This window comes from Lysobacter sp. Hz25 (assembly GCF_046097045.1).
Taxonomy (GTDB): Bacteria; Pseudomonadota; Gammaproteobacteria; order Xanthomonadales; family Xanthomonadaceae; genus Lysobacter; species Lysobacter antibioticus_B.
In genome coordinates, this window is sequence record NZ_CP175666.1 from 60,571 (window position 1) to 175,442 (window position 114,872).

At 68.1% G+C, this 114,872-nt stretch carries 91 protein-coding genes (1 of these 91 running past the window's edge); 46 read left to right on the top strand and 45 right to left on the bottom strand.

Features of this window, described 5'->3' with window-relative positions; translation table 11 throughout:
- Positions 1 to 227: 227 nt before the first annotated feature.
- Positions 228 to 491 (bottom strand): hypothetical protein, encoded by a 264-nt coding sequence (locus tag ACKN61_RS00285; RefSeq protein WP_408950250.1) that lies wholly within the window; start codon positions 489 to 491, stop codon positions 228 to 230.
- A gap of 451 nt (positions 492 to 942) precedes the next feature.
- Complete coding sequence (phhA, locus tag ACKN61_RS00290; RefSeq protein WP_408951785.1) at positions 943 to 1,836, bottom strand: phenylalanine 4-monooxygenase; 894 nt, start codon at positions 1,834 to 1,836, stop codon at positions 943 to 945.
- A 142-nt stretch (positions 1,837 to 1,978) separates the two neighbouring features.
- Between phhA and ACKN61_RS00295 the strand changes: the two genes are divergently transcribed.
- Positions 1,979 to 2,455, top strand: a complete 477-nt coding sequence (locus ACKN61_RS00295) for an Lrp/AsnC family transcriptional regulator (protein WP_408951786.1) — start codon at positions 1,979 to 1,981, stop codon at positions 2,453 to 2,455.
- Here the strand turns inward: ACKN61_RS00295 and ACKN61_RS00300 are convergent.
- The 4 genes from ACKN61_RS00300 to ACKN61_RS00315 form a co-directional block, all read right to left on the bottom strand.
- Positions 2,418 to 2,990 (bottom strand): cytochrome c oxidase assembly factor Coa1 family protein, encoded by a 573-nt coding sequence (locus ACKN61_RS00300; protein WP_408951787.1) that lies wholly within the window; start codon positions 2,988 to 2,990, stop codon positions 2,418 to 2,420. The two genes, ACKN61_RS00295 and ACKN61_RS00300, sit on opposite strands and share 38 nt — an antisense overlap.
- Before the next feature lie 91 nt (positions 2,991 to 3,081).
- A complete protein-coding gene (locus ACKN61_RS00305; RefSeq protein WP_408951788.1) occupies positions 3,082 to 3,795 on the bottom strand; it encodes an aspartate/glutamate racemase family protein in 714 nt (237 codons plus the stop codon).
- Between the two features lie 50 nt (positions 3,796 to 3,845).
- Positions 3,846 to 5,549, bottom strand: coding sequence for a M20/M25/M40 family metallo-hydrolase (locus tag ACKN61_RS00310; protein ID WP_408951789.1), 1,704 nt, complete (start codon positions 5,547 to 5,549; stop codon positions 3,846 to 3,848).
- Positions 5,550 to 5,989: 440 nt separating this feature from the next.
- Entirely contained in the window at positions 5,990 to 7,702 is a 1,713-nt protein-coding gene (locus tag ACKN61_RS00315) for a hypothetical protein (RefSeq protein WP_408951790.1), read from the bottom strand.
- 285 nt (positions 7,703 to 7,987) lie between these two features.
- On the opposite strand from ACKN61_RS00315, the gene ACKN61_RS00320 reads away from it, so the two are divergent.
- Positions 7,988 to 8,902 carry a hypothetical protein gene (locus ACKN61_RS00320; RefSeq protein ID WP_408951791.1) on the top strand — a complete coding sequence of 305 codons (915 nt, stop codon included), beginning with the start codon at positions 7,988 to 7,990 and terminating at the stop codon, positions 8,900 to 8,902.
- On the opposite strand, the gene ACKN61_RS00325 is transcribed toward ACKN61_RS00320, so the two are convergent.
- The 4 genes from ACKN61_RS00325 to ACKN61_RS00340 form a co-directional block, all read right to left on the bottom strand.
- Positions 8,864 to 9,643 (bottom strand): transporter, encoded by a 780-nt coding sequence (locus tag ACKN61_RS00325; RefSeq protein ID WP_408951792.1) that lies wholly within the window; start codon positions 9,641 to 9,643, stop codon positions 8,864 to 8,866. The two genes, ACKN61_RS00320 and ACKN61_RS00325, sit on opposite strands and share 39 nt — an antisense overlap.
- Positions 9,644 to 9,666: 23 nt before the next feature.
- Positions 9,667 to 10,035: a hypothetical protein gene (locus ACKN61_RS00330; RefSeq protein ID WP_408951793.1), complete on the bottom strand. Its 369-nt coding sequence runs from the start codon at positions 10,033 to 10,035 to the stop codon at positions 9,667 to 9,669.
- Between the two features lie 137 nt (positions 10,036 to 10,172).
- Positions 10,173 to 10,619: a hypothetical protein gene (locus ACKN61_RS00335; protein ID WP_408951794.1), complete on the bottom strand. Its 447-nt coding sequence runs from the start codon at positions 10,617 to 10,619 to the stop codon at positions 10,173 to 10,175.
- 81 nt (positions 10,620 to 10,700) lie between these two features.
- Positions 10,701 to 11,474 (bottom strand): rhomboid family intramembrane serine protease, encoded by a 774-nt coding sequence (locus ACKN61_RS00340; RefSeq protein ID WP_408951795.1) that lies wholly within the window; start codon positions 11,472 to 11,474, stop codon positions 10,701 to 10,703.
- 136 nt (positions 11,475 to 11,610) lie between these two features.
- Between ACKN61_RS00340 and ACKN61_RS00345 the strand changes: the two genes are divergently transcribed.
- On the top strand, positions 11,611 to 12,780 hold the full coding sequence (locus tag ACKN61_RS00345) for a class I SAM-dependent rRNA methyltransferase (protein ID WP_031373977.1): 1,170 nt from the start codon (positions 11,611 to 11,613) through the stop codon (positions 12,778 to 12,780).
- Positions 12,781 to 13,854: 1,074 nt separating this feature from the next.
- On the opposite strand, the gene ACKN61_RS00350 is transcribed toward ACKN61_RS00345, so the two are convergent.
- On the bottom strand, positions 13,855 to 14,178 hold the full coding sequence (locus ACKN61_RS00350) for a hypothetical protein (protein ID WP_408951796.1): 324 nt from the start codon (positions 14,176 to 14,178) through the stop codon (positions 13,855 to 13,857).
- A 402-nt stretch (positions 14,179 to 14,580) separates the two neighbouring features.
- Here ACKN61_RS00350 and rmuC point away from each other — a divergent pair, with 402 nt between their 5' ends.
- The gene (gene rmuC, locus ACKN61_RS00355) at positions 14,581 to 16,155 is read left to right on the top strand and encodes a DNA recombination protein RmuC (RefSeq protein ID WP_408951797.1); all 1,575 of its coding nucleotides are present in this window, start codon (positions 14,581 to 14,583) and stop codon (positions 16,153 to 16,155) included.
- Positions 16,156 to 16,240: 85 nt separating this feature from the next.
- On the opposite strand, the gene ACKN61_RS00360 is transcribed toward rmuC, so the two are convergent.
- From ACKN61_RS00360 to ACKN61_RS00385, 6 genes are all read right to left on the bottom strand, one after another.
- Entirely contained in the window at positions 16,241 to 17,416 is a 1,176-nt protein-coding gene (locus ACKN61_RS00360; RefSeq protein ID WP_408951798.1) for an MlaA family lipoprotein, read from the bottom strand.
- 129 nt (positions 17,417 to 17,545) lie between these two features.
- Positions 17,546 to 17,845, bottom strand: coding sequence for an STAS domain-containing protein (locus tag ACKN61_RS00365; protein WP_408951799.1), 300 nt, complete (start codon positions 17,843 to 17,845; stop codon positions 17,546 to 17,548).
- A gap of 2 nt (positions 17,846 to 17,847) precedes the next feature.
- Positions 17,848 to 18,507: a phospholipid-binding protein MlaC gene (locus ACKN61_RS00370; RefSeq protein ID WP_031373844.1), complete on the bottom strand. Its 660-nt coding sequence runs from the start codon at positions 18,505 to 18,507 to the stop codon at positions 17,848 to 17,850.
- Positions 18,504 to 19,073, bottom strand: a complete 570-nt coding sequence (mlaD, locus tag ACKN61_RS00375; protein WP_408951800.1) for an outer membrane lipid asymmetry maintenance protein MlaD — start codon at positions 19,071 to 19,073, stop codon at positions 18,504 to 18,506. The genes ACKN61_RS00370 and mlaD overlap by 4 nt, the downstream gene beginning before the upstream one ends.
- Before the next feature lie 277 nt (positions 19,074 to 19,350).
- Entirely contained in the window at positions 19,351 to 20,100 is a 750-nt protein-coding gene (locus ACKN61_RS00380) for an MlaE family lipid ABC transporter permease subunit (protein WP_031373842.1), read from the bottom strand.
- A complete protein-coding gene (locus ACKN61_RS00385) occupies positions 20,100 to 20,891 on the bottom strand; it encodes an ABC transporter ATP-binding protein (RefSeq protein WP_408951801.1) in 792 nt (263 codons plus the stop codon). The genes ACKN61_RS00380 and ACKN61_RS00385 overlap by 1 nt, the downstream gene beginning before the upstream one ends.
- Positions 20,892 to 21,477: 586 nt before the next feature.
- On the opposite strand from ACKN61_RS00385, the gene recC reads away from it, so the two are divergent.
- From recC to recD, 3 genes are read left to right on the top strand one after another with little or no spacing between them, the layout of a single operon-like run.
- Positions 21,478 to 24,858: an exodeoxyribonuclease V subunit gamma gene (gene recC, locus ACKN61_RS00390; RefSeq protein ID WP_408951802.1), complete on the top strand. Its 3,381-nt coding sequence runs from the start codon at positions 21,478 to 21,480 to the stop codon at positions 24,856 to 24,858.
- Positions 24,855 to 28,424 carry a UvrD-helicase domain-containing protein gene (locus ACKN61_RS00395; RefSeq protein ID WP_408951803.1) on the top strand — a complete coding sequence of 1,190 codons (3,570 nt, stop codon included), beginning with the start codon at positions 24,855 to 24,857 and terminating at the stop codon, positions 28,422 to 28,424. The genes recC and ACKN61_RS00395 overlap by 4 nt, the downstream gene beginning before the upstream one ends.
- Entirely contained in the window at positions 28,421 to 30,283 is a 1,863-nt protein-coding gene (gene recD / locus ACKN61_RS00400) for an exodeoxyribonuclease V subunit alpha (RefSeq protein WP_408951804.1), read from the top strand. The genes ACKN61_RS00395 and recD overlap by 4 nt, the downstream gene beginning before the upstream one ends.
- 832 nt (positions 30,284 to 31,115) lie before the next feature.
- Here recD and ACKN61_RS00405 read toward each other — a convergent pair.
- Positions 31,116 to 32,270 (bottom strand): LysR substrate-binding domain-containing protein, encoded by a 1,155-nt coding sequence (locus tag ACKN61_RS00405; protein ID WP_408951805.1) that lies wholly within the window; start codon positions 32,268 to 32,270, stop codon positions 31,116 to 31,118.
- Between the two features lie 448 nt (positions 32,271 to 32,718).
- On the opposite strand from ACKN61_RS00405, the gene ACKN61_RS00410 reads away from it, so the two are divergent.
- The 8 genes from ACKN61_RS00410 to folE all read left to right on the top strand — a co-directional run bounded on the left by ACKN61_RS00410 (position 32,719) and on the right by folE (position 43,389).
- A complete protein-coding gene (locus tag ACKN61_RS00410) occupies positions 32,719 to 32,958 on the top strand; it encodes a DUF2798 domain-containing protein (protein WP_161786098.1) in 240 nt (79 codons plus the stop codon).
- Complete coding sequence (locus ACKN61_RS00415; RefSeq protein WP_408951806.1) at positions 32,955 to 33,896, top strand: SDR family NAD(P)-dependent oxidoreductase; 942 nt, start codon at positions 32,955 to 32,957, stop codon at positions 33,894 to 33,896. Before ACKN61_RS00410 ends, ACKN61_RS00415 begins: the two co-directional genes overlap by 4 nt.
- Positions 33,893 to 35,107, top strand: coding sequence for an efflux RND transporter periplasmic adaptor subunit (locus ACKN61_RS00420; protein ID WP_408951807.1), 1,215 nt, complete (start codon positions 33,893 to 33,895; stop codon positions 35,105 to 35,107). The genes ACKN61_RS00415 and ACKN61_RS00420 overlap by 4 nt, the downstream gene beginning before the upstream one ends.
- A 231-nt stretch (positions 35,108 to 35,338) precedes the next feature.
- Positions 35,339 to 38,506, top strand: a complete 3,168-nt coding sequence (locus ACKN61_RS00425; RefSeq protein WP_408951808.1) for an efflux RND transporter permease subunit — start codon at positions 35,339 to 35,341, stop codon at positions 38,504 to 38,506.
- Complete coding sequence (locus ACKN61_RS00430) at positions 38,499 to 39,950, top strand: efflux transporter outer membrane subunit (RefSeq protein WP_408951809.1); 1,452 nt, start codon at positions 38,499 to 38,501, stop codon at positions 39,948 to 39,950. Before ACKN61_RS00425 ends, ACKN61_RS00430 begins: the two co-directional genes overlap by 8 nt.
- Positions 39,951 to 40,379: 429 nt before the next feature.
- The gene (locus ACKN61_RS00435; protein ID WP_408951810.1) at positions 40,380 to 42,062 is read left to right on the top strand and encodes a GGDEF domain-containing protein; all 1,683 of its coding nucleotides are present in this window, start codon (positions 40,380 to 40,382) and stop codon (positions 42,060 to 42,062) included.
- Positions 42,063 to 42,217: 155 nt separating this feature from the next.
- Entirely contained in the window at positions 42,218 to 42,559 is a 342-nt protein-coding gene (locus ACKN61_RS00440; RefSeq protein WP_408951811.1) for a hypothetical protein, read from the top strand.
- A gap of 236 nt (positions 42,560 to 42,795) precedes the next feature.
- Positions 42,796 to 43,389, top strand: a complete 594-nt coding sequence (folE, locus tag ACKN61_RS00445) for a GTP cyclohydrolase I FolE (RefSeq protein WP_031371805.1) — start codon at positions 42,796 to 42,798, stop codon at positions 43,387 to 43,389.
- Positions 43,390 to 43,633: 244 nt separating this feature from the next.
- On the opposite strand, the gene ACKN61_RS00450 is transcribed toward folE, so the two are convergent.
- Together ACKN61_RS00450 and gltB are read right to left on the bottom strand one after the other, a co-directional pair.
- Complete coding sequence (locus ACKN61_RS00450) at positions 43,634 to 45,163, bottom strand: FAD-dependent oxidoreductase (RefSeq protein WP_408951812.1); 1,530 nt, start codon at positions 45,161 to 45,163, stop codon at positions 43,634 to 43,636.
- Between the two features lie 253 nt (positions 45,164 to 45,416).
- Positions 45,417 to 49,886, bottom strand: coding sequence for a glutamate synthase large subunit (gene gltB / locus ACKN61_RS00455; RefSeq protein WP_408951813.1), 4,470 nt, complete (start codon positions 49,884 to 49,886; stop codon positions 45,417 to 45,419).
- Between the two features lie 513 nt (positions 49,887 to 50,399).
- Here gltB and ACKN61_RS00460 point away from each other — a divergent pair.
- The 3 genes from ACKN61_RS00460 to ACKN61_RS00470 all read left to right on the top strand — a co-directional run bounded on the left by ACKN61_RS00460 (position 50,400) and on the right by ACKN61_RS00470 (position 53,101).
- Positions 50,400 to 51,665: a TCR/Tet family MFS transporter gene (locus ACKN61_RS00460; RefSeq protein WP_408951814.1), complete on the top strand. Its 1,266-nt coding sequence runs from the start codon at positions 50,400 to 50,402 to the stop codon at positions 51,663 to 51,665.
- A 69-nt stretch (positions 51,666 to 51,734) separates the two neighbouring features.
- Positions 51,735 to 51,971: a hypothetical protein gene (locus tag ACKN61_RS00465; RefSeq protein WP_408951815.1), complete on the top strand. Its 237-nt coding sequence runs from the start codon at positions 51,735 to 51,737 to the stop codon at positions 51,969 to 51,971.
- Positions 51,972 to 52,036: 65 nt separating this feature from the next.
- Positions 52,037 to 53,101: a DNA topoisomerase IB gene (locus ACKN61_RS00470; protein ID WP_408951816.1), complete on the top strand. Its 1,065-nt coding sequence runs from the start codon at positions 52,037 to 52,039 to the stop codon at positions 53,099 to 53,101.
- A gap of 306 nt (positions 53,102 to 53,407) precedes the next feature.
- Here ACKN61_RS00470 and ACKN61_RS00475 read toward each other — a convergent pair whose 3' ends face one another.
- Together ACKN61_RS00475 and ACKN61_RS00480 are read right to left on the bottom strand one after the other, a co-directional pair.
- A complete protein-coding gene (locus ACKN61_RS00475) occupies positions 53,408 to 53,848 on the bottom strand; it encodes a barstar family protein (protein ID WP_408951817.1) in 441 nt (146 codons plus the stop codon).
- A complete protein-coding gene (locus ACKN61_RS00480; protein ID WP_408951818.1) occupies positions 53,845 to 54,324 on the bottom strand; it encodes a ribonuclease domain-containing protein in 480 nt (159 codons plus the stop codon). The genes ACKN61_RS00475 and ACKN61_RS00480 overlap by 4 nt, the downstream gene beginning before the upstream one ends.
- Before the next feature lie 245 nt (positions 54,325 to 54,569).
- On the opposite strand from ACKN61_RS00480, the gene ACKN61_RS00485 reads away from it, so the two are divergent.
- A complete protein-coding gene (locus ACKN61_RS00485) occupies positions 54,570 to 54,770 on the top strand; it encodes a KTSC domain-containing protein (RefSeq protein WP_223619192.1) in 201 nt (66 codons plus the stop codon).
- A gap of 94 nt (positions 54,771 to 54,864) precedes the next feature.
- Here ACKN61_RS00485 and ACKN61_RS00490 read toward each other — a convergent pair whose 3' ends face one another.
- From ACKN61_RS00490 to ACKN61_RS00505, 4 genes are all read right to left on the bottom strand, one after another.
- The gene (locus tag ACKN61_RS00490) at positions 54,865 to 55,272 is read right to left on the bottom strand and encodes an I78 family peptidase inhibitor (protein ID WP_408951819.1); all 408 of its coding nucleotides are present in this window, start codon (positions 55,270 to 55,272) and stop codon (positions 54,865 to 54,867) included.
- Positions 55,273 to 55,390: 118 nt separating this feature from the next.
- The gene (locus ACKN61_RS00495) at positions 55,391 to 55,711 is read right to left on the bottom strand and encodes an I78 family peptidase inhibitor (RefSeq protein ID WP_223619194.1); all 321 of its coding nucleotides are present in this window, start codon (positions 55,709 to 55,711) and stop codon (positions 55,391 to 55,393) included.
- A gap of 279 nt (positions 55,712 to 55,990) precedes the next feature.
- On the bottom strand, positions 55,991 to 57,193 hold the full coding sequence (locus tag ACKN61_RS00500) for a ribonuclease H-like domain-containing protein (RefSeq protein WP_408951820.1): 1,203 nt from the start codon (positions 57,191 to 57,193) through the stop codon (positions 55,991 to 55,993).
- Positions 57,190 to 59,601, bottom strand: a complete 2,412-nt coding sequence (locus ACKN61_RS00505; protein WP_408953733.1) for a DEAD/DEAH box helicase — start codon at positions 59,599 to 59,601, stop codon at positions 57,190 to 57,192. The genes ACKN61_RS00500 and ACKN61_RS00505 overlap by 4 nt, the downstream gene beginning before the upstream one ends.
- A 450-nt stretch (positions 59,602 to 60,051) precedes the next feature.
- Between ACKN61_RS00505 and ACKN61_RS00510 the strand changes: the two genes are divergently transcribed.
- The 5 genes from ACKN61_RS00510 (at position 60,052) to ACKN61_RS00530 (ending at position 66,658) form a co-directional block, all read left to right on the top strand.
- Positions 60,052 to 61,668, top strand: a complete 1,617-nt coding sequence (locus ACKN61_RS00510; RefSeq protein WP_408951821.1) for an N-acetylmuramoyl-L-alanine amidase — start codon at positions 60,052 to 60,054, stop codon at positions 61,666 to 61,668.
- A gap of 331 nt (positions 61,669 to 61,999) precedes the next feature.
- Positions 62,000 to 63,460, top strand: a complete 1,461-nt coding sequence (locus ACKN61_RS00515; protein ID WP_408951822.1) for an Hsp70 family protein — start codon at positions 62,000 to 62,002, stop codon at positions 63,458 to 63,460.
- A 106-nt stretch (positions 63,461 to 63,566) separates the two neighbouring features.
- Positions 63,567 to 64,664 carry a hypothetical protein gene (locus tag ACKN61_RS00520; protein ID WP_408951823.1) on the top strand — a complete coding sequence of 366 codons (1,098 nt, stop codon included), beginning with the start codon at positions 63,567 to 63,569 and terminating at the stop codon, positions 64,662 to 64,664.
- Complete coding sequence (locus ACKN61_RS00525) at positions 64,661 to 65,278, top strand: DUF938 domain-containing protein (RefSeq protein WP_408951824.1); 618 nt, start codon at positions 64,661 to 64,663, stop codon at positions 65,276 to 65,278. Before ACKN61_RS00520 ends, ACKN61_RS00525 begins: the two co-directional genes overlap by 4 nt.
- A 24-nt stretch (positions 65,279 to 65,302) precedes the next feature.
- The gene (locus tag ACKN61_RS00530; protein WP_408951825.1) at positions 65,303 to 66,658 is read left to right on the top strand and encodes a hypothetical protein; all 1,356 of its coding nucleotides are present in this window, start codon (positions 65,303 to 65,305) and stop codon (positions 66,656 to 66,658) included.
- Here ACKN61_RS00530 and ACKN61_RS00535 read toward each other — a convergent pair.
- Positions 66,568 to 67,185, bottom strand: coding sequence for a YiiX family permuted papain-like enzyme (locus ACKN61_RS00535; protein ID WP_408951826.1), 618 nt, complete (start codon positions 67,183 to 67,185; stop codon positions 66,568 to 66,570). The two genes, ACKN61_RS00530 and ACKN61_RS00535, sit on opposite strands and share 91 nt — an antisense overlap.
- A gap of 10 nt (positions 67,186 to 67,195) precedes the next feature.
- Positions 67,196 to 67,738 (bottom strand): GNAT family N-acetyltransferase, encoded by a 543-nt coding sequence (locus tag ACKN61_RS00540; protein ID WP_408951827.1) that lies wholly within the window; start codon positions 67,736 to 67,738, stop codon positions 67,196 to 67,198.
- A 147-nt stretch (positions 67,739 to 67,885) separates the two neighbouring features.
- Between ACKN61_RS00540 and ACKN61_RS00545 the strand changes: the two genes are divergently transcribed.
- On the top strand, positions 67,886 to 68,713 hold the full coding sequence (locus ACKN61_RS00545; RefSeq protein WP_408951828.1) for a DNA polymerase beta superfamily protein: 828 nt from the start codon (positions 67,886 to 67,888) through the stop codon (positions 68,711 to 68,713).
- Positions 68,714 to 68,868: 155 nt separating this feature from the next.
- Here ACKN61_RS00545 and ACKN61_RS00550 read toward each other — a convergent pair whose 3' ends face one another.
- From ACKN61_RS00550 to ACKN61_RS00560, 3 genes are all read right to left on the bottom strand, one after another.
- On the bottom strand, positions 68,869 to 69,495 hold the full coding sequence (locus ACKN61_RS00550) for a thymidine kinase (protein WP_408951829.1): 627 nt from the start codon (positions 69,493 to 69,495) through the stop codon (positions 68,869 to 68,871).
- A gap of 145 nt (positions 69,496 to 69,640) precedes the next feature.
- Positions 69,641 to 70,387, bottom strand: coding sequence for a hypothetical protein (locus tag ACKN61_RS00555; protein WP_408951830.1), 747 nt, complete (start codon positions 70,385 to 70,387; stop codon positions 69,641 to 69,643).
- 90 nt (positions 70,388 to 70,477) lie between these two features.
- A complete protein-coding gene (locus ACKN61_RS00560; protein ID WP_408951831.1) occupies positions 70,478 to 71,275 on the bottom strand; it encodes a hypothetical protein in 798 nt (265 codons plus the stop codon).
- A 132-nt stretch (positions 71,276 to 71,407) separates the two neighbouring features.
- Here ACKN61_RS00560 and ACKN61_RS00565 point away from each other — a divergent pair, with 132 nt between their 5' ends.
- From ACKN61_RS00565 to ACKN61_RS00585, 5 genes are all read left to right on the top strand, one after another.
- Complete coding sequence (locus ACKN61_RS00565; RefSeq protein ID WP_408951832.1) at positions 71,408 to 73,390, top strand: UvrD-helicase domain-containing protein; 1,983 nt, start codon at positions 71,408 to 71,410, stop codon at positions 73,388 to 73,390.
- 357 nt (positions 73,391 to 73,747) lie between these two features.
- The gene (locus ACKN61_RS00570; RefSeq protein WP_408951833.1) at positions 73,748 to 74,773 is read left to right on the top strand and encodes a DUF4272 domain-containing protein; all 1,026 of its coding nucleotides are present in this window, start codon (positions 73,748 to 73,750) and stop codon (positions 74,771 to 74,773) included.
- Between the two features lie 123 nt (positions 74,774 to 74,896).
- Positions 74,897 to 75,397 (top strand): GNAT family N-acetyltransferase, encoded by a 501-nt coding sequence (locus ACKN61_RS00575; protein ID WP_408951834.1) that lies wholly within the window; start codon positions 74,897 to 74,899, stop codon positions 75,395 to 75,397.
- A gap of 75 nt (positions 75,398 to 75,472) precedes the next feature.
- A complete protein-coding gene (locus ACKN61_RS00580; protein WP_408951835.1) occupies positions 75,473 to 75,943 on the top strand; it encodes a RidA family protein in 471 nt (156 codons plus the stop codon).
- Between the two features lie 135 nt (positions 75,944 to 76,078).
- Positions 76,079 to 76,990, top strand: coding sequence for a 5'-nucleotidase, lipoprotein e(P4) family (locus tag ACKN61_RS00585; RefSeq protein ID WP_408951836.1), 912 nt, complete (start codon positions 76,079 to 76,081; stop codon positions 76,988 to 76,990).
- A gap of 259 nt (positions 76,991 to 77,249) precedes the next feature.
- Here the strand turns inward: ACKN61_RS00585 and ACKN61_RS00590 are convergent, their stop codons facing one another.
- The 4 genes from ACKN61_RS00590 to ACKN61_RS00605 all read right to left on the bottom strand — a co-directional run bounded on the left by ACKN61_RS00590 (position 77,250) and on the right by ACKN61_RS00605 (position 81,859).
- Positions 77,250 to 78,263 (bottom strand): spore coat U domain-containing protein, encoded by a 1,014-nt coding sequence (locus ACKN61_RS00590; protein ID WP_408951837.1) that lies wholly within the window; start codon positions 78,261 to 78,263, stop codon positions 77,250 to 77,252.
- Positions 78,260 to 80,587, bottom strand: a complete 2,328-nt coding sequence (locus ACKN61_RS00595) for a fimbria/pilus outer membrane usher protein (RefSeq protein WP_408951838.1) — start codon at positions 80,585 to 80,587, stop codon at positions 78,260 to 78,262. Before ACKN61_RS00595 ends, ACKN61_RS00590 begins: the two co-directional genes overlap by 4 nt.
- A gap of 4 nt (positions 80,588 to 80,591) precedes the next feature.
- Positions 80,592 to 81,272, bottom strand: coding sequence for a molecular chaperone (locus ACKN61_RS00600; RefSeq protein ID WP_408953734.1), 681 nt, complete (start codon positions 81,270 to 81,272; stop codon positions 80,592 to 80,594).
- 86 nt (positions 81,273 to 81,358) lie between these two features.
- A complete protein-coding gene (locus ACKN61_RS00605) occupies positions 81,359 to 81,859 on the bottom strand; it encodes a spore coat U domain-containing protein (RefSeq protein ID WP_408951839.1) in 501 nt (166 codons plus the stop codon).
- 325 nt (positions 81,860 to 82,184) lie between these two features.
- On the opposite strand from ACKN61_RS00605, the gene ACKN61_RS00610 reads away from it, so the two are divergent.
- The 3 genes from ACKN61_RS00610 (at position 82,185) to ACKN61_RS00620 (ending at position 88,561) form a co-directional block, all read left to right on the top strand.
- The gene (locus ACKN61_RS00610) at positions 82,185 to 83,231 is read left to right on the top strand and encodes a hypothetical protein (protein ID WP_408951840.1); all 1,047 of its coding nucleotides are present in this window, start codon (positions 82,185 to 82,187) and stop codon (positions 83,229 to 83,231) included.
- Between the two features lie 368 nt (positions 83,232 to 83,599).
- Positions 83,600 to 86,266, top strand: a complete 2,667-nt coding sequence (gene plsB, locus ACKN61_RS00615) for a glycerol-3-phosphate 1-O-acyltransferase PlsB (protein WP_408953735.1) — start codon at positions 83,600 to 83,602, stop codon at positions 86,264 to 86,266.
- A gap of 993 nt (positions 86,267 to 87,259) precedes the next feature.
- A complete protein-coding gene (locus ACKN61_RS00620; RefSeq protein WP_408951841.1) occupies positions 87,260 to 88,561 on the top strand; it encodes a hypothetical protein in 1,302 nt (433 codons plus the stop codon).
- A gap of 62 nt (positions 88,562 to 88,623) precedes the next feature.
- On the opposite strand, the gene ACKN61_RS00625 is transcribed toward ACKN61_RS00620, so the two are convergent.
- The 5 genes from ACKN61_RS00625 to ACKN61_RS00645 form a co-directional block, all read right to left on the bottom strand.
- Complete coding sequence (locus ACKN61_RS00625; protein WP_408951842.1) at positions 88,624 to 89,010, bottom strand: hypothetical protein; 387 nt, start codon at positions 89,008 to 89,010, stop codon at positions 88,624 to 88,626.
- Positions 89,011 to 89,280: 270 nt separating this feature from the next.
- Positions 89,281 to 89,916 carry a hypothetical protein gene (locus ACKN61_RS00630; RefSeq protein ID WP_408951843.1) on the bottom strand — a complete coding sequence of 212 codons (636 nt, stop codon included), beginning with the start codon at positions 89,914 to 89,916 and terminating at the stop codon, positions 89,281 to 89,283.
- Positions 89,913 to 90,545 carry a hypothetical protein gene (locus tag ACKN61_RS00635; protein WP_408951844.1) on the bottom strand — a complete coding sequence of 211 codons (633 nt, stop codon included), beginning with the start codon at positions 90,543 to 90,545 and terminating at the stop codon, positions 89,913 to 89,915. Before ACKN61_RS00635 ends, ACKN61_RS00630 begins: the two co-directional genes overlap by 4 nt.
- Complete coding sequence (locus ACKN61_RS00640) at positions 90,542 to 91,156, bottom strand: hypothetical protein (protein WP_408951845.1); 615 nt, start codon at positions 91,154 to 91,156, stop codon at positions 90,542 to 90,544. The genes ACKN61_RS00635 and ACKN61_RS00640 overlap by 4 nt, the downstream gene beginning before the upstream one ends.
- 114 nt (positions 91,157 to 91,270) lie before the next feature.
- Positions 91,271 to 91,480, bottom strand: coding sequence for a YdcH family protein (locus ACKN61_RS00645; protein ID WP_031370590.1), 210 nt, complete (start codon positions 91,478 to 91,480; stop codon positions 91,271 to 91,273).
- A gap of 99 nt (positions 91,481 to 91,579) precedes the next feature.
- Between ACKN61_RS00645 and ttcA the strand changes: the two genes are divergently transcribed.
- The 3 genes from ttcA to ACKN61_RS00660 all read left to right on the top strand — a co-directional run bounded on the left by ttcA (position 91,580) and on the right by ACKN61_RS00660 (position 94,529).
- Positions 91,580 to 92,485: a tRNA 2-thiocytidine(32) synthetase TtcA gene (ttcA, locus tag ACKN61_RS00650; RefSeq protein ID WP_408951846.1), complete on the top strand. Its 906-nt coding sequence runs from the start codon at positions 91,580 to 91,582 to the stop codon at positions 92,483 to 92,485.
- 128 nt (positions 92,486 to 92,613) lie between these two features.
- Positions 92,614 to 93,525 carry a recombination-associated protein RdgC gene (locus ACKN61_RS00655; RefSeq protein ID WP_031370592.1) on the top strand — a complete coding sequence of 304 codons (912 nt, stop codon included), beginning with the start codon at positions 92,614 to 92,616 and terminating at the stop codon, positions 93,523 to 93,525.
- Positions 93,526 to 93,734: 209 nt separating this feature from the next.
- Positions 93,735 to 94,529, top strand: coding sequence for a M48 family metallopeptidase (locus ACKN61_RS00660; RefSeq protein ID WP_408951847.1), 795 nt, complete (start codon positions 93,735 to 93,737; stop codon positions 94,527 to 94,529).
- A gap of 33 nt (positions 94,530 to 94,562) precedes the next feature.
- Here the strand turns inward: ACKN61_RS00660 and ACKN61_RS00665 are convergent, their stop codons facing one another.
- Positions 94,563 to 95,429: an alpha/beta fold hydrolase gene (locus tag ACKN61_RS00665; RefSeq protein ID WP_408951848.1), complete on the bottom strand. Its 867-nt coding sequence runs from the start codon at positions 95,427 to 95,429 to the stop codon at positions 94,563 to 94,565.
- Positions 95,426 to 96,421: a ferrochelatase gene (gene hemH, locus ACKN61_RS00670; RefSeq protein ID WP_408953736.1), complete on the bottom strand. Its 996-nt coding sequence runs from the start codon at positions 96,419 to 96,421 to the stop codon at positions 95,426 to 95,428. The genes ACKN61_RS00665 and hemH overlap by 4 nt, the downstream gene beginning before the upstream one ends.
- Before the next feature lie 241 nt (positions 96,422 to 96,662).
- Between hemH and ACKN61_RS00675 the strand changes: the two genes are divergently transcribed.
- The 6 genes from ACKN61_RS00675 (at position 96,663) to ACKN61_RS00700 (ending at position 101,428) form a co-directional block, all read left to right on the top strand.
- Complete coding sequence (locus ACKN61_RS00675) at positions 96,663 to 97,661, top strand: hypothetical protein (protein WP_408951849.1); 999 nt, start codon at positions 96,663 to 96,665, stop codon at positions 97,659 to 97,661.
- Positions 97,662 to 97,948: 287 nt separating this feature from the next.
- Positions 97,949 to 98,854, top strand: a complete 906-nt coding sequence (locus ACKN61_RS00680; RefSeq protein ID WP_408953737.1) for a lipid-binding SYLF domain-containing protein — start codon at positions 97,949 to 97,951, stop codon at positions 98,852 to 98,854.
- A 269-nt stretch (positions 98,855 to 99,123) separates the two neighbouring features.
- A complete protein-coding gene (gene tatA / locus ACKN61_RS00685) occupies positions 99,124 to 99,357 on the top strand; it encodes a Sec-independent protein translocase subunit TatA (RefSeq protein ID WP_031370598.1) in 234 nt (77 codons plus the stop codon).
- Between the two features lie 49 nt (positions 99,358 to 99,406).
- Positions 99,407 to 99,925, top strand: coding sequence for a Sec-independent protein translocase protein TatB (gene tatB, locus ACKN61_RS00690; RefSeq protein ID WP_408951850.1), 519 nt, complete (start codon positions 99,407 to 99,409; stop codon positions 99,923 to 99,925).
- Positions 99,912 to 100,730 carry a twin-arginine translocase subunit TatC gene (tatC, locus tag ACKN61_RS00695; protein WP_408951851.1) on the top strand — a complete coding sequence of 273 codons (819 nt, stop codon included), beginning with the start codon at positions 99,912 to 99,914 and terminating at the stop codon, positions 100,728 to 100,730. The genes tatB and tatC overlap by 14 nt, the downstream gene beginning before the upstream one ends.
- On the top strand, positions 100,727 to 101,428 hold the full coding sequence (locus ACKN61_RS00700; RefSeq protein ID WP_408951852.1) for an RDD family protein: 702 nt from the start codon (positions 100,727 to 100,729) through the stop codon (positions 101,426 to 101,428). Before tatC ends, ACKN61_RS00700 begins: the two co-directional genes overlap by 4 nt.
- A 20-nt stretch (positions 101,429 to 101,448) precedes the next feature.
- On the opposite strand, the gene ACKN61_RS00705 is transcribed toward ACKN61_RS00700, so the two are convergent.
- Together ACKN61_RS00705 and ACKN61_RS00710 are read right to left on the bottom strand one after the other, a co-directional pair.
- The gene (locus ACKN61_RS00705) at positions 101,449 to 102,381 is read right to left on the bottom strand and encodes a hypothetical protein (RefSeq protein ID WP_408951853.1); all 933 of its coding nucleotides are present in this window, start codon (positions 102,379 to 102,381) and stop codon (positions 101,449 to 101,451) included.
- Positions 102,382 to 102,484: 103 nt separating this feature from the next.
- Entirely contained in the window at positions 102,485 to 103,162 is a 678-nt protein-coding gene (locus tag ACKN61_RS00710; protein WP_408953738.1) for a glutamine amidotransferase, read from the bottom strand.
- Between the two features lie 148 nt (positions 103,163 to 103,310).
- Here ACKN61_RS00710 and glyQ point away from each other — a divergent pair, with 148 nt between their 5' ends.
- Both glyQ and glyS read left to right on the top strand, forming a co-directional pair.
- Complete coding sequence (gene glyQ, locus ACKN61_RS00715) at positions 103,311 to 104,246, top strand: glycine--tRNA ligase subunit alpha (RefSeq protein ID WP_408951854.1); 936 nt, start codon at positions 103,311 to 103,313, stop codon at positions 104,244 to 104,246.
- Between the two features lie 173 nt (positions 104,247 to 104,419).
- Positions 104,420 to 106,603 carry a glycine--tRNA ligase subunit beta gene (gene glyS, locus ACKN61_RS00720; protein WP_408951855.1) on the top strand — a complete coding sequence of 728 codons (2,184 nt, stop codon included), beginning with the start codon at positions 104,420 to 104,422 and terminating at the stop codon, positions 106,601 to 106,603.
- Positions 106,604 to 106,803: 200 nt separating this feature from the next.
- On the opposite strand, the gene ACKN61_RS00725 is transcribed toward glyS, so the two are convergent.
- Positions 106,804 to 109,725: a TonB-dependent receptor domain-containing protein gene (locus ACKN61_RS00725; RefSeq protein WP_408951856.1), complete on the bottom strand. Its 2,922-nt coding sequence runs from the start codon at positions 109,723 to 109,725 to the stop codon at positions 106,804 to 106,806.
- A gap of 355 nt (positions 109,726 to 110,080) precedes the next feature.
- On the opposite strand from ACKN61_RS00725, the gene ACKN61_RS00730 reads away from it, so the two are divergent.
- Together ACKN61_RS00730 and ACKN61_RS00735 are read left to right on the top strand one after the other, a co-directional pair.
- Positions 110,081 to 111,949: an autotransporter assembly complex protein TamA gene (locus ACKN61_RS00730; RefSeq protein WP_408951857.1), complete on the top strand. Its 1,869-nt coding sequence runs from the start codon at positions 110,081 to 110,083 to the stop codon at positions 111,947 to 111,949.
- A 30-nt stretch (positions 111,950 to 111,979) separates the two neighbouring features.
- Positions 111,980 to 114,872, top strand: the 5' portion of a protein-coding gene (locus ACKN61_RS00735; protein ID WP_408951858.1) for a translocation/assembly module TamB domain-containing protein. It continues 992 nt past the right edge of the window; only the first 2,893 of its 3,885 coding nucleotides appear in the window; it begins with the start codon at positions 111,980 to 111,982; its stop codon lies beyond the right edge, outside the window.

The following is a 114,872-nucleotide window of genomic DNA, read 5'->3' on the forward strand; positions in this document are numbered from 1 at the left end:
GCAGAGCTTCCGTCCGCTACGCGGCCGGGTTACTTTCTTTTGCTAAGCCCAAAAGAAAGCTAACCAAAGAAAAGGGCTTTCCTTGACGAAGCTCCCCTGGGAGCACGCAGCCTGCGCCGGGATTTTCCGATAAGACATCCTTGTCTTATCGGAAAACGCCGCACGTCCTGTGCGGCGCCCTCCGGGTCTCCAGGTGTTCTCGCAAGGTCGGTGCTGCGCCAAGCTCATCACGGCAACGGCAACGGCAACGGCAACGGCAACGGCAACAGCAACAGCAACAGCAACAGCAAAGTAGGTGTTGTCGCAGCCGTAAAGATCTTGCTGTTGCCGTTGCCGTTGCTGTGCGTAGCCTCGTACTCGCGAAGGCCATCGAAGACCCGAAGGGCGGCCTGCATGGATGCAGGCCGTTTTTCGTCGGGACAGGGATGTCCCGTATGAAAAATCCCTGCGTCGGCATCGAGCGCGCGGGCCCTTGATTCAAAGAAAAGCATTTTTCTTTGGTTACCTTTGACCGAAGGGAATCCAGACGGACTTTTGTTGCTTTAGACAAAAGAAAGTAACCCGCCGCTTTAGTGGCGGAAGCTTTAGGCGTTTGATCTTGATGTTGCTTGAGCGATACACCGCGAGACCTACACGACGCGGTCGCGGCTCGCGCCGCTCCTACCCCGGCGAAACCACGCCGCCTCGACCGATGACACCGGCCTTGCAGCCTCTGTGCGTTCCGTGGTCGCGACTCACGTCGCTCCTACAGGAAGCTCCCGCTGACGCAGTGAGACCGACACGGCGCGGTCGTGGCTCGCGCCGCTCCTACCCGGGCGAAACCAGGCTACTTCGACCGACGACACCGGCCTTGCAGGCTCTGCGCGCCGCGGGGTCGCGACTCACGTCGCTCCTACAGGGGTTGCGTCCGTATTCGTCCGCTGCGAAACCGCGCCGCTCGACTCACACGTCGCCGTCGACCAGCCAACCCTCGCCGGTGCCGCGCTGGAACACGGTGTCGGTGGCGAGCACGTCGCCGGCCGGGATCGAGTCCTGGGCGGCGAGGCGGTCGTAGATCGGGGTGAAGTCCGGTTCGGTCGCCCGCATCAACTGCTCGAAGCTGTCGATGACGAAGTAGGTCTTCTGGTAGGTGTCGATGCGGTAACGCGTGCGCATGATCCGCTCCAGGTCGAAGCCGATCCGGTTGGGTGCGGCCGACTCCAGGCAATGGATCGATTCGCTCTTCGACGAGACGATGCCGCTGCCGTAGATGCGCAGGCCGTCGGCCTGCTTGATCAGGCCGAATTCCACCGTGTACCAGTACAGCCGGGTCAGATGGACCAGCGCCTCGGGGTTGATGCCGTGCGCTTTGACGCCGCCGCGGCCGTAGGCCTCCATGTAGTCGGCGAACACCGGGTTCATCAGCAGCGGCACATGGCCGAACAGGTCGTGGAACAGGTCCGGCTCGGCCAGGTAATCGATCTGCTCGGGCTTGCGGATCCACCAGGTCACCGGGAAACGGCGGTTGGCGAGGTGGTCGAAGAAGGTCAGCTCCGGCAACAGGCCCTCGACGCCGATCAGCTCCCAGCCGGTGTGCGCACGCAGCACGCGGTTGAGGTCCTCGAACTTCGGGATCTGCTGCGGGCTCATGTGCATGGCCCGCTGCGCGGTCAGGAACTCGTCGCTGGCCCGGCCGACCAGTACCTGCTGCTGGCGCTCGAACAACTGCGCCCACACCGCATGGTCCTGGCTCGAATACGACGCCCACGGCTGCTCGATCACGGCGGTCGTATAGACCGGCACGTAGCCCTTGTCGGTGAGCTGATGTTCGACGCGCTGCGGGGTGGCGGGGGTCATGGCCGTGGGGCTCCTGGAGCGTCCCGGACAGTCGGGGACCAGATGACTTTAACCGCGCTGCGGCGCAATAAGCTTGCGTTGTTGCGCGCAAAAGCCGGATTGGCGCAAGATTATTGCGTAATTACCGACGAGGGCGCTGAATGTGGCCACTGTAGAACTCGACCGTACCGACATCGTCCTGCTCGCCGAACTGCAGCGCGACAGCCGCCTTACCAACGCCGAGCTGGCCGAGCGCGTACACCTCTCGGCTTCGGCCTGCCTGCGCCGGGTCCAGCGCCTGGAACGCGAAGGGGTGATCTCCGGCTACCGCGCCGAGGTCGATCCCGAGCGCCTCGGCCTGGGCCTGCAGGCCTTCGTGCGGGTGCGTCTGGGCCGTCACGACAGCGAGGCGGTCGCGGCCTTCGCCGAGTTCGTCGAAACCTGGGACGAGGTCGTGGCCTGTTATGCGCTGACCGGCGACATGGACTATCTGCTGCAGATCGTCGTGCGCGACCTCGAGCATCTGTCGCGCTTCCTGCTCGATCGTCTGCTCAACCAGGCCGGCGGCGCCGACATCAACTCCAGCCTGGTGCTGCGTACGGTCAAATCCTTCCGCGGCCTGCCGCTGCCGTCGCGCTGACCAGGCCGCCGTTGTCGGCGGGCGCGGCCTCCGGGTCGGCGTCGGGATCGTCCTGGGGTTCCGCTTCGGGTTGCGCAGCCGGCGGCGCGGGCTCGGCCGGCGCAGCCTCGTCTTTCAGCAGATCGATGCGTTGCCCGCTGCCCTCGATCGCCACTTCCAGCAGCGAATAGGTCCAGCGATCGGCCTCGCGTTCGCCCTTGATGTAGAGCCTCGCCTCGCCCTTGGGGCCGGTCAGCGGCACCGACAGGTCGGCATGGCCGCTCGCGTTCTCGGTGCTCAGCGTGCCCTGGATCATGCTGCCGGTCCGCAGCGGGGTGCCGAGTGCGGCCACGACCTCGGCATTGCCCTCGGCCAATGCGATGGCGTGCCGGTACGGTTCGCTGGCTTTCATCACGCCCGACAAGCCCTTGATGCCCAGGCCGATGACGCCGACCAGCAACAGGCCGGCGAGCAGGATCAGGGTCAGGCAACCGCTCGGCACCGCCCACTTCCAATTGCGGCCCCACCAGCCGGGGTTCGGACGATCGTCGTTCATGGCGTGCTCCGCGGAATCGGTGGGCGGTCAGTGTCGCCGCGAATGGTATTGCTGGCCAGCGAAGCCGCCGGACGAGCGCCGCGTCGTTGCTTCAAGCGCCTTCAATCGCCGCCAGTGCCGCCGCACGCGCATGCAGGGCAGTGGTGTCGAACAAGGGGATCTCGACATCGCCGGCGCCGATCAGCAGGCCGATCTCGGTGCAGCCGAGGATCACGCCCTGCGCGCCGCGCGCGACCAGGCCGGCGATGACCTCGCGATAAGCTTGGCGCGACTCGTCGCGTATACGTCCCAGGCACAGCTCCTCGTAGATCACCCGATGCACGAGTTCGCGGCCGGCCGGGTCGGGCACGATCACGTCCAGGCCGTGGCGTTCGACCAGGCGCTGGCGATAGAAATCCTGCTCCATGGTGAAGCGCGTGCCGAGCAGGCCGATCCGGCTCAACCCTGCCGCGCGGATCGCCGCGCCGGTCGAGTCGGCGATGTGCAGCAGCGGCAGGCCGGAGGCGGCTTCGACCGCATCGGCGACCTTGTGCATGGTGTTGGTGCAGATCACCAGCAACTGCGCGCCGCCGTCGCGCAGCGAGCGTGCGGCCTGGCCGAGCAGCACGCCGGCCGCGTCCCAGTCGCCGGCATGTTGCAGGCGTTCGACCTCGGCGAAATCGACGCTGTACAGCAGCAGCTTGGCCGAATGCAGACCGCCGAGGCGCTCGCGCACGGTTTCGTTGATCAGCCGGTAATACGGCAGGGTCGATTCCCAGCTCATACCGCCGAGCAGGCCCAGCGTCTTCATCGCGACTTGGTTCATCGCCGCAGTATAGCCATGCGTTCGCGCGGCCTCGGCGCGCGCGGCGGCGCTCAGCGCGTTGCCGCGGCGCCCGTCGACGATGCGCGCGCATCGAGGCCGCCGAAGCGCTCGCCGAAGAAATCGCCGGCGTTCCAGCTCGGCCGCTGCGGCGCGTCGGCGATCGACTGGCCGATGCGCGCGTTGAGCCGGGCCAGGCGCGCGGCGTCGCCGTACTGGATCGGCTGGCTCGTATCGTCGCCGGGTTGGTGATAGCGCTTGCTCAGGAAATCGCGTTGGTGTTTGCCGGCATCGACGCCGGACTGCTGCGCCTTCACCCCGCCAGTCAGGTACACCGCCGGCACGCCGGCTCGGATGAAAGCGAACTGGTCGCTGCGGATGAACACGCTTTCCTGCGGCGAGGGATCCGGCGACAGGCTCACCCCGACTTCGTCCGCGGCCCGGTCCAGCACCGCCTGCAGGCTGGAATGCTCGACCCCGATCGGCACCACGTCGCGGGTCGGCACTAGCAGCACCGGCATGTCCATGTTGACGTTGGCGACCAGCGAGTCGCGCGGCACGGTCGGATGCCGCGCATACCATTCCGCGCCGAGCAGGCCTTTCTCCTCGGCGGTGACCGCGACGAACAGCAGCGAACGCTTCGGCGGGGTCTTCGAGCGTGCGAGCTGTTGCGCGGCTTCTAGCATGATCGCCACGCCCAGGGCGTTGTCGAGCGCGCCGTTGTAGATCGCATCGCCGTGCACCGGCGCGCCGATGCCGATGTGGTCGAGGTGGGCGCTGAACAGCACGTGCTCGCGCTTGAGTGCGGCATCGGTGCCGGGCAACACCGCCACCACGTTGCGCGATTCGGCCGGTTCGATGCGGGTCTGCGCCGACAGTTCGATCGTGCCCGGCAGCGCGAAGCCGCGCAGCTTGCCCTCGCGCGCATCGTGGAACAGCGCCGCGGCGGTATGGCCGCCGCCATCGAGCAGGGCGCCGGCGCTGGCCGCGCTGACCTGGGCGATCACCTGCAGTTGCGGGAAGGTATCGAGCGCGCGCCCGTCGGCACCGCGCAGACGCATGCCGGGGCGGGCCCAGTTCTCGGCGCCGCGCGCCCAGGGCTGGCGTTTCTTTTCGTCGTCGGTGGACACGATCACCGCGCCGATCGCGCCGCGCTCGACCAGGGCGGCGAATTTTTCCCGGAACGAGCTGTAGAACGCGCGCCGGTCGGTATCGAAGCGCGGCGGTGCGCCGTGGAACAACACCGCGATCTTGCCGCGCAGGTCGAGGCCGGCGAAATCGTCCTGCTTGAGCTCCGGCGCGCGCACCGCCTGGCCGACGAACACCGCCGCCGCGGTCACCCGCGCGTCGCCGCGGTCGAAATTGAGCTGCGGCAGGAACTGCTCGCGGAACTTCAGGGCGGTGGCGGCACCGTCGCGGCGGATCACCAGCTCGCCGCCGCCGTCGACGCGTTTCGCGCGCAGCAGCGGCACGCGTTGGAAGTAGCGGCCGTCGTCGCCGGCCGGGCGCAGCCCGATAGCGCGCAGGCGTTCGGCGACGTACAGCGCCGCCAGGTCGTAACCGCGCGTGCCGGCCTCGCGGCCCTCGAGCAGATCGTCGGCGAGAAAGCGCAGGTCCGATTCGATCCGGCGCGCGTCGGCGCCGGCGCTTTCGTCGAAACCGTCCGGTGCCGGCGGCGGTGGTGCGGCGCGCTGGCAGGCGGCAAGGGTGGCGATCAGGCAGACGCCGACGACGGACCAGAAGGGCGAGTAGCGCATCGATTCCCCAAGCGATGAGGTCGCGGAACCCCGCGACGGACGACTGCGGACTGCGCTGGCGACGCTACCACCGCGGGGTGGTGGCGCCAAGATGAGGGGGCGTGTTGTCTTGGGGATAGAGCAAGAGCAAATCCCCCCTACCCCCCTTTTTCAAAGGGGGGGAATAGTGCGTGGGGGCGTTGGGGCGTGGCTTATTAGGGAGGGGAACGTTCTGCGAGGGCTATTGTCCCCAACCATGAATCATTGGCCGTTCCCCGTTCCCCGTTCCCCGCATAGGCATTGCTGTTCCCCCCTTTAAAAAAGGGGGGGCGGGGGGATTTAGCTTTTGGCGCGCAGAAGCGTCGAGTAGGAAAGAACGGCCGAAAGCCGTTCGCGGTCGACGGTATCGGTGTGCTCGTTTCCGCAACCTCGAGGGACCGAGAGATTCGACTCTCTCATCCTTAACTCCGCCAAGGACTATTGTTGAGGTCCTTCGCCCGCGAATCGAACACGTCGCGCGCATCGAGGAACAGCTCGCCATCGCGCTGGGAGTTGGCGAACAGGTGATAGATCGTGCCCATGCGCTGGCTGTAGCTCTCCCAATGATTGGTGTCGGCGTTGTTGATGTCGGTCTCGTCCTCGTTGTTCGGGTTGCCGTCGAGGCCGTTCAGGCGTGTGCGCACTTCGTCGCCGAGCTTGATGGTGCGGCCGTCGGCGGTGACGAACTCGCGGCCGGAGTCGAAGTTGACCCGGTTGTCGGAATTCTTCATGTCCAGGTTGAGGTTGATCTCGCGGCCGCCCTTGCCGTCGCGGTCGGGCACGTGCAGATCGATCCAGTGTTCGCCGAAGCCGCCCGGATTGACGATGCCGAAGCCGCGCATGCCGTTGCTGATGTCCTTGTTGATGATGTCCTGCTCCTGCAGGCCGATCAGGCTGTTGGCGTACAGCATCAACTCGCCGCGATGGTCCTTGGAATCGGCGAGCTGGGCCGGGTCGGTGATCGCGGCCTCGCCGTCCTTGAGCTTCATCGAGTCGTAATAGGCCTTGAAGGCGTTCTTCATGTCGAGCTGGGTGTCGCGGCCGTCGGTATACGTCAGCTCGCGGCCGGCGTATTTGTTCTCGAAGCTCGACCAGAACTGCTCGAAGCTCATCTCGCGGTTCTTGCCGCCGCCGAAGATGTCGACGAAGTGCTTGAACGAGGGCGAGATGTCCGAGCTCAGCATGGTGTTGCCGACCGACAGCCAGTACTTCGGGTTGCCGCCCATTTCGCCGAGCGCAATGCCGAGGGTGCCGTCGAGGTTGCGGCCGATCTCGTCGGAGGCCCACTGCGCGAACGTCGCCCAGTTGGCGTTGTCCTTGCCGAGGATCTCGCTCATGCCGGTGGAGAGCTCGTGGTATTGCTCGGTCACGCGCTCGTTGCGTTCCATCCGGTCGGGGTAGGCCAGCAGCAATTCGCCACTGGTGTGCAGGCCGTCGTCGGCGAGGAAGGCGCTGCGCATCGCCATGAGCTGTTCTTTGCTGAATTCGACCTCGCCTTCGAAGACCTTGGAATAGCCCTTGGACGCGACCGTATAGTCCTCGACCAGGCTCTCGTACCAATCCTGGTGGCCCTGCACGGCCTTTTCGAAGCGCTGCATCAGCGCCTGGTTGGCGTCGTTGGTGATGAAGGTCTGCATCTCGCAGGAGCTCAGGCCGCTGAAGGCGACCATGGCGCGCCTGAAACCGCCGTTGTCGTTCAAGTTCTGCGCGTCCATGTACTGGCCGATCAAGCCCGGGTTTTGGCTGCCGCGGACGAAACCGGCGTCGATCTTGCCGGCGTCGATCTGGCCGCGGTCGATGCCTTCGGCGAAGGCCGCATAGACCTCGCTCTTCTCGTGCTGCGAAATGTCGCCGTCGCTGGTCATCCAGTTGAGGCGGTCGGAGTGCATCCACGACTTGAACGCGCCGCCGTCGCGGTCGAGGATGGTGTTGATCAACTCGGCCTGGAACTCGCGCGACTGGCCGCTGATCTCCTTGGCGAACACGTCCATGCGCTTTTCGTAGTTGTCCTTCATGAAATCGCGGTCGCCGGCATCGAGGACGCGATCGGCGGCGCTGTCGACCTGCTTGGGGTCCGGCGCCTGCGCCTGGACGGTGGTGACCGAAGGTGAGGAAACCGGATCGTAGGGAATCATGCGCACGCGCTCGCGAGGAGGAAGGCGGGCACTGTGAGCGGCAAGCTGAATGCGGCCAACTAGGGCCATTCCCAGACTTTTCGATACTGCGATGACGGTCGCGAAAGTCGAGCGTCCACGCGATGTGTGGCGGTGGCGATCGTCATGTCGCTGAGCTGGCTGCTGCGCCCGCGTGCGGAAGAGTGCGAAGCCGGTCGCAAAGACGCGATTTGCCGCGGAAAACCTGTCCGAGCGCAGCGCATGCACGCGTTGGTCCAGAGGCTCACCCACAACGAGGAGTCGATCATGTCCAACGCACGCACGTCCATCGTCGCCGCCTACTGCGAAGGTCTGTTCTCCAAGACCGATGGCAAGGGCTATGTCCAGGGGCTCAAGACTTCCGGTTTCAATACGGCGATCCTGGCCCTGGCGCATGTGCACTACCAGGACAAGTCGCCGCCGGCGCCGGACAAGTACAAGGGCGACCTGTACTACAACGACCTGGAGATCTTCTCCAACGGCCAGTACGTCGGTCCGCCGGAATGGGTGCCCCTGGTCAACTCGCTGACCCTGGGCGCGACCGGCATCGAACGCGTCTGGCTGTCGATCGGCGGCGGCGGGGTCGGCGATTACGGCAACATCCAAAAGCTGATCGCCGAGTTCGGCAACGGCGAGAAGAATCCGCTGTTCCAGAACCTGGTCGCGCTGAAGAAAACCTTCCCGTCGATCGAGGCCGTCGACCTGGACGACGAGGAAATGCAGAGCCAGAAGCTGATCGTCGACTTCAGCCGCATGCTCGGCAAGGCCGGCTTCAAGGTCACCTTCTGCCCCTACTACAACCCCGAGTTCTGGGTCGGCTGCGTGGCCGAACTGCAGAAGACCGATCCCGGCCTGGTCATCGGCTTCAACCTGCAGTGCTACTCCGGCGGCGCCGGCAACGATCCGGAAGAGTGGATCCAGGCGCTGCAGCAGACGCTCGGCAGCGGCTTCCCGGCCAGCTTCGTGATTCCCGGCGTATCCACCGACTCGACGCCGAACCAGGTCCAGCAGCAGTACGCGCAATGGGCCAGCGACGGCATCGGCGGCGGTTTCCTGTGGACCTACGAATCGGCGGACACGCAGGCGCCGGACTACGCCTCGGCGATCGCCACCGGCGTCGGCACGGCCGCGGCCTTGCGCGGCTCAGTCGAAGTAGAACGACGCCCCAAGACCTCCCTGTAGATCGGGGCTGTTGCGGTCCAGGCCGACGTCGAAGGACGCGTCGAGCTGCACGCGCGGGGTCGCCATCCAGGTGACCCCGCCGCCCGCGATCGAGGTGGTCGAGGCGTGATCGCTGTGCGACATACCGGCCTCGACATAGACCGCGGTGCGGTCGCTGAGCGCGAAGCTCAGGCTCGGCGACCAGGTCCAGGTGTCGGCGCCGTCGCTGCGGTCGAGGTTGAAGTACAGCGCGCCGGCGACGCGCTTGTTGAAGCCGTAGCCGAGCGTGGTGCCGAGGGTGTATTGGGTCGCACCGTTGCTGAAGTCGCGCGCGCCGCTGGCGGCGGTGACCGCGCCGAGCACGGCCCACGAAAACGCCTCGTGCGAGGACGGCAGCGCGACCTTGACGGCAAGGCCGGTGTCGCCGGCGCCGTGGCGCGAGCGGCGGCCGTCGCCGTCGCGTTCGCTCAGCCGGTTGTAAGCCGAGGTCGCCAGTTGCAGCTCGACCCGCTCGCTCAGGCCCAGGCGCAGATTGGTGTTGGCGCTGTAGAGCCGGCTGCGGCGGCCGCCGTCGTCGTTGCGCTCGAAATCCGGCAAGCCCTGCTCCCAGGCGAAGGCGCCGCGCGGCAGGGTGTCGGTCGAGAACGAGATGCCGGGCCGGTCGAACGAAGGCGGCTCGGCGTCGTCGGAGGTTTGTGCCGCCGCCGGCGCGGTCGTGAGGGCGAGCGTCGCGGCGAGCGCGGCGGCCCACCTGACGCGCACCGCTGCGCGCTCGTCGCTCGGCCTCACGGTTTGACCCACTGACCGCGCTGCATCTCGCAAGCCTGCTTGATCGCGGCGATCTGCGCGGCGTTGCGCTTGTAGTAGTAGATGCGTGCCTTGGCGTTCATCGGCGAATCGCAGATCGCGACCGCGCCCGAGGGGCAGGCCGCGACCGGCCGCGCCGTGACCTGGCCGCCGATTTCCGCCAGGCCCGGCAGCGAGCTGTTGCATTGCGGCTTGGCCGCGTCTTCGGAGGCCGGCAGGTCGGTCTCGGTGCATTCGTTGATCATCTGGCCCAGCACCTGGCCTTCGATCATGCAGGCGCTCTTGGCGTGGACGAGCGGCGAGGCGGCGAGCAGGAGGACGGCGGATGCGATGAGGCGGCGGCGCATGGCGAAGGGCTCCGGAGGCAGCGGGAAAAATCGGGCAGCGTGCAGTTCATCTGCATGGATGCCAAGCCACTCTAACGCGCCGACGCAGGAGCACGCGAGCGAAACGAATCGGCTCCGATAGCCCGGCCGCTAACGGTTTAGGGCCATAACTGCACCGATAGCAGGTGCCGGTACACCCGCAGAGGCCGGTTAGGGGGACGGCGCCCGGCGACGGCCGAGTTCTCGACCCGAACCGCGGGAAAATGCCAGAGCTGACCGTCGGGTTGATCGAGGCGATCGGGTGGGCCGAGTACGCCGCGCAAGGCCTGTGCGCTCTCGCGAAAGTCTGGCTTGAGCGCGCGCCAGCGAGGCTTCCATCGGAAAAGTTGCACTTCGCTCAGCGTCGATCGAGTGACGAAGTCGAACCAGAACGGCGCGGTGTAGCCGAACAAGGTGAAACGCAGTACCGATGGACCGTAAACACAGTCTTCGAATCGATCGCGCGGTATCAGGTCGAACAATTCGGGCTGAGTGATGCGCCAGGGAATCGTAAGCCCGTACTCAGGCACCGGAATGCCGGCGCTAGGGTCGTAATGAAAGGGCATCGCTCGAAGGGGCTCGGCTTGAGCCGGAATACGGAGAGCCAGTCCAGTATAAACCTGAGTGAAAGCGATGCCGGGGTACGGCTACTCCTCGTGCCTCTGCCGCGCCGGAAACTCCAAGACCACGCCGCGTTCGCCGTCGACCGGGCGGTTCCACAACACCGGCACGCGTTGCGGGCTCGGCGGTTCCAGTTCGTCGTGGGCCGGCACCAGCTCTTCGTCCTCGTCTTCCCAGCTGTAGCGCTTGCGCGGCGGCAGCGGGTCGCGCAGGCGGAACGCGAAGGCGGCGATCACGCCGGCGACCGCGCCGCCCAGGTGGGCCTGCCAGGACACGCCGATCTCGCGCGGCAGCACGGTCAGCAACATGCCGCCGTAGAGCAGGAAGGCGATCATCGCCGCGGCGATCGAGGGGCGGTCGCGACGCAGCACGCCGAGGGTCAGGACCAGGAACATCAGGCCATGCGTCAGACCGCTAGCGCCGAGGTGATAGCTGCCCGGATCGCCCAGCAGCCAGGCGCCGAGCCCGGCGCCGAGCCAGAGGATCGGCAGCGCGCGCAGGGTCGCCTTGGGGTAGACCGCGCCGGTCAGGGTGCCGAGCAGCAACAGCGAGGTGGCGTTGGCGGCCAAGTGCTCGATCGAGCCGTGCAGCAGCGGCGCGGTCAGCAGGCCGACCAGGCCCTCGGCCGACCACGGCTGGACGGTGAAGGCGCGCACGTCGAACTGGCCCTGGGCGGTGAACACCGCGATCAGCACCAGGACGAAGGCCAGGCTGGCATTGAGCGCGCGCATCAGCCGGCTGCGGTCGGCTTTGCGCTGGGCCGGGGTGTCGGGGATGGGGGCTTCGGTGGGCAGGTGCATAACACCGAGATTGGCACCGCCCGGAAGGAATACAAGCCGCGTTCGTCGGGCCGGTTTGTCCCGCCAGCGGGACGGCGGCGGGGCCGGGCGGCCCCGGCCGGGCGAGGCGGAGGCCTCTCCCCGGTAGAATGGCGGGATGAATAACGAACTCCCCACCGTACGCCTCAAGAACGCCTGGAAATCCACCCACCCCTGGATCTTCCAGCGCCTGGTCGACAAGCCGGCCCAGCGGCCCAAGCCGGGCTCGATCGTCAACGTGCTCGGCGTCGACGGCGACTGGATCGGCCGCGGCTTTTACAACGGCCACTCGCGCATCGCCCTGCGCATGCTCGAAAACGACCCGGACGTCGAAGTCGACGCCGACTGGTTCGCGCGCAAGATCGCCGCGGCCGTGTCGCTGCGCCGCGACGTGCTCAAGCTCGACGAGGTCAGCGACGCCTGGCGCGTCGTCCACAGCGAAGGCGACGGCCTCAGCGGCCTGGTCGTCGACCGCTACGGCGATCTGCTGGTGGTCGAATACTTCAGCGCCGGCGCCTTCCGTCACCGCGAATGGATCTACGACGCGCTGCGCCAGCAGTTCCCGGGCTGCCGCTTCTACGCCTTCGCCGACGAGCACGTGCAGAAGCAGGAGAGCTTCGACTTCCGCGGCACCGAGGCGGTGCCGCCGGCGACGATCACCGAGTACGGCATCAAGTTCCGCGCCGATCCGGCCGGCGCGCACAAGACCGGTTTCTTCGCCGACCAGCGCGACAACCGCGAATGGCTGTCGCAGCAGGTCGCCGGCAAGCGCGTGCTCGACCTGTGCTGCAACACCGGCGGTTTCGGCGTTTACGCCAAGGTGCGCGGCGCCGAGGAAGTGGTCGGCGTGGACATCGATGCCGACGTGATCAACATCGCCAAGGCCAACGCCAAGCTCAACGGCGCCCAGGTCAAGTTCGTCCAGGCCGACATCTTTCCGTACCTGCGCGACGTCGCCAACGCCGGCGATCTCTACGACGTGGTGATCCTCGACCCGGCCAAGATGACCCGCGACCGCGAACAGGTGATCCCGGCGCTGAAGAAATACCTCGACATGAACAAGCTGGCGCTGGGCGCGCTCAAGCCCGGCGGCCTGTTCGCGACCTTCTCCTGCACCGGCCTGGTCAGCGAAGACCAGTTCCTCGACATGCTGCGTCGCGCCGCGTTCTATGCCGGGCGCACCGTGCAGGTGCTCAAGGTGTCCGGCGCGGGCGCGGATCATCCATGGCTGGCGCAGGTGCCGGAGTCGCGGTATCTGAAGGCGGTGTTCTGTCGGGTGTTGGATTGAGCCGACTGCGAGGTTTGTAGTGCGCCGCTCCCCCTCTGTAGGAGCGGCGTCAGCCGCGACCAAGGGACGCGCAGGGGTCGCCTAGCCGCCGTCATTGAGCGAAGCTTTGATCTGCCGCAGGGTAGGAGCGACGCGAGTCGCGACCGCGTTGCTCGCCGTTGCGGCGTTTGTTGCGGCAGAGCGGTGAAGCAACATCTAAAGCTTCCGTCCGCTAACGCGGCCGGGTTACTTTCTTTTGCTAAGCCCAAAAGAAAGCTAACCAAAGAAAAGGGCTCTCCTTGCAAGGGCACAGGCCACGAGTGCGCAGCTAGCGCCGGGATTTTTCGATAGGACATCCTTGTCCTATCGAAAAACGGCGCACGTCCTGTGCGCCGCCCTCCGGGTCTACGGCTGCATCGCAAGTTCGGAACTGCGCCAAGCTCTTACAGCAACAGCAGCCGAAGGCCTAGCTTTGGGTAGGAGCGGCGCGAGCCGCGACCGCGAATCTCGGCTGACGAAAATCGCTCGAAACCATCGTGATCCAAAACCCTTAGCTCTGGCCCTGGCTGTGCGCCGCCGCGCACTCGCAAAGGCAATCGAAGACCCGGAGGGCGGCCTGCATGGATGCAGGCCGTTTTTCATCGGGACAGGGATGTCCCGTATGAAAAATCCCTGCGAATGCATCGATCGTGCGGGCCTGTGATTCAAAGCAAAAGCATTTTTCTTTGATTACTTTCTTTTGTTGCTTTAGACAAAAGAAAGTAACCCGCCGCTTTAGTGGCGGAAGCTTTTGGCGTTTGATCTTGCTGGATAGATGCGCCGCGAGACCGTCGCGACGCGGTCGCGGCTCGCGCCGCTCCTACCCTCGCGATGGCGCACCGCCTCGTTGAATCACACCGGCGTTGCTGCCTCTACTCGTCCCGCGGTCGCGGCTTGTGACCGAAGGAAATCCAGCGGGACGCCGCTCCTACCCTCCCCGCGAAAGTACGCCGCTTCGATGGGCGACATCGGCACTACTTCTCGGAGCGTCCCGCGGTCGCGGCTCACGCCGCTCCTACAGGGGGCGCCCTCAAGCGCGCGCCATGCGCCATCACCTCAATCGCGCCACCACAACACCGCCGGCGGGTCGTCGGGCAGGGCGAATTCGAGGCGCTTCAAGGCGTCCAGGTCCAGCCCCGGCAGGTGCACGCTCATCGCGGTCGCGACTTCGCGATAGCCCGGCCAGTCGGTGCGCAGCTCCAGGCTGTCGCCGCTCACGGTGCCCAGTTCGACGAAGATCAGCTTGCGGTCGATCACGTCGATCGCATAGCCGTCGATGCCGTCGATATCGGCCCAGCGGATGCCGTGGACGCGGCCGGCGCCATCGTCGCGCCAGATGCCGCGCGGGTCGGCGTAGAGCCGGGGAGCTTGCGGGTCCATGCATGCGATCCTTGCGGTGGCCGGTCGGCGAAGCCGATCGGGGCGAATCCAGATTGGCACAGTTCCCGGCGGCGGTTCGGTTCCGTACGGAACTCGGTCGCCCCGATTCAGGCGCGATCTGAGACCGTCTGCGCATTTCCCCTTCGCGCCGGGTCCCACCCGAGCGGGCGGTCGGCAGACGCCATCGCCGAGGCGACCGCCAAGGCCTAACCGCTCGCCATCGCAGGGCCTGAGACTCACCCCGTTAGACTAGACACCATCCTGCGGCTGCGCGGACAGGCTGCGATCGGTATCGACCCGCCGGCTCCGAGCCCAGCGGCGTCGAATCGCCTGCTTCCCCCGCCCGCTCCACGCCGCCCACCCCCGGCGCCCGGCCCCAAGGCCTTCCTCAAGAGTTTCCCGATGCCCCTGACCGCTGCCCTCGTTGCCATCCTGTTCGCGTTGTTGATCGGCGCCGCGCTCGCCTGGCTGCTGGCCCGGGCCGGAGCCGCAAGAGCGTTGGAGGCGACGCGCGCGGAGCTGGGCACGCAGTTGAATGCGGCCAACCAGGAACGGGCCCAGTTGCAGGAGCGCGCTGCGCGCATTCCGGAGTTGCAGTCGCGTCTGGGCGAACTCGAAAGTCTGCGCGATCAGTTGGTGCGCGACAGCGGCGTGCTGCGCGAGTCGATCGGCCGCGTCGGCGCCGAGTTGGCCAAGGAGCAGGACAGCCTGCGGGTGGCGCGGACGAACCTGGAAGAGACCGAGCGCGTACGCGATCGTCATGCCGCCGAGGCCCATCGTCTGTCGGTGCAGGCCGCCGAGCTGGCGACCCAGCTCGACGCCGAGCGCAATCAATCGCAGGCCAAGATCGCCCAGCTGCGCGAAGTGCGCGAAGAACTGACCTCCGAGTTCAAGAACCTCGCCAACGACATCCTGGAAGAGAAGAGCAAGCGCTTCACCGAACAGAACCGCAGCCATCTCGGCTTGCTGCTCGACCCGCTGCAGAAGAAGTTGGTCGAATTCCAGAGCAAGGTCGAGACCGTCTACGACAACGAAACCCGCGACCGCACCGCGCTCGGCGAGCAGGTCCGCCAGCTCATGGCCTTGAACCAGTCGCTCAGCGACGACGCCAAGAACCTCACCAGCGCGCTCAAGGGGTCGAGCAAGGCCCAGGGCGCCTGGGGCGAGTTGATCCTCGAACGCGTGCTGGAGTCGGCCGGGTTGCGCAAGGGCGAGGAGTACGACGTCCAGGAAAGCCACAACAGCGAGGACGGCGAACGCCGTCCCGACGTCACCGTGCATCTGCCCGAGGACCGGCATCTGGTGATCGACTCCAAGGTCTCGCTGACCGCGTACGAGGAGTACGCGAGCGGCGAAGACGACGAGCAGCGCGCGCGCGCGCTCAAGCGCCACCTGGACTCGGTGCGCGCACACATGCGCGGGCTGTCGGAGAAGCGCTACCAGGAGCTTTACGGCCTGCGTTCGCTCGATTTCGTGTTGATGTTCGTGCCGATCGAGCCGGCCTTCATGCTTGCCGTCACCAACGACCGCAACCTGTTCATGGACGGCTGGCAGCGCAACGTGCTGATGGTCAGCCCGTCGACCTTGCTGTTCGTGGTGCGCACCGTCGCGCATCTGTGGCGGCAGGAAGCGCAGAACCGCAATGCCCAGGAAATCGCCAAGCGCGGCGCGCAGCTCTACGACCGTTTGTGCGCCTTCGTCGCCGACCTGGAGAAAGTCGGCGACCGCATCGGCCAGGCCAAGGACAGCTTCGACGCCGCGCGCGACAAGCTCAGCCGCAACAAGGGCAGCGTGATCCGCCAGGCCGAGATGCTGAAGGACATGGGCGTGAAACCGAACAAGGCCTTGCCGCCGAAGTTGGTCGAGTTGTCGGCCGACGAGGACGCTGCCTCGGAAGACGGCGAAGAGGGCGTGCGGCCGATCGAAGGGGCCGCGGGTTTGTTGCCGCTCGGCGGGGATGAAGCGCCGCAGGCTTGAGGTCGCGATACCGCTAAAGCAGAACGGCCCGGATTCGCATCCGGGCCGTTCGTCGTTACGCGGTGCTGCGAGGCGAGCGTAAAACTCAGCGACCGCCGTCCGTCGGCATCACCGGCATCGCATCGGCCGGCACGCTGGGGTTGCTGTCGTCCTGCAGGTATTCCGGCAGGGCGCTGTCGCCGTTCTTGTCGAGACGGTCGCCGAAGATCTGGTAGTCGCGGCGTTGGGTCCAGGAGTCGCGGACCAGGGCGTATTCGTCCTCGGCGCCGTCGCGCAGGCTGTCGAGCGGCAGCAGTTGGGCGCGCACGTCGACCAGTTGCAGGCCCTGCAGCGGGATGCGGATGCGGTCGCGTTCGACATGGCGCAGCGGGCTCAACGGGGCATCGCCGAGGGCGCCGAAGGAGTCGCGCACGGTGCGCGGGCCGAAGAACGGCAGCTCGACATAGCGCGAGCGCTTCCAGCCCCACACGCCCAGGGTCTGGCCGAAGTCTTCGCTGCGGTTGGGCAGCTTGGCGTCGCTGGCCGGGTCGAACAGGCCGCCGATGCCGAGGGTGGTGTTGAGCGCGAACCGGCCGAGCGCCTGCGCGGCCTGCTTGGGCTTGCCCTGCAGCAGCGCGTTGAGGATCGACACCGGCTGGCCGAGGTTGTTGAAGAAGTTGCTGACGCCCAGGCGCACCGGACGCGGCACGACCTTGGAGTAGGCGCGCGCGAGCGGACGGGCGACGCCGCGATCCACCGCCATGTTGAAGCGGTGCATCTTGCGGTTGTACTTCTCCCACGGGTCGAACGCGCCCGGGACCGAAGCCGGCGCCGGCAGGGTCGGGTCGGCGACCGGGTCGTACTCCTGCGCCGGGCTGCCGTAGAGCGCGTCGAAATCGCGCTCGGCCTCGGTGGGCTGGTCGTCGGCCGCGCTCGGTTCGACCGCGGCGGTGGCCGTCGGCGGCTCGGCGGCTTCGACCGCCGGCGCATTCGGATCGGGCTGTGCCGGTTGGACCTGGCTCGATTCGACCTGGGCGAGGGCGTAGTCGAGAGCGGGCTCGGCCGTTGCAGCCTGCGTCGTGTCGACCGGCGTCGTCGCCGCGTCGGCGGGCGCGAGAGTTTCGGTCGGTGCGGTCGCGAGCGCAGCGTCGGTTTGCGCCGTGGCGCTTACGACGGCCGCTTCGGTAACGGAGGCCGGGTTCGCGTCCTGCGCGAAAGCCGGTACGGAATGCAGCGCGGCCAAAGCCAGGCCGAGCGAGAGTGAGAGTGCGTGGGGGCGCATGGTTGCAGTCTAGTCTTCCGGGACAACGGGTGGGGGCAGCCAGGCCGGATCCGTCGGCGTTGGCGACCGCAACAGGAGAGTTCTGCGACGGAGTTCGTGTATCGGCGACCGGAACTCGAGAGCCTGAACTTAGCGACCGAAACCGAGCGCGTCGTCGAGCCGGTAGGCCGCGCGCAACTCGCTCAGCCCAACCGGCGTGCCGACCACTTCGACGCCCTCGACCTGCGCGGCCAGCTCGGCCAACAGCGCCAGGCCGGCGCTGTCGACGGTGCTCACCGCGTTCAGGTCGAAACGGCGCACGCCGCTCACGAGTGCGCGCGCCTGCGACCACAGCGTCGCCGCCGCGGCACGGTGGAGCGCGCCGCTGAACACCAGCGCCTCGCCGTCCTTGCGCACGCCGGCGGCGCCGCGGGCCGTCGCTGCGCCCATGCTCAGTTGCCGCTCGCCTGGGCCTGCAGCTTGCCGGCCTTGAGGTCCTTGGCGACCTGGGCGATCGACTTCTGGTTCAGCGGCGTATCGAACTGATTGCGGAAGGTCTGCACGAAGCTCACGCCTTCGACCATCACGTCGAACACCTTCCACTGCGCGCCGTTCTTGCGCAGCAGGTAGTCGACCGGAATCGGCTCGCCGCCCTGGCGCAGGAATTCGCTGGAGACCTTGACGATGGCGCCGCCGCGCAACGGGGTCTCGGACTTGATGCGCACCTTGAGCTTGGTGTTGAAGTCGAGCAGGGCCGAGCCGTAGCGCTGCATCAGGCTGCCGGTGAGGGCATCGGCGAACGCGGCGACGTCGGCATCGGAAGCGCCGCGGCCGTGGGTGCCCAGGACCAGGCGCGCGGCGTAGTCGCGGTCGAACACCTGGGTGAACTCGGTCGAGATGAACTGGCTGAGCGCGGCGCGGTTCTTGCTGAACTCGGGGCGGCGCGCTTCCAGGGTCGACAGGATGCGGGTGCTGTTGGCCAGCACCATCGCGCTAGGCGTGCCGGCGGCGGGTGCGGTGCCCGGCGCCGCGGTGACCTGGGCGAGGGCGAGCGAGGGAGCGCCGGCGAGCAGGGCCGAGGCGAGGACGATGGAGATCAGTGAACGCTTCATTTCTTGGTCTCGTCGGTGGAGGGGGCGGCTTCGCCCTGGAGATAGTCGGGAACGCCGGCGTCGGCGGGCTTGGCGGCCGAATCGCCGGCCGCATTGCCGCCTTGTGCGCCACCGCCGCTGAACATGTACTTGCCGACCAGCTGAATCAGGTCGACGGCCGGCTGGGTCAGGTAGATCTCGTCGCCGGGCTTAAGGTTCTCCGGGTCGCCGCCCGGGGTCAGGCCGATATAGCTTTCGCCGAGCAGGCCGCTGGTGAAGATGCCGGCGGCGGTGTCGGCCGACAGGTTCCGGTAGCGGTTGTCGATCGCCAGGGTCACGATCGAGCTGTACTTGACCGGGTCGAGCGAGATGTCGGCGACCTGGCCCACGGTCACGCCGCCGATCTTGACCGGTGCGTTCGGGCGCAGCGCGCCGATGGTGGTGAAGCGCGCGGTGATCTCGTAGCTGCTGCGGCCGAAGCCGAACTTGCCGTTGGTGGAGGCGATCGCCAGCACCAGCAGCGAAGCCAGGGCGAGCAGCAGGAATGCGCCTACGGCGAATTCGATGCGGGGACTGCGGACGGACATGGCATCACCTTGGGGATAAAGCCCGCGCGGTTCGGCGCGGCGATGTAACGGTTGGTCTACTACGTGTCGAGCAAAATCCGGGTTTGAGCCCCTCTCCCAGCGGCGGCGACCGTAGGGAGCGCAAGGCTGAGAGGGGTTGGGGCGAGGGCGGCGCGCTTGCGCAGCTTCGACCTCTTCCCGTGCCCTCATCCGGCCCTGCGGGCCACCTTCTCCCGCTTGCGGGAGAAGGGTTGAAGCCACTCCCTCCCGCTTGCGGGAGAAACGACAGCCACCTTACTTACTTGAACAGCAGCGCCGACATCACGAAGTTGAACATCAGCACCAGCAGCGAGGCGTTGACCACGGCGCGGGTCGTCGCCACCGAGGTGCCCTCGATGGTCGGCTCGGCGTGGTAGCCGACATAGGCCGCGACCAGGGCCGCGGTCGCGCCGAACACCGCCGACTTCACGAAGGCCATCAGGAAGTCGTCGAAGAAGTCGACGCTGTCCTTCAGCACCTGCCAGAAGATCCCCGATTCGATGCCGATCACGTGCACCGACTCGAAATAACTCGCGCTGATCGCCAGGCTGCAGAAGAAACCGGTCAGCAGCGGCACGCACAGCACCGCCGCCCAGAAGCGCGGCGCGACCGCCTTGGCGATCGGGTCGATCGCCATCAGGCCGAGCGCGGTGATCTGGTCGGTCGCGCGCATCAGGCCCAGTTCGGCGGCGATCGAGCTGCCGGCGCGGCCGATGAACAGCAGCGCGGTCAGCACCGGGCCGAGCTCGCGGTACATGCCCAGGCCGAGCATGGCACTGACCTGGTTGGCGGCGCCGTAGGTATCGAGCGCGCGATAGCCCAGCAAAGTCACGGATAAGCCTACGAACGCGCCGCCAACGGCGATGATCGGCAGCGAACGCGCGCCTATCTTATAGATTTCGCGAGTCAGCTCGCGGAAGAAGTCGCGGGTCGGCTTGGACGCGCGCAGCACCGACAGCGAGAACAGGCCGGCGCGGCCCAGCGAGCGGGTCGCAGCGATGAAGGGCATCAGGCGGCCTCCGTGGTGGTGCGCGGTGCGGCGTCGAAACCGATCGGGCCGTCGGGTTCGCCGAGCAGGAATTGGCGCACCAGCGGGTCCTGGCTGCGTTCGAGTTCGCTCGGCGTGCCCGAGAACACGATCCCGCCGTTGGCGATCACGATGGCGTGGTCGGCGACCGGCAGGGTCTCGTGGACGTGATGGGTGACCACGATGCTGGTCAGGCCGAGGGTGTCGTTGAGTCGGCGCACCAGGCTCATGACCACACCCGAGGCGATCGGGTCCAGCCCGGTCAGCGGCTCGTCGTAGATCATCAGCGGCGGGTCCAGCGCCAGCGCGCGTGCCAGCGCGACCCGGCGCGCCATGCCGCCGGACAGCTCGCGCGGGAAGGCGTCGGCGGCGGCGTGCAGGCCGACGGCATGCAGCTTCATCAGCACCAGGCGTTGGATCAGCGCCTTCGGCAGGCGGGTATGCGCGCGCAGCGGCAGGGCGACGTTCTCGGCCGCGGTGAGGTCGGTCAGCAGGCCGTTGCCCTGCAGCAGCACGCCGATGCCCTTGCGCAGTTCGAGCAGCTCGCGCGGGTCCTGCGGCACCTTCTGGCCGAACACCTCGACCGTGCCCGCGGTCGGTGCGAGTTCGCCGGTCAGGGCCGACAGCAGGGTCGACTTGCCGCTGCCCGAGGGGCCCAGCACCGCGACGATGCTGCCGCGCGGCACCGACAGGTTGATCCCGCGCAGCACGCTGCGGCCACCGCGGTCGAGGCGGAGGTCGGTCAGGCGGACGATGGGCGGTTCGGTCGTCATGCGGTAGGACTGTCCGTGTGCGAGGGCGATGAGACGGTCGGACGAGGCTGCAAAACGGCGCAGCTTGGCCCAGCCAGCCTGAACCGGGGTCGAGCGTCGGCCATTGTCGCAGGTTAGGCGGCCTTGCTCGCAGCGGTGGCGGGACGGAGCGTTCGGCCGTCGTCGCATCGCCGAGGCAGGGTGGCCGGCGGCGATTAAAACGGTTTTAAGTGTGTCGAGGGGTGTGGGCGGGCGAGATGAGGAAGCGAAAGCAAGAGCAAATCCCCCCTGCCTCCCTTTCAAAGGGGGGGCTTCTTCTTGAGGATGAGGTGGTGAAGGGGGCGTGCGTGTCTGCATCGTGTGCGTTATGCCCTGTTTGATAGTCCCACTTTCAGCGTGCGCGGCCGAACGCTCCGACGAGAGCGATTTCTTAAAGAGCGTTGCTTGAGCGACTGACTTTCAAGTCCCGATCTTCCCTCAGGAGCGAGTTCCCCCTTTGAAAAAGGGGGGCAGGGGGGATTTGCTCTTGCTCTTGCACGTCTTCCCGCCAGTGCAAACGCCACAACCGGCCGCAGCGCATCCGGCGCCCTTGCGGCAAGATGGCGGGATGCCCGCGCGTGCCGATTTCCGTCTCTACCATTCCAATGCGCTGGACGTGCTGGCGGGCCTGCTTGCGCAGGAGTTGCGCACGCCCGCGCCCGGGCAGCCGCTGTTGGCGCCGGACGTGATCCTGATCCCGCAAGTGGCGATGCGGCGTTGGCTGCAGGCCACGCTGGCCCAGGCCTACGGCATCGCCGCGAACCTGGAATTCCTGACCCCGGGCGAATTCGTCCAGCGCGCGCTCGATGCCAACGCGACCGACCAGGACCGCGACCACCCCGGCGAGGACCTCGATGCCCAGGCCCTGCGTTGGCGCTTGTACGACGTGTTGTCGCAACCGGCGCAGTTGCGCGAGCCGGCGCTGGCGCCGCTGCGCGCCTATCTCGATGGCGACGACCCGCTGAAGTCGTGGTCGTTGTCGGGTGAGTTGGCTTCGCTGTTCGAGAAGTACCAGGCCTGGCGCCGCGACTGGCTGCTGGCCTGGGACGCCGGCCACGAACGCAACGACCCGCAGGCGGCGTTGTGGCGACGCGTTGCGGCCGGCCGCCGCTATCGCGCGCGCCGCATCGACGATTACCTGACCCGTTTCCAGGGCGAGGCCGGCATCGCGCATCCGCCGCGCGGGCTGCCGCCACGCTTGTTCGCCTTCGCCACCCTCAACGTCTCGCCCGACGTGCTGCGGATGATCGCGACCCAGTCGATTGCCGGCACCCTGCACTTCTATCTGCCGACCCCGACGCGCAAGTACTGGGGCGACCTGGGCACCCTGGCCGAACGCCTGCGTCTGGGCGAGGACGCCGCCTTCGGCGACGACGACAACCCGCTGCTGCAGGCCTGGGGCGCGGCCGGCCGCGATTTCATGGCCGTGCTCGGCGGCTACGAAGTGGTGCACCCCTCCGGCGAAATCGCCGCCTACGCCGATCCCGAAGAAAGCCGCCACGACGATCCCGCGCGCGACAGCCTGTTGCAGCGCCTGCAGCGCGACCTGCTGCATCGGCGCGCGCTGCCGGCGACGCCGTGGCGCGAACGCGTCGATCGCAGCGACGCCAGCCTGCAGGTGCATGCCTGCCACACCCGTTTGCGCGAAGTGCAGGTGCTGCACGATCAGTTGCAAGGCCTGCTCGATCCGAACTCGGCCGAGGGCCGGCGCTTCGACCCGCCGCTGCAGCCGCGCGAGATCGCAGTGCTGGCGCCCGACATCGATCCCTACGCACCGCACATCGCCGCGGTGTTCGGCGGCCTGGCCGGGCGGCCGGGCTTCATTCCGTATGCGCTGGCCGACGCCAGCCCGCTCGCGTCCGAGCCGCTCGCGGAAGTGTTCCTGCGCCTGCTGGCCTTGCCGGTCTCGCGCTTCGGCCTCAGCGAAATCCTCGACCTGCTGGCGACGCCGGCGATCGCCGACCAGGCCGGCCTCGACGGCGCCGGCCTCGAACGCCTGCGCACCTGGCTGCAGAACGCCGGCGCGCGCTGGGGCATCGACGCCGCCCACCGCAGCCGCCACGACGCCCCCGGCGACGACGCCTACACCTGGGCCTTTGCCCTCGACCGCCTGCTGCTCGGCCACGCCGCCGGCGACGGCGCCGCGCCCGACGAGATGATCGCCGGCATCGCGCCCTATGCCGAACTCGAAGGCGCTTCGCTGGACGCGCTGGATGCGCTGATCCGTTTGCTGCGGGTATTGGCGCGCTTCGAGCGTGCGCTAGATGCCGAATTGAGCCCGGCGCACTGGTCCGACCGCCTGCTCGGCCTGTTGCGGGCGATGCTGCCCGAACGCCCGCGCGACGCCACCGACCAACGCACCCTCGAGCGCCTGCGCAACCTGATCGAAAGCTTCGCCCGCGACGCCGCCAAGGCCGGCTTCGAAGGCACGGTCGGCGCGGAAGTCGTGCGCAGCCATTTCCGCGCCGCACTCGCCGAAGCCGACACGCGCGCGCCGCTGCTGACCGGCGGCGTCAGCTTCGGCCGCATGGTGCCGATGCGCTTGATCCCGTTCCGGGTGATCTGCCTGCTCGGCATGAACGACGGCGATTACCCGCGCCGCGACCCGGCCGGCGGTCTTAACCGGCTCGCCGCCGAACTCGGTACCGCCGCGCGCCGCCACGGCGACCGCTCGCTGCGCGACGACGACCGTTTCCTGTTCCTGCAATTGTTCGGTGCCGCCTCCGACAGCTTCTATCTGAGTTATCTCGGCGCCGATCCGCGCGACGGCAGCCAGCGCGAACCGTCGACCCTGGTCTCGGAACTGCTCGACGTGGCCGCGCGTTACCACGCCGATCCGGCCGCGGCGCGCAACGAATTCGTGGTGCGCGAACCGCTGCAGCCGTTTGCCGCGGCCGCGTTCGGCGCCGGCGAGCGCGAGCCGGAGCCGCGCCGTTTCAGTTACCGCGCCGAATGGCGGCCGGCGGTCGACGCCGGCGCGCTCGGTCTGCGCGGCGAGATCGGCCCCTGGCTCAACGAGCCCTTGCCGCCCGATCCCGACGCCGCCGACGACGGCAGCGTGACCTATCAAGACCTGCGCAGTTTCCTGCGCGACCCGCCGACCGCGTTCCTGCGCCAGCGCCTCGGCCTGCGCCTGCCCGACGAGATCGACAGCAGCGACGACGTCGAGCCGCTGGTGCTGCCCGGGCCCGGCCTGTTCCGCCAACAATTGCAGCGCGCGGTGTTCGACGACCTGATCGCCGGCGCTGGACGCATCGATCGCGAGCGTTTGCAGGCGACCTTGCGCGCACGCGCGCTGTTGCCGTCCGGCCCGCTCGGCCGGCGCCAACTCGACGCCTTGCTCGGGCAGGTGAGGCCCTATGCCGACGCGTTCGCGCGTTGGCGCAGCGGTGAGGCGGAAGCATTGCCGTTCGAACTCGACCTCGGCGATGCGCGCCTGCTCGGCCGGCTCGACGACGTCTACGCCGGCGGTCTGGCACGTTTGCGTTTCGACAGCCTGCACGGGCCGTCGCAGATCGCCCACGGCCTCGACTGGCTGGTGCTGTCGGCGCTCGGCGACCGGCGCCCGCTGGCCCAGTTCGCCCAGGCCGACGGCGGCCCCGGGCCGCATTTGCGCGAAGCGCTGGCGCCGCAGCAGGCCCAGGCCGTGTTGCGCAGCCTGCTGCGCCTGCGCGATTACGGTCTGCGCGCGCCGCTGCCGTTCCTGCCGCGCGCCGGCTGGCTCTGGTACGAAGCCGCCGCCCAGGACAAGGACGGCTGGGGCAAGGCCGAGAGCCAGTGGCACGGCAGCCCGCGCAGTTGGGGCGAGGCGACCACGCCCGGCGCGCGCCTGGCCTTGCGCGGGCGCGATCCGTTCCGCGACCCGATGTTGGGCGAAGAATTCCGCGAGATCGCCAAGCTGGTGTTCGGCGCCGTCGTCCACGGCCGCGACGAAGGCGGCGGCGCATGAACGCCGCGCGCGATCCTTTCCTGGACCTGCCGCTGGAAGGCCTGCGCCTGATCGAGGCCAGCGCCGGCACCGGCAAGACCTACACCCTGGCGACCCTGGTCACCCGCCTGGTGATCGAACGCGAACTGCGCATCGGCGAGATCCTCGCGGTGACTTTCACCGACGCCGCCACCCAGGAACTGCGCGAACGCCTGCGCCGCCGCCTGCTGCTGGCCGCGCGCATCGCCGCCGACGACCCGGCCTTGCCGCGCGACGGCGAGGACGGCGAGCGCGCGCTGACGCGCAGTCTGGTCGAAGCGCAGGCTCTGCAGGAAGGCGCCGCGCCGCTGCGCGCGCGCCTGGCGCGTGCGGCGCGCGAGATCGACCTGGCCGCGGTGGTCACCATCCACGGCTTCTGCGCGCGGGTGCTGGCCGAGCACGCGCTCGAAACCGGGCAGCCGTTCGCGGCGCCGGAAATGATCGGCAGCGAACGCGAACTGCACGACGAAATCGCGGTGGACCTGTGGCGCGCGTTCGGCAGCGAGGCAACCGCGGCCGAGCTGCTGTCGCTGCAATGGCCGGGCGGCCCGCCTTCGCTGGCGGCCGATCTCGGTCCCTTGCTGCGCACCCCGCAGTTGTTGCCACCGGTGCCATTGCAGTCGGACGACCCCTTGCCGGCGGTGGAACAGGCCGCGCAAGCGCTGAACGCCGCCTTCGTCGAGCACGGCGACGAGGCCTGCGCGCGCCTCGACGCCGCCATCGCCGCCAAGGTGCTCAACGGCAACAGCTATCGCGCGACGCTGCCGCGCGAGTTGTGGCTGCTGCTGAGCCAATGGTGCGCGCACGGCGACGCCGGCCAGGCGCTGGACCCGCGCATCGAACGGCTGACGCCGGCGACCCTGGCCGCACGCACGAATAAGGGAAAGGAGGCGGCGACGCCGTCGTCGCCGCTGTTCGACGCCGTCGCCGCTTACCTCGACGCCGCCGAGCTGCGCGCGCAATGGCTGGCCGCGCAGGCGGTGGCCCTGGTCCACCAAGTGCGCGAGGCAGCGGGCAAGCGTCTGAGCGAACTCAAGCGCGTGCGCCGCGTGCAGAGCTTCGACGACCTGATCGCCGATGTCGCCGCCGCCTTGGAAGGGCCGCACGGCGATGCGCTGGCCGAACGCCTGCGCGAGCAGTACGCGGTGGCCTTGGTCGACGAATTCCAGGACACCGACGCGCGCCAGTGGCGGATCTTCGAGCGGGTGTTCGGCGAACGCGCGCTGTTCCTGATCGGCGATCCCAAGCAGGCGATCTACGGCTTCCGCGGCGGCGACGTGCACACCTATCTGAGCGCGGCCCAGCGCGCCGAAGAGGCGCCGCCGCTGGATCACAACTTCCGTTCGCGGCCGTCGCTGCTGCGGGCGGTGTCGGCGCTGTATGCGCAGGCCGGCGAGACGGCCTTCATAGACCCGCGCATCCGCTTCCGCGAAGTCCAGCCCGGCGGCGCGGTCGCCGATGCCGACCTGCGACGCCACGGCGCGACCGCGCCGGCGCTGACTTTGCGCCGCTTGCCCGCGCCCGACGACGGCCGCAAGAAACCCGAATGGAATGCGCCGGAATCGCGCGAACTCGCCACCCGCGCCTGCGTCGCCGCGATCCACGCCTGGCTGCGCGATGCGCGCGACGGCCGCGCCGAGATCGCCGGCCGGCCGGTGCAGCCGGCCGACATCGCCGTGCTGGTGCGCAGCCACGACGAGGCCGCGCGCATCCAGCAGGCCTTGATCGCGGCCGGCATCCCCGCGGTCGCGGCGGGGCGGCGTAGCCTGTTCGCGACCGAACAGGCACTGGACGTGTTGAGCCTGTTCGACGCCTTGCTGCATCCCGGCGACGGCGGCCGCCTGCGCGCCGCGCTCGCGACCGCCTTGATCGGCCTGGATGCGACCGCGATCGCGCGCTTGTCCGAGGACGAGCCCTGGCAACGCGATTGGCAGATGCGCGCGCTGGGCTGGCGCGAGCGTTGGCAGCGGCACGGGCCGCTGGCCCTGATCGCCGACCTGTGCGCCGAGCAGGCGCCGCGTCTGCTGACCCTGGCCGACGGCGAGCGCCGCCTGACCAACCTGATGCAGCTCGGCGAAACCCTGCAGGAAGCCGACACCCGCTCGCTCGGCCTGCACGGCCTGCGCGATTGGCTACGCCTGCGCATCGCCGAGGCCGACGACAGCGACGAGAAACAGCAACTGCGTTTAGAGTCGGATGCGCGCCGGGTGCAGATCCTGACCCTGCACAAGAGCAAAGGCCTGGAGTTCGGCCTGGTGTTCCTGCCCTTCATCGCGATCGGCCGCGAGCCGCGCGGCGGGCGCTTGTGCGAATACCCCGACCCGGAACTGGGCCGGGTGCTGCAGTTGCAGACGCAGGTGGTCGACCCGCGCGCGCCCGACTGGGACAGCGCGCGCGAACGCGCCGCGATCGAATCGCGCTCCGAAGACGCACGCCTGCTCTACGTCGGCCTGACCCGCGCGCGCCATGCGCTGTGGCTGGCGAGCGGCCCCTTGTATCTGGCGCCGGCCTCGCCGTTGCTGGCGATGGTGGCCGATCCCGAAGCGCTCGCCGCCGGCCATGCCGGCGAGATCGTCATCGACGACGGCGCGCTCGAAGCCGCGCCCGTGCCGCTGTTGCCGGCGGCGTCCGGCGCGGTGCCGCCGGCGCGCACCGCGCGACGCAATCTGGCGCGCGACTGGTGGGTCTACAGTTTTACCCAACTCACCAACGAGGCCAGCGGTGGCGATGCGCCGTTGGTGGCGCTGGACGAACGCGGCGCCGAGGACGAACCCGAGACCACCCCGGCCTTGCTGACGCCCGCCGATGCGCGTTTCTCCGGCAGCCGCTTCGGCAACGTCGTCCACGACGCGCTCGAACGCGTCGATTTCGCCGCCTGGCGCGATTGGACGCCGGGCCAGGCCGAGCCGGCGGGCGAGGGCGAAGTGCTGGCGTCGGCCTTGCGCGCCGAAGGCTATACCGAGGCCGACATCGACGAAGGCCTGCCGGTGCTGGCCTCGCTGGTCGGCCTGACCCTGACCGCCGCGCTGCCGGAAGGCGCGCGTCTGTGCGAGGTGCCCGAGCGCGAACGCCGCGCCGAGATGGAATTCCACTTCGCCCTGGAATCGGCACCGATCGAGGCCTTGCTCGACGCCATGCATGCGCACGGCTGGCTGCGCGAGCGCCAGGCCTTCGGTCTGCGGCGCCGGCTCGAAGGCCTGATGACCGGCAAGATCGACCTGGTCTATGTCCACGACGGCCGCTATTACGTGCTGGACTACAAGACCAACCGCCTGCCCGCTTACGACGCCGCGCACGTCGAGCGGGCGATGGACGAAAGCGAGTACACCCTGCAATCGCTGATCTACACCATCGCCCTGCACCGCTGGTTGCGTTTCCGCCTCGGCGAGGCCTACGACTACGCCCGCGACTTCGGTGGCGTGCGCTATCTGTTCTGCCGCGGCCTGGACCCCCAAGACCCGGCCGCGGGCCTGTACGCGCACCAGCCGGCGCGCGCGTTGGTCGATGCGGTCGATGCCTTGTTCGCAGGACGCGGGGGTGGGGCATGAGCCTGCTCGACACGCTGTACCGCGAAGGCGCCTTGCGCACGATCGATCACGCGCTGGCGCAGGCGCTGCGCCGGCTCGACCGCGACACGCCGGACTGGGTGTTGGCGGCGGCGGCGTTGGCCTCGCAGGCGATCGCCCACGGCCATGCCGCCTTCGATCCGGCCCAGCCGTGGCTGTTGAGCGATGCGGCGATCGACTGGCCGCCCGCGGACGAGTGGTTGGCGGCATTGCGCGACTCGCGTTGGATCGCGACGCCCACCGACGGCGCCGTCGCGCATCGCGACGCACCGCTGGTGCTGGAGCGCGGCCTGCTGTATCTGCGCCGTTATCGCGAATACGAACGCCGGCTCGCCGCCGGCCTGCGCCGGATCGCCGCCTCGGCGCCGCCGGCGCCGGACCTCGAGGCCCTGGCGCCGTTGTTCGCGGCGCTGTTTCCGAACGCGCGCGACGACGACCGTCAGGCGCGCGCGGCGGCGGTGGCCTTGCTGCAGTCGCTATTGCTCGCCACCGGCGGCCCCGGCACCGGCAAGACCACGACCATCGCGCGCCTGCTGGTGTTGCTGATCGCGCAGGCCCGTGTCGAAGGCGTGGATCCACCGCGGATCGCGCTGGCGGCGCCGACCGGGCGCGCTGCCGAACGTATGGCCGAGAGCCTGCGCACGGCGGCGTCGCGGCTGCGTGGCCTCGACGGTGTCGATGCGGCGTTGTGCGAAGCCTTGCCGGTCGAAGCCAGCACCCTGCATCGCCTGCTCGGCAGCGTGCGCGACAGCCCGCGCTTTATGCACGACGCCAGCCGGCCGCTGCCGTTCGACATCGTCGTGGTCGACGAGGCCTCGATGGTCGACCTGCCGTTGATGTGCAAGTTGGTCGAGGCGGTGGCCGACGGCGCGCGCCTGATCCTGCTCGGCGACCGCGACCAACTGCCCTCGGTCGAAGCCGGCGACGTGCTCGCCGCGATCGTCGATGCCGCCGGCGACGACGACGGCCTGCCGTTGGCGCTCGCGGAGCGGTTGCGGCCTTTGCTCGGCGATGCCTTGCCGGTGCAACCCGACCTAACCCCGCTCGGCGCCTACCGGGTGCATCTGCGCCGCGGCTATCGCCAGGCCGAGAGCCTGGAACTGGCGCCGTTGGCCGAGGCCACGCGCGCCGGCGATGCCGATGCGGTGCTCGCTTTGTTGCGCGGCGGCCGCCTGGCCGGCGTGCACTTTCACGAGGACGTGCACGACCCGCTCAGCGGCAACGGCCGCGAACTGTTGCTGCCGACCTGGCGCGCCCTGGCCGGCGTAACCGATCCGCTGGAAGCGCTGACGCTGGCGGCGCGCCTGCGCCTGCTGACCGCCTTGCGCGATGGCGGCCAGGGCGCGGCGCCGTTGAACGCACGCATCGAGGAAGCCTTGGCTGGCGCGCATCGCCCGCCGTATTTCCATGGCCGCTTGTTGTTGATCACCGAGAACAGTTATCGCCATGGTTTGTTCAACGGCGACATCGGCGTCTGCCTGCGCGCGGACGCGAGCGTTCGCCCGGCCGGTGCGCGCGAACAAGACGGCAGTGCGGCGACCACCGTGGCCTGGTTCGCCGGTGGCAGCGATGGCGTGCGGGGCTTCCATCCCTCGGCCCTGCCGGCGCACGGCGGCGCCTTCGCGATGACCGTGCACAAGGCCCAGGGCTCCGAGTTCGATAGCGTGTGGTTGCAACTGCCGCGCCAGGACGCCCGTCATCTTTCGCGCGAGTTGCTCTACACCGGCATGACCCGGGCGCGGCAATCGCTGCACATCGCCGCCAGCGAGCCGGTGCTGAGGCAGGCGTTGTCGCGGCATGCGGCGCGGGTGACGGGGTTGGCGTGGCGCTTGGGTGGGTGAGGGTTTTCGTTCGGCGCCGGTTCGTAACGGGTGCACGCGTCAACACCAGGCCCGATTCGCTCAAGCGGCGCCATCGGCTCTCCCCCCTTTGAAAAAGGGGGGTAGGGGGATTTGCCTTTGCTGTTGCTGTGCGCGGCTTGGTACTCGCGAAGGCAATCGAAGACCCAGAGGGCGGCCCGCATGGATGCGGGCCGTTTTTCATCGGGACAGGGATGTCCCGTATGAAAAAGCCCCGCGGCTGCATCGCTCGTGCGGGCCTGTGATTCAGAGCAAAAGCATTTTTCTTTGGTGACTTTCTTTTGTTGCTTTAGACAAAAGAAAGTTACCCGCCGCTTTAGTGGCGGAAGCTTTTATCGTTTGGTCTTGCTTCCATTAAAGCCACAGGCAAGTGCGAAGTACCCCTGTAGGAGCGACGTAAGTTGCGACCACGCTCTGCCGGCCTCCGGCACAACCCTTCAAGAAAGAGCAGAGCTTCCGTCCGCTACGCGGTCGGGTTACTTTCTTTTGCTAAGCCCAAAAGAAATGTAACCAAAGAAAAGGGCTCTCCTTGCAAGGGCACAGGCCACGAGTGCGATGCCCGCGCCGGGATTTTCCGATAAGACGTCCCTGTCTTATCGGAAAACGCCGCACGTCCTGTGCGGCGCCCTCCGGGTCTCCACTTGACCGGTAAAGCGGCAAAGCAGATCAAAATCTCGGCAACGACAACGACAACGACAACGACAACGACAACGACAACGACAACGACAACGACAACGGCAACGGCAACGGCAGCCTGCAACCACGCTGCGACGTCGCAACCACGCCGCCGATCCGGATCAGATCGGCGCCCCGCTCACGCCAGCGCCGCGTCCTCGTCGCTCGGGGTGTCGTCCTTGCGCGCGGGCTCCTCGGCCGCTTTGCCGGCGCGCACCGGCGGTTTGCCGCGCAGGTCGACGGCTTCGGCGATCGCCTCGATCGCTTCGACCACCGGTACGGCGATGGTGCGCTGGTCGTTGGCTTCCTTGGCCAGGCCGTGGGCGAGCGCGGCTTCGGCTTCTTCGGAGGCTTTGCGGAAGCGCTTGGCGTCCGGGCACAGCACCTGCATGTAGTCGGCGTCGAAGTTCAGGCGCTCGACCAAAAAGTCGACGAAGGCCCGCACCTTGGGCGATTGCACCTGCCCGCGCGGGAACACCGCGTTGAACTCGTATTCCGGGCCGGTCCAGCCGGCCAGCACGCGCTGCACGTAGCCCTGTTCGGCGAAGGCCTTGACGGTGACGTCGGCGGCCAGCATCAGCGCTTCGCCGCACAGCAGGGCGCCGCGCAGCGGGCCCGGGTCGTTGGCCACCATCACCGGGTCGATCACGTAGTCGACGTTGCGCTCGCCGTCGTTGAGCGTCCACACGTATTCGTTGTTGCGGCGCGACTTCGGCATCGCCAGGGTGCGGTGATGGCGCAGGTCGTCGGGGTGCAGCGGTTCGCCGTGGCGGGCCAGGTAGTTCGGGCTGGCGTAGATCTGGGTGCGGAAGATCGCCAGCCGCCGCTTGATCAGGTTGGAGTCGGGCAGGTCGCCGACCCGCAGCGCCACGTCGATGCCCTTGTCGATGAGATCGACGGTGTCGTTGCTGAGGTTCATCTCCACCCGCACTTCCGGATGGCGCGCATGGAACTCGCCGAGCAAGGGCGCGATCCAGGTGATGCCGACCGAATACGGCGCGGTGATGCGCAGCCAGCCGCGCGGGCCGCCCTGCAGCTGGCCGACCGCACTCTCGGCCTCGTCCAGTTCGCGGGCGATGCGCTGGCAGTGCTCGAAGTACAGGTTGCCGGCCTCGGTCAGGCCGAGCTTGCGGGTCGTGCGATGCAGCAGCTGCGCGCCGAGCCGGGTTTCGAGTTCCTGGACCTTGCGGCTGACCGTGGTCTTGGGCAGGCGCAGGACGCGCGCGGCGGCGATGAAGCTGCCGCTCTCGACCACCTTGACGAAGATCAGGGTGTCGTTGAGATCGTGAGCCATGGGCAATGGCCTCCGTAGGGGTGTGGATCGAACGGGAGCCTGCCGCGCGACGCGCCTTGCACCGGCCTCGCGGGGGTTCTCGTCAGTTCAAAAACTCGATGTGCGTAGCAGGTGCGGTTGCGGGTGACGGCTGTCATGGCGCCTTGCTGACCCCCTCCACTGCCCGGGCGGGACGGCGGCGGCGACAGTAACGGCATCGTCGCGGGCTGCGAGCAAGCTCGATCCCCGCGTCTCCCACGTCCCTGCCGTCATGTCTGGGGCCGGCCGTGGGACATTCAAGGAGGCAGAGAGGGCATTGGCCCGATGTCGGGACAATTATTCCCTGAATCAGTGGCTAATCAAGTGCCGTCCATCTCTCTACTCTTTGCCGCAGATCGACACGAGGCCCCCCGCCATGTTGAGCCCCCGACAAGCCCGATTCGCGTTTCTCCCACTCATGCTGGTGGCCATGTCCGCCCTGATCGGGCTGGCCGTGGTCGTGTTCCGCCAAGGCCTGGCGCAAGGCGCCGAAGAGGCCTGGATGCTGGCCTGGGTGCTGGCCTTCATCATCGCGCTGCCCTCGGCGATGCTGTTGTTGCCGGCCGTCAGCGCGGTGTTGGCACATTACACCCGGGGTCATTCCGGGAATGACACTCGTCATGGGATCATCCCGATGACGGGAGAGAAAGTCCCGGGAGCGGGACAATGAAAGCCCCTTTGGTTGTACTCGGTGCCACCGGCGGTGTCGGTCGCGGAGTCGTCCAGGCCGCCCTCGACAGCGGCCGGCCGGTCATCGCGGTCGCCCGCCAGGCCAGCGAACTGAAAGTGCTCAAGGCCAGCTTCCCCCACGCCGACCTGACCACGATCGCCGGTTCGGTAAGCAACGACCCCGCCGGCGCCAAGCTCGCCCGCGCCCTGCGCAAACTCGGCCGTCCCCTGGCCGGCGTGGTCGCGGCGGTGTGCGGCAGCGCCGAACGCGGCCGTCTGCTCGACAACCCGGCCGAGTTCCTGCGCCGCAAGCTCGACGAGGATCTCCTCCCCCACCTCGCCGCAGCGCGCCATCTGCTGCCCCTGCTGGCCGAACACGATCGCGGCGGCACCTACGTGCTGATCGGCGGTCCCGGCAGCGAGCATCCCTGGGCCGGTTACGGTCACCGTTCGATCGGTGCCGCGGCCCTGCGCATGCTCGCGCGCGTGCTGCACGACGAAGCGCGCCAGCTGGCGGTCCGCGTGCAGTTGCTCGCGGTCGATACGCCGGTGTGCACCGAGTTCAACCAACGCAACGCCTGCCCGGAATGGCCGAGCGCCCTGTCGGTCGGCCAGCGCGCGCTGGCCCTGATCGACCACGACGCCGACAGCGAACCGCCGCATGCGGTGGTGCCGTACGCCTCGCGCGTCGCACCGCCGCCGCAGTTGCCGCCGCGCGCCGCGCGCGTCCCCTCAGCGCCCGCCAGCCGTCCGCCAGCCGGTGCCCCCGCCTATCCCACCACCGCCCGTCCGACCCCTAAATCGGCTTCAACCGATGCGTGTTCGCAAGATCCGGACAGCACCGCCGACGAAACCGCGCAACGCTGCCTGCAGGACGCGCGCGCACTGTTGAAGTCGTTGACCTCCAAGAATCCCAAACAGGAACCCACCCCCCGATGAGCACCAGCAACTACTTCGCCCGTTCCGGCCGCGCCGGCGTCGGGCTCTCCGTGCTCGCGCTGGCCGCGAGCGTCGTCATTGCCCTGGCCGCGGTCGGTTGCGGCAGCCAGGCCGCCACCCCCGAAGGCGCACCGCCGCCGCCGGAAGTCAGCGTCGCCCAGGTCCTGAGCAAGCAGGTCCGGCAGTGGGACGAGTTCACCGGCCGCGTCACCGCGGTGGAATCGGTCGAATTGCGCGCCCGCGTCAGCGGTTACGTCGAGCGCGTGGCCTACCAGGAAGGCCAGGAGGTCAAGAAGGGCGATCTGCTGTTCGTGATCGACCAGCGCCGTTACCGCGCCGAGCTCAACCGCGCCCAGGCCGAACTGGAACGCGCGCGCGCCGAAGCGCGCCTGGCCCAGACCCAGGACAAGCGCGCCCAGACCCTGGTCGAGGCCAAGGCGATCTCGCGCGAAGAGTTCGAGACCCGCCGCGCCGCGACCACCCAGGGCAACGCCTCGGTCCGCGCCGCGGAAGCCGCGGTGGCTTCGGCCCAGCTCGATCTGACCTTCACCGAAGTGCGTGCGCCAATCAGCGGCCGCGCCGGTCGCGCCCTGGTCACCGTGGGCAACCTCGCCCAGGCCGACCAGACCCAGCTGACCACGCTGGTCTCGCAGAACCCGATGTACGTCTACTTCGAAAGCGACGAGCAGACCTACCTGCGCTACAACGAGCTGGCCCGCAAGGGCGAGCGCGAAGACAACAAGAACCCGGTCCGCATCGGCCTGGCCAACGAGGCCGGCTATCCGCACCAGGGCACGGTCGACTTCACCGACAACCAGGTCGACCCGCGCACCGGCACCATCCGCGCCCGCGCGGTGGTCGACAACACCGACCGCATCTTCACCCAGGGTTTGTTCGCGCGCGTCCAGCTCGAAGGCACCGGCGACTTCAAGGCCATGCTGGTCGACGACAAGGCCGTGCTCACCGATCAGGACCGCAAGTACGTCTACGTGCTCGGTCCGAAGAACGAGGCCCTGCGCAAGGACATCGTGCTCGGCCGCATGATCGATGGGCTGCGCGTGGTCGAATCGGGCCTGGCGCCGACCGACAAGGTCATCGTCCACGGCGTGCAGAAGGTGTTCTTCCCGGGCATGCCGGTGGCGCCGAAGACCATCGCGATGGGCGCGCCGGCACCGGGCCCGCAGGTCGCGAGCACGGCCGGGGCGAAATAACCGCGGCGGCGTTCGAAGGTAAGAAACCGCGAAGCCCGCACTCGTGATCTCCGCGAACGCGGGGATCCGGGGCCTTTCGGGCGAGAACGTTCGACGTCCCCGGGGTTCTCGCATGCGCGGGAACGACGAGCAGACCCGGACGCGCTCAGGGTTTCGAAGCAATCAAGGCCCACGTCCCCACGGCGTGGGCCCGGGAATCATGCGGCTCAACGCCGCACCAAGGAATCCGTCATGGACTTTTCCAAATTTTTCATCGATCGGCCGATCTTCGCCGCGGTGTTGTCGATCGTGATCTTCGCCGCCGGCCTGATCGCGATACCGATCCTGCCGATCAGCGAATATCCCGAAGTCATCCCGCCCTCGGTCATGGTGCGCACGGTGTACCCGGGCGCCAACCCGAAGGTCATCGCCGAAACCGTCGCCACGCCGCTTGAAGAAGCGATCAACGGCGTCGAAGACATGATGTACATCAAGTCGGTCGCCGGTTCCGACGGCGTGCTGGCGATCACCGTCACCTTCAAGCCGGGCACCGACCCGGACGACGCGGCGGTGCGCGTGCAGAACCGGGTCAGCCAGGCGCTGGCGCGATTGCCCGAGGACGTGCGCCGGCAAGGCGTGACGACCCAGAAGCAGGCGCCGGTGTTCCTGATGGTGGTGCACCTGACCTCGCCGAACGGCAAGTACGACACCCTGTACCTGCGTAACTACGCCCGTCTGCACGTCAAGGACCAGCTCGCCCGCCTGTCCGGCGTCGGCGATGCGCAGATCTTCGGCGGCGGCGACTACGCCATGCGCGTGTGGCTCGACCCGGACAAGATCGCCTCGCGCGGCCTGACCGCCGGCGACGTGCTGCGCGCGATGCGCGAGCAGAACGTGCAGGTCTCGGCCGGCCAGCTCGGCGCCGACCCGATGCCGAACAGCGACTTCCTCACCCTGATCAACGCCAAGGGCCGCCTGCAAAGCAAGGAAGAGTTCGGCAACATCGTGGTCAAGAGCGGCAGCGACGGCGAAATCGTCCGTCTGTCCGACGTCGCCCGCCTGGAACTGGGCGCCGGCGACTACAGCCTGCGCGCCCAGCTCGACGGCAAGAACGCGGTCGGCATCGGTATCTTCCAGTCGCCGGGCGCGAACGCGCTGCAGATCCAGGAGCAGGTGATCGCCAACATGGATCGCCTGTCCGAGAGCTTCCCGGAGGGCATCAAGTACGAAGCGGTGTACGACACGACCATCTTCGTGCGCGATTCGATCAAGGCGGTGGTCACCACCCTGCTGGAAGCGATCGCGCTGGTGGTGCTGGTGGTGATCCTGTTCCTGCAGACCTGGCGCGCTTCGATCATCCCGCTGCTGGCCGTGCCGGTGTCGGTGGTCGGCACCTTCGCCGCGCTGTATCTGCTCGGTTTCTCGATCAACACCCTGAGCCTGTTCGGCCTGGTGTTGGCGATCGGCATCGTCGTCGACGACGCGATCGTGGTGGTGGAAAACGTCGAACGCAATATCGAAGAAGGCCTGACCCCGCTGGCCGCGGCGCACCAGGCGATGAAGGAAGTGTCCGGCCCGATCGTCGCGATCGCCGTGGTGCTGTGCGCGGTGTTCGTGCCGATGGCCTTCCTGTCGGGGGTGACCGGTCAGTTCTACAAGCAGTTCGCGGTGACCATCGCCATCTCGACGGTGATCTCGGCGATCAACTCGCTGACCCTGTCGCCGGCCCTGGCCGCGCGTCTGCTGCGTCCGCACAGCGCGCCGAAGGATGCGCCGACGCGTCTGATCGACCGCCTGTTCGGCTGGTTGTTCCGTCCGTTCAACCGCTTCTTCGCTTCGAGTTCGCAGAAGTACCAGGGCGCGGTCTCGCGCACGCTGGGCAAGCGCGGCGCGGTGTTCGTGGTGTATGCGGTGCTGTTGGTCGCCACCGGCCTGATGTTCAAGGTCGTGCCGGCCGGCTTCATCCCGCTGCAGGACAAGCTGTACCTGATCGCCGCGGTGAAGCTGCCTGAAGGTTCGTCGATCGCACGCACCGATGCCCTGCTCAAGAAGGTCACCGATGTCGCCGCCAAGGTCGACGGCGTGCAGAACACCATGGCCTTCCCGGGCTTGAACGCGGTGCAGTTCACCAACACGCCCAACACCGGCGTGGCGTTCCTGCCGCTCAAGCCGTTCAGCGAGCGCGACCGGACCGCGGTGGAGATCACCGCCGAGCTCAACCAGAAGATCGCCGGCTTCCAGGAAGGCTTCACCTTCGCCCTGATGCCGCCGCCGATCCTCGGCCTGGGCAACGGCGCGGGCTATCAGTTGTTCATCGAAGACCGCAGCAACCTGGGTTACGGCGCCTTGCAGAACGCGGTCAGTGCGTTCCAGGGCACGATCATGCAGACCCCGGGCATGGGCTATGCGAACACGACCTACCAGGCCAACGTGCCGCAGCTCGACGCCGAAGTCGACCGCGTCAAGGCCAAGGCGCAGGGTGTGCCGCTGACCGATCTGTTCGACACCCTGCAGACCTACCTGGGTTCGGCCTACGTCAACGACTTCAACCAGTTCGGCCGCACCTGGCAGGTGATCGCCCAGGCCGACGGCTCGTTCCGCGACAGCGTCGAGGACATCGCCAACCTGCGCACCCGCAACGACCGCGGCGAAATGGTGCCGATCGGCTCGATGGTGACGGTCAAGCAGACCTTCGGTCCCGACCCGGTGCTGCGCTACAACGGCCACCCGGCCGCCGACATCGCCGGCGACGTCGATCCGCGGGTGATGTCCTCGGCCCAGGCCATGGACGTGGTCAAGGACGTGGCCGCCAAGGTGCTGCCGCACGGCATGGAAATCGAATGGACCGACCTGAGCTACCAGCAGGCCAGCCAGGGCAATGCCGCGTTGATCGTGTTCCCGCTCGCCATCCTGCTCGCCTTCCTGGTGCTGGCGGCGCTGTACGAAAGCTGGACCCTGCCGCTGGCGGTGATCCTGATCGTGCCGATGTGCATGCTGTCGGCCCTGGCCGGCGTGTGGCTCACCGGCGGCGACAACAACGTGTTCGTGCAGGTCGGCCTGGTCGTGCTGATGGGCCTGGCGTGCAAGAACGCGATCCTGATCGTCGAATTCGCCCGCGAACTCGAACTGCAGGGTAAGGGGATCGTGGAGGCCGCTCTGGAAGCCTGCCGCCTGCGCCTGCGTCCGATCGTCATGACCTCGATCGCCTTCATCGCCGGCACCGTGCCGCTGGTGCTGTCGCACGGCGCCGGTGCGGAAATCCGCTCGGTCACCGGCATCACCGTGTTCGCCGGCATGTTGGGCGTGACCCTGTTCGGCCTGTTCCTGACCCCGGTGTTCTACGTCGCCCTGCGCAAGCTGGTCGGCCAGAAGCTGGTGTCGCACGGCGAACACACTCCTCTGGAGAAGATCCATGCGTAAGTTGACCTTTCCCGCCGTGGCCGTGCTGACGCTCGCCTTGGCCGCCTGCGCCGTCGGTCCGGACTATGTCCGGCCGACCCTGGCCACGCCGGACGCGTTCGCCCGCACCGACGCGGCCGCCGCCACCGACGGCAGCGCCGTGGCCGACGCCAATGCCGAGTTCTGGCAGAGCTTCAACGACCCGTTGCTGACGCGGCTGGTCGAGGAGTCGCTGTCGGCCAACCACGACCTGCGCATCGCTCTGGCCAATTACGACCGCGCCAACGCCCTGTTGCGGGGCGCCAAGTTCGACCGTTTCCCGGCCATCACCGGCAGCGCCAGCGGCAGCGAATCGCGTTCGAGCACCGACCAGATGCCGGGCGCGTCGAACTCGGCGCGCGACAACGAGAGCTACAGCGTCCAGGCCAATGCGAGCTGGGAACTCGACCTGTTCGGCCGCGTGCGCCGCAACATCGAGTCCGAGCGCGCCGAAGCCTGGGCCGGCGCGGCCGACCTGCAGGCGATGCAGGTGTCGATCGTCGGCGAAGTGGCGCGCAGCTATGTCGAGCTGCGCGGCCTGCAGGAGCGCCTGCGCGTCGCCCGCGTCAACGCCGACAACCAGAAGGAAACCCTGCGCCTGGTGCAGGCGCGCTTCGACGCCGGCCGCGGCACCGAGTTCGATACCTCGCGTGCCCGTGCCCAGCTCGAAGCGACCCTGGCCCGGGTGCCGAACCTGGAAGCGCAGGTCGCGGTCACCCAGCACCGCCTCGCGGTGCTGACCGGGCAGACCCCGGACGCGCTGATCGCCACCCTCGACGAGGCCTCGGCCTTGCCGGCGCTGCCGTCCAGGTTGGATGCCGGCACCCCGGGCGAGCTGCTGCGCCGTCGTCCCGACGTCGCCGCGGCCGAGCATCGCCTGCACGCCGCTACCGCGCGCATCGGCGTGGCCACCGCCGACCTGTTCCCGCGCTTCACCCTCAGCGGCCTGATCGGTTCGCAGGCGATCGACACCAGCGCCCTGTTCGAACGCGCCAGCGAAACCCGCCTGGTCGCGCTCGGCATCGACTGGTCGTTCCTCGACATCGGCCGCGTGCGCGCGCGCATCAAGGCCGCCGACGCCACTGCCGAAGGCGAGCTCGCCCGCTATCAGCAGAGCGTGTTGCTGGCGCTGGAAGACACCGAGAACGCCCTCGTGCGCTATGCGCGGGCGCGGGTCGAGGACCAGCACCTGGAACGCGCCGCGCTCGACAGCGCCAAGGCCGCCCAACTCGCGCGCGTGCGCTACGAGGCCGGCGCCGCCGACCTGTTCGAAGTGCTCGACGCCGAACGCACCCAACTGCAGGCCCAGGATGCGTTCGCCGACGGCCGCACCCGCAGCGTCACCGGTGCGATCGCGCTGTACAAGGCGATGGCCGGCGGTTGGCCGGGCCGCGAGCCCGTGCGCGAGGGCGTGGCCCAGCGTTGATGGTTCCCCTTGACCGACGATAAAACGGGCGCGGCGGGGCTCCCTTCCCCTCTCATTCGCCGCGACCCGTCGTCGGTCTTTTTATTCGCTCCAGCCGGTCGTGCGACCGGCTGGAGTTTCCGTATCGGTTGCCGACGCTCTAGCGTGGCATAGCGGCTCTGGCGGAGACCGGAGCGGACCCCCCAGCTCGTCGTCCCCGCGCAGGCGGGGATCCAGAGACCTCAGAGTTCTGTCGCGATAGAGCCCTGGATCCCCGCCTTCGCGGGGATGACGGAACGGCGGGCGCGGCACTTCTACGCCGATCCTGCGCCCCATCGCGGCCAAGGCTGCGCATCCGATGCCGGTCCCATGAGGTTTCCGCGGGCCATGCCGACCCACGCCGACTCGGGCTAGACTGCGCAGCTTCATGGTTCGGGAGCGGATCCGGGTATGCGCATAGGCCTGTGGGCGCTGCTGATCGCGTTGGCCTGCGCCTGTCTGCCGGCCGCCGCGCAATCGTTGAAGGTCGAGGTCCTGCTGACCGATACCGACCTGCAGGCGCCGCCGGTCGGCGCCCCGGTGATCCGCCAACTGGTCGCCGAACGGCCCGAAGAATCGATCCGTTTCAGCCTGCCGCGCCGCAACGAGGGCTATTGGCTGCGCCTGACCAGCCAGCGCGCGATCGGCAAGTACGAAGGCCAGTTGCTGGTCCTGCGCGGTCCGCGCGCGATGGGCCCCTTGCTGTATTACCCGCCCGGTGCCGGTCCGCGCGAAGTCGAGGACGCCGAACACGGCGGCGTGCCGCTGATGCGCCGCGGCTGGGTGCTGGCCCTGCCGAACGGCTGGCCGCCGTCCTCGGTGGCCTATCTGCGCATCAAGGGGCGCGCGGCGATGAGCGAGATCCGCCTGTCGTTCGCCAGCATCCCCGAGCTGGCTCGGCAGGAGCGCGGCGACGCCCGCTTCATGGCCGCGGCCTTCACCGCGATGATGTTGATGGCGGTGGCGATGGTCGGCGTGTGGGTCGCGTTCCGCGACTTCGTCTATCTCGGCTACGGCGCCTACCTGGCCTGCATCGCGACCTATCTGTTGTTGTTGTCCGGCGACGCCTCGGAGATGTGGGGGCTGGCCGGGCTGGCCAGCGAACCGGCGATCGGCTGGGCGCTGGCGACCCTGGCGACGATCTTCCAGCTCGGTTTCAGCCTGCGCTTCCTCGACCTGCCGCGGCTGATGCCGCGCACCGCCTGGGTGCTGCGCGCGATCCAGTGGGCCAACATGTTCTGGCTGCTGGTGCTGGTGATCATGCGCGAGCATTCCTACGGCTGGTGGTACATCGGCGGCAACCTGCTGCTGCTGCTCGGCGTGCCGCTGATGCTGGTGATCGCGGTCGCGGCCTGGCGCAAGGGCGCGCCCTACGCAGGCTATTACCTGCTCGGCTGGACCCCGATGCTGGTGTTCGCCGCCGCGCTCGCCGCGAATGCGCTCGGCCTGCGCGACGCCGAATGGGCCGAACGCGGCCTGGCCCTGACCGCGGTGCTGGAGTCGGCGGTGCTCGCCCTGGCCCTGAGCCAGCACGCCGCCAACCGCCACCGCATCCTGCTGCTGGCGCGCCAGTCGGTCGAACGCGACCCGCTGACCGGCGCGCTCAACGCCCAGGTGCTGGAACAGATGCTCGAGGCCTGGTCTTCGCCGGGCAGCCTGAACGTGAATACCTACGGCTTGTTGCTGGTCGACCTGGACGGCTTCGGCGAGGTCAATGCGCGCTACGGCCGCGCGGTCGGCGACGCCCTGCTGCAGCAGGCCCTGGCGCGCATGCGCGGGGTGTTGCGGCCCGACGACACCATCGCTCGCATGGCCGGCGATTGCTTCGGCATCGTCAGCGAATGCGAACGGGTCGAATGCGAACTGTTGGCGCGTCGCCTGGCCGACACCTTCGCCCAGCGTCCGTTCCGCATCGACGGCCACGAAATCACCATGAGCGTGAGCATCGGCCTGGCGATCTCGCAGCGCGGCGAGCAAGTCGCCGAACTGTTCGAGCGCGTGCGCCAGGCCTTGCGCAGCGCCACCGTCGCCGGCCGCAACGCGGTCAGCGTCGCCCAGGGGCGCGACCTCGCGACGGCTTTGCCGGCGGAGTGATTTCGCCCTCACGCGGCGCTGACGGTGCTGAGCCGGGCGCCACCGTTCGCTGAATTTCGGCGCCGTTACTCGCGATCTTCACCTGCATTGCATGGATCAGGGCCTAGCTTGGTGGTCAAGGACGCGTGTGGCGTTCCTGGGATCCGATGGCGGCCATGAAACATCTCGACGCGAAGGAGGTCGGTTCGGCGGTGGCCGAGGCGATCGACCCCGGCGAATACCGCGAGCACTTCCACCGCGAGTACCGCTTCGCCGCGTACTACAGCGCCGGACGCGAATGGCCCGACTACGAACCCGCTTACCGTTACGGCTACGACACTTATCTGGAGCGCGGCGGGCGCCGCTTCGAAGAGGTCGAGGACGAACTGGGACGCGAATGGCACCGGCACCGCGCCAGCTCGCGCCTGCATTGGACCGAAGCGCGCGAGGCGGTGCGCGACGGATGGCATCACATCGAGCGCAACTTGCCGCACGCACTCGACCGGTCGCTGCGCTGACGGCTCGCGCGATGACCACCGCTCCCTAGGCGCTCTCCCCCGGGGAGTCTACTGGTCGCCCCTCCGGGCGACCTTTTTTTTGCCGGCCGTGGCGGTTCGCGGCGGGTTGCGGGAACGCGGCCCGCTGCGGTCCGGCGAGGCCGTCGCCGCCACGGCAACCTGGCGTTCCGCCCGCGCACTCGGCGTGCGCGGCGCGGTGGAGTAGGATGCCCCTCCCACATGCAAGAGGCCGGACCATGGCCGACAACGACAGCAAGCCGTCCCGCGAACAGGCCGAAGCCGCCGTCCGCACCCTGCTGAGCTGGGCCGGCGAAGATCCCGCCCGCGAAGGCCTGCTCGACACGCCCAAGCGCGTGGTCGAGGCCTACGGCGACTGGTTCAGCGGTTACGGCGACGATCCGCGCGAATACCTGGCCCGCACTTTCGAGGAAGTGGCCGGTTACGACGAAATGATCGTGCTGCGCGACATCGAGTTCGAGAGCCATTGCGAGCACCATATGGCGCCGATCATCGGCAAGGCCCATGTCGGTTACCTGCCGAGCGGCAAGGTCGTCGGCATCAGCAAGCTGGCCCGCGTGGTCGAGACCTATGCGCGCCGTTTCCAGGTCCAGGAAAAGATGACTGCGCAGATCGCCCAGTCGATCCAGGACGTGTTGCAGCCGCTCGGCGTCGGCGTGGTCATCGAAGGCGCGCACGAGTGCATGACCACCCGCGGCGTGCACAAGCGCGGCGTCAGCATGATCACCTCGAAGATGCTCGGCATGTTCCGCGACGACGCCCGCACCCGCGCCGAGTTCCTGCGCTTCATCGACGTCGGCCCGGGCCGCTGAGTAGCGACACTCGTTGATGCGTTGCCCGAGTCCGGATTCGCAGCGAATCCGCACAGCCGTCATCCCCGCGAAGGCGGGGATCCAGCTCTTTTCGGGCGAGAACGGTCGAGGTCTTTGGACCCCCGCCTTCGCGGGGATGACGAGCTGAGGCACTGCGGTCTGCGCTTCATCGCAGCCCCTCACCCCCTTCGAGCCCCTCTCTCGTTGACGGGAGAGGGGTTGGGTGAGGGCGCGACAGCCGCGCTCAGCCCACCCGGGCGAGCTGCTCGTCCTGCGCCGCCACCGGCGCCTGCGCGCTCAACAGCGACACGATGCCCGCCGCCGCCTCGCGGCCTTCGAACGCCGCCGTCACCACCAGGTCGGCGCCGCGCACGGCGTCGCCGCCGGCGAATACCTTCGGATTGGTCGTCTGATACGGCAGCCCGGCCGCGGTCTTGCGCCGCGTCGCGCAGCTTTCGCTGGTCGCCAGCACCTTGATGCGGCCGTTGTCGGTCAACTCGATGCCCTGCTGCGCCAGCCAGGCCGGCGGATCGGGCTGGAAGCCGAATGCGATGATGACCACGTCGGCCTCGAGCACCGATTCGCTGCCCTCGACCACTTCGGCGCGTTGACGGCCGCGCGCATCGGGTGCGCCCAGGCGGGTTTCGGCCACCCGCACGGCATTGACCGCGGTGCCGTCGCCGAGCAGCTCCAGCGGCTGGCGATTGAACAGGAACTCGACGCCTTCCTCGCGCGCGTTGCCGACTTCGCGCGCTGAGCCGGGCATGTTGGCCTCGTCGCGCCGGTACACGCAGCGCACCTGCGCCGCGCCCATGCGCACCGCGCTGCGCACGCAGTCCATGCCGGTGTCGCCGCCGCCGAGCACGACCACGCGCTTGCCGCGCAGGTCGGGCAGTTCGAGCTGGTCTTCCCAGCCGGCGATCGGTTGCGAACGCACGGTTTCGCCTTCGGAGTGCACGACGCGGCCGTTCTGGACCAGGAACGGCAGCGCCGGCAGGACGTTGCGCAGGTCCTGGCCGGGCAGGCCGCCGTCGGTGTAGCGGTACGAGCCCAGGCCCAGGAACACGGCGTCGAATTGGGCGATGAGTTCGTCCAGGCTCAGGTCGCGGCCGATCTCGACGCCGAGCCTGAACTGCACGCCCATGCCTTCGAGCACTTCGCGGCGTTGGCGCATCACCGACTTTTCCAGCTTGAAGCTCGGGATGCCGAAGTGCAGCAACCCGCCGATGTCTTCGTAGCGGTCGAACACCACCGCCTGGATGCCGGCGCGGGCCAGGCGGTCGGCGCAGGACAACCCGGCCGGGCCGGCGCCGACGATGGCGACGCGCCGGCCGTTGGGCTTCACCGCCGACAGGTCGGGGCGCCAGCCGCTGGCGAGGGCGCTGTCGACGATGTACTTCTCGACCGCGCCGATGGTGACCGCGCCGAAACCGTCGTTGAGGGTGCAGCTGCCTTCGCACAGACGATCCTGCGGACAGACGCGGCCGCAGATTTCGGGCAGGGGATTGGTCTCGTGGCACAACGCCGCGGCTTCGTGGACGCGGCCTTCGCGCGCCAGTTCGAGCCAGTTCGGAATGTAGTTGTGCAGCGGGCAGGCCCAACCGCAGTAGGGATTGCCGCAATCGAGGCAACGGCCGGCCTGCTTCTTGGCTTCGGCTTCGGCGAAGCGGCCGTACAGCTCGCCCCAGTCGCCGTCCAGGCGCAGTTGCAGCGGGATGCGCGTGGGCATCTCGCGCGAGGCATCACGGAATTGGAAGACGGACTTCTTGCTCATGAGTGGCGGCCCCGTTGGCTGCGTTGTCGTGGCGTCGTGGCTGGGGCTGCAAAAGAAAGATCAGAAGCAAATCCCCCTCGGCCCCCCTTTTTCAAAGGGGGGAGGAGTACCCGTTTGTCATGATGGAGGTGCGCCGACGCGGGATGTTCGCGCGACCCGTACGGCACTGACTGATGTTCCACCGCCGTTCCCCCCTTTGCAAAAGGGGGGAAGGGGGGATTTGCTGTTGCCGTCGTAAGCATCGAGGAAAGACTCACGCCGCACTCCTCAAGGTTTCGGCCAGCGACTCCAGGCTCGCCGCCTTCGGCTTGACCAGCCAGAACTTGCCCATGTAGTCGCGCATCTCGTCGAGGATGCGGCGCGCCCAGGCGCTGCCGGTCAGGGCGACGTGGGTCTCGAGCAGGTCGTGCAGGTGCGAGCGGTGATGCTCGAAGCCGTCGGCGGAAATGCGCAGGATGTCGATCAGCTCGTGGTTGTAGCGGTCGACGAAGTCGCGCTCGGTGTCGAGCACGTAGGCCATGCCGCCGGTGAAGCCGGCGCCGAAGTTCAGGCCGGTGCGGCCGAGCACCGCGACCACGCCGCCGGTCATGTACTCGCAGCAGTGATCGCCGGCGCCTTCGACCACCGCGGTCGCGCCGGAGTTGCGCACGCCGAAGCGTTCGCCGGCGCGGCCGGCCGCATACAGCTCGCCGCCCGTGGCGCCGTACAGACAGGTGTTGCCGAGGATCGGCGTCTCGTGGGCGACGTAGCGCGCGCCGCTCGGCGGGCGCAGGACGATGCGGCCGCCGGCCATGCCCTTGCCGACGTAGTCGTTGGCTTCGCCCGACAGCTCGAAGTGCAAGCCGCCGGCCTGGAAGGCGCCGAAGCTCTGGCCGGCAGTGCCGCTGAAACGCAGGGTCAACGGCGCATCGCTCATGCCGCGGTCGCCGTGCAGGCGGGCGATGCGTCCGGACAAACGCGCGCCGATGCTGCGGTCGGTGTTGCGGATCTTGTAGCTGTACTCGCCGCCGGACTTGTTCGCGATGGCGTCGGCCAGCTCGCTTTCGAGCTGGGCCGACAGACCGTCGGGCGCGTCCGGCGGCGCCGGCGCGCCGCAATGGCCGCCGTGGGCGAGGCCGGTGCCGGCGAGCAGCGGCGCCAGATCCAGGCGTTGCTGGCGCGCACTGTCGCCTTGGCTCTGCCGCAGCAGATCGGTGCGGCCGACGATTTCGCCGAGCGTGCGCACGCCGAGCGAGGCCAGCCAGTGCCGCACTTCCTCGGCGAGCAGGCGGAAGAAGTTCTCCACGCGTTCGGGCAGGCCGGTGAAGTGGTCGCGGCGCAGACCGGCGTCCTGGGTCGCCACGCCGGTCGCGCAGTTGTTGAGGTGGCAGATGCGCAGGTACTTGCAGCCCAGGGCGATCATCGGCGCGGTGCCGAAGCCGAAGCTCTCGGCGCCGAGCAAGGCGGCTTTGACCACGTCGAGGCCGCTCTTGAGGCCGCCGTCGGTCTGCAGGATCACCCGGTCGCGCAGGTCGTTGGCGACCAGGGCCTGGCGCGCTTCGGCCAGGCCCAGCTCCCACGGCGTGCCGGCGTAGCGGATCGACGACAGCGGGCTGGCGCCGGTGCCGCCGTCGTGGCCCGATACGGTGACCAGGTCGGCGCCGGCCTTGACCACGCCGGTGGCGATGGTGCCGACACCGGCATGCGAGACCAGCTTGACCGAGATCAGCGCCTGCGGATTGACCTGGCGCAAATCGTGAATGAGCTGCGCCAAGTCTTCGATCGAATAGATGTCGTGATGCGGCGGCGGCGAGATCAGGCCGATGCCGGGCATCGCATAGCGCAACCGCGCGATCAGCTCGTTGACTTTGTGGCCCGGCAACTGGCCGCCTTCGCCGGGCTTGGCGCCCTGCGCGACCTTGATCTGCAGCACTTCGGCGTTGACCAGGTATTCCGGGGTCACGCCGAACCGGCCCGAGGCGATCTGCTTGATCTTGGAGACCTTGTCGGTGCCGTAGCGTGCCGGGTCTTCGCCGCCTTCGCCCGAATTCGAGCGCCCGCCGAGGCGGTTCATCGCGATCGCCAGCGCTTCGTGCGCTTCCGGCGACAACGCGCCCAGGCTCATCGCCGCCGAATCGAAACGGCGCACGATGGCTTCGACCGGCTCGACCTCCTCCAGCGGGATCGCGGCGGCGGTGTCGCTGTTGAGTTCGAGCAAGTCGCGCAGGGCCGCGGTCGGGCGTTCGTTGACCGCTTCGGCGTAGTGCTGCCAATCGGCCCAGTCGCCGCTGCCGACCGCGCGCTGCAGGCGGGTGACCACGTCGGGATTGAACAGATGGTATTCGCCGCCCGGGGTGTACTTCAGCAGGCCGCCGATCTCGGGCAGGCGGTTGGCGTCCCAGCCGAGGTCGGCCAGGGTCTGGTTGTCTTCCTGCAGCAGGTCGAAGCCGGCGCCGCTGATGCGCGAGGGCGTGCCGGCGAAACACAGCTCGACCACTTCACGGTCCAGGCCGATGATTTCGAACAACTGCGCGCCGCGGTAGCTGCCGATGGTCGCGATGCCCATCTTCGAGATGATCTTGAGCAGGCCCTTCTTGATCGCGCGGCGGTAGCTGCGGCCGATCTGCGCGACCTCGCCGTGCTTGGTGCGCAGGATGCCGCGCGCGCCCAGATCGTGCAGGGTCTGGTAAGCCAGGTAGGGATACACCGCGGTCGCGCCGAAGCCGATCAGGCAGGCGAAATGGTGCGGATCGCGCGCGGTGCCGGTCTCGATGATCAGGTTGGCTTCGCAGCGCAGGCCCACCCGCACCAGGTGCTGATGGATCGCGCCGGTCGCCAGCAGCGCATGCATCATCAGGCATTCGCGGCGCGGGCGGCGGTCGCTGATGATCAGCAGCACGATGCCGTCGCGGGTGGCTTCCTCGGCTTCCAGGCACAGGCGCTGGATCGCCGCCTTCAGGCCTTCCTCGGCGCTGTAATTCAAATCGATGTAGCGGTGCGACTGGTCGTACGGCGCCATCGACAGCAACTGGCGCAGCTTGCGTTGCGCGAGCACCGGCGAGTTCAGGTGGATGTGGCCGACGTTGCCGGGGCCGTCGACGAAGACGTTGCCCTCGCGCCCGATCTGGGTCGCCAGCGACATCACGCAGTCCTCGCGCAACGGGTCCATCGGCGGGTTGGTGACCTGGGCGAAGGCCTGGCGGAAGTGGTCGTAGAGCGAGCGCACTTGTTGCGAGAGCACTGCCATCGGCACGTCGTCGCCCATCGAGCCGGTCGCTTCCTGCTCGATCTCGGCGAGCGGGCGCAGCACTTGCTCGCGTTCTTCGCGGGTCAGCTGGAACAGCTTCTGGAAGCCGGCCAGGGTGTCGTGGTCGAAGGGTTCGGCGGTCAGGTTGGGGTCGATCAACTCGCTGTGCAGGTAGGTCATGCCCTGCTTGAGCCAACGCTTGTACGGCGCGCGCGCGCGGTTGATGCGGTCGATCGCCTCGGAGTCGAGCAATTCGCCCTGGTAGAGATCGGCGGCGATCATCTCGCCCGGGCCGAGCTTGCCCTTGGCCTCGATTTCCTCGACCGGCAGTTCCCACACGCCGGCTTCCGAGGCGATCAGGAAGTGGCGGTCGCGCGAACGCAGCCAGCGCGCCGGGCGCAGGCCGTTGCGGTCGAGGGTGCAGGCGGCGTAACGGCCGTCGCAGGTGACGATGCCGGCCGGGCCGTCCCACGGTTCGGTGTTGAGCGCGTAGTACTCGTAGAACGCGGCGAGGTCGGCGTCCTTGTATTCCAGCGACTGGGTGGCCGGCGGAATCAGGATGCGCATGGCCTTGAGCAGGTCCATGCCGCCGGCCTGCAGCACCTCGAGCATGTTGTCGAGGCTCTGCGAATCGGAGCCGTCGGTGCCGACCACCTGGTCGAACTCGCGCAGGTCCAGCACCGGCGTGCGCCAGGCGTGCGCGCGCGCCTGCGCCCAGGCGCGATTGCCGGCGATGGTATTGATCTCGCCGTTGTGGGCGAGCAGGCGGAACGGCTGCGCCAGCGGCCAGCGCGGCGTGGTATTGGTGGAGAAACGCTGGTGGAACACGACCGCGCTCGCGGCCAGTTCGGGGCGTTGCAGATCCGGATACAGCTGCATCAGCCGGTCCGGCAGCACCATGCCCTTGTAGCCGATGCTGGCCGAGGACAGGCTGACCACGTAGAAGTCCTGGAAGGCCTCGGCATCGGTCTGGCGCAGGCGCTGTTCGGCGCGGCGGCGCGCCAGGAACAACGAGCGCTGGAACCCGGCCGGGTCGAACGGCGCGGCGGCGTCGACGAAGATCTGCTCGATGCGCGGCATGGTCTGGCGGGCGAGTTCGCCGCAGGCCGCGACATCGACCGGCACCACGCGCCAGCCGGTCACGCGCATGCCTTCGCTGCGCAGGGTTTCGTTGAGTACGTCGCGGGCCTGGGCGGCCAGCGCGGTGTCGCGCGGCAGGAACACCAGGCCGGAAGCGAAATGCGGGCCCGGGCGGATGTTGGCCTCGCGGGCGATCAGGCGCAGGAAGGCGTCGGGATGGCGGATCAGCAAGCCACAACCGTCGCCGCTGAGCCCGTCGGCGGCGACGCCGCCGCGGTGGGTCATGCGCGAGAGCGCCTCGAGGGCGCGGTCGACCAAGGCGCGGCTAGGGCGATCGTCGAGTTGCGCGATCAGTCCGAAACCGCAGCTGTCCCGCTCGTCGCGGGGGTCGTACAGACTTTGTTGCCTGGCTTGCATCGCATCTCCGGACCGGTGGGGTGTTCCGTGGATCGCTAGCTCGCTATCGCTTTACGTTGTGGTCTGACCGGGTCCTTGCATCGTTGTTCTAAAACTGGTCCCTGGAGGCGGTTCCCCAACGCGAAGCGACGTTCGCGATATCGATTGGTTGGCTTGGCGGTGTTGCTGGAGGATCTTGAGGTCACTGTTACGCGCAGGGCGCATCCGCCACTGGCGCGGGACTCGTCCCGCACCGGCAGTGTCAAAACCGAGCGTGTTTCGACTAAAGCACAAATTGTGCGATGCGGCAATTCACCCATGGACGCGGAATTTGCCCTGCTTACACGCGCACGGAACTGTGAGCGCGCGCGCTCACAAGAGATTTTGTAAGCCAATGATCTCGATGGGAAAATTCTCGATTCGCCGGGCAATTAGTAACGTAAGAAACCATCGCGCGGTGACAAACGACCCTGCCGCACACTCGCCTGCGCGCTAGACTGCGCCACTCGCAAGCCTTCCGCCCCTTTGGCATTCATGACTCCTCCCATCGCTCCTGCTTCGGGCGCGCGTCGTGCTGCGCTCGTCTTCATCTTCATCACCGTGCTGATCGACGTGCTGTCGTTCGGCCTGATCATTCCGGTGCTGCCGCACCTGATCGAGGACTTCGTCGGCGGCGACACCGCCAAGGCGGCCTATTGGGTCGGTCTGTTCGGCACCGTGTTCGCGCTGATCCAGTTCGTGTTCTCGCCGATCCAGGGCAGCCTGTCGGATCGCTACGGCCGGCGCCCGGTGATCCTGATCTCCTGCCTGGGTCTGGGCCTGGACTTCATCCTGATGGCGGTGGCCAACACCCTGCCGTTGCTGCTGATCGGTCGCATCATCTCGGGCATCACCGCGGCCAGCTTCACCACCGCCAACGCCTACGTCGCCGACGTCACCCTGCCGGAACAGCGCGCCAAGAGTTTCGGCATGATCGGTGCCGCGTTCGGCGTCGGTTTCGTGATCGGCCCGGTGATCGGCAGCCAGCTCGGCGCGATCGACATGCGCCTGCCGTTCTGGTTCGCCGCCGGCCTGGCCCTGCTGAACTTCTTCTACGGCTGGTTCGTGCTGCCCGAATCGCTGCCGCCGGAGAAGCGCACCGCGCGCTTCGACTGGGCTCACGCCAATCCGTTCGGCTCGCTGATGCTGCTCAAGCGTTACCCGCAGGTATTCGGCCTGGCCGCAGTGGTGTTCATCGCCAACATGGCCCACTACGTTTACCCGAGCATCTTCGTGCTGTTCGCCGGTTATCAATACCAGTGGGGCCTGGACAAAGTCGGCTGGGTGCTGGCGGTGGTCGGCGTGTTCAACATCATCGTCAACGTCGTCTTGATCGGCCGCGTCGTCGCCTGGATCGGCGAGCGCCGCACCCTGCTGTTCGGCCTGGCCTGCGGCGTGATCGGCTTCATCGTCTACGGCAGCGCCGACACCGGCCTGATCTTCCTGCTCGGCCTGCCGATCAGCGCCTTGTGGGCGATGGCGGCGCCGGCGACCCAGGCCTTGGTCACGCGTCAGGTCGGCGCCCACGAGCAGGGCCGCATCCAGGGCGCGCTGATGAGCCTGGTCAGCCTGGCCGGCGTGATCGGGCCGGCGATCTTCGCCAGCAGCTTCGGTTACTTCATCGGCAAGTCGGCGCCGATCCACCTGCCGGGCGCGCCGTGGTACATCGCCGCCGCCTTGCTCGGCATCGGCCTGCTGATCGCCTGGCGCTATGCGCGCGTGCCGGCCGCGGCCCCGGCCGCAGCCGATGCCGTGGCCTGAACCAATGACACTGGCGGGCCCTCGCCGCATCGGCGAAGGTCGGCGGCGACATCCCGACAGGAGCCTTGCATGCGTGTAATCACCGGCCTCGCCGTTCTGACCGCCGCCGTCATGCTCGGCGCCTGCAGCGGCGTCGAATATCGCGACACCAACGCCGCGGTCGATGCGCGCCCCGAATGCGCGAGCGGCCCGACGCGTCCCGGCGAGACCCCGCCGGCCTGGTGCGAGCGCAAGCTCGAAGCGAAGTGGGATTCGCAAGGCGCCTCGGAAAAGGTCGACTTCAAGAAAAAGGACGACGAGCGCTGAACCGCGCGCCGTCGCGCCGCGGCTTCTTGGCGCGGCCTTGACGGCCGGCCCCGTATTGCTGGGGCATGAGCGAGCGCGCGCCTTCGGCTGCGGTCAATCGCCGCGCCGCGCGCGCGGCCGGTTTGCGTTACGTCAACGACGGCGAACCCGGCATCGTGCGCCGGCGTGCCGGGCGCGGCTTCGCTTATCGCGATGCGCGCGGCCGCGCGGTGCAGGCGGCGAAGACCCTCGAACGCATCCGCGCGCTGGCGGTGCCGCCGGCCTATACCGAGGTCTGGATCTGCGCCGACGCGCGCGGCCACATCCAGGCGACCGGCCGCGATGCGCGCGGGCGCAAGCAATACCGGTATCACCCGCAATGGCGGCAGCGCCGCGACGAAGGCAAGTTCGATCGCGTGATCGCGTTCGGGCGCGCGCTGCCGGCGTTGCGTCGCTGTGTGCGCCGCGATCTGAAGCTGGCGGGCTTCCCGCGCGACAAGGTGCTGGCCATCGTGGTGGCGGTGATGGCCGAGACTCTGCTGCGCATCGGCAACTCCGAGTACGCGCGCAGCAACCGCTCGTTCGGCCTGACCACCTTGCGCAACCGTCACGTCGAATTCTTGCGCGACGGCCGCGCGCGTTTCCGCTTTCGCGGCAAGAGCGGGCAGGCGCAGGAGGTCGAACTCGACAACGCCAAATTGACCCGGCTGGTGCGGCGTTGCCAGCAACTGCCGGGGCAGGCCCTGTTCCAATACCGTGATGACGACGGCCGTTTGCAGCCGATCGATTCCGGCGCGGTCAACGACTATCTGCAACGCGCCATGGGCAACGACTTCAGCGCCAAGGACTTCCGCACCTGGGGCGGCACCCTGGGCGCGTTCCGGCGTCTGGCCGAACTGCCCTTGCCGGAACCCGCGCGCGGCGGCGAGCCGAGCGAACGCGCCCTGGCCTCGGCGCAGAATGCGGTCATCGGCGAGGTCGCACAGGCCTTGCGCAACACCCCGTCGGTCTGTCGCAAGGCCTACATCGACCCGGCCGTGTTCGTGGGTTGGCGCGAAGGCCGGCTGGCGCGTTATGCCGAAGGCGCCCGCGGCGAACTGCAGTGGGAGCGCGCGGCGTTGCGATTCCTGAAGCAGGCGCGGCGCGGCTGATATCGCGGCCCTAAAGGGTAGGAGCGGCGTCCCACAGGGATTTCCTTTGGTCACGAGCCGCGACCGCGGACCTGCGGCCGGCAACGTTCGTACGAGCGACGGCGTGGTCGCGGCTCGCGCCGCTCCTACAGGAGGCAGGTCACGCAACACGCAGATCGCGACGCAACCAAGGGGTAGGAGCGGCGCAAGCCGCGACCGCGGACCTGCGGCCAGCGACGTTCGTACGGGCGACGGCGTGGTCGCGGCTTGCGCCGCTCCTACTCCAAAGCAGTGATGTCGCCGGAAGCCGGCGGCATCAGGATTCGCTCACGGTGCCATCTGTTCGAGCTCGGCCTGCGGCAGCGGCAGCAGCGCCCAGAACGCGATGCGCGACTTCGCCCAGTCCTGGGCGGCGTCGTTGAGGATCTCGACCAGGGTCGCGGCGTCCTCGCCGTGTTCGGCCTGCCAGGGGCCGGCGTGTTCGATCAACAGCAGATAGCCCGGCGCCGGCCACCACGACAAGTCGTTGACGCAGTCGTTGAGCGCGTCCCAGTTGTGGCCGAACCAGGCCGGGAAACGCAGGCCCGCGGCAATGCGGGTCAGCGCATCGTCCTTGTCGGCGCAGCCGGCGAAATCGACGCGGGCGACCGCGAACTCGAGCTCGGCCGCGGCATCGGCCAGCGCGCGCGCGTCGCGTGCGTCGATGAAGTAAGCGCCGGCCTGGGCCGGATCGGCGAGCAACTCGCGCGGATCGATCGAGCCGCTCATCGTGCGCCTCCGTCGGCGCGCACGTCGAAGCGGGTGAAGCTGCGGTAGTGATCGCCGGTGTAGTAGTACTCCGACGGCGGATCGCCGCCGGTGACGATGCGGCGTGCGCCGCGGTCGTCGGAACGCGGCGTTTCGACCGTATACTCGCGGTAATAGCCGCGCGGTTGCCGCGGTAGGCGTTGCTCGCGGTTCTGGAACACGCCGCCGTCCTGGCGATGCGCGAACGGGCCGCCCGCGGCGATGCGGCGCAAGGTGTCGTTCGCTTCCGGCGGCAGTGCGATCGAGGCGATCGGCGGGGTTTCGTCGTGGCCGCGTCCGACGGTATCGCGGCCGGTGTCATCGCGCATGGCCGGTTGCGACTGCGTCACCGGTGCGTGCGCGGGAACGGCAGGTTGCGGTGCCTGCATGCCGCGCTGGCTCCAGACCCACAGGCCGATCAAGACCACGGCGGCGATCAGCCAGAGATTACGGCGCATCGGAGACTCCTGGCGGATAACACCGGCAGTTTAGGCCATGAGACGTAGCTGCGCTTGCAGCTTTCGACCCGCGCCGCCGCCGGTCCTGGCGACCGCTTGGTCGCTGAATTATCCCTCGCGCTGCGCCCCGTCGCGGGCCCTGCGACGGGGTCGTGGTCTCATAGAGGGGTTCGAACGGCGCGCTCGATTCGTCGCCTTCCGCGGCACCGGGCGATCCACCACACACCCGCAAGGAGATGCATGCAATGGAGATGATCCGTGTTTCTTCCTCGGCCATCGAGGCGATCGGCTACGACCATGCGACCGGGCTGCTGAGGATCCGCTTCGTCGAGGGCCAGGACTACGATTTTCACGGCGTGCCCGAGAGCGTGAACCTGGGCCTGATCGCGGCCACCTCGAAAGGCGGGTACTACCACGCCCACATCCGCGACCACTACTCCAGCTGAGTGGGGTGATCGCTCGCGTGCCGGCGAAGCTCGATTCGCCGGCACGCGATAGCGCTAGGGATAAGCGCCGCTTCTGCGCTGAACCGCCCTGCGATCAACCGCAGCCGACGTCGACGATGACGTTCTTCTCGTCGACATGCACGTTGACGCGGCCGTCCAGGTACTCCTTGGTGATCATCTGGCCGGGCTTGAGCACACGGACGGTGTGGCCGCCGGCGCTGACTTTCGCCTGCTCCACGGTGGCCGCATCGGCGGTCTTGCCGACCAGCGTGGCCTTCGCCGTTTCGGCGTTGCAGGTGCGGCGCGACGGCATCGGCGAGGGTTCGCCGGGGGCGATGCTGCTGGCGTCCTGAGCGTCGGCCGGCTCGACCGCGGCGCTCGGCATTTCATCGGCGGGGCGGGGGCCGGCGCAGGCGGCCATCGCCAGCGGCAGCGACACGGCGAGCAGCGCGCCGGACAGCAGGCGGTGCAGGGGCTGGGAGAGAGCGGTCCGGTTCGACATGGCGACGTCCTTCGCTGGATGCGCGCGCGGCGCGTTGGCCCGAGCCTGCCCCGGCACAGCTGTGCCCAGGGTTAACGCCGGCCGCGGATCCTGCGATCCGCGACCGTGCGCACAGCCTTCAACCGCAGCGCAGGCCGGTGATGGCGCCGCGTTCGTTGACGTCGATGTTGAGGCGGTCTTGCTGGAAATCCATGGTTGCCGCCATGCCGGGTGTCAGCACACGCACGGTGCGGCTGCGGGTTTCGACGCGGGCGCGTTCGACCACGTCGGCATCCGGGGCGCGGCCGATGGCCCAGCGTGCGGCTTCGGCGTTGCAGGCGGCCGGGCCGATGTCGGTCGGCGGGATCGGCGTGGCGCAGGCGGCCAGGGCGAGGCTGAGGACGGCGCCGGCAACGAGCGGACGGAATCCGATGAGGCGGTCGGTGGCGAACAGGGACATGGCGAGGCTCCGGACGTGGTCGCGGGCAGAGTGCGACCGGCGACGTGTGCGGCGTATGAAGGCCGCGGGTTGCGCAGTGTAGCCGGGGTGTTCGCGACCCAGATGACTCAATCGGGCGCTATGTGCGGCCGCGACAGCAGGTTTTGGACAGGGGTTGCACTCAAAGCGGATTGGCTTCGGTCGCAAGCCGCGATCGCGATCGTGGCTACCGCTGCGCCACCGACGGGCGTGCGACGGCGATGTCTCGCAGGACCCGTCCGATGCGGCGCCGGTCATCGCTCAGACCGGCAAGGCCGCCTGCGCCTCGACCAGCTTCAGCATCAACTGCGCCAAGGTCACCACGTCCTGATGGTTATGCGCGGCGACGCGGCGCAACAAGGCCGAACTGCCGCCGCGCAGGTAATGCAGCCACGCGGCCGGCGCCTGCGAGCCGGGCAGATCGTCCTCGCGCACGATCCGCAACAGCTCGCGTTCGATGGTCGCCAACTTGCAGTTCTCCCAGACGCCGCGATACAGGCGCCGGGTCGGGAACAGCAGGTCGACATGGTCGAGCCCGGCCAGCGGATTGGCGATGCGGGCGAGGCGGTAGCGCGTATTGAGCAGCGGCGCGTCGTAACAGCGGCCGTTGTAGCTCGACAACACCGTGTCCGGTGTCAGCCACTGCGCGAACGCGCGCAGCATCGCCGGCTCGGCGGCGAGGGTGGCGATGGTCAGCTGGCGGATACGCAGGCCGTCGCCGTGCACGGCGTGGCGATGCCAGTCGGCCGCGCCGATCATGAAAGCGCGGGTGCCGGTGCCGCCGGCCAGGCCGGTGGTCTCGGTGTCGAAGAACATCAGCCGGCGCGGGTCGAGCGCGTCGTCGGGACGTTTGGCGAAGGCCAGCGACAGCGAAACCTGCGGCGCCGGCAGGCTGAGGTGGACTTCGCTGAAGTAAAGGCCGGGGGCGATCTCCTGGCCGGGCACCGAGCGGTCGATGGGGCCCGGCGCCTGTGTGGGCCGCGCAGCGAATGCGGTCGGTTGCGGCAGCGGCGAAGTCCCTGGCTTGCGCTCGCGTTGCGCGATCAACCGCCGCAGGGCGTCGAGGTCGGGGCGCGCAGAGCGGATCTCGGGGAGCCCGCCTTCTCCGAACAGGGGAGTGCGGGCGTCGGGGAGCGAAGAGCAAATCTCCCCCGGTCCCTCTTTTTCAAAGAGGGGAGTGCTGGCGTTGGTGTGGGGAGAGGGGATGACGTCCGGTGCCTTGGATGCCCGGGTCGGAACGCTGGCAGGAAGCACGGAACGAACATCGTCATCGTCACGGGCCAAGCCCGCGATGCTCGAAGTCCTGGCGATCGTCGCGCTCTCTTCCCGCGAAAGCGGTTGGCTCCCCTCTTTGAAAAAGAGGGGCTGGGGGAGATTTGCCTTGTCACTCGGTGTTCCCGCATCCGCGACCGCGCGCCCGGCCTGCCGCTGCAACATGCGCAGCTTGGCGATATCGATGCTCACGCGTCCTCGCCTTCGCCGAGCAAGCGCAGCACTTGCCGCGCCAGCGATTTCGGCGTGTTCTCGCTGCGGGTTTCGTCGACGGCCAGGATCGGGCCGACGCAGGCCGGGCAGCCGGCGCGGCAATCGCAGCGTTCGATCAGCTCGCGCGCGCGCGTCACCAGTTCGGCCTGGCGCAACCACAAAGGTTCGCTGAGCCCGACGCCGCCCGGGAAGTTGTCGTACAAGTACACCGTCGGCACGAACTGCTGCACGTCGAGCGAGGCCATCGCCGTGCCCGGCACCAGTTCGTGGCCGACGCCGCGCAACTGCCCGCGCCCGCCGGCGTCCTGGGTCGCGAACCAGGCACCGTCGCCGTTGCCGACCGACTTCTGCAGATCGCGCGCGTCGGCCATCACCGCGACGGTGGCGACCACGTGCAGCGCATGCGCGGCGCCGAGAAAGCCGTCCAACGCATCTTGTTTCGAATCGAACCGCGACAGCAGCACGCCCTGCGGCAGTTGCCACCACACCGCGGTGGTGTGCAGTTCCTGGTCGGGCAGGTTGACCGGGCCGTAGCCGATGTTCTCGTGGGTGTAGTAGCGGATCTTTTTATAGCCGGCGACGCGGCGCACCACGTGCACTTCGCCGTGGTGGCTGTCGCCGCGCCCGGCCTCGCCGCCGTCGAAACGGTCCAGCACCTTGAGCTTGGTGTAGTCGATCGAGTCGGTGTAGTAGTCGACCTGGGTGCGGGTGACATAGGCCTTGCGGCCTTCCCAGTCGAGGCGTTCGACCTGGTAGGGCAGCGACTGGATCATGTGGATCGCGCCTTCGTACAAGGTCAGCGCGGCGGCCGAGTAGTCGACCTCGGCGATGATCGCCTGGCGGCCGTCGCTGCGGTCGACCACGACGAAGTTGCCGTCGGCGACCGAGCGCAGGCTGACCGCATTGGCCGGATAGCTGTCGGCGATCCACTCCCAGCGCTCGCCTTCGCGATGGACCACGCCGGTCTCGGCCAGCGCCTGCAGGTACACCTCCGGATCGATCGGGCCGAACGCCTCGCCGTGCTGGAACGGCAGTTCGAAGGCGGCGCAGCGGATGTGGTCGAACAGGATCAGCGGTTGATCCGGGGCGATGCGCGCGTGCTCGGGCGGGGCGTCGGCGAAGAAGTCCGGGTGGCGGACCACGTATTGATCGAGCGGCTGCGAGTTGGCCACCAGCACGCCGAGCGAAGGCTGCTGGCGGCGCCCGGCGCGGCCGAAGCGCTGCCAGGTGGCCGCGACCGAGCCGGGGTAGCCGTTGAGCACGACCACGTCGAGGCTGCCGATGTCGACGCCCAGCTCCAGCGCCGAGGTCGAGACGATGCCGTCGATACGGCCGTCGCGCATCGCCCGTTCGGCCTCGCGCCGCTCGGTCGGCAGATAGCCGCCGCGATAGGCGCGGATGCGCGCGGGCTTGCGCGGGTCGTGGTCGAACACGTCCTTGAGGTACTTGGTCAGCACCTCGACCATCAGCCGGGTCTGGGCGAACACCAGGGTCTTGAGCCCGGCCTTGATCGCGATGCGGGCGATGCGGTTGCTCTGCGAACGCGCCGAGGCGCGCAGGCCGAGGTCGGCATTGACCACCGGCGGGTTCCACAGCAGCACGTGCTTGTCGCCGGTCGGTGCGCCGGATTCGAGGATCGCGCGCACCGGGCGCTCGATCAGGGCCTGCGCATGCGCCTGCGGGTTGCCGATCGTGGCCGAGCACAGGATGAACTGCGGCGCGACGCCGTAGAACGCGCAGATGCGCTTGAGCCGGCGCAGCACGTCGGCGACGTGGCTGCCGAACACGCCGCGATAGGTGTGGATTTCGTCGATGACGATGTAGCGCAGGTTCTCGAAGAACTGCGCCCACTTGGTGTGATGCGGCAGGATCGCCTGGTGCAGCATGTCCGGGTTGGACACGACGATGTCGCCGTGCAGGCGGATCGCCTGGCGCGCATCGCCGGGGGTGTCGCCGTCGAAAGTGAAGGCCTTGACCCCGAGGTCGCCGGCGCGGTTGAGCTCCAGCAGCTCGGCGACCTGGTCCTGCGCCAGCGCCTTGGTCGGGAACAGGTACAGCGCCTTGGCGCCCTGGGTCATCGCCGCGGCCAGCACCGGCAGGGTGTAGCACAGCGACTTGCCGGACGCAGTCGGGGTGACCACGGCGACGTCTTCGCCGGCCTGGGCGGCGTCCCAGGCTTCGGCCTGGTGGCTGTAGAGGCGCTCGATGCCGCGCGCGCGCAGCGCCGCCTTGAGCGGTTCCGGCAAGGCTTCCGGCAGCGGCGCGTAGCGGCCCTCGCGGCCGGGCAGGGTGAAGCGGCCGGTGATGCGGTCGCGGTAGCGGTGCTGCAGGCGCTCGGCGAGCGCGCCGCCGTGGCGGGCGTCGACGGCTTCGTCGGCGCGGGCCAGGGCGCGCTGCGCGGCCGCGGCCGGGACGAGGTCGCGCTGGGAGGGATCGATCAAGGCGGACATATCGAGGCGGGCGACGGCTGCAGGGGCGGAGTCTCGTTGTACGCGACGACAATCTCAGTCCGTGAGACGGCGTGCAGACCCGGACTGACGATCAGGCACCTGCTCGTGCCGTTCGTCCCATGGCGCTTCACTAAGCAAGCTCGAATCGGTGTTATGGCTCGGCCACAACGTCGTCGACGATGTTGCGACAGCTGTACTTACACCTAAAAGACGAACAAGGCACTTGCGACGACTCAATCGGGATCGGCATAGGCAGCCGACATCCCGAATCAAGATCGAGTGCCGCATGGAAGAGCGCACGGACATGGCCGACATCTCGCATCGCATGCGTTCGCAAGGCGATCGTTACGGCCGTCGACTCAGCACCAATTAAATGGAGATTAGATCGTGACCGATGAAAATAAGGGATATCCGACCGGTACGCGTCGTTCGCAGGGGCGTTCGAATGCAGGTCGCCAGCCGTTGTTGAGCGTCATGGCATCGGCTTGCATCGTGGCGGCGACGCTGGCCGTGCAGAGCCCGCTTGCGGCGGCCCAAGCGAAGCCGGGTGGCCAGGTCGTAGCGCCGCTGGGCAGCGGCAAGGCGGCGGCGATTTTTGCAAGCAAGGATCGACAAAAGATAGAGGCGATGCTGACCGACGAACTGCAGCGCATCGTCGATCGACAGAAACGTCTGGAGGGCCAGGGCAAGATCGTTCGCGTCAAAGCGAGCCTCGACATGACCAGCAAGGCTCTCGTCATCGATCTGAGCAGGGCCTATGTGCCGAAGTACAACGGCGGACGCTTCGAAGACCAGCAGCACGAGCTGGCGATGGCCGCGATGTCGATTCTGAGCGGAACGATCGCCATCGATGAGGTCAGATTCCTGTTCGACGGAAAGAGTATCTACAAGTATTTTCCGCAAGACGAAATCGCGCCGAGACAGCCCAAGGCCACGGCGGTAGAGCCGGCCGACCTGGTGGTCGTGTCCGCGGCGCATGGGTATTACCTCCACTATAAAAACAATACTTGGGAGCTGCAGCGCCCGACGGCTCCCCACGGGGTCTACGAGGACTTCATCACGCAGTATTTGGCGCAGCATCTCGAGGGCTATTTGGGCGCGCGTTCGGCGGCCAACCTGGGTATCCCGCGCAGCCACCTCAGCACCACGCATGCTCCTTCCGGCCACCCGTGGTGGAAGATGTCGGCGCGTACTTACCTGGAGACCCAGTTTCCGGATAACCCCAGCATATGGAGCACTTCTGGCAATCAAGGCGACGATCGTCAGTACGATCAAGACATCAATGCCCGCCCCAAATTTGCCAACCATATCAATGCGACCGCGTTACTGAACATCCACACGAATGCCGACGACGGCAGCGGAACCGCACGCGGAACGATCGTCGCCTACCATACCGGTCGCGAGATCAGTCGAGCGCTCGGCAGCAGTGTCCTGTGCTACATGGCGGAACAGATTCATGCGGTCCCCGGCTATGCCAGCTTTCCCGTCGCGGCCGCTCCGACCGGATTCACCAATAAAGGCGAGAACGAACTGGCGCATATGCCGGCGATCATCGTCGAAACCGCCTTCCACACCAATGCGACCGATGCAGCGGCCCTTCAGGATACGAATTTCCAGAAGGGTGCCATGAGGGGTGTGGAAAAAGGCTATCGCATGTGGCGCCAAGGCAAGCCGTGCACGACACAGGCGATCGCCTCGATCCCGGCCGCTACCGGCAACATCAATACCGCGTTCCCGGTAACGGTCAATTTCCAGGGCTACCCGCAGCTTCCGGTCAAGGCCGAAACGAAAGTCGTGAGCTGTCCGGCGACCTGGAACTGCAGCAACATGGTGAAGTCGACGACCATGCTGTCGCAGACGCAGTTGCAATACCAGATTCTCTGCACGAGTCCGAACCAGGTGGCCGATGCTTCCTTCACCGTCGATACCACGCTGGTCGACGCGGACGGCGTGCGTACACAGCCGGTTCGCAACACCTATACCTGCAAATGGCCGGCGACGTAGATCAGCCTTGTGCTCTGCCGGGCGAGCGTTGTCGGCTAAGGCGCTCCTCGTATGGGCCGCTCGGGGTTCCATTCGTTTGACTGAGGTGGCGCCGCACTGCCTGAGGCAGTGCGGCGCAGTCGCTCCCGATGGAGCCGGGCGGACACCGCCGGCAAACCGATAGCGCAATTTGCCGGATGCGTCGCCAAACCTGGAGTCGCCTCCGGCCGGGGCTTCCAGTGAAGAACCGGTATGGGCGTGGCGCTGGTATCCCTCGCTTATCGCGCCACGGTTCAGCCCCGTCGGGCCGGGGCACTGTATCCTTGCGCGCCGCAGAACCCTCAGTTTCCCCATGAAGATCGGTATCGATTTCGGCACCAGCTATTCGGCCGCCGCGGCCCTCGTCGACGGCGAGGTCCGCACGATCCGCTTCGGCGACGAGCGCCAGTTCCGCACCACGGTGTATTTCCCGGAGGCCGTGCCGGACCCGAGCCAGTTCGAGCTGACCGACGCGCTGGAAGCCGAGGTCGAGGCGCAGGTGCGCAATGCGCGCACCCAGCAGACCCGCGCGATCAACGAGGCGCAGGCGCGGCGCGAACACGCCGCGCGCCTGCCGGCGGAACAGCGCGAGGCGGCGCTGGCGATGATCCCGACGCCGGCGCAGCGCTCCGAGCAGGACCTGCGCCGCGACGCCGTCCGCGCGGTGCGCCGGCAGTGGCTGGAGCTGCAGGTGCGCGAAGCGCGCGCCTCGGCGGCCTCGTTGCAGAACGCGGTGTACGGCGAAGAAGCGGTCGAGGCCTACCTCAGCGAAGGCTTCGGCAACCTGGTGCAATCGCCCAAGTCGATGCTCGGCTACCAGCTCGCGCCGCACGTGCGCCAGACCATCGTCGGCATCGCCGGCTACATCCTCGAACACATCCGCCTGACCGCCGGCCAGCAACTCGGCGCCAACGTGCGCCGCGCCGTGCTCGGCCGCCCGGTGCAATTCCGCAGCTCGCTCGGCGCGGCCGGCGGCGACCAGGCCCTGGAGATCATGACCGAGGCGGCGGCCAGCGCCGGCTTCGACGAGGTCAGCTTTCTCGAAGAACCGGTGGCGGCGGCACTGGGCTATCACGCGCAGAGCGCCGATCGTCACCGCACCCTGGTCGTCGACATCGGCGGCGGCACCACCGACATCACCCTGGCCGAAGTCGGCGGCCCGCAGGCGCCGGTGGTGCTGGGCTCCTGGGGCATCGCCCGCGGCGGCGTCGACGTCGACCTGTCGCTGAGCCTGTCGCGTTTCATGCCGCTGTTCGGCAAGGGCCGGACGCGGGTGCCGGCGCACCATTATGTCGAGGCCGCGACCGTGCACGACGTGGTGCGCCAGCGCGAGTTCCAGCGCCGCGACAGTTACCGCGAAGTCGACGCGCCGTTCGGCCCGCGCCTGATGTCGCTGCAGCAGGCCGGCAACACCACGCGCCTGAGCCGCGCGGTGGAGTCGACCAAGATCCAGTTGAGCACGCAGGGCGACAGCCAGGCCACGCTGGACTACATCGAACGCGATCTCGCCTTGGCCTCGACCGCCGACGATCTGGCCCGCGCGGCCGACCCGTTCCTCGGCAACCTGGCCGAACTGCTGCGCGAGGTCGGCGCCGAAATTACCGCCGAGCTGGGCGAAGCCCCGGCCGCGGTGTTCCTGACCGGCGGCATGTCGCGCGCGCCCTACGTGCGCGAAACCGTGCGCCAGTGTTTCCCGAACGCGCGCCAGGTCGCCGGCGACGCCTCGCTCGGCGTGGTCTCGGGGCTGGCGTTCGCGGCGGCGCGGGAAGTTTGACGGGCTAGGCATCCGAATCCGTCCGCGACAGGCCACAGGTATCGGAACAAGCCAGAGGCTATGGCAAGGTAGGGACACAGCGTGTAGACAGCCAGGAGGCCAAGTCGTGCAGACGGAATCGGTACACGTGCCGGCGTTGGCGCCGGCGGGCCCCATGGAATGGGCGCTGGATAAGTTCAGGCAGCACCCCAAGACGTCCGTGGTATCCGCCGCAACCCTATGGGGCGGTGCGATCGTTCTTCATCACTTTTTCAGCATCGGGTATCTGCCGGTACTTGCCGTCTCCGATTTGCTGGGCGTGGCCATGGCTTCGGCGGCGATAGGTTTGATTCTGCTGCTCGTAGTGATGGTCTTACTCGTGTTTCCGGGCTTGATGTTGATCTACTGGCGGCGTCAGGGCATCGGGCCGAAGACGGTCGTTCGGCTACAGACGGACCAGCCGTTGCATCGCCGCTGGAAGCACCGGTCCTATGCCCTGACGAGCGCAGCGGCGGCACTTCTGGCCGCCGGCGTATACGGTGTAGTGTTGTTCTACACCGACGTGCCCTATCTCCTTATTTTTCTGCTCCTGCCTCCTCTCGTTGCGGCGGTAGCATTGGAAACGCCGTACCGCGAAAGTTTTGTCATCAAGCCCTTGAAGAAGCTGCCGGCGCTGTTCCTGTTTCAGGTGTATTGCTACGTGCTTTCGTGGTCGTTCACCGCCTTGATCCTGCTGCTCTGGCAATACGAGCGGGACACCATCTTCCTCGCGAACACGGCCTTACTCGTAATCGCCGCAATATTCCTGCACATGGTGATGCTCGCGGTAGTCGACATGCCGGGACGGGTGAAGTTCGTAGTTCCGCTGCTGACGACGATCTACATCTTGGTGTTCACCAGCTCATTATCGATAGGTGCTGGACGAATCATCAATTTCTTCGGTTTGGGCCAGATCTCGCGGGCCGACATTGCACTGACCAAAACCGGTTGCGACACGGTCAACGCGATCTGGAGCAAGCGCCCGTGTGTTGTGGTTAACGGCGGCAATCCGAGTTCGTATTTGTTGGCGGACGTGGATCTGGTCACACGCATAGGTCCGCATTACGTGCTCGGCGAACGCGGCGTCGTAGCCGATCTCAAGGATCGCCATTTGATCCGTGTCGCGGTACGCAGCGAAGACGTGCTTGGATGGGCCAGGGTCAGAGAGGAAAAGGCGCCGCGATGAAACCCCATTCCCCCTCCTGCGACCGCAACCGCGATCCGATCCTCGCGGTGTTGCGCGAGCATTTCGCCGGGCGCCGTCGGGTGCTGGAGATCGGCAGCGGCACCGGCCAGCACGCGGTGTATTTCGCCGCGGCCTTGCCGTCGTTGAGCTGGCAATGCTCCGACCGCGCCGAGTACCTGCCCGGCATCGCGCTGTGGCTGGACGAGGCGGCGTTACCGAATACGCCGGCCGCGGTCGAGCTGGACGTGGCCTCGCCGCGGTGGCCGGGCGAGGCGGACGAGGCGCTTTTCGATGCGGCGTTCAGCGCCAACAGCCTGCACATCATGGGCTGGGCCCAGGTCGAGGCCTTCTTCGCCGGGCTCGACCGGGTGTTGGCGGCGGACGCGACGGTCGTGGTCTACGGGCCGTTCAATTACCGCGGCGAGTTCAGCAGCGACAGCAATCGCGAATTCGACGCCTGGTTGAAGGCGCGCGACCCGCAGTCGGGGGTACGCGATTTCGAGGCGGTCGATGCCCTGGCCGCCGCCATCGGGCTGCGCTTGCTCGTCGATGAGGCGATGCCGGCCAATAACCGTTGCCTGGTGTGGCGCCGGTCGCCGCCGCACAATGCCTGACCCTTCGGCTTCCCGACTCCGGCCATGATGCCTCGTCTGCCTTGCCTGGCCCTGCTGCCGTTGCTGCTGTTCTTGCCGGGTTGCAGCCGCGAGCCGGCGCCGCCCGAAGCCGGCGCGCAGACGGCGGACGCGCCGTGGCGGGTTTCGGCCTGGCCCTTGCGGATCGACGCGGCGGCGGCTCAACCGGATTTAATCGCGACGCCGGACGGGCGGGTGTGGTTGTCGTGGATCACCGGCGAGGCCGGCAAGTTCGCCTTGCGCTACGCCGTCGCCGACCGCGACGGCGGTTGGCCACAGCCGCCGCGCTCGATCGCCGTGGGCCAGGACTGGTTCGTCAATTGGGCCGACACGCCGCATCTTGCGGTCAGCGCCGACGGCGCGGTGTGGGCGCATTGGCTGCAGAAATCGGCGCAGGCGCCGTATGCCTACGATGTGGTGTTGGTGCGTTCGGCCAACGGCGGCGCGCCGTGGTCGGCGCCGCTCAAGGTCAATACCGACGGCGGCCAGAGCGAGCACGGCTTCGTCTCGATCTGGCCCGACGGCGCCGATGCGGTCGGCGTGGCCTGGCTCGACGGCCGCCACAGCGACAGCGGCCAGGCCGGCCATGGCGGCGGTCACGGCGGCGGTTCTGGCGCGATGAGCCTGCGCAGTGTGCTCGTCGGCGCCGACCTGCATCGCTTCGACGAAGTCGAACTCGATACGATGACCTGCGATTGCTGCCAGACCGATGCGGCGATGACCGCGCGCGGTCCGCTGCTGGTCTATCGCGATCGCAGCGAGGGCGAGGTGCGCGACATCGCCGTCACCCGTCGCGACCGAAGCGGTTGGACGAAGCCGAAGCCGGTCCACGCCGACGGCTGGGTGATGCCGGCCTGCCCGGTCAACGGGCCCTCGGTCAGCGCGCGCGGCGAGGCGGCCGTGGTGGCCTGGTACACCGCGGCCGGCGACGTGCCGACGGTGCAGGCAGCCTATAGCGGCGACGCCGGCGATCGTTTCGCTGCGCCGCTCGTGCTCGACCGCGGTGAACAGGTGCAGGGGCGGGTCGAAACCGCATTGAGCGCCGATGCGGCCTGGGTGCTGTGGTTGCGTGAGGACCGCAGCGGCCAGAGCCTGCAACTCGCGCGCCTGGCGCCGGATCTGTCGCACGAGCGTCAGCGCATCGAAGTCGCGCGCCTGCAGGGCCGCGGCCGCGGCACCGGGTTCGCGCAGATGGCGGTGACCGGCGAGGCGGTGCACGTGGTTTGGACCGACTACGTCGGCCGCGAGGCGGTCCTGCGCGGGGCGCGGCTTCAGCCCGAGGCGACGGTGATCAGCAAGGGCGAGTCGAACATCGCCGCCGGCGAGATCACCGGTTCGGCCAGCGGCACGCGTTCGCCGTAACGTTCGCGCAGCTTGGCCTTCACCGCCGGGTCGTCGAGCTTGAAGCTGCGCAGCGGCTGCAGCGTGCCGATGCGCACGCCCAGGGCGCGGTCGTACATCTTCCAGACCAGCTCCGAGCAATAGATGCGCTGGTCCGACCACTCGAACGCCAGGTCGTAACGGCGGCCGCGGAAGGCTTCCGCCGAGTCGCGCAGTTTCGTCGTCTGCTGCGCCGTCAACGGCGTGCGCAAGCGCTTGAGCACGTAGTGGCCGCCGCTGCCGCGGGCGATCCAGCGCTGCAAGGGGGTGTAGGCGACCGGGTCGATCGCTTCGAACACGTAGGGCCGGCCGTCGCGGTGCAGGATCACGCCCATGTGGCTGTAACGCGAGCCGGTCGCGCGCTGGATCGCCTGGCTCTGCGAAGAGCGCGAGACGTGGAAGATCACGTCGCCGTCGCGGACCTGCGGCGGGCGCGCGTCGGCGCAGCCGCTGGCGGACCCGCCGAGCAACGCGGACAGCAGGCCGCAGGCGAAGAGGCGGAGTTTCATGCGGCCGGCGTCAGTCGGCCGGCGCCGGTGCGGTCGAGAACAGCCGCAGTTCCTTGGCGTCCTCGCTCATGCGCACCATGCCCTCGAAGCGCAGGCCCAGCCGCTCCAGCACCTTGATCGAGGGTTGGTTGGCGGGATCGGTGATCGCCAGCACCCGCGACAGCGCCAACGCCTCGCGCGCATGGCGCAGCACCGCCTCGCCGGATTCCAGGGCATAACCGCGCGACCAGTGGCGCGGCAGGAAGGCATAGCCCAGGTCGGGGTCGGGCAGGGTCTCGCGCCGCAGCAGGCCGCACATGCCGATGGCTTCGCCGCTTTCGCGCAGCTCGACCCGCCACAGGCCGTAGCCGTTGCGGGCGTAGCTCTGCGTCGGGCCGTCGAGGATGTAGCGCACGGCGCCGTCCAGATCGCGCACGCCGCGGTCGCCGATGTTGTCGATGAAGGACGGTTCGTTGAGCAGTTCGAGGATGAAGCCGGCATCGTCCGGCGTCAGTTCGCGCAACAGCAGGCGTTCGGTCTGGATAGCGGTCGTGGACGGCGTCTTGGGCGGCATCGGCGGCATCGGGTTCGCTGGAGTGCGGCGCGCTCGTCGCGGCGCCGGGGTCGGTGCACGATACGCCAGCCCGCGGCGTCCGCGCAGCATCGGAACGCGCCGGCGTTTGCGCTACGCTGCCGGGCCACGCATCGGCATGCCACGGCAATGAATTCCACGGACGCGGCCCACGACATCCACCCGGTTTCGGACGAGAAGCGGAGCGCGGTGCTGGCTGCACTGGCGGCGGTCGAGCGCGAGCACGACGTGCGCATCGTCTACGCCTGCGAGTCCGGCAGCCGCGGCTGGGGGTTCTCCTCGCCCGACAGCGACTACGACGCCCGCTTCGTCTATGTCCATCGTCGGCCGTGGTACCTGACGGTCAACGAACGCACCGGCCTGGGCGAGCCGCAGCGCGATGTCATCGAGCTGCCGATCGACGACGAGCTCGACGTCAGCGGCTGGGACCTGCGCAAGGTGCTGCGGTTGCTGTCGAAGTCCAACCCGACCCTGTTGGAGTGGTTGCGTTCGCCGATCGTCTACCGCGAGGACGGCATGCTGAGCGCCGGATTGCGCGCCCTGGCCGATGAGTTCTATTCGCCGATCGCCGCCTGGCACCACTACTTCAGCCTGGCCCACGGCACCTTCCGCGCCCACCTGGGCGGCGACGCCATCCGCACCAAGAAATACCTGTACGCGCTGCGCCCGGTCCTGGCCTGCCAGTGGATCGAGCGCGAGCAGGGACCGCCGCCGATGGCGTTCGAGGATCTGTTGGAGCGGCTGCTGCCCGACGGCGAGGTGCGCGAGGCCATCGAGGCCTTGTTGGCGCGCAAGCGCCGCAGCGCCGAGGTCGCGGCCGGGCCGCGCGTGCCGGCGATCAGCGATTTCCTCGCCGCCGAGCTCGGCCGCATGCAGGCCATGGGGCAGGCCTTGCCGGCCGGGAGTGGGCGGGCGGAACGGCTCGACGAGTTTTTTCGGTCGGCCTTGGTGGATTAGGCGAGGCGGCTAGGGGGCGCCGGCGGTCGAGGGTTCGCGGTCGCGGCTTGCGCCGCTCCTACCCAGGAGCGACGCCAGCAAGGGTAGGAGCGGCGCGAGCCGCGACCGCGCCAATGCGATGACCGCGCAAGCTTCAGTGCTCGAACGCTGGCTGCTTACCTAGACAACTGCAACGACTGCTGCAAAGGTTCGATCGTGCCCTCGCCGCGCATGACCTTTTTGTACTCGGCGCGCGAGACCGACACGTAGCGGTCGTTGCCGCCGATCTCGACTTGCGGCCCGTCCTGCACGGCGCGGCCGGCTTCGTCCACGCGCACGGTCATGGTGGCCTTCTTGCCGGAATGGCAGATGGTCTTGATCTCGGTCAGCTCGTCGGCCCAGGCCAACAGGTATTGGCTGCCTTCGAACAGTTCGCCGCGGAAGTCGGTGCGCAGGCCGTAGCAGAGCACCGGGATGCGCAGGGCGTCGACGATCTCGCTGAGTTGCCAGACCTGCGAGCGGCTCAGGAACTGAGCCTCGTCGACCAACACGCAATGCAGTTGCCCCTGCGCGGCGATGTCGGCGCGGATCAGCTGTTCCAGGTCGGCATCGTGGCCGAAGGCGACGGCGTTGGCGCGCAGGCCGATCCGCGAGGCCACCGTGCCGCTGCCGGCGCGGTCGTCCAGGCGCGGGGTCAGGATCGCCACGCGCATGCCGCGCTCCTGGTAGTTGTGCGCCGACTGCAGCAGGGTCGTGGTCTTGCCGGCGTTCATCGCCGAATAATAGAAATAGAGCTTGGCCATGGCCGCAGTTTAGGGCGCGTCGCGGCGCCGCCACAGACTTGACGTGCGGCGCGCGAGCGCCGAAGACGCGGTCCGGCCTGTTCAGTCGACGCCGGATGCGCAGCCGACCGCATCAACGCGGACGCGGCGGGTCCTGGGGGTCGGCCTAGTCCTTCGGTTCGCTCTCGGCGGGCGGCGGCAGGACGGCGCCTTCCGAGTTCATCGTCTCGACGTCGCCGACGTTGACCGTGCCGCCGAGTTTCAGCTTCCACAGGCGGTCCTGGCGTTGCCAGTAGTGCTCGGCGTTCCAGTTGGCGCCGGCGTACAGCCCGCCGGTCAGGGCGACCGCGCCGGAGGCGTCGCGCTGGCCGGCCAGCACGCCGACGTCGGTGCCGATGTGGCTGCCGGTGATCTGGTTGCGCAGGCGTTGCAGGCGGCGGGCGTAGCGCGGCTTGACCGTCGGGTCGCCGTACACCCGGTACAGCGCCGGGCCCAGTTCGAGCGCGCGCTGGCGTTCGGCCGCGCTCAGCGCGGCCCAGTAGCGTTCGCGCAGGCCGACCAGGTCGCGATAGCCGCGCTCGGCGGCGAGGTCCATCCACACGTAGGCCAGGGCGCGGTCGGCCGCCACGCCTTCGCCCTTCCAGTACATCTCCGCGACCAGGCCCTGCGCGGGCTTGTCGCCGAAATAGCCGGCGCGGCGAAAACGATCGAGGGCGACGGCGTGATGTCCGCGCCGATACGACTGCAGACCGAGCTGGCGGTACTCCACGTCGGGATGCAGGTGCATGTAGCCGACGTCGGCCAGGGCCGCATCGGCGGCCGGGTCGGGCCCGATAGGCGCTTGCGACGCGGCCGAAGCCGAGCCCGTCGCCAACCAGGCGGAGAACAGAAAACAGATCAGACGTCCTGTCACGGCATGCGCTCCGGTGTTCGCGCGGGCGGAGGCCCGGCGCGGCGGCGAGGGTAGCAAGCCCGGGCGAAGGACGCAGCGTCGGCCTCCGCTTCAGGGGCGCTGGCTGCTCATGATCTTTTCCAGCGTACCGACCTCGACATTGCCGCCGCTTTGCCAGACCGCGTCCTCGACCGCCCAGTAGCGGCGGGTGTCGAGGCGCCAGTCGGCGTACATCGGGCGCAGGTCGAGCGAGTCGCTGGGGTCGAAAAGGTTCGAGCCGCCGCGCGAGGCGAACACCAGCAGATTGCCGGTGGTCAGGCCGGCCGGGCTGCCGGTGATGCGGCTGCGGGCGCGGGCGACTTCGCGTTCCATGCGCGGCTTGGTGACCTCGTCGGCGTATTCGTCGAAGATCGCCACGCCCTGCCGCAAGGCGCGCTGGCGCTCGCTTTCGTCGAGCTCCTGCCACATCTTCTCGCGCAGCACTACGAACTGCGGGTAGCTGCGCTCGGCGGCGAGGTCGGCCCAGGCATAGGCGAGGGCGCGGTCGTGCGGCACGCCGAGGCCGTGCCAGTACATCAGGCTGAGCCGGTGCTGCGAATACTTGTCGGCATAGCGCGCGGCGCGGCGGAAGAAGCGTGAGGCGTCCTGCCATTGCCCGCGGCCGGCCGCGTCGGTGCCGTACAAGCGCCACAGCTCGTTGGGATGGGTCGCCGACATGCGCTGGCGGGCGTCGAAATCGCGGTGGCCGATGCGGTCGGTTTCGGCGCTGGCCAATTGCTCCGGCGTCGCCTCGGCCGGCGTGGCCGCGGTCGGCGCGGCGGTGGCCCGGTCGGCGGCGGATGCAGAGCCGGCCAGGGCGGCCAGGGCCAGCCCGGCGCTAGCCAGCAGGGCGACGAGACCACGTTCCATGGCGACCTCCGACGAGGGCCCGGCGCGGTCCGGGCCTGCGGCGCCTAGCCTACTCCAGCCGCCCGGTCCGGGCGCGGGCGTGGCGGTTAGACTGTGCGGCCTTACCGGCCTTTGCCGGCGATCCGACATTCCATGCACGGTCTCAATCCCCCCCAACGCGCCGCCGTTCTGAACACCGAAGGGCCGCTGCTCGTGCTCGCCGGCGCCGGCAGCGGCAAGACCCGCGTCATCGTCGAGAAGATCGCCCACCTGATCGCGTCCGGCCGCATGCCGGCCAAGCGTATCGCCGCGATCACCTTCACCAACAAGTCCGCCAAGGAAATGCGCGAGCGCGTGGCCAAGCGGATCCGCGGCGACGGCGCCGACGGGTTGACCATCTGCACCTTCCACGCGCTAGGGCTGAAATTCCTCCAGTTCGAACACGCCAAGCTCGGACTGCGCCGTGGCTTCAGCGTGTTCGACAGCGACGACAGCAACGCCCAGATCAAGGACCTGCTGCCGGCCGGCAGCAAGCCCGACGTGATCGACGAGATGCGCAACCTGATCTCGCGCGCCAAGAACTCCGGTCTGTCGCCCGCCGAAGCCATGCGCGAGTCGCGCAGCGCGCGCGAGATCGAGGCGGCGACGGTGTACGAGATGTACCAGGCGCGCTTGACCACCTTCAACGCGGTCGACTTCGACGACCTGATCCGCTTGCCGGTGCAGTTGCTCGAAGCCGACCACGAGGTGCAGTTGGCCTGGCGCGAACGCATCGGCTACCTGCTGGTCGACGAGTGCCAGGACACCAACGACGCCCAGTACCGCTTGCTCAAGGCCCTGGTCGGCCCGCGCGGCCTGTTCACCTGCGTGGGCGACGACGACCAGTCGATCTACGCCTGGCGCGGCGCCAACCCCGACAACCTGCTGGAACTGGGCAAGGACTATCCGAGCCTGGAGATCATCAAGCTCGAACAGAACTACCGCTGCAGCAATCGCGTGTTGCGCGCGGCCAATGCGTTGATCGCCAACAACCCGCACGAACATCCCAAGACCCTGTGGAGCGACCAGGCCGACGGCGAGCGCATCCGCGTCTGGGAATGCCGCGACAGCGCCCACGAGGCCGAGAAGGTCGCCGCCGAAATCCAGTACCTGGCGCAGAAGAACCAGGCGATGTGGGCCGATTTCTGCATCCTGTTCCGCGGCAATCACCAAAGCCGCGCGCTGGAGAAGGCGCTGCAATTGCTGCGGGTGCCCTATCACCTCAGCGGCGGCACCGCGTTCCTGGAGCGCGGCGAGGTCAAGGATGCGCTGTCCTGGCTGCGCCTGATCGCTAACCCCGACGACGACGCGGCTTTTCTGCGCGCGGTGACCTCGCCCAAGCGCGAAGTCGGCGCGACCACTCTGGCCAAGTTGGCCGAGATGGCCCAGCACGCGCAGTTGCCGATGTCGCGCATGGCCGAATCGATCAACGCGATCAAGCAGCTCAGCCCGCGCGCCGGCACCGCGCTCGACGGCTTCGTGCAGATCGTGCGTTTCCTGCGCGACGAAGCGCAGCGCATCAGCCCCGGCGAACTGGTCGGCGTGCTGGCCGAACGCAGCGGCCTGCTGGCTTCGATCCGCGCCCAGTGCAAGGACGAAGCTTCGTTCCAGCGGCGCAAGGAAAACCTCGGCGAACTGTCGGGCTGGTTCGACGGCGGCAAGGGCGCGGGCCCGGGCGAGCTGGCCGCGCAGCTGGCGCTGCTGTCGCATGCCGACAAGGGCGAGGCCGGCAACCAGGTGCGCCTGATGAGCCTGCACGCGGCCAAAGGCCTGGAATTCCGTTACGTGTTCATCGTCGGCGTCGAAGACGGCAACCTGCCGCACGACGCCAGCCTCGACGAAGGCCGTCTCGACGAAGAGCGGCGCCTGATGTACGTGGGCATCACCCGCGCCAAGGAGGCGCTGTACCTGTCGCATGCGCGCGAGACCCAGCGCTGGGGCGAACGAATCCGCCTCAAGCCGAGCCGCTTCATCGACGAACTGCCCGCGGCCGAACTGCAGCGCGACGGCGCCGACCCGGTCGCGGATGCGGCGCGCAAGCACGAGCGCGCGAACGCAGGCTTTGCGGCGATCAAGGCGTTGCTGGAGAACGGCTGAGCGGGATTTCGGGTTGGGCGGGCTCTGCAGCAGACAAGGGCAAATCCCCCCTGCCCCCCTTTTCCAAAGGGGGGAATAGTTCGGCTGGGATTGGATGTGGCGCAGGCAGTTGCCACAACGCCAGCGCCAACATCAAGCCGATGTAACGCCGGAACTACAGAAGGCACAGAACTTTGCCCCCTTTGACAAAGGGGGCGGCGCCGGCGTTGCGCCAACGCAGCCGTGTCGGCGGCTGCGCCGGGGGATTTGCTCTTGCGCGCAACCCCCCGGCCACCAGCGCAAACCGCAAACTGTCGCCGCGCCCATTGCGACCGAATCGGCTAGTCTTGCCGCACTCGTCCACGAACGCGCAACGACATGGCCCTGTTGATCAACGCCTACTCCACGCTCGCCGCGCCGCCGGCGCCGGATTTCCTCAAGGCGCCGCCGGCCTATCGCGACCGCAGCGACGCCGAACTGGTGCCGCATCTGCAGGGCTTCGTCGGTTACGTGCTCGGCACGGTCGCAGAGGGCATGGACGCGCGCACCTTCGCGGTGATCCGCCACCTGCAGCGGGTCCAGAGCCACTACAGCTTCGAGGTCGAGGACGGCGCGTTCGAAGCCTTGGCCTCGTGGGCGCAGGCCGCGAATGCGGTCTGCTTCCTGCCCGACGGTTCGGTGCGCGATCCGGCCGGGCAAGTGCTGGTCAGCCAGGGCGAGCCGACGGTCGATGCCGATTCGGCCTTGCCGTATCCGGCCGACGCGCGCGAGCGCAAGGCGCGCAGCGAAGCCGAACTGCAGGCGCTCGGTGCGAACGTACCGGCGCATCTGCCGCCGGTGCTCGGCGCCGGCGAAGTGCGTCTGCGCACGCCCGAAGAAGCCATGCGGCGCATGCTGGCGCTGACCGCGGTCGCGGTGCGCGCCGAATCGCTGGGCAGCGACCCGCTGTCGACCCAAGAGATCGCACTCAAGCTCGGCCCGGGCGTCGCCGCGTTGACGCCGGCCGAGCGCGCCTTCATCGATGCGGAAAAACCCGACGAGGAAACCTGGGCCAATCACGGCTGGCGCTACGAAAGCGCGGCGCTGCTGCAATGGGCGCTGGGCCTGACCGAGGCGCTGCCGCCGCCGACCGCGATCTGCGACGCCGGCGAGATCGCCCTGACCGCAATCGAACATGCCGACGAAGCTCACATCGCCGCGGCGCGACTGCGTCCGGTGGCGGAATTGCTCGACGCCCTCGATGCGGTCTATCGCCGCCATTGGCTGGTCCGCCAGGCCCGCCTCGACGAAAAATCGCCGCCGGCGGACCTGCATCCCAGCATCGTCTACGAGCGCCATTACGCGCTCAACTGGTTGTTGCGGTTCGACGAACAAGAGTGGGACGAGGTCGGCACGCCTACTTGAAGCGAGAAGTGAGTTGAGAGGAGTGAGTAACGAGTGGGAGTGCTGACGCCTCGCTCCTGCTTGCTGACTTCCAGTTCCTGGTTACTAATTCCTAACCTCTCTCAGACTCGGGCCAGCACCGGAATGCCTTCCCTCATCGTCCGCAACGTCACCCCCGCCGATCACCCGGCCGTACTCGCGCTCAACCTCGAATCCGAGGCCTTGATGAGCCCGCTGGATGCGCAGCGGCTCGCCGGGCTGGACCGGCAGTCGGTGTATCACCGCGTGGTCTGCGACGGCGACAGCGTGGTCGCGTTCCTGCTCGCGTTTCGCGAGGGCGCCGACTACGACAGCCCGAACTACCTGTGGTTCTCCGAGCGTTATCCGACTTTCCTGTACGTCGACCGCATCGCCGTCGCCGCCAGCCACCGCGGACGCAAGCTCGGCGGCCTGCTCTACGACGATCTGTTCGCGTTCGCCCGCGAACGCGGCTTCGCCCAGGTCGTCTGCGAGTTCTATATCGTGCCGTTCAACGAAGCCTCCAGCCGTTTCCATGCGCGCTACGGTTTCGGCGAAGTCGGCACGCAATGGGTGGCCGGCAACAGCAAGCAAGTCTCGCTGCAGGTCGCGCCGGTGCCGGCGTAAAGGCGCGGCGCCGCTCATCCCGGCAGTGAATCCCCGACCGCAGTCCCGACACCGAACGAATCCTGGAGAGTACCCATGCGCCTGGCCCTGTCGATATCGCTGCTACTCGCCTTCGCCGTACATGGCGCGATCGCCGGTGAAGCGCGCAAGCCCGAGTTCCTGCGCTCGCCCGATCCGGCCGCGGCCAAGCTGCCGTTCTCCGAAGCCGTGCGCAGCGGCGACCTGCTGTTCCTGTCGGGCCAGATCGGCACCGTGCCCGGCGGCGACAACGCGCTGGCCGAGGGCGGCATCGCCGCCGAAGCCGAACAGACCCTGCGCAACATCCGCCAGGTGCTCGAACGCCATGGCGCTTCGATGAGCGACGTCGTCAAATGCACGGTGTTCCTGGCCGATATCGCCGAATGGCCGGCCTTCAACGAGGTCTATCGCAAGCATTTCAGCGCGCCGTTCCCGGCCCGCAGCGCCTTGGCGGCGTCCGGGCTCGCCCTGGGCGCGAAGGTGGAAGTCGAATGCATCGCCCAGGCGCCGTCGCGCGAGCGCCGCTGATCGGCCGGACGCTTGCTCGCGGGCCGCTGGCGCAAGCCTGCGTTGCGCCCTGAAGCGGCGCGGCCGGGCCGGCAATCGACAGGGTTTTGCCGCGGGGCCTACACTCCCCGCCTTCCCACGACCGAGCGCCCGCGCATGCAGACCCGCGCCTTGCCCCTGACCGTCCTCGCCTGTGCGCTCGCCCTGAGCGCCTGCAAGCCGGTGGCCCCGGCCGCCGCGCCCGCTGCCCCGACGGAGGCGAAGGCCGCGCCCGCCGCCGCGCCGGCCGCGTCCAGCGCCGACGACAACCTCAACGCGGTGCTGTGGATGCAGCGTTCGGTCGAATACCGCGCCGCGACCGAAACGGTCTACCGCGCCGCCGCCGACAAGCTCGACACCGCGCTCAAGCAGCCCAACTGGGACGCGCTGGTGCCCGACGAACGCGGCAACCCGGTCAAGGGCCTCAAGCCGGCCGTGGTCATGGACGTCGACGAAACCGTGCTCGACAACTCGCCCTACCAGGCGCGCCTGGTGCGCGACGGCAAGGAATACGACGAGGTCACCTGGGACGCCTGGGTCGCCGAGAAAAAGGCCAAGCCGCTGCCGGGCGTGGTCGATTTCGCCAAGGCCGCGCAGGCCAAGGGCATCACGATTCTGTATCTGTCCAACCGCGCCGTGCACCTGAAGGAGGCCACCTTGGCCAATCTGCGCAGCGCCGGTTTGCCGGTCGCCGACGATCAGGTCTTTCTCGGCCTGGGCACGGTGGTCGAAGGCTGCGAACAAAACGGCAGCGAGAAGAACTGCCGCCGCTTGTTGGCCGGGCGTCAGTACCGCGTGCTGATGCAGTTCGGCGATCAGCTCGGCGACTTCGTCCAGGTGGTCGCCAACACCCCGGAAGGCCGCGACGCCTTGCTGCAGCAGTACCACGACTGGTTCGGCGAACGCTGGTGGATGTTGCCGAACCCGAGCTACGGTTCGTGGGAAGCGATGACCTTCAACAACGACTTCAGCCAGCCGCGCGAAACCCGCCGCCAGGCCAAGCGCGCCGCGCTCGATCTGGCGCCATGACCGCAGTCTCAGGCACGCTGGCGAATATCGGTCGATAAAAATCAATAAGTTACATCGCGATACTTCAGGTGTTGCATTAACTTTGGCGCGGCGTTAGGCTGCGCCCATCCCGGTGCCAGCCGGGGCCATGCCACAACTCGTAATCTTCCGGCGCAAGCCGGTTTGAAGGAGGCCTCGCGCCTCCTTTTTCTTTTTCCCTGATGCACTTTTGCGGTCACGCGTCGCGAAGCGCGTGCCTCGCGATCGACAGGCGACGCGATCAGTAGGTCACCGTCACCGTGATGGTGTCGCTGTAGCTGCCGATGCTCGGCGCTTGCGCACCGACGCGGCCGTAGACCGGCAGCGATTGCGACGTGCCGGTACCGGTGCCGGTCAAGGTGTCGCTGCCGAGGGTGTTGCCCCAGCGCAGCGTGCGCGGGCTGTTGCGATACAACTCGTAGACCACGAACTGGCCGGCGCCGTTGCGCATGCGCCGGGTCGCGCCGCTGGCGTAGAGGCCGTTGTTGAGGCCGATCTGCCAGGCGGTGCGGCCGCTGCAGACCAGGCCGATCGAGGTGGTCTGGTCGACGTTCGAGGTGATCGGCCCCGGCACGTTGCCGAAGGCCATGTTGGGCACGGGCTTGGGCGTCAGCGTGCAACTGTTCGGTACCGAGCCGTTGACGGTGAAGGGGAATTGGCTGGAGGTGCCGGCGCTGCCGCCGGAAATGCACGAGGCCGGCATCGGCGGAGTGCCTAGCAGCTGTTCGTCATAGCGGAACTCGATCAAGGTGTCGGCCGCAGCGGTGAAGCGATTGACGTAGGTGCCGGCGTTGAGCCCCGTCTGCGTCGGGATGCGGCCGTATAGGGTCACGGTCTTTGTTTCGCCGCCGCCGAGCACCGGTACGGCATAGGTGAATTGCAGCAGGGCCGGATTGGGCACGGTGGCGTTGCCGCGCGAGCCCCAGATTGCCGTGCGCGCTGCATCCGTATAGAGCTGCATATTCATCGGGTCGCTGAAGGTGTTGATCATGCGACGTGGATTGAGCGTGCCGCCGCCGTCGGTGCCGCTGCGGATGCTGATGCACATGTTGACCCGGGCGTTGGCGAGCAGGGACAGGCCGAAGGTGTTGCATGTGACGGTAAGGGTCGCGGTGGCGTCGGTGACGCCGCCGCTGGTCGGCGCAAAATTCAGATTGGTCATGCTGCCGGTGCAGGTGGTCGCCGCGGACGCAGGACGCACAAAAAGCGGCAACATCAAGGCGAGGCACAACGCAGCGAGCTGCAGGCGATTCATGGCGATACCTGCGTCTGGCAGATCAAGGGGCCGATGCGCGGCACGCCGCTGCCGGCGGGATACTCGAAGCGCACGCTGCAGGGGCCGTCGGCGGTATCGACGCGCACCGTGTTGAGGTCTTGCAGGCTGTCGAGATAGGTCTCGCCGTCGTAGCCGACGACCGCGTTGGCGCCCGAGTCCAGGTGCACGCGGCTGCCGACCGGCAAGGGCTGACCCCGAGCGTCGTGCAGCACCAACACCGCGGCGCGCACTTGTTCGATGGCGAAACGCACCAGCGTGCCGGAGCGGTCCTGCGGCGTGGCCTGCACTTCGACCCGGTCCAGGCGCAGGTCGGCCGGCAGTTCCATCGGGTCGATGGCGATGCGGTTGCGTTGCCAGGCGTTGAGCGGCGTCACCAGCAGCATGCCGTCGCGGTCGGTGCGGCCGATCGGGCGGTTTTCGAGCAGCACCGGCACGTCGGCGCGGCCGTCGGTCGAGACCACCGCGAACGCATCGCTGACGTTGCGCGCGGCGAAGACATGGCCGCCCATCCACACCAGCGAGCCGCTCGCGCTGGCATAGCCGTAGTCGACGTCGCCCTGGCGCGCGTAGCCGAGGCTGTAGCGTCCGAACCCGGTCAGCCAGCCGGCTTCGGCCAGGCCGCCTTCCTCGCCGTCGCCGCCGCGCGCCTGCAGGCGCCAACCGAAGCCGCCGTCGCCGGGCAGCGGCCGGCTCAGGTCGAGCACGGCCTGGTCGCGGCCGCGGTTGCGTTGCAGCGAAGCGCTGAGCTGCAGGCTGCGGTCGAAGTTCATCGAGAAGCCGAGGTAGAGGTTGCGGTCTTCGGAGCGGTCCAGGTTCTGGTTGTACGACAGGCTCAGCGAGGCGCCGCTCTTGAAGTTGCGGCTCCAAGTCGCGCTGGCGTAGCGGGCCGGGGTTTCGTCGCGATAGATCAGGCGCACGTAGCTCAGGCCCAGGCTGCCCAGGCGGGTGTCGTTCCAGCTCGCCACCGCGCGTTCGCTGACCCGCGCCGGGGCTTGGCCATAGCGCGAGGCGACGTCGCGGTACTCACCACGCGTGCGTTGGGTGTCGGCGGCGATGTTGAAGCGGCCGTTGCTCCAGTTGTAGGCGGCGGCGTACAGCCAGCCGGAGTCGCGGCGGTCCTGGCCATGCGCGAGCGAGGCGCTGAACACGCCGGCGCCGCCGAGCAACCAGATCGCGCCGAGTCCGCCGTTGACCACGCTGTCGCCGCCTTCGGCATGCGCCTCGACGGTGAACGCGTCGCTGACGCCGTAGCGCAGGTCGGCGCTGGCCAGCGGTTCGCTGCCGTAGGAGAACGAACGCAATGCGTAGTCCTCGCGCGCCAGCCCCAGGCTCAGCGACCAATCCGACAGGCCCTTGGCGAGCAATTGCTGTGCGGCATAGAACGGAAAGTCGAGTTGACGGGTGCGGCCGAAGGCGTCGGTCACGACCAACTGCGCGTTGCCGGCGCCGGTGATGCCGGGGATGGTCGCGAGCTGGAACGGCCCCGGCGGCAGTTCGCCGCTGTACTGGCGGATGCCGTTGACGTACAGGTCCACCGCCGACGGCACCGCGACTTCGCCGACGAAGGTCGGCAGCGGGGTGGTGATGCGGTACGGCTGCAGGCCGAAGTCGCGGCCGATGCGCACGCCGCCCAGGCGCAGCGGCCGGGTCCAGTCGAGCTGGCCGCTGATCACGTCGCCGACGCTGACGCTGATCATCGAGGCCGGCGAGGACCAGCGCCAACTGCTGTCCAGGCGCACCGAATCGGTCCGCCGCGGTTCGTCCTCGTTGCGTTGGCTGCGGGTGACCGCGGTCTGGCTGAAGACACCGCGGCCGACGCCGAACAGGCGCAGTTCGGCGAAGGCGCTGGTGCTGTCGCTGTGGTCGTCGCGGCTGCTGTAAAGATCGTAGTTGAACAACAGGCCGGGCGACGCGCTCGCAATGGGGATGTCGGTGCCCGGTGCGTTGAGGCGCGTGGTCGCCAACGACAGCAGCGACAGCGGCGCATCGATCGCCACGCGTTGCAGCGAAGCGTCGTAGCGCACGCTGACGCCGTCCAGGCTGTCGGGCGCGACCGATTCGGCGTCGCTGCGGCCCTCCAGAACGAAGCCGATCTGGCGCAGGGTGGCGACGCTGGCGAATAAATGGCCGTCGCGCAGCTCGAACGGCTGCGGTGTGCCGTAGGCGGTGTGGTTGAGGCTGACTTCGAGATAGAGCTGCAGCGGTGCGCCGGCGGCATTGCTCTCGCCGGCGCGGGCCAGGATCAACGGTGGCAAGTCCGCCGCATGGCTCGCAGGCGATGCCAGGAGCAGGCCGGCGGACATGGCTTCAGCGAGCCGGCGAGTCCAGCGCCAGCGTCCGCTCGGTCGATTCGCCATTGATCCTCGCCTTGAACGTGCCCGGACCCCGCAGCAACTCGGCTGCTGCCGCGAGCGGCCAACGCATGCGTTGGCCGGCCAGGGCGTAACCGAGCAGGCCCGACGCGATCGCATGACGGCCTCCCTGCGCATCGACGAATACCAGATCGGCCAGCTGCGCATGCAGGCCGCCGCGGTTGTGTACGCTCAGGCGCGCTTGTTCGCCTTCGAAGCTCAGTTGTGCGCGCAGCTCGGGTGCGAGGGCCGCGTCCCCCGCCGGAGCGAGAAACACCGGGACCGAATAGCGCAGTACGAATTGCAGACCGGCCGGGCGGTCCTGATCGCCGGGCGGCAGTTCGTCGACGATCAGCCGGTAGCTTTCCTCGGCCGCGGGCGGTGCGCCGAGCCGGATCACCCGCACCAACTGGCGGGCGCCGGGCGCCAGTTCGAGCATCGGCGGACTGATCGCCAGCGCGCGCGTCGCTTCGAAGCGTTCCTCGCCGTTTTCCTGGGTCCAGCGATACACCCGGACCTGGGCCTGCAGCGGCTTGCTGCCGGTGTTGCTGAGCCACAGGCCGTCGGCGCTCTGCTTGGCCTGCAGAGTCAGCGAGGTGGGTGTGACCTGGAGCCCGGCGGCAACCGCCGGTGCCATCGCGAGCACGCCGCATACGGCCGCGACGGCGAGAGCGGCACGGACGGCATGCAAGAGCCGGCGGCCGCTCATCTCTCCCTGCCCGGTCAGTAGGTCACCGTGGCGGTTACCACGTCATTGTAAGTAGCAGCGGGAAAGTTGGCGCTCGGCGTCCTGCCGTAGACCGGCAGGTTCTGGGCCGCACCCGTGCCGTTGCCTGCGAGGACGTTGCCGCCGCCACCGGTGGTGCTGCCCCAGACGTCGCCGGCGCCGCGCGCGGCGGCGCGATACAGCTGATAGGGCACTTCGTTGGTGCCGTCGCTCATCGCGCGGCTGTTGACGTCGGCGCCGTTCTGGCCGTTGTCGAGCGCGATCGTATAGGCCGTGCCCGGCGTGCAGTTCACGGTCAGCTGACCCTGCTGGTCGACGTTGGTCGCGGTCGAGGCGACCGTGCCGAAATTGACGTCGGTGGCGGCGACGGTGTGGATGTCGCAGGTGCTGGTGATGGTGATGGTGACGTCGAACTGGGTGGTGTCATCGGCGGCATAGGCCGGCGCGACGCCGGCTACGAGTAAGGCTGCGAGCAGACGGGTCGGGGAAAGACGCATGGATCGATGCTCCTGCGCTAATCGCGCTCTGACGGTCCGGCGTTTTTGCCGGATCTGCCTGTTAAGAACGCATAAAACATGCCATTCAGGGCACAGTAGTCGGACATAAACGGACACAGGGTGATCGCAGTCACGAATATGTGCTAAGGCCCATTCAGATCTATTTTTGTGATGTAAATCACAGTTTTATCGTCACGCCGAAAATGAGCGCTAGTCGACGTAATGCGTCAACTAGTGTGCTTTCTTGGTGATGTCCGGGTGAACGGCTTGTGTCGGCCGGAGTGCGCCGCCAAGATGCCCGTCCGCGACTGGGGAGCCGCACCCGATGTCCATCGTCCGACGCGCCTGCACCGCGCTGTTGTCGACCGTTGCCCTGTTGGCGGCGGCCGGCTGCGAGCGCGAAGCGCCGCCTGCCGATCCGGTGCCGACCCTGCCGGCCCAGGCCGTGACCCAGTTGGTCGCCGACCTGCGCCGTAACGACCTGGCCGCCTACGCCCGCCATGCCGTGCCGCCGCAATTGCATGCCCGCCTCGAGACGGCCTGGCGCGAAGGCCGCACGGTCTGGCCGCTGACCGAGCTGCCGCTGGACGACCGTTTCCCGAGCTTCATCGCCGCGCTGGCCGCGCAGGACGCCGAACGCAGCCTGGTCGCGACCTACCGTCGCCAGTTCGCCGGCGCCGACAAGGAGCTGCATTCGGCGGCCAAGACCATGGGCCTGTTCGCGATCCAGTACGTACGCAGCGAGGCCGGCTACAGCGACACCGAGCGCGACCACCATGCCCAGTTGATCGCGGCGATGAGCGCCTGGGCGCAGAGCGCGCCGCTCGGCGATTCGGCGCGGGCGCGGGTGGCGATTCCGCAGTTGGTATCCGCCGCGCGCGCGACCGGACTGGCGGCGCCGGACGCCTTCGCCCGCACCGGCATGGACCGCAGCCTGCGCCGGCTCGGGCCCTTCGTCGAACGGCTCAAGCAGGTCGTGAACGGTTACGGCCTCGACCTCGACGCCGCCCTCGCCAGTGTGCAGACCAGCCTGGCCGAGCAGACCGGCGACACCGCGCGGGTGCGGGTGCGTTACGAACTCGCCGGCGAAGCGGTCGATGCCTACGTGCTGGTCGAGCGCCGCGACGGCCGCTGGTACCTCAGCGACGTGCTGCGCCACGCCGAGACCGAAGCGCAAGCACCGCCGAAGCCGGCGCGGGTGGAGCCGCCAGCGGCGGCCGAAGGCAAGCCGCTACAGGCGAATGCCCCGGTCAAGGGCAAGCCGCTGCAAGCGAGTGCCCCGGCCAAGGCCAAGCCGTCGCAGGCGACCGCCCCCGCCAACAGCAAGCAGGCGCCAGCGACCGTCCCGGCCACGCCCGCGCCGCCGCGCTGAGCCCGCACCGCCTGGGTTTCGCCGTCGTCGGCGCAACTGCGGGGCCGGTTCGAACGGCCCGGTTCAGGCGGCCCGATAGGTCAGGCGCGCGCCGAAGCCGAATAGGCATAATGATCGGGATGCCGAAACAAACGCCCCTGCCTTTCCCCGACGCCGCTTCGGCCGACTCCGCACGCACGCCGGTCGACGCCTCGGACCCGGCGGCTGCCGCCGATCCTTCCGCCGAACACGCGCCTGCCGCGCCGGTCGATGCCGAACCGGCCGCTGCGCCCGACGAGCGCGCGACTGCGATCGCCGACGACCTCGCCGAACCTGCGTTCGAGCCCGAGGTCGAGTCCGCCGTTGAACCTGCCGTTGAAGCCGAATCCATGAGCGAGCGCGCCGCCGAAGCCGCCGACGAGATCCAGTCCGAGCCCGCGCTCGCCGCTGCGCCTGCTGAGCCCGAGCCCGATCAGCCCGAACTGCCGATCGCCGCGCCGCCAGCGGCTGCCGCCGAGTCGCGTCCGGGCGCACCGCCGGCGCACCGCCCGTGGTGGGCGCGCCTGCTCGGCAAGATCATGGCGCCGTGGGTAACGCTGACCATCGAGCCGAAGGCGCCGTCCGAACACATCGCCGAGGAGTGGCACGGCCGCCCGGTCTGCTACGTGCTCGAAGACTACGGCTTGTCGAACGCGCTGATCCTCGAACGCGCCTGCCGCGAGAGCGGCCTGCCGTCGCCGCTGCAGCCGTTGCCGGGCGACCCGCTCGGCCGCAAGCGCGCTTATGTCGCGCTGTCGCGGCGCCACGCCGGCACCTTGGCGCCGTCCGGTCCGCCCTCGGCCAAGACCCACTCCGGTTCGCTCGCGCGTCTGCTCGACGCGCATCGCAACGACCCCGCGCTCGACGTGCAACTGGTGCCGGTGTCGATCTTCGTCGGCCGCGCGCCGGACCGCAGCAGCGGCTGGTTCTCGGTGCTGTTCTCGGAAAACTGGACCCTGGTCGGCCGCTTCCGCCGTCTGCTCGCGATCGCCCTCAACGGCCGCCACACCATGGTGCGGTTCTCGCCGCCGGTGTCGCTGCGCGGCATCGTCGACGAAGGCCTGCCGTCCGAACGCACCGTGCGCAAGCTCTCGCGCGTGCTGCGCACCCACTTCCGCCGCATCCGCGCGGCGGTGATCGGCCCCGACCTGTCGACCCGGCGCATGCTGATCGACCGCGTGCTCGCTTCCGAGCCGGTCAAGGACGCGATCGCCGACCAGGCCCGTCGCGACAGCAGCAACGGCACCGAAGCGTGGAAGAAAGCCCACGCCATGGCCTACGAGATCGCCGCCGACTATTCGCATCCGGTGGTGCGCTCGCTGAGCTTCATCCTGACCCCGGTGTGGAACCGCATCTACCGCGGCGTGCTGGTGCATCATCTCGACCAGCTCAAGCAGGACGCGCCCGGCCACGAAGTCGTCTACGTGCCCTGCCATCGCAGCCACATGGACTACCTGTTGCTGAGCTATCTGCTCTACACCAAGGGCATCGTGCCGCCGCACATCGTCGCCGGCATCAACCTCAACCTGCCGGTGGTCGGCACCATCCTGCGCAAGGGCGGCGCCTTCTTCATCCGCCGCAGCATCCGCGGCAGTGCGCTGTACTCGGCGATCCTCAGCGAATACGTCGCCCAGCTGGTCTCGGGCGGTTATTCGATCGAGTACTTCATCGAAGGCGGGCGTTCGCGCACCGGCCGTCTGCTGCCGCCGAAGGGCGGCATGATCGTGATGACCGTGCGCGGCTTCCTGCGCCAACCGACCCGGCCGGTGCTGTTCCAGCCGATCTACGTCGGCTACGAAAAGCTCATGGAGGGCAACAGCTACCTCGACGAGCTGTCCGGCAAGCCGAAAGAAAAAGAATCGATCTGGCAGTTGCTGTGGGGCATTCCCAAGGTGCTGCGCTCCAACTACGGCCAGGTGGTGGTGAACTTCGGCGAGCCGATCCGGCTCAACGACATGCTCGCCCAGCACGCCCCGGAGTGGGACGGCCGCCCGCTCGACGAGGAAGACAAACCGAGCTGGCTGTCGGCGACGGTCGACGCGGTCGCCGAGCAGATCCAGGTCAACGTCAACCGCGCCGCTGACGTCAACCCGATCAACCTGCTCGCCCTGGCCCTGCTGTCCACGCCGAAACACGCGATGGGCGAAGCCGACCTGCTCGCGCAGATCGCCCTGTCCAAGACCTTGCTGGCCGAGCTGCCGTATTCCGACCGCGTCACCGTCACCCCGCACACGCCGCAGGAAATCGTCGCCCATGGCGAAGAGATCAACGTGCTCGAACGCATCGCCCACCCGCTCGGCGACGTGCTCGGCGTCGACGGCGACGACAAGGCGGTGCTGCTGAGCTATTTCCGCAACAACGTGCTGCACCTGTTCACCGCGGCCTCGTGGATCGCCTGCTGCTTCCAGCACAACCGCCGCATGAGCCTGGCCGGCGTATTGCGCCTGGGCCGCAGCGTGTACCCGTTCCTGCAGGCCGAGTTGTTCCTGCCGTGGAGCGAGGACGAATTCGCCGAGCGCCTGGTGCGCACGGTCGACGTGTTCGTCCGTTCCGGCCTGCTCGAACGCGTCAGCGAAGACGACGGCGGCATTCTCGCCCGCAACGCCGGCCAGACCGACGAAGTGTTCCGCCTGCGCGCGATCGGCCACTCCTTGCAGCAAGCCTTCGAGCGTTACTACATCGCCATTTCGGTGCTGGTGAAGAACGGGCCCGGCACCATGTCGGCCGGCGAACTCGAAAGCCTGTGCCAGCTCGCCGCCCAGCGCCTGTCGCTGCTGTACGCACCGGCCGCGCCGGAGTTCTTCGACAAGACCCTGTTCCGCGGCTTCATCCAGAAACTGCGCGAGCTGCGCCTGGTCTGGCCCGACAGCGAAGGCAAGCTCGCCTTCGACCAGCGCCTGGACGCCTGGGCGAAGGACGCCAAGGTCATTCTGGGCCGCGAGTTGCGGCATACGATCGAGAAGATCAGTCCGGAGATGGCGGCGAAGCCGGAGCCCAAGACTTCGGCGGACGCCTGAGTCCGCCGCTGGCTCTCTTGCTTGTCCCCCTGGATTCCGCTCCCCCTGTAGGAGCGGCGTAAGCCGCGACGCGGTTGCTCTTGCCCTTGCCGTGATGAGCTTGGCGCAGTACCGAGCTTGCGAGAACACCTGGAGACCCGGAGGGCGCCGCACAGGACGTGCGGCGTTTTCCGATAAGACAGGGACGTCTTATCGGAAAATCCCGGCGCGAGCTGCGCACTCGTGGCCTGTGCCCTTGCAAGGAGAGCCCTTTTCTTTGGTTACCTTTGACCGAAGGGAATCCAGTCGGACTTTTGGGCTTAGCAAAAGAAAGTAACCCGGCCGCGTAGCGGACGGAAGCCTTGCACTTGCTTGAAGAATGGAACATTGCGAATCCTTCCGCTGTAGGAGCGGCGTGAGCCGCGACCGCGTCGCATCAATCTCGCACCGATGCCGGCCGAAGCCCGTCAGGGTAGGAGCGGCGCAAGCCGCGACCACGTCGTGGCGGTATCGCGGCGCATCTGTCCAGCAAGATCAAACGCCAAAAGCTTCCGCCACTAAAGCGGCGGGTTACTTTCTTTTGTCATAAGCAACAAAAGAAAGGTAACCAAAGAAAAATGCTTTTCTTTGAATCAAGGGCCCGCACGAGCGGTGCCTCCGCGGGGATTTTTCATACGGGACATCCCTGTCCCGATGAAAAACGGCGCGCATCCTTGCGCGCCGCCCTCCGGGTCTTCTCCTGCCTTCGCTAGGCCGAGACTACGCACGGCAACAGCAAGATCCTTACGGCAACGGCAACGGCAACGGCAACGGCGCTCTGGGGTAGGAGCGGCGCAAGCCGCGACACAGGGATGCGCAGAGAAGGCCGCTCCGACTTCATCGATCGAAGCCATGTCGATTGCGGGCAAGCCGCTCCCGCAGTTTCGGGGCCGGCCACTCGGCTCCTGACCCTGGTCACTGCAAACCGTGACGATGGACGGGTAACATCGCCGGGTTCCCGTCCGGCTGCCGTCGATGTCCACGTCCTCGCTGTCCACGCCGACGCTGTCGGTGCCTTCCGCATCTTCCGCCGACTCCGGCGCCGTTGGCGTGTCCGCCCAGGGTGGCGCCTGGCTCGAGATCCCGCTGCTCGGCGCACGCCTGCTCTGGCGCCATTGGCCGGCGCTGACGTTCTGGTTCTTCGCCCAGCGGGTCTGCTACGACCTGTTGATGGGGCTGGCGGTCAAGCTCGGCGAGCGTTCGGTGCTGCTGTCGTTCGCGGTGCTGTCGGTGCTGATCGTGACCCAGCTGGCCGGGACCATCCTGATGTTCCAGTCGCTGCGGCCATCGCTGCCGATGCTCGCCGGCGGTGCGACCACGCCGGACACGGCGGCGGTGCGCAAGCAATGGATCACCGCACTGGCCATCGCGATGCTGCCGTTCTTCGCCTACTACGCCGGTTGGGGTCTGCTCGAAGATCTGCGCCGCAACTTCCGCACCGCTTACATCTTCAGCGTCTGGGAAAAGGAAAATCTCAACGAGGTGCTCAAGCTCAAGGGCTTGTGGATCGCGCTTGCGGTGGCCTGGGCGGTGCGTTGGTTCAGCAAACGCCGTGCCGAAGCCACCGGGCATGCGCTGTGGAACGTGGTCGCGACCAGTTGCGAAGCCTACTGGGTGTTCGTGGGCGTGGCCGCCATCGCGCAGGTCATGAACGGCCTGAAGGACTGGTGGCACGAACGGGTGGTCTATGCCGCCGTGACCCAGTGGTGGGACGACCCCATGTCGGCGTTCAAGCTGCTGACCCCGGCCAAGAAGGGCATCGTGCCGGTCTGGGACATCGTCGGCACCGCGGCCGGTGCGGTGGTGCTGCCGCTGATCTGGCTGGCGATCACTGCGATCATCTACGGCATCGACCTGCGCCGCGCGCAGCGCCTCGACGGTGCCGACGAAACCCTCGGCAAGGTCAGCGCACGCTTCAAGTCGATGCATTTCAGCTTGCGCATGCTGGCCGACAAGGCCAGCGCCGGCTGGACCAGCAAGGGCGTGCCGGTGGTCAACAGCCTGCGTCTGGTGTTGCGCGCCGGCCTGCCGGCGTTGTTGACGCTGTGCGTGTGCTGGCAGCTATTGTCGTACATCGACTCGTGGTCGTGGCGCTTGATGGAACATGTGGTTGGGCCGAAGGACCCGGAATGGCAGAGCGTCGTTGGCCAGCCCTTGGCGGTGTTCCTCAACACCCCGTTGTCGTTCCGCACCTCGTTGTTCACCGATGTCTTGCGAGTCGTGTTGTTGGCTGCGACGTTCGACCGCGCCATTGCAAGGTTGCCGCGTTCGGCTTGAGCCTCGGCCGTTGCCGTTGCCGTTGCCGTAATGATTTTGCTGTTGCTGTGCGCCGATTCGCACTAGCGAAGGCAATCGAAGACCCGAAGGGCGGCGCGCAGGGATGCGCGCCGTTTTTCATCGGGACAGGGATGTCCCGTATGAAAAAGCCCCGCGTATGCACCGCTCGCGCGGGCTTGTGATTCAAAGCAAAAGCATTTTTCTTTGGTGACTTTCTTTTGTTGCTTTAGACAAAAGAAAGTTACCCGCCGCTTTAGTGGCGGAAGCTTTTGGCGTTTGATCTTGCTGATCGAGAAGCCACAAGCAACAGCAGAGCTTCCGTCCGCTAACGCGGCCGGGTTACTTTCTTTTGCTAAGCCCAAAAGAAAGCTAACCAAAGAAAAGGGCTCTCCTTGCAAGGGCACAGGCCACGAGTGCGATGCCTGCGCAGGGATTTTTCGATAGGACATCCTTGTCCTATCGAAAAACGGCGCACGTCCTGTGCGCCGCCCTCCGGGTCTCCACTTGACCGGCAAAGCGCCAAAGCAGATCAAAATCCCGGCAAGGGCAAGGGCAAGGGCAAGGGCAAGGGCAACGCCGCTGAAGCGTATGCGCGCATCGCGACAGACGACGGGCGCGGAATGTACGCGGTCGCGGCTGACGCCGCTCCTACAGAAGCCGAGCGCGAGCCCGAGCGAATCAGTACGAGCTTGCGCGGATCCAGCGCGAGGCCGCGCCGATCAAAGCGCAAAGCGCAAATACCGGCCCTTGGACGTCTGCGAATTACGCAAGTCGATCCGCGCCTGCAATCCTTCGAGCCGCTGCGTGCGCGGCAACAGATAGGCGTGCTGGAAGCGGAACGGGCGGCCCGGCAGGGCGATGATCGATTTGTATTGCGCGTCGTAACCGCTGCCGCAGGTGTTCGGCAGCTTGGCGCCGCTCAGCCGCGGCAGGCCGGTCGGATTCGCGTCCCACAAGCGGCCCTGCGCATCGGATACCTGGCCCTTGCACAGGTCCAGGGCCTTGGCCTGGGTGCCGGAATCGGCGATCACTTCGAATTGCAGCAGCAAGACTCCGGCGTCCTTGCGCAAGGGGCCGCCGATGCGCGGGTCGCGCGGGGCCAGGGCTTCGGCCGAGACCAGGCGCCAACGCGCGCCTTCGTACTGCGCCCACTCGCCCTTGGGCACGTCGATGGCGTGCGAGGGGTGACGGTTCTGGTAGGCCTGCAAGGCCTCGCGGTAGGGCGCATAGATCGCCCAGGCGCCGAGCACCAAGGTGCCCAGCAACCACAGTGCGTTGCGCCGCCACCAACCGGCCGGAGCCGTGCGGGCGGTGTCGAGCTCGGAAGATTCGGGCGTCATCGGCGCGGAACTCATGGGCGCAGGTCCAGTACCGGCTTGGCTTCGGCCATCAGCTTGCGCGCGCGTGCCGCATCGATGCCCAGGTCGACGTCGACCAGGCTGTCGCCGCCGCGCGGCAGGCCGTTGCCCCAGTAGAACTGCAGATGGGCGCCCTGCAGGCGGTCGGCCGGCACCTCGAAGAACCAGGCGCCGCTTTCCGGCAGGCCGGGGACGACCACGCGCTCGCGCAGGTTGATGCCTTTGAGTTTCGGCCGGTCCTGGCTGGAGGCGACATAGGTCAGGCCGTCGCGGGTGAGCAGTTGCGCGCCGACGTAGCCGCTCTGGTCGCGTGCTTCGACTTTGGCGACCACCGACAGCCACACCCCGGGGGTGCGCAGCAGATAGTCCTCGGGATGGCTGTAGTCGCCCTTGAGCAGATAGGCGTGCGCGGCCTTGAAGCCGGTGACGTCGACGGCGAAGTTGCGGCCTTCGACCCGGCCCAGGCCCTGCGCGTGCTGCACCAAGGGCGTGTCGCGCTGTTCGTAGCTGGACTCGCCCTTGCGCAAGGCGACCACCGCGATCAAGGCCAGGAGAATCCACAGGGCGTCGCGCCAGCGCCAGCGCGGCAGGCGCCAGGCGGTGCGGGCGGCGGCGGGCGCACTCACGGCGCCACCGCCCGGTCGCGCAGGTCCTGCACGGCCATCGTGTACTTGGCGGCGGGCTTGCTCTGGACCCAGGCGCCTTCGTCGTTGAGATAGGCCTTGGCCTTGTAGGCGCGGGCGAATACGCCGAAGGTCGCTTGCGGCGTGTAGACGTAATTCTTCGGCAAGGTCCAGACCAGGTCGATGCGTTGCTTGAGGCGCGGATGCAGGTCGCCGGCGACGGAGTGGTCGTCGGACCTCATCAGCAGGTCGGACTGGATCGGTTCGCGCTTGCTCGACACCAGGATCAGGTCCTGCTGCGGATAGCCGAACGCGCTGAAGCTGCGCGGGGTGCGGTTTTCGACCTCGACCTGCAGCACCAGGTAGGACTTCGGGTTGAAGGCATCGATGCGGCCGCCGGGCTTGTAGCGCGCGACCCAGGCCCGCAGCGGCGTCACCGCGAGGGCGCCGCCCTGGTAGCGATGGCCGGCCTTGTACTCCGGCAAGGGCTTGCTCTTGGCCTGGCCGAAGCCGCCGAGTGCGGCGGTGGCGACGACGGCGACGAGCGCCACCGCCGCAGCGCCCTGCCACCAGGGGTTGCGTGCCGTCTGGACCAGTTCGTCCTTGTTCGCCATGCCGCTGTCTGCCGATCGAGTCGCGGCACCCTATCACAGCGTGAAGGCTGCGCCGCGCGTGGAAATCCCAATACCGGATGCGGCGGCCGCGCGACGCCGGGCCGCGCTTGCGACTCAGGCCGGTTCGTCGGGAATCAGGGCGCTTTCGAGGCGGGCGATACAGTCCTTGAGCCAAAGCTTGCGCTTCTTCAGGCGCTTGACCGTGAGTTCGTCGGCCTGCGGGTCCAGGCCCAGGCGGTCGATGGCCGCGTTCAGATCGCGATGTTCCAGGCGCAGCTCGGCGAGCTGGCGGGCGGTCTCGGCGGGATCGGCGCTTCCGGTCATGCGCATCAGCTTAGCGCGCCGCCACGACCAACGTCATCGGCCCCCTCGATCGGCGCGCGGGCGGTGTTCACCGACCCGTAGCGTAGAATTGGCGCCCTCATGAGCATCGTCCTGCCCCTCGCCGAACCGACCCGTCCCGCCCGCGCCGAGACCCGCCGCGGCAGCGACGGCGAACGCCTCGCCACCCGCCTGCGCCATCAGGTCGGCCGGGCGATCGCCGATTTCGGCATGATCGAAGAGGGCGACAAGGTCATGGTCTGTCTGTCCGGCGGCAAGGACAGCTACACCCTGCTCGACGTCCTGCTGCAGTTGCAGAAGAAGGCGCCGGTGAAGTTCGAGCTGGTCGCGGTGAACCTGGACCAGAAGCAGCCCGACTTTCCCGAGCACGTGCTGCCGGCCTACCTCGAATCGATCGGGGTGCCCTACAAGATCCTCGAGCAGGACACCTATTCGGTGGTGACCCGGGTCGTGCCCGAGGGCAAGACCATGTGTTCGCTGTGCTCGCGCCTGCGGCGCGGCGCGCTCTACACCTATGCCGAGGAACAGGGCTTCACCAAGATCGCCCTGGGCCACCACCGCGACGACCTGGTGGCGACCTTTTTCCTCAACCTGTTCTTCCACGCCAAGCTCAGCGGCATGCCGCCCAAGCTGCTGTCCGACGACGGCAAGCACGTGGTGATCCGGCCGCTGGCCTACGTGCGCGAGGACGACATCGTCGACTACGCCGCGATCAAGGGCTTCCCGATCATTCCCTGCAACCTGTGCGGTTCGCAGGAAAACCTGCAGCGCAAGCAGGTCAAGCGGATGATGGACGCCTGGGAACGCGAGACGCCCGGCCGCATCGAGACCATCTCGCGCGCGCTCGGCGACATCCGCCCCTCGCAGTTGAGCGATCCGAAGCTGTTCGATTTCCTCGGCCTGGGACAGGCCGGCGGCGTGCCGGCCGCCGATGCGCCGGTGTGGCTCGACGCAACGATTGATACCGACGACGCGCAGACTGGATGAGGCGTCGTTTCTTCGGCCCCGCCTCAGGGGCTTCATCGCGATATGACTCTGAAGTCTCCGGATTCCCGCTTTCGCGGGAATGACGAGCCAGAGCATTCGACTCCATTCCTCTCCAATTCGGTCCTTCGATGTTCTTTCGCAATCTGACCTTCTTCCGCTTTCCCACCACCCACAAGCTCGACGAACTCGATAAAGGCCTGGAAGAGTGCAGGCTCAAGCCGGTCGGCCCGCTCGAACTGTCCTCGCGCGGTTTCATCTCGCCGTTCGGCCGCGACGCCGAGGACGCGATGATGAGCAACCGCATCGGCGACGCGATCTGGTTGACCTCGGGCGGCGAAGACCGCCTGCTGCCGGGTTCGGTGATCAACGACATGCTGGCCAAGAAGCTCGCCGAAATCGAGCAGAAGGAAGGCCGCAAGCCCGGCGGTCGCACCCGCAAGCGCCTCAAGGACGAGCTGATCGTCGACCTGATGCCGCGCGCCTTCATCAAGCCCAGCCGCACCGACGCGATGATCGATCTCGAACACGGCCTGGTCATCGTCGACACCTCCAGCCGCAAGACCGGCGAGAACGTGATCAGCGAGATCCGCCGCGCCATCGGCAGCTTCCCGGCCTTGCCGCTGAACGCCGAGATCGCGCCGCGTTCGATCCTGACCGGCTGGGTCGCCGGCGAGGAGCTGCCCGACGGCATCAGCCTGGGCGACGAGTGCGAACTGCGCGACCCGGTCGACCAGGGCGCGGTGGTCAAGTGCCAGCGCCAGGAGCTGGAGAGCGACGAGATCGCCAAGCACCTGGAAACCGGCAAGCAGGTCACGCGCCTGGCGTTGACCCTGGACGATCACGTCTCGTTCGTGATCGGCGAGGACCTGGTGGTGCGCAAGTTCAAGCTGCTCGACGGCGCCGTGGACCAGCTCGAACACAGCGAAGGCGACGGCCTGCGCGCCGAACTCGATGCGCGTTTCGCGCTGATGAGCGCGGAAGTGAAACGCTTGTTCCGGGTGCTGGAATCGGCCCTGAAGCTGAGCAAGGTCGAGGCCTGATCCACGCCGGCTTTCGCACCACAACCCCTCTCCCGCTTGACGGGAGGGGGTAAGGGCATTGAGTCGCACGCAAAGCGTTCCGAGGAACTCGATGGTCGAGCGAGCCGCCTCTACGAAGGTCCTGATACGTCGTCATTGAAGTTTCACCGCGCCGCCGCATCGTCGCAGTGCCCGCGGGGTTATGCTTCGCCCATGGCGGTCCCCCACCCATGACGAGCCTCCTGCGCCTGCTGACCGGCAAGCCGCAAGCCGCCCCGCGCACGGTCTCGCGCGAAACCCTCGCGATCGACCTCGGCAACGGCCGCGTGGTCGAGGTCTTGCGGGTGCGCGACCCGCGTGCGCGCCGGATCAAGCTCAGCGTCGATGAACGCGGTCCGCGCCTGACCCTGCCGATGCGCGCCAGCGAGATCGCCGGCCAGCGCTTCGTGATCGAACACGGCGACTGGCTGCTGGCGCAGATCGCCCAGGCCGACAGCGACGCGACCCGCCTGCAACCGCATGTCAGCGCGACCATCCCGCTGCGCGGCGCGGAACTACCGGTGCGCTGGCAGGTCGCGCGCTACCTGCGTCTGCAGCTGAACGAAGACGCGCTCGACATCGCCGCGCCCGAGGCCGTCAACGCGACGGCCTTGCAGCGCGCTCTGCGCGATTTCTACGAAGGCCAGGCGCGCGCCGACGTCGGCCGCTGGCTGCCGAAGTACCTGCCCGGCCTGCCGCGCGCGCCGTCGCGGTTGCGTTATCGGGTGATGTCCTCGCAATGGGGTTCGCTCGCGCCCGACGGCGCGCTGACCTTGGACCTGTCGCTGGTGCTGGCGCCGCCGGCGGCGTTCGAGTACGTGCTGGTGCACGAGCTCTGTCACCTGATCCATGCCGATCACTCGAGGGCGTTTTGGCGCGAGGTCGAGGCGCGCTGCCCCGATTGGCGCGATCAACGCGAGTATTTTCGCGCTTCCGGCCGCAGCCTCAAGGCCGGCCTGCGCCGCTTGATCGCCGCCGACGCATAAGCCGGCGCTCAGCCGGCTGCCCGATCGGCGCGCTCAGCCTGCGAGGAAGGCGCGGAACAGTTCGCCGACGTCGCGCGGCTGCTCCATGTGCAGGTGATGGGTTCCGGCCAACACGTGCATCTCGCCGCGCGGCAGCAGGGTCGCGCGTTCGCGGCGCAGCTCGTCGGGCATGTAGGGCTGGGCCGGGTCGGCCCAGACCATGCAGGTGGGGCTTTCGATCGCCGCGATCAGCGAGCGCATCTGCGCCTCGCTCATGCGCATCGCCGTGGTCAGGGTCAGGCGCGGATCGCTGCGCCAGACGAAACCGCCCTGGCTTTCGTCGCTGCGCACCGGCGCCACGCCGCGTTCGACCAGCAGGCGTGCGACCGGTTCGCTGAGGCTGTTGGCGGTCATGCGAGCGCGCACCGCGGTGGCGATGTCGCCGAACACGCGCAACTGTTTGCCGACCAGCGCGGCCTGGCCGGCGAAGGCCTCGCGCAGACGCGCGGCGACGCGGTCTTCGGGTTCGGTCAGCGAGCCCAGGGCTTCGATCAGCAACAGTCGGTCGACCCGCTGCGGCGTGGCCGCGGCGGCGACGCTGGCGGTGGCGCCGCCGAGCGAATGGCCCAGCACATGGAAGCGATCCCAGCCCAAGGCGTCGGCGACCGCGAGCGCGGCGCGCGCGGCGGTGATCAAGGTGTAGTCGGCGGCCGGCGGCAGATGCGCGCTGGCGCCGTGGCCCGGCAGGTCCGGGGCGACCAGGTCGAAGCCCTCGAACCAGGGCGCGATCGGCACGAAGCTGGCGGCGTTGTCGAGCCAGCCGTGCAGGGCGAGCAGGCGCGGCGCGCCGATCTGGCCGTTGCGCAGGCCGGCCAGGCGGCCGAATACGCTGTCGACGGCGAATTCCTGCAACGCCGTCATCGCTCCCAGGCTCCGAGCGCGCGCCGGGCGATGCCGGCCAGCAGCGCGGCATGCGCCGGCGACTCGTTGAGACAGGGGATGTAGCGCAGCTCGCCGCCGTGTTCGGCGAAATCCTCGGCCAGCATCATCGCGACCTCTTCCAGGGTTTCCAGGCAATCGACCGCGAAGCCGGGCGCGACCACGTCGACGCGCTTGATGCCGCGCGCCGCCAGCGCATCCAGGGTGCCGGCGGTGGACGGTTCCAGCCAGCGTTCGCGGCCGAAGCGCGATTGATAGGTGAGCGTCCAGGCCGCGTCGGGCAGGTGCAGGGCCCGGGCGATGGCGCGCGCGCTGGCTTCGCACTGGCGGGCATAAGGGTCGCCGCCGTCGACGAAGCGTTGCGGCAGGCCGTGGAACGAGAACAGCAGGTGCTCGCCGGCGCCCTCGTTGGCGCGGTGGCGATGGATCGAGTCGGCGATCGCCGCGACCCAGTCCGGGTCGTCGTGATAATCGTCGACCAGACGCGTCGCCAGGCCTTCGGCGCGGCCGAGCACGTCGCCGACCGAGGCGGTGGTCGAGGTCGAGTACTGCGGATACAGCGGCAGGGCCAACACACGTCGCACGCCCTCGGCCTGCAACCGTTGCAACAACTGCTTCCACGACGGCTGGCCGTAGCGCATCGCATGCAGCACGCGCACCTCGGGCAGTTCGTGCTGGACGGCCTGGGCGAGGCGGCGCGTGTGCACGGCCAGCGGCGAGCCTTCCGGCAGCCAGACGCTGGCGTATTTGTTGGCGACCTTGCCGCTGCGCAGGGGCAGGATGGCGAAATGCAGCAGCGGGCACCACAGCCAGCGGCTCATGTCGACGACCCGGCGGTCGTGCAAGAACTCGGACAGATAACGGCGCACCGCGCGCGTGTTCGGCGCTTCGGGCGTGCCGAGATTGACCAGGACCACGGCGGTGTCGGCGGTGGAGGGGGCGTTGCGGTCGGTGATGCTGGCGGTTGCGGGCATGGGCATAGGATGACACCCGGCGCCCCGCCTGCGAAATCTCCGCGGGATCGAAGTTTTCGATGGCAGCGATAGGCGAGGGCGGATAGAGGTGGCGAGACGCTGTGTCGCTCGGGCGTTCGTACGTGCGTACCGCAGGTCCCGCGTCGGCGTACTCTCGATCGGCGATCATGTCCGGACGGAGCGACGCCACGCGCCCCTGGACCAGATATCCCGACCGCAGCCGTATCCTGGAGAAGCGCGCGTGAGCAAAGCCGCACTGAAGATGGCCGTACCGACGATAGCCGGGTTGATCCTGGGATCCAGCCTGCCCGTGGCCGCACAACAGATTCCCGACCGCGACTACCGCGCGCCGATCCTGGCGCCGACCTACGCCAAAGGCACCGGGCCGGTGGTGTGCCTGGACGAGGCCCACCATAACTTCCACACCCTCGAAGGCCGCTATTGGTCGTTCGGCGAGCTGTTGCGCCGCGACGGCCATTCGGTGCGGCCGCTGCGCGGCAGGCTCAAGGCGGCGACGTTGGCGCCGTGCGCGATCGTGGTGATCGCCAATGCGCAGCCGAGCGATGCCGATTGGAACGACTACCCCAGCCCCACCCCATCGGCCTTCAGCGACGCCGAGATCCGCGCGACCCGGCGTTGGGTCGAGCGCGGCGGCAAGCTGTGGCTGATCGCCGACCATATGCCGCTGGCGGGCGCGGCGGCGTCGTTGGCGCGGGCGTTCGGGGTCGAGTTCAGCGACGGCTTCGCGATGCCGGGCTTCGACGCCGATCCGCAGCGACGTGCGGCGATCTTCAGCCAGCAGACCCTGTTCCGGCGCAGCGACGGCACCCTCGTTGCGCATGCCGTACTGCGCGGTCGTCGCAGCGGCGAAACGGTGACCCAGGTGCGCAGTTTCACCGGCCAGGCCTTCCGCTTGCCGGATGGCGCCGAGCCGGTGCTGGCGCTGCCGTCGGGCTATGTCTCTCTGCAACCGCTCAAGCCCTGGAAATTCCACGCCGATACGCCGCAGATTCCGGTCGCCGGTTGGTCGCAGGGCGCGGTATTGCGGGTAGGGGCCGGGCGCGCTGCGTTCTTCGGCGAGGCGGCGATGTTCACCACGCAGCTGCAAGGCCCGGATAAGCGCCCGATGGGCATGAATGCGCCCGGGGCGGAGCAGAATTTCCAGCTCGCCTTGAACGTCGCGCATTGGCTGTCGGGCCGGCTCGACGCCGACGCGCCTTCGCCGAAGCCGGTGCGATAAGCGCACAGCCGCATCGCGCCGGTTCGCGCTGTGCGGCCGCGAACCAGCCGCCCTTCAGCCGCGATTCGGCGAGGATTCATCGCCGAATCGCTAGCCTCGCGAAAGGCTCGGTCCTGCGATCGGGCCCGTTACCGATGAACGTGCCCGCTGCGCGTTCGCGACCTGCGCAACCGGTGCTGTCAAGCCGGTGCAGCGTCGATGCGACGTACCGTCGAGCGCGCCGAGCATGTTCTACTTCCGAACATGTCTGTTTCCGCCGTCCGCCGGAGTCCCCCATGTCCTGTTCCTTGCCTCGCGTCCTGAGTCTGAGTCTCGCCCTGAGCCTGGGTATCGCCGCCACCGCCGCCGTGGCCGGCCCGACCGAGGATCAACGCGCACGCGATGCGGTGCGCGTGCTCGGCGACATCCAGCAAATTCCCGAATCCTCGATTCCCGACAAGCTGTTCGACGAAGCGCGCGCGATCGTCGTGGTGCCCGACACGCTGAAGATCGGCCTGGTCGTCGGCGGTCGCCGCGGCCACGGCCTGGTCTCGGTCAAGAACCCCGACGGCACCTGGTCGAACCCGAGCTTCGTCAAGCTCACCGGCGGCAGCTTCGGCTTCCAGGCCGGCGTGCAGTCCTCCGACATCGTGCTGGTGTTCCGCGGCGACCGCGGCCTGGATTCGATCGTCAACGGCAAGGTCACCCTTGGCGCCGACGCCAGCGTCGCCGCCGGCCCGGTCGGCCGCACCGCCGCGGCCGCCACCGACGGCCAGCTCAAGGCCGAGATCTGGTCGTGGTCGCGCGCGCGCGGCCTGTTCGCCGGCATCGCTCTCGATGGCGCCGCGCTGTCGATCGACGACGACGCCAACCAGGCCGTCTACGGCGAGGGCAGCACCCCGCGCATGATTTTCGAGGGCCGCGCGAACGGCCAGCCGTCCACTGCCGTGGTCGATTTCCGCGACCGTCTGGAAGAGGCCAGCGCGACCGCGCGCGCCAACCGCACCGCCGAGGACCAACGTCCCGCGCTCGGCGCCACGGTGTATCCGGAATCCGGGGTGACCCCGGTCCAAGCCGCGGCCGCCGCCCAGCCCGCCCCGGCGCGGACCCGCCTGGCGCCGGCCGAGCCGGCCCAGCCGCAGCCCGTTCAGGGCCAGCCGCAGCCGTTCGAGACCGTGCCGGCCAACCCGGCCAAGGTCGAACCGCTGCCCTGATCGGCCTGCCGGTTGCGGTTCGATGGCGGCCGCATGACGGTTCGCCGACGGCCGCGCCGCGCCGGTGCGTGACCGCGGGCTCATTGCCCGTGGCCGGGCCGTGTCGATCTGTATCGGACGGCCGGTGTCGCAACCTTCTGTTACAAAGGTTGCGGTATCCTCACGGCCCCGGTTGCGCGCATCGACATCGCGCCGGCCGCGGACGCGCTGATCGGACCAGCCGGCTTGAGGTTCTCATCCACTATCAACGGGTTTAACGGGACACCGCCATGGGCAGCATGAGTTGGATTCACTGGGTCGTCGTCCTGCTGATCGTCGTTCTGGTTTTCGGCACCAAGCGTCTGGGCAACATCGGCAAAGACGTCGGCGAAGCCGTGAAGGGCTTCAAGAAGGGCATGCACGACGACGACAAGCCGACGCAGCAGCTCAACGACGAAACCCGTCAAGACAACGCCTCCGACAAGACGCCGTCCTCGCGCAACGACGAGCACACCCCGCGCTGACGCTCGCGGCCCCGACGCGCTCCGCCCTTCCGCAGGCCAGCCCCAGACCATGTTCGACATAGGCTTCTCGGAAGTCTTCGTGATCGCGATCGTGGCTTTGATCGTGCTCGGTCCCGAACGCTTGCCCAAGGCCGCGCGCTTCGCCGGCCTGTGGGTGCGGCGCGCCCGGGCGCAGTGGTATTCGGTCAAGTCCGAACTCGAGAACGAGCTCGCCGACGAGGACCTCAAGCGCAGCCTGCGCCAGGCCCAGGACGATCTGCGCGACGTGCAGGGCCAGTTGCGCGACAGCGGCCGGGCCATGCGCGACGAAGTCGATGCCATGAACCGCAGCATCGCCGCGCCGGTCGGCGCCGCCGCCGCCGCCAGCCAACCCGAGGACAGCGCCGCCGACAGCGCGACCGCCTCCGGCGATGCGCATGGCGCCGAGCCGGCTTCAACCGAGCCGGCTGAGCAAGCGCCGGCCGAGCCGGCCGCGGACGCACCGCCGACCCACGATTACGCCAGCGCCGCCTTGCCGGATTACCGCCCTTCCTCCAAGACGCCGACGCCGAACGATGAGCGACGCTGAATCCCGCGCGCCGCAAGCCGGCGGCCCCGGCGACGATGCCTCGCCCGAACCGCGTCTGCTCGATCACCTGATCGAGCTGCGCGCACGCCTGCTGCGCGGCGTGACCGGGCTGATCGTCGTCTTCCTCGGCTTTCTGCCGTTCGCCAACAAGCTCTATCACTACCTGGCGACGCCGCTGCTGGCCAAGCTGCCGGCCGGCAGCCAGCTGATCGCGGTGGAAGTCGCCTCGCCGTTCTCGGCGCCGCTCAAGCTGGCGTTCTTCGCCGCGCTCATGGTCACCATGCCGTGGCTGCTGTACCAGGCCTGGGCCTTCGTCGCGCCCGGCCTGTACCGGCGCGAGAAACGCCTGGCCCTGCCGCTGCTGGTGTCGGCGCTGGTGTTGTTCTACGCCGGCTGCGCGTTCGCGTTCTTCCTGGTGCTGCCGTCGGTGTTCGGTTTCCTGGTCAAGGTCACACCGGTCGGCGTGGCGATGATGACCGACATCAACGCCTACCTGGATTTCGTGCTGATCCTGTTCCTGGCCTTCGGCATCAGCTTCGAAGTGCCGGTGGCGCTGGTGATCCTGGCCCTGCTCGGTTGGGTCACCCCGGCCCAGCTCAAGGAAGCGCGCGGTTACGCGGTGGTCGGCATCTTCGTCATCGCCGCGGTGATCACGCCGCCGGACGTGGTCTCGCAGCTGATGTTGGCGATTCCGATGTGCATCCTCTACGAGATCGGCATCATCGCCGCGAAGTGGGTGGCCTCCGACCGTCGCGATCGCGACGGCGAGGACGATGCTTCGAGCGGGGACGCGCGCGACCGATGAGCGCACCGGCGAGTGCGCCGGCCGGGTTCTGGCCGCGCTACGCGGCCTGGTCGCTGGATGCGGCCGCGGTCGCCGCGGCGACCAGCATCATCGGCGCCGGCCAGTGGCTGGCCCTGGCCGAATCGGCCCGGCGGGCCTATGCGGCGATGGCCGCACGCACTGCCGAGGTGATGGCCGATTCGGTGCTCGACGACCTGTCATTCGGCGGTTTCGCGCAACGGCTGCTCGCCGATCCGGCCCTGCATGCGGTGGCCACGACCACGGTGACCGCACTGACCGCGCTGGTGTTCGGCTGGATTCTCGCCTTCGCACTGCTCGGCGCGGTGTATGAGCTCGGTTTCGTGCTGTCGCCGTGGCAGGCCACGCCCGGCAAGCGTGCGCTGGGGCTGCGCGTGACCGACATGGACGGACAGGCGCTTGGCCTGGGCCGCATCGCCCTGCGTTATTTCGGCGGCGGTCTGTCGTGGCTGAGCTTGAACATCGGCCATCTGCTGGCGATGGCGAAACCCGAACACCGCGCCTTGCACGACCGCCTGGCCGGTGCGCGGGTGGTGCGCGACGGCGACGCGCGCATGCCGCTGTGGGGTTGGGCCTGGGTGTTGCTGCAGCTGTCGGCGACCTTGTTCGCGATGGTCCGGCTGTTCGGCGCGATGCAGGCCACGATGGACGCGGCCGTGTATCAGGCCGGCGGCCTGTAGCGCGCCAGCCGGAGTGCGGCTCAGGCTTCCAGCTGTCCCGGACGCGGCGTCGATGAGGCCTGCTGCGTGACCGGCTGTTCGCCCTGGCCGAACACGTCGCGCCAGGCGTAGTAACAGGTGCCGACCATGACCACCACCACCACGGCGCCATAGGCCAGGTACAACGAGGCGGCGAGCAGGGCGCCGACCACCGGATGGATGAGGCTGCCGATCTGCACCAGCACGATCGCGATCACGCTCGCCAGCACCGCCGACACCACCACGCCGAGCACGAACAGCATCGCCGCGAGCAGGTAGGCGCCAAGGTTCCACAGCGAGGCGCTGACGCTGCGCTTGACCGCATCCGACAGGCTCAGCCCCGAGAACATGATCAGCGGCACCGAGATCAGCAGGATCGCGTTGCTGAAATAGTTGAACAGGAACTGCACCAGCATCATCAGGCCCGGGTGATCGGGCTCCGGTGCGGTGGCGACATGGCCGCTGAGCGCGCTGCGCATCATTTCCAGGTACTGCGGCCAGTAATCCTGGCCGGCCAGCCAGATCACCAGCGCGGTGCTGACCAGGGTCAGGGCGATCTGGATCAGGCCCAGCAGGGCGAGCGGGCCGGCCTTGCCCAGGCGCAGCGGCGCGAACAGGTCGCGCGCGCGCGTCGGCCGTCCGGCCTCGGCTTCGCTGATCACGTGCATGAGGCCGGCCAGCAGGATCGGCAGCAACAGCACCAGGGCGACGAACATCGGGATCAGCGCGGTCGCGACGCTGGCCATGTCGGGGTTGGCGCCGCCGGCGAGACTGCGCGCCGGGGTCGCCAGTACCAACGCCAGCAGGTACAGCACCGCCATGAACAGCACCGCGGCGCCGAAGATCGCGCGCGGATTGCGCGTGCCCAGGTTGATCGCGCGGATCAGCCATTGCACGCCGTGGGTCAGCGGTACCTTGCGCATCGGTGGGGTCATCGGATCGATCCTGGCCGTGGGGCCGTATTGCTCGGTGAATACGAAGTCGGTGCAACGAATGAGGCCGCACGGTCGCAGGCCCGCGACCGCGCCGACGCGGCGCTCAGCGCCCGTGCAGCGCGCGCGCGTGGCCGACGAAACGCCGCAGCACGCGCCGTGCGAACGGCGTGGCGCTGACGCTGCCGGCGATGGTCCGGGGGCAATGGCCTTCGTTGCGCAGCGCGTCCTGGCGCGCCCGCACATAGCCGCGCATATGCGTGGCGCTGAATTCGGGGTGGAACTGCACGCCCCAGGCGTTTTCGCCCCAACGGAAGGCGTGGCAGGCATCGTGGGCGGAACGCGCCAGCACGGTGGCGCCGTCGGGCGCGCGCAACACGGTCTGCAGATGCGTGGCCTGGGCCGGGAACTGGTTGGGCAGGCCGGCGAACAAGGGGTCGTCGCCGGCGCTGGCGTGCAGCTCCAGGCCGATCGTGCCCATCTCGCGGCCGGCCGGGTGGTTGCCGACTTCGCCGCCGAGTGCGTGGGCCAGCAGCTGGTGGCCGTAGCAGATGCCGAACAGCGGCAGGCGCGCGTGCGCGGCCTCGCGCAACCAGGCGGCGCTGCGTTCGCTCCAGTCGGCGCGGTCGGTGACCATCGCGCCCGAGCCGGTGACGATGGCGCCGGCGAAGCCTTCGCGGCTCGGCAGCGGCTCGCCGTGTTCGACGTTGACCACCACCGCCTCGTCGCGATCGAGCCCGGCTGCGACCCGGATCCAATGCGGAAAGCCGCGGTGGCGGCGCATGGAGGCGACCGGCTGGCCGGTCTCGAGGATCAGGAAGGGCGGATTCACGGCGTGGCGGCAGGCGGGAGCGGTGCGAAACCAGGGGGAAAGCCCTGGCGCGCAAGGCTCGTCGCTATACTAACCCGCTTTGCTGCACTGCGATGAGACCATGGCCGCGAGCGACCACCCGACCCCGCTGATCACCTTCCAGAGCATGATCCAGCGCCTGAACGCCTTCTGGGCTGAACAGGGCTGCGTGCTGATCCAGCCGCTCGACCTCGAAGTCGGCGCCGGTACCTTCCACCCGGCGACCTTCCTGCGCGCGCTGGGTCCGGAGCCGTGGAACGCCGCCTACGTCCAGCCCTGCCGCCGCCCCACCGACGGCCGCTACGGCGACAACCCCAACCGCCTGCAGCGCTATTACCAGTACCAGGTGGCGATGAAGCCCAGCCCCGACAACATCGTCGAGCTGTACTTCGATTCGCTCAAGGCGCTCGGCGTCGACCCGATGGTGCACGACCTGCGCCTGGTCGAAGACAACTGGGAATCGCCGACCCTCGGCGCCTGGGGCCTGGGCTGGGAAGTCTGGCTCAATGGCATGGAAGTCACTCAGTTCACCTACTTCCAGCAGGCCGGCGGCCTGGAGTGCAAGCCGGTGCTCGGCGAGATCACCTACGGTCTCGAGCGCCTGTGCATGTACCTGCAGAACGTCGACAACGTGTTCGACCTGGTCTGGACCTACGGTCCGGACGGTACGCCGGTGACCTACCGCGACGTCTACCACCAGAACGAAGTCGAGCAGAGCGCCTACAACTTCGAGCATGCCGATGTCGCCGAGCTGTTCCATCGCTTCGACGCCTGCGAAGCCGAAGCGCAGAAGCTGATCGAACTCGGCCTGCCGCTGCCGGCCTACGACCAGGTCTGCAAGGCCAGTCATTCCTTCAACCTGCTCGATGCGCGCCGTGCGATCAGCGTGACCGAACGCCAGCGCTACATCCTGCGCGTGCGCAAGATCGCCCAGGGCGTGGCCGAGGCCTATCACGCCCAGCGCGAAAAGCTCGGTTTCCCCGGTCTGAAGCAGGCATCGAAAGCCGAAGCCGCATAAGGCTCCGAAGCCCCTCTCCCGCGTGCGGGAGAGGGGTTGGGGTGAGGGCCTGGCGACTGAAGTCCGCCGATCCTCCCACCGAACCAGTACAGCTCGCTCGAACTCACCCACCTCGCCGCAGCAAGCGCGAGGCGTCTTCCCCGCAAGGAGGACGAAAACGCAAAGGCATCCGCATGAGCACGACGCAACCTCTTCTGATCGAACTGGGCACCGAGGAACTGCCGGTCAAGGCCCTGCCGGGCCTGGCCCAGGCGTTCTTCGACGGCGTGCTCGACGGCCTGCACAAGCGCGGCATCGGCTTCGATCGCGAAGGCGCCAAGCCGCTGTACACGCCGCGCCGCCTGGCCGTGCGCCTCAACGGCGTGACCACCGAGCAGCCCGAGCAGAAGAGCGAAGTGCTCGGCCCCTATCTCAACATCGCCCTCGACGCCGACGGCCAGCCGACCAAGGCGCTGCAGGGTTTCGCCCAGAAGGCCGGCATCGACTGGAGCGAGCTCGAACGCACCAGCGACGCCAAGGGCGAACGTTTCGTCCACCGCGCGACCAAGCCCGGCGCCGACACCGCCAGCCTGCTGCCCGAAATCGTGCGCGAAGCGCTCGCGGCGATGCCGATCCCCAAGCCGATGCGCTGGGGCGACCATGGCTACGGTTTCGCCCGGCCGGTGCATTGGCTGGTGCTGCTGCTCGGCACCGAGGTGGTGCCGGCCGACCTGCTCGGCGTGCGCAGCGACCGCATGAGCCGCGGCCACCGCTTCATGCACGACAAGCCGGTCTGGTTCAGCGCGCCCGAGGACTATGTCGAATCCCTGCGCAGCGCCAGCGTGCTGGTCGACGCCGACGAGCGCCGCGAGCGCATCGTCCGCGAAGTCACCGCCGCGGCGCAGCAGGCCGGCGGCCAGGCGCGCATCGACGAAGGCATCCTGGAAGAGGTCAACGGCCTGACCGAATGGCCGGTCGCCATCGCCTGCGGCTTCGAGCGCGAGTTCCTCGCCGTGCCGCAGGAAGCCTTGATCGCGACCATGGAAGCCAACCAGAAATTCTTCCCGGTGCTCGACGCGCAAGGCCAGCTGACCGAGCGCTTCATCGGCATCGCCAACATCCAGTCCAGGAACGAGGCCGAGGTCCGCAAGGGCTATGAGCGCGTCATCCGCCCGCGTTTCGCCGATGCCAAGTTCTTTTTCGACGAGGATCTGAAGCAAGGCCTGGAGTCGATGGGCGAGGGCCTGAAGACGGTGACCTATCAGGCCAAGCTCGGCAGCGTCGCCGACAAGGTCGCGCGTGTCGCCGCGCTGGCCGAAGCGATCGCGCCGGCGGCCGGCGTCGAGCCGGCGCAGGCCAAGCGCGCCGCGCTGCTGTCGAAGAACGACTTGCAGTCGCGCATGGTCAACGAGTTCCCAGAACTGCAGGGCATCGCCGGCCGTTACTACGCCCAGGCCGCGAACGAGTCGGCCGAGGTGGCTGCGGCGATCGACGAGGCTTATATGCCGCGTTTCGCCGGCGATGCGATCGCGCCGTCGAAGCTGGGGCAGGTGCTCGCGATTGCCGAGCGACTGGATACCTTGGCGGGCGGTTTCGCCGCGGGTTTGAAGCCTACTGGCAATAAGGATCCTTTCAGTCTGCGTCGCAATGCATTGGGACTGGCGCGTACTTTGATCGAAGGCCAGCTTGAAGTGGACTTCACGCGCATGTTGCATCGGGCTAGCGAAAGCGCCGCTTTTCAGGCTCCGCTTCGTCAGCTGGCCGAGGTCGAACGTAAGTCGGCGAACGCTCTCAAGAGTAGCGACTTGCAGACATCGGGGGAGACCTCGGGCGAGATGCTTGCTGTTCTCAATGGGGAGAATATCCAGTCCTTCGTGCTTGAACGACTACGTAACTATTACGCGGACCAGTCTGTCCCAGGCCAGCAGTTCGATGCTGTCGAAGCGCTGGTGAATTCGCTGGATACCTTGACCCTGTACGATTTCGACCGCCGCCTCAAAGCCATCGCCGAATTCGCCAAGCTGCCCGAAGCCGAAGCGCTGGCCGCGGCCAACAAGCGCATCCGCAACATCCTCAAGAAGGTCGACGGCGACGTCCCGACGACGATCGACCCGGCGCGTTTCGTCGAGAGCGCCGAGCGCGAGCTGGCCGAAGTCGTCGATGCCGCGATCGCCGACACCGATCCGTTGCTGGCGCAGCGCGACTATGTCGCCGTGCTCGGCCGCCTGGCCCGCCTGCGCCCGCAGGTCGACGCCTTCTTCACCCACGTGATGGTCAACGTCGACGACCTGGCGGTGCGCAACAACCGACTGGCCTTGCTGAAGCGTTTGTCCGACCGCCTCGGCAGCGTCGCTGCGATCGAGCATCTGTCGATCTGAGTTCGGGCACCTCGCAGAAAGCGAAAGGCCGGCGCAAGCCGGCCTTTTTGTTGCGTGCGGTTACGGTGCAGCCGCGTCTCATCGGGCGCGAGGTCGTGCGGCAGACGAATCCGTCGCCTCGGCTCTGTTGCGAGTGCCCATGAAAAAGGAGCCGGCTTGCGCCGGCTCCTCGTTTCACGCTGCAAGCTTCCGGGTCGAACTCAGAAGAACTTGTAGTTCACGCCGACGTAGTAGGCGCGGCCGATCGAGTCGTACAGACCCGAGCCGAAGCCCGTGCCGAACAGGTTGACCGGCGGATCGGAGTCGAACAGGTTGGTCACGCCGCCGTAGATCTGCCAGCCGCTGTCCTTGATCGTGTAGCTGCCGCGCACGTCGTGGAACACGCCCGAACCGGCCGTGATCGGCCTGGTCGAGGTCGGGTTCGAACGGTAGCTCTCGTTGGTCACGCGCAGGCCGCCGTCGGCGAAGCGGGTGCTCCAGTTCACGTCCCAGTTGTCGCGCATATAAGCCACGCGTACGGTGGCCTTCCATTCCGGGAAGCCCAGGGTCTTGTTCTGGTCGACCGTCTCGTCCTTGTCTTCCTGGAACGGATAGTCGGTGTAGCCCAGCACCTTGGTGGCGTTGAGGTCCCAGCGCATGCGGCCGCCCCACAACGGGTGGCTGTAGTACATGCCGAGGTCGATGCCGTCGGTGGTGGTGGCGGCGATGTTCTGGTTGATCGAGGTCAGGAAGCTGATCTGGCCATCGGGACCACGTTCGGTGTTGCGGCAGTAGATGTTGTCGATGCCGTTCGGGTTATCGACGCAACGATCGGCGGTCTGCTGGAAAGTCGGCGCCGTGATGGAGTCGATGATCTTGATTTCCCAGTAGTCCACGTTCATGCCGAAGCCTTCGAGGAAGGTCGGGGTGAACACGAAACCCGCGGTCCAGCTGCGGCCGGTTTCCGGATCGAGATCCGGGTTGCTGCCCGACAGGCCTTCGTTGGTGGCCGAGAAGGTGTCCTGGAAGTCCGGCGGCAGGCCCAGCGCGGCGCAGTTACGGGCGCGCACGGCCGGGTCTTTGGCGTTGCGGGTGTTGATCGGATCGCAGGGATCGAGGACGCCGCCGAAGTTCTGCGACTGGCCGCCGAACAGTTCGTCGATGTTCGGCGCGCGCACGGCGGCCGACATGTTGCCGCGGATGCGCAGGCTGTCGTTGATCGCCCAGTCCAGGTTGTAACGCCAGGCCTTGGTGCCGCCGATGGTGTCGTACTTGGAGTAACGGCCGGCGGCGCCGACGGTCAGGCTCTTGATCGCCGGCAGGTCGGCCAGCAACGGCACCGCGACTTCGGCCCAGATCTCGCGGACGTTGTAGCTGCCGCCCGAGTTCGGGATCGCGTTGAGGAAGGTCTCGCCGGCGATGTCCAGCGGATCGTTGATCGAACGGCTGGTTTCGCGACGGTACTCGACACCGGTGCCGAAGCTGACCGGACCGGCCTTGAGCTCGAACAGGTTGTTGTTGGTCAGCGAACCGCCGGCCACGAACTGGGTCAGGCGCGCCTTGGAGATCGTGGTGACGTTGAACCAGTTGGCGGCGGCCGGACTGATCGCGCCTTCGCCGAACACCGAGAACGGAATGCAGCTCGCGGCCACTTCCGGCGAGATGATGCCGTCGAGGGTCGCGGTGTTGTTGTAATAGGCCAGGTTCATGTGGCCGGGGTCGATCTTGGAGCGGCAGACGATATTGCCGTTTGCGTCCTTGACCGCGTCCAGGCCCGCGTAGAAGCGTTCCATGTGGCGGTTGTTGAGGTTGCGGCGACGCTCGTGGGTGCGGCCGTAGTTGACCGACACGTCGTACAGCCAGTCGCTGGTCAGCGCGCCTTCGGCGCCGAACACGACGCGGGCGGTCTGGCGGTCGGTGTCTTCGCCGCGCGATCCGGCATCGACGTCGTTACGTGCGACATTAATCGACTGGCGCGCGCCCATCAGCGCCAGCAGCTCCGGCGTCACGTAGGCGTTGTCGCGCTCGATGATGTGTGGATTGCCGGTCGCGCCGAACGCCGGCGAGAAGTACGACTTGCTGTGGACCTTGCTGTACATGCCTTCGAAGTACAGGCGGTGGTCCTGGTTCAGATCGAAACCGGCGACAGCGCTGACGGTGTCGCGCTTGTACTGCGGCTGGATCTGCAGGTCCTGGTTGCCGTCGAGGCGATCGCAGTTCTGACAGGTGGCGTTGGTATTGCGCAGGGTCGGGCTATCGCGGTCGGCCGGACCGTCGAAGCGCTGCTTGCGCACCTGGCCGTTCGGGTCGAAGGTATAGCGCAGGCTCGGATTGAAGTTGCTGCCCAGCGAGAAGGTGCCGGCGCTGGTGATGGTGTAGTTGCCGGCATCCGGCAACAAAGTATTGTCGAAGCCGCTGCCCGGCGAGCGGATCGCGCGGTAAGCCTGCTTGCCGAAGCGGTCGCCGAACATCAGGCGGTCCTGCTGGCTGTGCTCGAACGACAGCGCGACGTTGCCGCGGTCTTCGGCGAAGTTCCAGCCGCCGGTCAACGAGATGAATTCCTTGCCGAAGCTGCCGTGCTGGCTGTCGCCGATCTGCGCGTGCAGGTTGGCGCCTTCGAACTTCTTCTTGAGGATGAAGTTGACCACGCCGGAGACGGCGTCGGCGCCGTACACCGCCGAAGCGCCGCCGGTGATGATTTCGACGCGCTCGACCCAGTCGGCCGGAATCAGGTTGGTGTCGACGGCCGAGGTGCCGGCGGATGCGCCGACCATGCGGCGACCGTTGACCAGCACCAGGGTGCGGGCGGTGCCGAGGTTGCGCAGATCCTGCATCGCCACGCCGGCAGTGCCGATGAAGCGGCCGGAGTTGCCCATCGTGAACGTGGTGGCCAGCTGCGGCATCGTCGTCAGCAGGTCGCCGATGTTGATCGCGCCGGTCGCCTTGATGTCTTCGGCGGTCAGGATGCTGACCGGGGCCGGGGAGACGACGTTCGGGTTGGAGATGCGCGAACCGGTAACGGTAACGGTTTCGATCTTGGTGACGTCTTCATTCGAAGCCGTTTCCGCCTGCTGTGCATAGGCGGGCGCGACGACGCCGACCAGTGCGGTGCAAACAGCAGTGGTGAGTATTTTTCTGTTCACGAAGTGGACTCCTGAAATATGCAGTGACATTGCTTCCCTACCGTGTGACTTCCCTATGGATGGGAGTGGTGGATTGGCTGTTTTCTAGGAGACCCCGATGAGTCCGCCGCGCAGCCCCCAGCGCATGCGGTCAGTTCCCCTGAGGCCGAAATTACGACTTCTTAACGCCATATGCAACGAATCTGCAAAGTGGCTGAACAAAATACGTAAGCAATACAAGCCTTTACCGGTTATCCTGACCGCTATGCCATTGATCCCCCGCCTTTTTTTCGCCGTCGCCCTGGTACTTGGAGCCGCCGGCACGGCCCGGGCGGCCAAAGTCGGCAAAGTCGAGATCGTCGGCCTCGATGAGGCCATGACCCAAAACGTGCGCGTTTCCCTGTCCCTGGTCGACACGATCGGCAAGGACGTGTCCGGGCGCCGCCTGGGCTATCTGCTGCGCGAGGCCGAAAACGAGGCCCGCGAGGCCCTGGAGCCGTTCGGCTACTACTCGCCGACGATCAAGGTCGAGGATTCCCGCGGCACCCGCCGCCGCGATCCGGCACTGCCGGCCGACTCCAGCCCGGCTGAAGCCAGCCCGGTTGGGGCGAGCCCGGCTGACGCCAATCAGGCTGAAGCGAGCCAGGCCGAGGCCGGCACCGGCGAAGACCCGACCGCCCGAGGCGCTTCGTCCCAGGATTCGGCCGCTCCGGCCGCCTCGGCAGCGACCCCCTCGGTGCCGATCACGGTCACCGTGACCATCGACAAGGGCGAACCGGTCAAGGTGCGGCGCTCCGACATCGCCATCCTCGGCGCCGGCAGCGACGACCGTTACCTCAACCAGGACCTCGAGGCCTTCCGGCCCGGCCCGGACCAGGTGTTCAATCACGAACTGTACGAGGCCAGCAAGACCAAGATCACCCGGCGTCTGGCCGAGCGCGGCTACTTCGATGCGGATTTTTCTTCGCGGCGGGTGGAAGTGACCCGCGCCGAACATGCCGCCGACATCGACCTGGTTTGGACCAGCGGCCAGCGCTACGACATGGGCCCGATCACCTTCGAGCAGACGCCCAAGCGGATCATCCGCGACAGCCTGCTCGAGCGCCTGGTGTACTGGGAACAGGGCAGCTACTACCACCAAGGCAAACTCGACCGCTTTCGCGAGTCGCTGTCGCGGCTGGACTATTTCGCCAGCATCGACATCGAGCCGCAGCCGGACCAGGCGGTCGACGGCCAGGTGCCGGTCAAGGTCGTCCTGACCCCGGCCAAGCGCAGCATCTATACCGCCGGCCTGAGCTACGGCACCGACAGCGGCGCCGGCGTGCGCCTGGGCCTGGAGCGGCGTTACCTCAACGACCGCGGCCACAAGGCCCTGGCCCAGGTCGATTTCGCCGAGCGCCGCAAGACCGCGACCCTGCAGTACCGCATCCCGGCCTTCGCCTGGCTCGACGGCTGGTACACCTTCAGCCTGCAGGGCACCGACGAGCAGACCGACTACATCGACTCGCGCCGCATCGAACTGGTCGCCAGCCGCAGCGGCAAGATCAACCAGCGCTGGACCGCCACCGCCTCGGTGCACGGCCTGCGCGAGCGTTGGGCCTATGCCGACGAGGACGACGACGATCCGACCACGCCGGTCGAGTACCGTTCGGCGACCTTCCTGTACCCCTCGTTCCGGGTCGAGTACGTCGACGCCGACGACCGCCTGTATCCGCGCAACGGCATCGCCGCCACCGCGATGCTGCGCGGCGGCCTGGAAAGCGTCGGCTCGGATGCGAATTTCCTGCAGCTGCACACGACCGCGCGCTGGTACAAGGGCCTGGGCCCGCGCAGCCGCCTGATCGCCCGCGGCGAACTCGGCCACACCTTCACCGACGCCCTGGTCGACATGCCGCCGACCTTGCGTTTTTACGCCGGCGGCGACCGCAGCATCCGCGGCTACGAATGGCGCGAAGTCGGGCCGCGCATCCCCGCGATCGACGGCCGCAAGGCGTTCGCGCTCGGCGCCAAAAACGTGGTCACCGGCAGCGTCGAGTACGAGCAGTACTTCAACGACAGTTGGGGCGCGGCGGTGTTCGTCGATAGCGGCAGCGCGTTCGACAACACCCCGAAGCTGCGCACCGGCGTCGGCGTGGGCGTACGGTGGCGCTCGCCGGTCGGTCCCTTGCGGATCGACATCGCGCGCGGCCTGGACGACCCGGATTCGGGTTTCCAGTTGTATCTCAACATCGGCGCCGATCTCTAAGGCACGCGGCCAGGACGACCCTGCAACGACATGAGCGATACGCCGAAAACTCCCGAACAACTGCTGCTCGAACGTCGCCAGCGTCGTCGCGCGGCGGCCAAGCGCTGGGCCTGGCGCAGCAGTTTCATCGCCGGGGCCTTGACCCTGTTGATCGCGGCCGGCTTGTACTGGCTGATCAGCACCATCGCCGGCCGCGACCTGTTGCTGGCGCAGATCGTCTCGCGCCTGCCGGCCGATTCGACCTTCACCTGGACCGCGGCCGAGGGGCCGGTGTCGGGGCCGCTGACCTTGCGCGGCGTGCGCTTCGCTTATAAGGGCACGGTGTTCACCGCCGAGCGCATCTTCGTCGATCCGGCCTTGAGCCCCCTGCTCGGCCGCAAGCTGCGTCTGGACGCGCTGCAGGTCGAGAACGCGACCCTCGACCTGCCCAAGAGCGACGAGCCCTTCGAGCTGCCGAGTTGGCCCGAGGTGTTGCCGCAGATCGAACCGCCGCTGGCCTTGCAGGCCGACGACGTGCGCATCGACGGCTTCAAGCTCAGCCAGGAAGGCGAGCCGCTGATCGACGTGAGCCGCCTGCGCGCCGGGCTCGATGCCCAGTCGGGCAAGCTGCATGTCGAGAAACTCGAAGCGCTGACCGACCGCGGCCGTTTCACCGTGCACGGCGAGTACGAACCGCGCAACGACTTTAAGACCGACGTGGTGGCGACCGTGGTGTTGCCGAGCGCGCCGGGGCGCACGCCGCCGCGGCTGGGCCTGGTCGCGCGCGGCGACCTATCGCGCATGGACGTCGCCATCGCCGGCGCCGCACCCGGTCCGGTGCGTGCGAGCCTGACCCTGCGCGGCAAGGACGATCCGCGCTGGCAGTTGCGCGCGCGCGCCGATGCGCTCGATGTCGGCCTGCTGCTGGCGCCGGACGCCAAGCCGAGCGACACGCCGATGGCGTTGCGCTTCGAGGCCGGTGGCGTCGGCGGCAATGCCGACCTCAACGGCGAATTCCGCCAGGGCGATCTGGCGGTGACGGTGCTGCCGTCGAAGATTTCGCTCAAGGACCAGGTGCTTAACGTGCAGCCGTTGGCGCTGCAGTTGTTCGACGGCACCGCGACCCTGCGCGGCCATGCCGATTTCACCGATGCGCAGAACGGCCAGTTCAAGTTCGCCGTCAACGCGAACAATCTGCGTTGGGGCGGCCAGCCTGCGGCGACCACCGCGACCGCGGCCGCGATCGCCAAGCCTTCGCGCGCGCCGCAGGCGCCGGCCACGCCGGCCATCGTGCTGGAGACCGCGCAGCTCGGTTTCGCCGGCACGGTCAAGGCCTGGGCCGCGATCGGCAACGCCCGTTTGCTGCGCGACAAACAGGCCGCGACGGTCGAGTTCGACGGACGCGGCGACGACCAGCGCATGAGCCTGAAGACGCTCAAGGCCAAGATGCCGACCGGCCAGCTCGACGGCAGCGGCGACGTCGCCTGGGCGCCGGCGCTCGGCTGGAACTTCAAGGCGACCCTGTGGGGTTTCGACCCGGGCTATTTCGCCCCGGAATGGAAGGGCGCGGTCGACGGCCAGCTCGCCAGCACCGGCGCCACCCGCGCCGACGGCGGCCTGGAAATCCGCGTCGACGCCGAACGCCTTGGCGGCCGTCTGCGCGACCGGCCGCTCGGCGGACGCGGTCGCTTCGCGATGCACGGTGCCGCGTCCGGCAAGAGCGACGACGCTTACGAAGGCGACGTCGCCCTGACCCTCGGCGGCAGCCGCGTCGATGCCAAGGGCAAACTCGCCCAGGCGATCGAACTCGACGCCAAGCTGGCGCCGCTGCAACTCAACGATCTGTTGCCGAACACCGCCGGCAGCCTTAAGGGCACGCTCAAGCTCAGCGGCGCCCGCGATGCGCCGAACATCGACGCCGACCTGACCGGCAGCGGCCTCAAGTACGGCGACTACACAGCGGCGAGTTTCAGCGCCAAAGGCCGCTTGCCCTGGCGCGGCCGCGGCGGCGAACTGGCTTTGCGCGCGAGCGATCTCAATGCCGGCCTCGCCCTGTCGTCGCTGAGCGTCGATGCGCGCGGCGCGGTCGAGTCCCTGCAATTGCAGGCGCAGGCCGACAGCGAGGTCGCCCAGCTCGCACTGGCCGGTCATGCCGACAAGCGCGGCGCGACCTGGCAAGGTGCGCTGGCATCGTTACAACTGACGCCGAGCAAGGGCGCGTCCTGGCGTTTGCAGCAGGCCGCGCAGTTCCGTTGGGACGGACGCAATGGCGCGTTGACGAATGCCTGCCTGGCCTCGAGCAGCGGCGGTTCGCTGTGCGCCAGCGCGGACTGGCCGCGGCGCGGTGTCGATATCAAGGGGCAGGGGTTGCCGCTGTTGTTGGCCCAGGCCTATCTGCCCGAACGCAGCGACAAGCGGCCGTGGTTGCTGCGCGGCGAAATCGCGCTCGACGGCGAACTGCGTCCGGTCGGCAACGGCTGGCGCGGCCAGGTCGATATCAGCTCGGCCGGCGGCGGTCTCAAGTTCAGCGAACGCGCGCGCCGCGAACTGCTGCGCTACAACGCGTTGTCGCTGAAGGTGACCTTCGACCCGAACAAGCTCAACGCCGAACTCAAGGCCGGCTTCAACGACGACGGCCACATCGACGCGAAGATCGCCACCGGTTGGGACGCCTATGCGCCCCTGTCCGGCGACGTCTCGGTCGACACCGACGAACTCACCTGGCTGGAGATGTTCTCGCCCGACATCGTCGAGCCCAAGGGCCGCCTCGAAGGCCGCATCAGCCTGGCCGGTACGCGCTCGCAGCCCTTGCTCGGCGGCCAGGCGCAGCTGAGCCAGTTCACCACCGAACTGCCGGCGCTTGGCATCGTCCTGCAGAACGGCAATGTCCGCCTCGACGCGCAGAGCGACGGCAGCGCGCGCATCGCCGGCAGCGTGCGCTCCG

Bases quoted from the DNA above. Each gene is read 5' to 3' on its own strand.
- ACKN61_RS00285 (WP_408950250.1), bottom strand. From the start codon at position 491: ATGCTTTTCTTTGAATCAAGGGCCCGCGCGCTCGATGCCGACGCAGGG.
- phhA (WP_408951785.1), bottom strand. From the start codon at position 1,836: ATGACCCCCGCCACCCCGCAGCGCGTCGAACATCAGCTCACCGACAAG.
- ACKN61_RS00300 (WP_408951787.1), bottom strand. From the start codon at position 2,990: ATGAACGACGATCGTCCGAACCCCGGCTGGTGGGGCCGCAATTGGAAG.
- ACKN61_RS00305 (WP_408951788.1), bottom strand. From the start codon at position 3,795: ATGAACCAAGTCGCGATGAAGACGCTGGGCCTGCTCGGCGGTATGAGC.
- ACKN61_RS00310 (WP_408951789.1), bottom strand. From the start codon at position 5,549: ATGCGCTACTCGCCCTTCTGGTCCGTCGTCGGCGTCTGCCTGATCGCC.
- ACKN61_RS00315 (WP_408951790.1), bottom strand. From the start codon at position 7,702: ATGATTCCCTACGATCCGGTTTCCTCACCTTCGGTCACCACCGTCCAG.
- ACKN61_RS00320 (WP_408951791.1), top strand. From the start codon at position 7,988: ATGTCCAACGCACGCACGTCCATCGTCGCCGCCTACTGCGAAGGTCTG.
- ACKN61_RS00330 (WP_408951793.1), bottom strand. From the start codon at position 10,035: ATGCGCCGCCGCCTCATCGCATCCGCCGTCCTCCTGCTCGCCGCCTCG.
- ACKN61_RS00335 (WP_408951794.1), bottom strand. From the start codon at position 10,619: ATGCCCTTTCATTACGACCCTAGCGCCGGCATTCCGGTGCCTGAGTAC.
- ACKN61_RS00340 (WP_408951795.1), bottom strand. From the start codon at position 11,474: ATGCACCTGCCCACCGAAGCCCCCATCCCCGACACCCCGGCCCAGCGC.
- ACKN61_RS00345 (WP_031373977.1), top strand. From the start codon at position 11,611: ATGAATAACGAACTCCCCACCGTACGCCTCAAGAACGCCTGGAAATCC.
- ACKN61_RS00350 (WP_408951796.1), bottom strand. From the start codon at position 14,178: ATGGACCCGCAAGCTCCCCGGCTCTACGCCGACCCGCGCGGCATCTGG.
- rmuC (WP_408951797.1), top strand. From the start codon at position 14,581: ATGCCCCTGACCGCTGCCCTCGTTGCCATCCTGTTCGCGTTGTTGATC.
- ACKN61_RS00360 (WP_408951798.1), bottom strand. From the start codon at position 17,416: ATGCGCCCCCACGCACTCTCACTCTCGCTCGGCCTGGCTTTGGCCGCG.
- ACKN61_RS00365 (WP_408951799.1), bottom strand. From the start codon at position 17,845: ATGGGCGCAGCGACGGCCCGCGGCGCCGCCGGCGTGCGCAAGGACGGC.
- ACKN61_RS00370 (WP_031373844.1), bottom strand. From the start codon at position 18,507: ATGAAGCGTTCACTGATCTCCATCGTCCTCGCCTCGGCCCTGCTCGCC.
- mlaD (WP_408951800.1), bottom strand. From the start codon at position 19,073: ATGTCCGTCCGCAGTCCCCGCATCGAATTCGCCGTAGGCGCATTCCTG.
- ACKN61_RS00380 (WP_031373842.1), bottom strand. From the start codon at position 20,100: ATGCCCTTCATCGCTGCGACCCGCTCGCTGGGCCGCGCCGGCCTGTTC.
- ACKN61_RS00385 (WP_408951801.1), bottom strand. From the start codon at position 20,891: ATGACGACCGAACCGCCCATCGTCCGCCTGACCGACCTCCGCCTCGAC.
- recC (WP_408951802.1), top strand. From the start codon at position 21,478: ATGCCCGCGCGTGCCGATTTCCGTCTCTACCATTCCAATGCGCTGGAC.
- ACKN61_RS00395 (WP_408951803.1), top strand. From the start codon at position 24,855: ATGAACGCCGCGCGCGATCCTTTCCTGGACCTGCCGCTGGAAGGCCTG.
- recD (WP_408951804.1), top strand. From the start codon at position 28,421: ATGAGCCTGCTCGACACGCTGTACCGCGAAGGCGCCTTGCGCACGATC.
- ACKN61_RS00405 (WP_408951805.1), bottom strand. From the start codon at position 32,270: ATGGCTCACGATCTCAACGACACCCTGATCTTCGTCAAGGTGGTCGAG.
- ACKN61_RS00410 (WP_161786098.1), top strand. From the start codon at position 32,719: ATGTCCGCCCTGATCGGGCTGGCCGTGGTCGTGTTCCGCCAAGGCCTG.
- ACKN61_RS00415 (WP_408951806.1), top strand. From the start codon at position 32,955: ATGAAAGCCCCTTTGGTTGTACTCGGTGCCACCGGCGGTGTCGGTCGC.
- ACKN61_RS00420 (WP_408951807.1), top strand. From the start codon at position 33,893: ATGAGCACCAGCAACTACTTCGCCCGTTCCGGCCGCGCCGGCGTCGGG.
- ACKN61_RS00425 (WP_408951808.1), top strand. From the start codon at position 35,339: ATGGACTTTTCCAAATTTTTCATCGATCGGCCGATCTTCGCCGCGGTG.
- ACKN61_RS00430 (WP_408951809.1), top strand. From the start codon at position 38,499: ATGCGTAAGTTGACCTTTCCCGCCGTGGCCGTGCTGACGCTCGCCTTG.
- ACKN61_RS00435 (WP_408951810.1), top strand. From the start codon at position 40,380: ATGCGCATAGGCCTGTGGGCGCTGCTGATCGCGTTGGCCTGCGCCTGT.
- ACKN61_RS00440 (WP_408951811.1), top strand. From the start codon at position 42,218: ATGAAACATCTCGACGCGAAGGAGGTCGGTTCGGCGGTGGCCGAGGCG.
- folE (WP_031371805.1), top strand. From the start codon at position 42,796: ATGGCCGACAACGACAGCAAGCCGTCCCGCGAACAGGCCGAAGCCGCC.
- ACKN61_RS00450 (WP_408951812.1), bottom strand. From the start codon at position 45,163: ATGAGCAAGAAGTCCGTCTTCCAATTCCGTGATGCCTCGCGCGAGATG.
- gltB (WP_408951813.1), bottom strand. From the start codon at position 49,886: ATGCAAGCCAGGCAACAAAGTCTGTACGACCCCCGCGACGAGCGGGAC.
- ACKN61_RS00460 (WP_408951814.1), top strand. From the start codon at position 50,400: ATGACTCCTCCCATCGCTCCTGCTTCGGGCGCGCGTCGTGCTGCGCTC.
- ACKN61_RS00465 (WP_408951815.1), top strand. From the start codon at position 51,735: ATGCGTGTAATCACCGGCCTCGCCGTTCTGACCGCCGCCGTCATGCTC.
- ACKN61_RS00470 (WP_408951816.1), top strand. From the start codon at position 52,037: ATGAGCGAGCGCGCGCCTTCGGCTGCGGTCAATCGCCGCGCCGCGCGC.
- ACKN61_RS00475 (WP_408951817.1), bottom strand. From the start codon at position 53,848: ATGAGCGGCTCGATCGATCCGCGCGAGTTGCTCGCCGATCCGGCCCAG.
- ACKN61_RS00480 (WP_408951818.1), bottom strand. From the start codon at position 54,324: ATGCGCCGTAATCTCTGGCTGATCGCCGCCGTGGTCTTGATCGGCCTG.
- ACKN61_RS00485 (WP_223619192.1), top strand. From the start codon at position 54,570: ATGGAGATGATCCGTGTTTCTTCCTCGGCCATCGAGGCGATCGGCTAC.
- ACKN61_RS00490 (WP_408951819.1), bottom strand. From the start codon at position 55,272: ATGTCGAACCGGACCGCTCTCTCCCAGCCCCTGCACCGCCTGCTGTCC.
- ACKN61_RS00495 (WP_223619194.1), bottom strand. From the start codon at position 55,711: ATGTCCCTGTTCGCCACCGACCGCCTCATCGGATTCCGTCCGCTCGTT.
- ACKN61_RS00515 (WP_408951822.1), top strand. From the start codon at position 62,000: ATGAAGATCGGTATCGATTTCGGCACCAGCTATTCGGCCGCCGCGGCC.
- ACKN61_RS00525 (WP_408951824.1), top strand. From the start codon at position 64,661: ATGAAACCCCATTCCCCCTCCTGCGACCGCAACCGCGATCCGATCCTC.
- ACKN61_RS00530 (WP_408951825.1), top strand. From the start codon at position 65,303: ATGATGCCTCGTCTGCCTTGCCTGGCCCTGCTGCCGTTGCTGCTGTTC.
- ACKN61_RS00535 (WP_408951826.1), bottom strand. From the start codon at position 67,185: ATGAAACTCCGCCTCTTCGCCTGCGGCCTGCTGTCCGCGTTGCTCGGC.
- ACKN61_RS00540 (WP_408951827.1), bottom strand. From the start codon at position 67,738: ATGCCGCCCAAGACGCCGTCCACGACCGCTATCCAGACCGAACGCCTG.
- ACKN61_RS00545 (WP_408951828.1), top strand. From the start codon at position 67,886: ATGAATTCCACGGACGCGGCCCACGACATCCACCCGGTTTCGGACGAG.
- ACKN61_RS00550 (WP_408951829.1), bottom strand. From the start codon at position 69,495: ATGGCCAAGCTCTATTTCTATTATTCGGCGATGAACGCCGGCAAGACC.
- ACKN61_RS00560 (WP_408951831.1), bottom strand. From the start codon at position 71,275: ATGGAACGTGGTCTCGTCGCCCTGCTGGCTAGCGCCGGGCTGGCCCTG.
- ACKN61_RS00565 (WP_408951832.1), top strand. From the start codon at position 71,408: ATGCACGGTCTCAATCCCCCCCAACGCGCCGCCGTTCTGAACACCGAA.
- ACKN61_RS00570 (WP_408951833.1), top strand. From the start codon at position 73,748: ATGGCCCTGTTGATCAACGCCTACTCCACGCTCGCCGCGCCGCCGGCG.
- ACKN61_RS00575 (WP_408951834.1), top strand. From the start codon at position 74,897: ATGCCTTCCCTCATCGTCCGCAACGTCACCCCCGCCGATCACCCGGCC.
- ACKN61_RS00580 (WP_408951835.1), top strand. From the start codon at position 75,473: ATGCGCCTGGCCCTGTCGATATCGCTGCTACTCGCCTTCGCCGTACAT.
- ACKN61_RS00585 (WP_408951836.1), top strand. From the start codon at position 76,079: ATGCAGACCCGCGCCTTGCCCCTGACCGTCCTCGCCTGTGCGCTCGCC.
- ACKN61_RS00590 (WP_408951837.1), bottom strand. From the start codon at position 78,263: ATGAATCGCCTGCAGCTCGCTGCGTTGTGCCTCGCCTTGATGTTGCCG.
- ACKN61_RS00595 (WP_408951838.1), bottom strand. From the start codon at position 80,587: ATGTCCGCCGGCCTGCTCCTGGCATCGCCTGCGAGCCATGCGGCGGAC.
- ACKN61_RS00600 (WP_408953734.1), bottom strand. From the start codon at position 81,272: ATGGCACCGGCGGTTGCCGCCGGGCTCCAGGTCACACCCACCTCGCTG.
- ACKN61_RS00605 (WP_408951839.1), bottom strand. From the start codon at position 81,859: ATGCGTCTTTCCCCGACCCGTCTGCTCGCAGCCTTACTCGTAGCCGGC.
- ACKN61_RS00610 (WP_408951840.1), top strand. From the start codon at position 82,185: ATGTCCATCGTCCGACGCGCCTGCACCGCGCTGTTGTCGACCGTTGCC.
- plsB (WP_408953735.1), top strand. From the start codon at position 83,600: ATGAGCGAGCGCGCCGCCGAAGCCGCCGACGAGATCCAGTCCGAGCCC.
- ACKN61_RS00620 (WP_408951841.1), top strand. From the start codon at position 87,260: ATGTCCACGTCCTCGCTGTCCACGCCGACGCTGTCGGTGCCTTCCGCA.
- ACKN61_RS00625 (WP_408951842.1), bottom strand. From the start codon at position 89,010: ATGTCCTATCGAAAAATCCCTGCGCAGGCATCGCACTCGTGGCCTGTG.
- ACKN61_RS00630 (WP_408951843.1), bottom strand. From the start codon at position 89,916: ATGAGTTCCGCGCCGATGACGCCCGAATCTTCCGAGCTCGACACCGCC.
- ACKN61_RS00640 (WP_408951845.1), bottom strand. From the start codon at position 91,156: ATGGCGAACAAGGACGAACTGGTCCAGACGGCACGCAACCCCTGGTGG.
- ACKN61_RS00645 (WP_031370590.1), bottom strand. From the start codon at position 91,480: ATGACCGGAAGCGCCGATCCCGCCGAGACCGCCCGCCAGCTCGCCGAG.
- ttcA (WP_408951846.1), top strand. From the start codon at position 91,580: ATGAGCATCGTCCTGCCCCTCGCCGAACCGACCCGTCCCGCCCGCGCC.
- ACKN61_RS00655 (WP_031370592.1), top strand. From the start codon at position 92,614: ATGTTCTTTCGCAATCTGACCTTCTTCCGCTTTCCCACCACCCACAAG.
- ACKN61_RS00660 (WP_408951847.1), top strand. From the start codon at position 93,735: ATGACGAGCCTCCTGCGCCTGCTGACCGGCAAGCCGCAAGCCGCCCCG.
- ACKN61_RS00665 (WP_408951848.1), bottom strand. From the start codon at position 95,429: ATGACGGCGTTGCAGGAATTCGCCGTCGACAGCGTATTCGGCCGCCTG.
- hemH (WP_408953736.1), bottom strand. From the start codon at position 96,421: ATGCCCGCAACCGCCAGCATCACCGACCGCAACGCCCCCTCCACCGCC.
- tatA (WP_031370598.1), top strand. From the start codon at position 99,124: ATGGGCAGCATGAGTTGGATTCACTGGGTCGTCGTCCTGCTGATCGTC.
- tatB (WP_408951850.1), top strand. From the start codon at position 99,407: ATGTTCGACATAGGCTTCTCGGAAGTCTTCGTGATCGCGATCGTGGCT.
- tatC (WP_408951851.1), top strand. From the start codon at position 99,912: ATGAGCGACGCTGAATCCCGCGCGCCGCAAGCCGGCGGCCCCGGCGAC.
- ACKN61_RS00700 (WP_408951852.1), top strand. From the start codon at position 100,727: ATGAGCGCACCGGCGAGTGCGCCGGCCGGGTTCTGGCCGCGCTACGCG.
- ACKN61_RS00705 (WP_408951853.1), bottom strand. From the start codon at position 102,381: ATGACCCCACCGATGCGCAAGGTACCGCTGACCCACGGCGTGCAATGG.
- ACKN61_RS00710 (WP_408953738.1), bottom strand. From the start codon at position 103,162: ATGCGCCGCCACCGCGGCTTTCCGCATTGGATCCGGGTCGCAGCCGGG.
- glyQ (WP_408951854.1), top strand. From the start codon at position 103,311: ATGGCCGCGAGCGACCACCCGACCCCGCTGATCACCTTCCAGAGCATG.
- glyS (WP_408951855.1), top strand. From the start codon at position 104,420: ATGAGCACGACGCAACCTCTTCTGATCGAACTGGGCACCGAGGAACTG.
- ACKN61_RS00730 (WP_408951857.1), top strand. From the start codon at position 110,081: ATGACCCAAAACGTGCGCGTTTCCCTGTCCCTGGTCGACACGATCGGC.